Annotated in this window: 85 protein-coding genes, 1 tRNA gene and 1 pseudogene (1 of these 87 running past the window's edge); 45 read left to right on the top strand and 42 right to left on the bottom strand. The window is 65.2% G+C overall.

Features of this window, described 5'->3' with window-relative positions; all coding sequences use genetic code 11:
* The 3 genes in view from ACVWY6_RS00435 to ACVWY6_RS00425 are tightly spaced (at most 39 nt apart) and all read left to right on the top strand, a layout consistent with a single transcriptional unit that may run on beyond the window.
* Nucleotides 1–76, top strand: the final stretch of a protein-coding gene (locus tag ACVWY6_RS00435) for an Hsp70 family protein (protein WP_457535546.1). 1,628 nt of this gene lie to the left of the window's left edge; only the last 76 of its 1,704 coding nucleotides appear in the window; its start codon lies off the left edge, out of view; the stop codon is at nucleotides 74–76.
* Nucleotides 60–2,570 carry a LuxR C-terminal-related transcriptional regulator gene (locus ACVWY6_RS00430; protein WP_457535544.1) on the top strand — a complete coding sequence of 837 codons (2,511 nt, stop codon included), beginning with the start codon at nucleotides 60–62 and terminating at the stop codon, nucleotides 2,568–2,570. Before ACVWY6_RS00435 ends, ACVWY6_RS00430 begins: the two co-directional genes overlap by 17 nt.
* Before the next feature lie 39 nt (nucleotides 2,571–2,609).
* Nucleotides 2,610–4,724, top strand: a complete 2,115-nt coding sequence (locus ACVWY6_RS00425) for an acyltransferase family protein (protein WP_457536823.1) — start codon at nucleotides 2,610–2,612, stop codon at nucleotides 4,722–4,724.
* Nucleotides 4,725–4,730: 6 nt separating this feature from the next.
* Here the strand turns inward: ACVWY6_RS00425 and ACVWY6_RS00420 are convergent, their stop codons facing one another.
* From ACVWY6_RS00420 to ACVWY6_RS00410, 3 genes are read right to left on the bottom strand one after another with little or no spacing between them, the layout of a single operon-like run.
* Nucleotides 4,731–5,192: a VOC family protein gene (locus ACVWY6_RS00420; RefSeq protein WP_457535542.1), complete on the bottom strand. Its 462-nt coding sequence runs from the start codon at nucleotides 5,190–5,192 to the stop codon at nucleotides 4,731–4,733.
* Nucleotides 5,193–5,226: 34 nt separating this feature from the next.
* Entirely contained in the window at nucleotides 5,227–5,622 is a 396-nt protein-coding gene (locus ACVWY6_RS00415; protein ID WP_457536821.1) for a helix-turn-helix domain-containing protein, read from the bottom strand.
* Nucleotides 5,623–5,645: 23 nt separating this feature from the next.
* Nucleotides 5,646–6,419, bottom strand: a complete 774-nt coding sequence (locus tag ACVWY6_RS00410) for a TSUP family transporter (protein WP_457535540.1) — start codon at nucleotides 6,417–6,419, stop codon at nucleotides 5,646–5,648.
* Between the two features lie 102 nt (nucleotides 6,420–6,521).
* Between ACVWY6_RS00410 and ACVWY6_RS00405 the strand changes: the two genes are divergently transcribed.
* Complete coding sequence (locus ACVWY6_RS00405) at nucleotides 6,522–7,784, top strand: acyltransferase (RefSeq protein ID WP_457535538.1); 1,263 nt, start codon at nucleotides 6,522–6,524, stop codon at nucleotides 7,782–7,784.
* Here ACVWY6_RS00405 and ACVWY6_RS00400 read toward each other — a convergent pair.
* Nucleotides 7,724–8,329: a SanA/YdcF family protein gene (locus ACVWY6_RS00400; protein ID WP_457535537.1), complete on the bottom strand. Its 606-nt coding sequence runs from the start codon at nucleotides 8,327–8,329 to the stop codon at nucleotides 7,724–7,726. The genes ACVWY6_RS00405 and ACVWY6_RS00400 overlap by 61 nt on opposite strands.
* Nucleotides 8,330–8,580: 251 nt before the next feature.
* Here ACVWY6_RS00400 and ACVWY6_RS00395 point away from each other — a divergent pair, with 251 nt between their 5' ends.
* The 6 genes from ACVWY6_RS00395 (at nucleotide 8,581) to ACVWY6_RS00370 (ending at nucleotide 18,709) form a co-directional block, all read left to right on the top strand.
* A complete protein-coding gene (locus tag ACVWY6_RS00395; RefSeq protein ID WP_457535535.1) occupies nucleotides 8,581–12,006 on the top strand; it encodes a heterodisulfide reductase-related iron-sulfur binding cluster in 3,426 nt (1,141 codons plus the stop codon).
* 39 nt (nucleotides 12,007–12,045) lie between these two features.
* Entirely contained in the window at nucleotides 12,046–13,299 is a 1,254-nt protein-coding gene (locus tag ACVWY6_RS00390) for a pyridoxal phosphate-dependent aminotransferase (RefSeq protein ID WP_031332719.1), read from the top strand.
* Between the two features lie 86 nt (nucleotides 13,300–13,385).
* Nucleotides 13,386–15,179: an SDR family oxidoreductase gene (locus ACVWY6_RS00385; RefSeq protein WP_457535532.1), complete on the top strand. Its 1,794-nt coding sequence runs from the start codon at nucleotides 13,386–13,388 to the stop codon at nucleotides 15,177–15,179.
* A gap of 13 nt (nucleotides 15,180–15,192) precedes the next feature.
* On the top strand, nucleotides 15,193–16,071 hold the full coding sequence (locus ACVWY6_RS00380; RefSeq protein ID WP_062796975.1) for a metal-dependent hydrolase: 879 nt from the start codon (nucleotides 15,193–15,195) through the stop codon (nucleotides 16,069–16,071).
* On the top strand, nucleotides 16,068–17,204 hold the full coding sequence (locus ACVWY6_RS00375) for a PDR/VanB family oxidoreductase (RefSeq protein ID WP_317712192.1): 1,137 nt from the start codon (nucleotides 16,068–16,070) through the stop codon (nucleotides 17,202–17,204). The genes ACVWY6_RS00380 and ACVWY6_RS00375 overlap by 4 nt, the downstream gene beginning before the upstream one ends.
* Nucleotides 17,205–17,230: 26 nt before the next feature.
* Nucleotides 17,231–18,709 (top strand): flavin-containing monooxygenase, encoded by a 1,479-nt coding sequence (locus tag ACVWY6_RS00370; RefSeq protein ID WP_457535530.1) that lies wholly within the window; start codon nucleotides 17,231–17,233, stop codon nucleotides 18,707–18,709.
* Here the strand turns inward: ACVWY6_RS00370 and ACVWY6_RS00365 are convergent.
* Complete coding sequence (locus tag ACVWY6_RS00365) at nucleotides 18,691–20,277, bottom strand: MFS transporter (protein ID WP_457535528.1); 1,587 nt, start codon at nucleotides 20,275–20,277, stop codon at nucleotides 18,691–18,693. The two genes, ACVWY6_RS00370 and ACVWY6_RS00365, sit on opposite strands and share 19 nt — an antisense overlap.
* Before the next feature lie 121 nt (nucleotides 20,278–20,398).
* Here ACVWY6_RS00365 and ACVWY6_RS00360 point away from each other — a divergent pair, with 121 nt between their 5' ends.
* Nucleotides 20,399–20,992, top strand: a complete 594-nt coding sequence (locus ACVWY6_RS00360; protein ID WP_457535526.1) for a TetR/AcrR family transcriptional regulator — start codon at nucleotides 20,399–20,401, stop codon at nucleotides 20,990–20,992.
* Between the two features lies 1 nt (nucleotide 20,993).
* On the opposite strand, the gene ACVWY6_RS00355 is transcribed toward ACVWY6_RS00360, so the two are convergent.
* Nucleotides 20,994–22,037, bottom strand: a complete 1,044-nt coding sequence (locus ACVWY6_RS00355) for a hypothetical protein (protein WP_457535524.1) — start codon at nucleotides 22,035–22,037, stop codon at nucleotides 20,994–20,996.
* A gap of 215 nt (nucleotides 22,038–22,252) precedes the next feature.
* Here ACVWY6_RS00355 and ACVWY6_RS00350 point away from each other — a divergent pair, with 215 nt between their 5' ends.
* The gene (locus tag ACVWY6_RS00350) at nucleotides 22,253–22,981 is read left to right on the top strand and encodes a MerR family transcriptional regulator (RefSeq protein WP_023960084.1); all 729 of its coding nucleotides are present in this window, start codon (nucleotides 22,253–22,255) and stop codon (nucleotides 22,979–22,981) included.
* On the opposite strand, the gene ACVWY6_RS00345 is transcribed toward ACVWY6_RS00350, so the two are convergent.
* The 3 genes from ACVWY6_RS00345 to ACVWY6_RS00335 all read right to left on the bottom strand — a co-directional run bounded on the left by ACVWY6_RS00345 (nucleotide 22,971) and on the right by ACVWY6_RS00335 (nucleotide 25,456).
* Complete coding sequence (locus ACVWY6_RS00345; protein WP_457536819.1) at nucleotides 22,971–24,329, bottom strand: UDP-glucose dehydrogenase family protein; 1,359 nt, start codon at nucleotides 24,327–24,329, stop codon at nucleotides 22,971–22,973. The two genes, ACVWY6_RS00350 and ACVWY6_RS00345, sit on opposite strands and share 11 nt — an antisense overlap.
* A gap of 71 nt (nucleotides 24,330–24,400) precedes the next feature.
* Nucleotides 24,401–24,970, bottom strand: coding sequence for a dCTP deaminase (gene dcd / locus ACVWY6_RS00340; protein ID WP_023960087.1), 570 nt, complete (start codon nucleotides 24,968–24,970; stop codon nucleotides 24,401–24,403).
* A gap of 27 nt (nucleotides 24,971–24,997) precedes the next feature.
* Entirely contained in the window at nucleotides 24,998–25,456 is a 459-nt protein-coding gene (locus ACVWY6_RS00335) for a carboxymuconolactone decarboxylase family protein (RefSeq protein WP_457535522.1), read from the bottom strand.
* A gap of 94 nt (nucleotides 25,457–25,550) precedes the next feature.
* Between ACVWY6_RS00335 and ACVWY6_RS00330 the strand changes: the two are divergent.
* Nucleotides 25,551–26,430, top strand: a pseudogene (locus ACVWY6_RS00330) (sigma-70 family RNA polymerase sigma factor).
* Here the strand turns inward: ACVWY6_RS00330 and ACVWY6_RS00325 are convergent.
* Entirely contained in the window at nucleotides 26,427–27,797 is a 1,371-nt protein-coding gene (locus tag ACVWY6_RS00325; RefSeq protein ID WP_457535520.1) for an HNH endonuclease signature motif containing protein, read from the bottom strand. The pseudogene ACVWY6_RS00330 and the gene ACVWY6_RS00325 sit on opposite strands and share 4 nt — an antisense overlap.
* Before the next feature lie 101 nt (nucleotides 27,798–27,898).
* Here ACVWY6_RS00325 and ACVWY6_RS00320 point away from each other — a divergent pair.
* Nucleotides 27,899–27,972 (top strand) — tRNA-Gly (locus ACVWY6_RS00320).
* 24 nt (nucleotides 27,973–27,996) lie between these two features.
* Here the strand turns inward: ACVWY6_RS00320 and map are convergent.
* The gene (map, locus tag ACVWY6_RS00315; protein WP_457535518.1) at nucleotides 27,997–28,785 is read right to left on the bottom strand and encodes a type I methionyl aminopeptidase; all 789 of its coding nucleotides are present in this window, start codon (nucleotides 28,783–28,785) and stop codon (nucleotides 27,997–27,999) included.
* Between the two features lie 92 nt (nucleotides 28,786–28,877).
* On the opposite strand from map, the gene ACVWY6_RS00310 reads away from it, so the two are divergent.
* From ACVWY6_RS00310 to ACVWY6_RS00290, 5 genes are all read left to right on the top strand, one after another.
* Entirely contained in the window at nucleotides 28,878–29,144 is a 267-nt protein-coding gene (locus ACVWY6_RS00310) for a helix-turn-helix domain-containing protein (RefSeq protein WP_030175798.1), read from the top strand.
* Nucleotides 29,145–29,313: 169 nt separating this feature from the next.
* A complete protein-coding gene (locus tag ACVWY6_RS00305) occupies nucleotides 29,314–30,021 on the top strand; it encodes a GAF and ANTAR domain-containing protein (protein ID WP_457535516.1) in 708 nt (235 codons plus the stop codon).
* Nucleotides 30,022–30,199: 178 nt separating this feature from the next.
* Nucleotides 30,200–30,421 (top strand): hypothetical protein, encoded by a 222-nt coding sequence (locus ACVWY6_RS00300; protein WP_030175790.1) that lies wholly within the window; start codon nucleotides 30,200–30,202, stop codon nucleotides 30,419–30,421.
* 14 nt (nucleotides 30,422–30,435) lie between these two features.
* Nucleotides 30,436–30,942, top strand: coding sequence for a hypothetical protein (locus ACVWY6_RS00295; protein ID WP_023960101.1), 507 nt, complete (start codon nucleotides 30,436–30,438; stop codon nucleotides 30,940–30,942).
* Nucleotides 30,943–32,430: a flavin-containing monooxygenase gene (locus tag ACVWY6_RS00290; protein ID WP_457535514.1), complete on the top strand. Its 1,488-nt coding sequence runs from the start codon at nucleotides 30,943–30,945 to the stop codon at nucleotides 32,428–32,430. It abuts the gene before it with no gap.
* Here ACVWY6_RS00290 and ACVWY6_RS00285 read toward each other — a convergent pair.
* Nucleotides 32,414–33,052 carry a nucleoside/nucleotide kinase family protein gene (locus ACVWY6_RS00285; protein ID WP_457535512.1) on the bottom strand — a complete coding sequence of 213 codons (639 nt, stop codon included), beginning with the start codon at nucleotides 33,050–33,052 and terminating at the stop codon, nucleotides 32,414–32,416. The two genes, ACVWY6_RS00290 and ACVWY6_RS00285, sit on opposite strands and share 17 nt — an antisense overlap.
* A gap of 38 nt (nucleotides 33,053–33,090) precedes the next feature.
* On the opposite strand from ACVWY6_RS00285, the gene ACVWY6_RS00280 reads away from it, so the two are divergent.
* Together ACVWY6_RS00280 and ACVWY6_RS00275 are read left to right on the top strand one after the other, a co-directional pair.
* A complete protein-coding gene (locus tag ACVWY6_RS00280) occupies nucleotides 33,091–33,741 on the top strand; it encodes a UdgX family uracil-DNA binding protein (protein ID WP_457535511.1) in 651 nt (216 codons plus the stop codon).
* 117 nt (nucleotides 33,742–33,858) lie between these two features.
* Nucleotides 33,859–35,115: a DUF4185 domain-containing protein gene (locus tag ACVWY6_RS00275; RefSeq protein WP_457535509.1), complete on the top strand. Its 1,257-nt coding sequence runs from the start codon at nucleotides 33,859–33,861 to the stop codon at nucleotides 35,113–35,115.
* A gap of 7 nt (nucleotides 35,116–35,122) precedes the next feature.
* Here the strand turns inward: ACVWY6_RS00275 and ACVWY6_RS00270 are convergent, their stop codons facing one another.
* Nucleotides 35,123–35,692, bottom strand: a complete 570-nt coding sequence (locus ACVWY6_RS00270) for a DUF4334 domain-containing protein (protein WP_457535507.1) — start codon at nucleotides 35,690–35,692, stop codon at nucleotides 35,123–35,125.
* Between the two features lie 108 nt (nucleotides 35,693–35,800).
* Here ACVWY6_RS00270 and ACVWY6_RS00265 point away from each other — a divergent pair, with 108 nt between their 5' ends.
* Both ACVWY6_RS00265 and ACVWY6_RS00260 read left to right on the top strand, forming a co-directional pair.
* Nucleotides 35,801–36,646, top strand: a complete 846-nt coding sequence (locus tag ACVWY6_RS00265) for a DUF1542 domain-containing protein (RefSeq protein ID WP_457535506.1) — start codon at nucleotides 35,801–35,803, stop codon at nucleotides 36,644–36,646.
* A 209-nt stretch (nucleotides 36,647–36,855) separates the two neighbouring features.
* Nucleotides 36,856–37,632: a lytic transglycosylase domain-containing protein gene (locus ACVWY6_RS00260; protein ID WP_457535504.1), complete on the top strand. Its 777-nt coding sequence runs from the start codon at nucleotides 36,856–36,858 to the stop codon at nucleotides 37,630–37,632.
* Here ACVWY6_RS00260 and ACVWY6_RS00255 read toward each other — a convergent pair.
* Both ACVWY6_RS00255 and ACVWY6_RS00250 read right to left on the bottom strand, forming a co-directional pair.
* The gene (locus ACVWY6_RS00255) at nucleotides 37,626–38,231 is read right to left on the bottom strand and encodes an HdeD family acid-resistance protein (RefSeq protein WP_457535502.1); all 606 of its coding nucleotides are present in this window, start codon (nucleotides 38,229–38,231) and stop codon (nucleotides 37,626–37,628) included. The genes ACVWY6_RS00260 and ACVWY6_RS00255 overlap by 7 nt on opposite strands.
* 81 nt (nucleotides 38,232–38,312) lie before the next feature.
* The gene (locus ACVWY6_RS00250; RefSeq protein WP_457535501.1) at nucleotides 38,313–38,579 is read right to left on the bottom strand and encodes a hypothetical protein; all 267 of its coding nucleotides are present in this window, start codon (nucleotides 38,577–38,579) and stop codon (nucleotides 38,313–38,315) included.
* 77 nt (nucleotides 38,580–38,656) lie between these two features.
* On the opposite strand from ACVWY6_RS00250, the gene ACVWY6_RS00245 reads away from it, so the two are divergent.
* From ACVWY6_RS00245 to ACVWY6_RS00235, 3 genes are read left to right on the top strand one after another with little or no spacing between them, the layout of a single operon-like run.
* Nucleotides 38,657–39,802 (top strand): DUF418 domain-containing protein, encoded by a 1,146-nt coding sequence (locus ACVWY6_RS00245; protein ID WP_457535499.1) that lies wholly within the window; start codon nucleotides 38,657–38,659, stop codon nucleotides 39,800–39,802.
* Between the two features lie 59 nt (nucleotides 39,803–39,861).
* Nucleotides 39,862–40,860 (top strand): MBL fold metallo-hydrolase, encoded by a 999-nt coding sequence (locus ACVWY6_RS00240; protein ID WP_457535498.1) that lies wholly within the window; start codon nucleotides 39,862–39,864, stop codon nucleotides 40,858–40,860.
* Entirely contained in the window at nucleotides 40,857–41,849 is a 993-nt protein-coding gene (locus ACVWY6_RS00235) for a fumarylacetoacetate hydrolase family protein (protein WP_457535496.1), read from the top strand. The genes ACVWY6_RS00240 and ACVWY6_RS00235 overlap by 4 nt, the downstream gene beginning before the upstream one ends.
* A gap of 2 nt (nucleotides 41,850–41,851) precedes the next feature.
* Here ACVWY6_RS00235 and ACVWY6_RS00230 read toward each other — a convergent pair whose 3' ends face one another.
* Entirely contained in the window at nucleotides 41,852–43,249 is a 1,398-nt protein-coding gene (locus tag ACVWY6_RS00230; protein ID WP_457535494.1) for a YibE/F family protein, read from the bottom strand.
* A gap of 122 nt (nucleotides 43,250–43,371) precedes the next feature.
* On the opposite strand from ACVWY6_RS00230, the gene ACVWY6_RS00225 reads away from it, so the two are divergent.
* The 5 genes from ACVWY6_RS00225 to ACVWY6_RS00205 all read left to right on the top strand — a co-directional run bounded on the left by ACVWY6_RS00225 (nucleotide 43,372) and on the right by ACVWY6_RS00205 (nucleotide 47,421).
* Nucleotides 43,372–43,806 (top strand): tetratricopeptide repeat protein, encoded by a 435-nt coding sequence (locus tag ACVWY6_RS00225; RefSeq protein ID WP_457535493.1) that lies wholly within the window; start codon nucleotides 43,372–43,374, stop codon nucleotides 43,804–43,806.
* A 76-nt stretch (nucleotides 43,807–43,882) separates the two neighbouring features.
* Nucleotides 43,883–44,518: a GntR family transcriptional regulator gene (locus ACVWY6_RS00220; protein WP_457535491.1), complete on the top strand. Its 636-nt coding sequence runs from the start codon at nucleotides 43,883–43,885 to the stop codon at nucleotides 44,516–44,518.
* Complete coding sequence (locus ACVWY6_RS00215; protein WP_457535489.1) at nucleotides 44,515–45,720, top strand: MFS transporter; 1,206 nt, start codon at nucleotides 44,515–44,517, stop codon at nucleotides 45,718–45,720. The genes ACVWY6_RS00220 and ACVWY6_RS00215 overlap by 4 nt, the downstream gene beginning before the upstream one ends.
* A gap of 13 nt (nucleotides 45,721–45,733) precedes the next feature.
* Nucleotides 45,734–46,549 carry an acyl-CoA thioesterase domain-containing protein gene (locus ACVWY6_RS00210; protein WP_116917009.1) on the top strand — a complete coding sequence of 272 codons (816 nt, stop codon included), beginning with the start codon at nucleotides 45,734–45,736 and terminating at the stop codon, nucleotides 46,547–46,549.
* 35 nt (nucleotides 46,550–46,584) lie between these two features.
* Entirely contained in the window at nucleotides 46,585–47,421 is an 837-nt protein-coding gene (locus ACVWY6_RS00205; RefSeq protein WP_457535487.1) for an alpha/beta fold hydrolase, read from the top strand.
* Nucleotides 47,422–47,429: 8 nt separating this feature from the next.
* Here ACVWY6_RS00205 and ACVWY6_RS00200 read toward each other — a convergent pair whose 3' ends face one another.
* On the bottom strand, nucleotides 47,430–48,596 hold the full coding sequence (locus ACVWY6_RS00200; RefSeq protein ID WP_457535486.1) for an ATP-grasp domain-containing protein: 1,167 nt from the start codon (nucleotides 48,594–48,596) through the stop codon (nucleotides 47,430–47,432).
* A 118-nt stretch (nucleotides 48,597–48,714) separates the two neighbouring features.
* On the opposite strand from ACVWY6_RS00200, the gene ACVWY6_RS00195 reads away from it, so the two are divergent.
* A complete protein-coding gene (locus ACVWY6_RS00195) occupies nucleotides 48,715–49,803 on the top strand; it encodes an EamA/RhaT family transporter (protein ID WP_457535484.1) in 1,089 nt (362 codons plus the stop codon).
* Between the two features lie 196 nt (nucleotides 49,804–49,999).
* On the opposite strand, the gene ACVWY6_RS00190 is transcribed toward ACVWY6_RS00195, so the two are convergent.
* Together ACVWY6_RS00190 and ACVWY6_RS00185 are read right to left on the bottom strand one after the other, a co-directional pair.
* On the bottom strand, nucleotides 50,000–51,214 hold the full coding sequence (locus ACVWY6_RS00190; protein WP_457535482.1) for a DUF222 domain-containing protein: 1,215 nt from the start codon (nucleotides 51,212–51,214) through the stop codon (nucleotides 50,000–50,002).
* A gap of 260 nt (nucleotides 51,215–51,474) precedes the next feature.
* Nucleotides 51,475–52,035, bottom strand: a complete 561-nt coding sequence (locus tag ACVWY6_RS00185; RefSeq protein WP_457535480.1) for a TetR/AcrR family transcriptional regulator — start codon at nucleotides 52,033–52,035, stop codon at nucleotides 51,475–51,477.
* A gap of 96 nt (nucleotides 52,036–52,131) precedes the next feature.
* Here ACVWY6_RS00185 and ACVWY6_RS00180 point away from each other — a divergent pair, with 96 nt between their 5' ends.
* Nucleotides 52,132–53,058: an alpha/beta hydrolase gene (locus ACVWY6_RS00180; protein WP_457535478.1), complete on the top strand. Its 927-nt coding sequence runs from the start codon at nucleotides 52,132–52,134 to the stop codon at nucleotides 53,056–53,058.
* Between the two features lie 35 nt (nucleotides 53,059–53,093).
* Here the strand turns inward: ACVWY6_RS00180 and ACVWY6_RS00175 are convergent, their stop codons facing one another.
* Entirely contained in the window at nucleotides 53,094–54,173 is a 1,080-nt protein-coding gene (locus tag ACVWY6_RS00175) for a phosphatase PAP2 family protein (protein WP_116917006.1), read from the bottom strand.
* A 180-nt stretch (nucleotides 54,174–54,353) separates the two neighbouring features.
* On the opposite strand from ACVWY6_RS00175, the gene ACVWY6_RS00170 reads away from it, so the two are divergent.
* The 3 genes from ACVWY6_RS00170 to ACVWY6_RS00160 all read left to right on the top strand — a co-directional run bounded on the left by ACVWY6_RS00170 (nucleotide 54,354) and on the right by ACVWY6_RS00160 (nucleotide 56,730).
* A complete protein-coding gene (locus tag ACVWY6_RS00170) occupies nucleotides 54,354–54,569 on the top strand; it encodes a hypothetical protein (RefSeq protein ID WP_062796916.1) in 216 nt (71 codons plus the stop codon).
* Between the two features lie 101 nt (nucleotides 54,570–54,670).
* The gene (locus ACVWY6_RS00165; protein ID WP_457535477.1) at nucleotides 54,671–55,786 is read left to right on the top strand and encodes a DNA adenine methylase; all 1,116 of its coding nucleotides are present in this window, start codon (nucleotides 54,671–54,673) and stop codon (nucleotides 55,784–55,786) included.
* Between the two features lie 95 nt (nucleotides 55,787–55,881).
* On the top strand, nucleotides 55,882–56,730 hold the full coding sequence (locus ACVWY6_RS00160) for an alpha/beta fold hydrolase (RefSeq protein ID WP_457536818.1): 849 nt from the start codon (nucleotides 55,882–55,884) through the stop codon (nucleotides 56,728–56,730).
* An 18-nt stretch (nucleotides 56,731–56,748) separates the two neighbouring features.
* On the opposite strand, the gene ACVWY6_RS00155 is transcribed toward ACVWY6_RS00160, so the two are convergent.
* Entirely contained in the window at nucleotides 56,749–58,149 is a 1,401-nt protein-coding gene (locus ACVWY6_RS00155; protein WP_023960133.1) for a WS/DGAT/MGAT family O-acyltransferase, read from the bottom strand.
* Nucleotides 58,150–58,265: 116 nt separating this feature from the next.
* On the opposite strand from ACVWY6_RS00155, the gene ACVWY6_RS00150 reads away from it, so the two are divergent.
* Nucleotides 58,266–59,039, top strand: a complete 774-nt coding sequence (locus ACVWY6_RS00150; protein ID WP_023960134.1) for a deoxyribonuclease IV — start codon at nucleotides 58,266–58,268, stop codon at nucleotides 59,037–59,039.
* 4 nt (nucleotides 59,040–59,043) lie between these two features.
* Here ACVWY6_RS00150 and ACVWY6_RS00145 read toward each other — a convergent pair whose 3' ends face one another.
* Nucleotides 59,044–59,799, bottom strand: a complete 756-nt coding sequence (locus tag ACVWY6_RS00145) for a GTP pyrophosphokinase (protein WP_084248146.1) — start codon at nucleotides 59,797–59,799, stop codon at nucleotides 59,044–59,046.
* A 65-nt stretch (nucleotides 59,800–59,864) separates the two neighbouring features.
* Here ACVWY6_RS00145 and ACVWY6_RS00140 point away from each other — a divergent pair, with 65 nt between their 5' ends.
* From ACVWY6_RS00140 to ACVWY6_RS00130, 3 genes are all read left to right on the top strand, one after another.
* Nucleotides 59,865–61,133 (top strand): APC family permease, encoded by a 1,269-nt coding sequence (locus ACVWY6_RS00140; protein ID WP_457535475.1) that lies wholly within the window; start codon nucleotides 59,865–59,867, stop codon nucleotides 61,131–61,133.
* 171 nt (nucleotides 61,134–61,304) lie between these two features.
* Entirely contained in the window at nucleotides 61,305–63,137 is a 1,833-nt protein-coding gene (locus tag ACVWY6_RS00135) for an acyl-CoA dehydrogenase (protein ID WP_062796911.1), read from the top strand.
* Between the two features lie 286 nt (nucleotides 63,138–63,423).
* On the top strand, nucleotides 63,424–64,248 hold the full coding sequence (locus tag ACVWY6_RS00130; protein WP_400720957.1) for an HpcH/HpaI aldolase/citrate lyase family protein: 825 nt from the start codon (nucleotides 63,424–63,426) through the stop codon (nucleotides 64,246–64,248).
* Nucleotides 64,249–64,342: 94 nt separating this feature from the next.
* On the opposite strand, the gene ACVWY6_RS00125 is transcribed toward ACVWY6_RS00130, so the two are convergent.
* The gene (locus tag ACVWY6_RS00125) at nucleotides 64,343–65,119 is read right to left on the bottom strand and encodes an SDR family oxidoreductase (RefSeq protein ID WP_023960142.1); all 777 of its coding nucleotides are present in this window, start codon (nucleotides 65,117–65,119) and stop codon (nucleotides 64,343–64,345) included.
* Nucleotides 65,120–65,243: 124 nt separating this feature from the next.
* Between ACVWY6_RS00125 and ACVWY6_RS00120 the strand changes: the two genes are divergently transcribed.
* Complete coding sequence (locus ACVWY6_RS00120; protein ID WP_457535473.1) at nucleotides 65,244–66,224, top strand: ABC transporter substrate-binding protein; 981 nt, start codon at nucleotides 65,244–65,246, stop codon at nucleotides 66,222–66,224.
* Between the two features lie 31 nt (nucleotides 66,225–66,255).
* Here ACVWY6_RS00120 and ACVWY6_RS00115 read toward each other — a convergent pair whose 3' ends face one another.
* From ACVWY6_RS00115 to ACVWY6_RS00105, 3 genes are read right to left on the bottom strand one after another with little or no spacing between them, the layout of a single operon-like run.
* A complete protein-coding gene (locus tag ACVWY6_RS00115; RefSeq protein WP_051406608.1) occupies nucleotides 66,256–67,095 on the bottom strand; it encodes an ABC transporter ATP-binding protein in 840 nt (279 codons plus the stop codon).
* 45 nt (nucleotides 67,096–67,140) lie between these two features.
* Nucleotides 67,141–68,235: a FecCD family ABC transporter permease gene (locus tag ACVWY6_RS00110; RefSeq protein ID WP_023960148.1), complete on the bottom strand. Its 1,095-nt coding sequence runs from the start codon at nucleotides 68,233–68,235 to the stop codon at nucleotides 67,141–67,143.
* Nucleotides 68,232–69,212 (bottom strand): iron chelate uptake ABC transporter family permease subunit, encoded by a 981-nt coding sequence (locus ACVWY6_RS00105; protein WP_457536816.1) that lies wholly within the window; start codon nucleotides 69,210–69,212, stop codon nucleotides 68,232–68,234. Before ACVWY6_RS00105 ends, ACVWY6_RS00110 begins: the two co-directional genes overlap by 4 nt.
* Before the next feature lie 379 nt (nucleotides 69,213–69,591).
* Here ACVWY6_RS00105 and ACVWY6_RS00100 point away from each other — a divergent pair, with 379 nt between their 5' ends.
* A complete protein-coding gene (locus ACVWY6_RS00100; protein ID WP_457535470.1) occupies nucleotides 69,592–71,526 on the top strand; it encodes a sigma factor-like helix-turn-helix DNA-binding protein in 1,935 nt (644 codons plus the stop codon).
* Nucleotides 71,527–71,559: 33 nt separating this feature from the next.
* On the opposite strand, the gene ACVWY6_RS00095 is transcribed toward ACVWY6_RS00100, so the two are convergent.
* The 3 genes from ACVWY6_RS00095 to ACVWY6_RS00085 all read right to left on the bottom strand — a co-directional run bounded on the left by ACVWY6_RS00095 (nucleotide 71,560) and on the right by ACVWY6_RS00085 (nucleotide 80,748).
* The gene (locus ACVWY6_RS00095) at nucleotides 71,560–72,510 is read right to left on the bottom strand and encodes an AMP-binding protein (protein WP_457535469.1); all 951 of its coding nucleotides are present in this window, start codon (nucleotides 72,508–72,510) and stop codon (nucleotides 71,560–71,562) included.
* 146 nt (nucleotides 72,511–72,656) lie between these two features.
* A complete protein-coding gene (locus ACVWY6_RS00090; protein ID WP_457535468.1) occupies nucleotides 72,657–74,492 on the bottom strand; it encodes an SIP domain-containing protein in 1,836 nt (611 codons plus the stop codon).
* Nucleotides 74,493–74,520: 28 nt separating this feature from the next.
* A complete protein-coding gene (locus ACVWY6_RS00085) occupies nucleotides 74,521–80,748 on the bottom strand; it encodes an amino acid adenylation domain-containing protein (RefSeq protein WP_457535466.1) in 6,228 nt (2,075 codons plus the stop codon).
* A 60-nt stretch (nucleotides 80,749–80,808) separates the two neighbouring features.
* Here ACVWY6_RS00085 and ACVWY6_RS00080 point away from each other — a divergent pair, with 60 nt between their 5' ends.
* The gene (locus ACVWY6_RS00080; RefSeq protein ID WP_457535464.1) at nucleotides 80,809–81,498 is read left to right on the top strand and encodes a formyltransferase family protein; all 690 of its coding nucleotides are present in this window, start codon (nucleotides 80,809–80,811) and stop codon (nucleotides 81,496–81,498) included.
* Between the two features lie 96 nt (nucleotides 81,499–81,594).
* Here ACVWY6_RS00080 and ACVWY6_RS00075 read toward each other — a convergent pair whose 3' ends face one another.
* The 11 genes from ACVWY6_RS00075 to ACVWY6_RS00025 form a co-directional block, all read right to left on the bottom strand.
* Nucleotides 81,595–82,563, bottom strand: coding sequence for an ABC transporter substrate-binding protein (locus tag ACVWY6_RS00075; protein ID WP_062796892.1), 969 nt, complete (start codon nucleotides 82,561–82,563; stop codon nucleotides 81,595–81,597).
* A 56-nt stretch (nucleotides 82,564–82,619) separates the two neighbouring features.
* On the bottom strand, nucleotides 82,620–103,562 hold the full coding sequence (locus ACVWY6_RS00070; protein WP_457535461.1) for an amino acid adenylation domain-containing protein: 20,943 nt from the start codon (nucleotides 103,560–103,562) through the stop codon (nucleotides 82,620–82,622).
* Nucleotides 103,563–103,627: 65 nt separating this feature from the next.
* Nucleotides 103,628–104,035 carry an aspartate 1-decarboxylase gene (panD, locus tag ACVWY6_RS00065; protein WP_023960166.1) on the bottom strand — a complete coding sequence of 136 codons (408 nt, stop codon included), beginning with the start codon at nucleotides 104,033–104,035 and terminating at the stop codon, nucleotides 103,628–103,630.
* A 36-nt stretch (nucleotides 104,036–104,071) separates the two neighbouring features.
* Entirely contained in the window at nucleotides 104,072–104,332 is a 261-nt protein-coding gene (locus ACVWY6_RS00060; protein WP_457535459.1) for an MbtH family protein, read from the bottom strand.
* On the bottom strand, nucleotides 104,313–105,656 hold the full coding sequence (locus ACVWY6_RS00055) for a lysine N(6)-hydroxylase/L-ornithine N(5)-oxygenase family protein (RefSeq protein WP_457535457.1): 1,344 nt from the start codon (nucleotides 105,654–105,656) through the stop codon (nucleotides 104,313–104,315). The genes ACVWY6_RS00060 and ACVWY6_RS00055 overlap by 20 nt, the downstream gene beginning before the upstream one ends.
* Before the next feature lie 114 nt (nucleotides 105,657–105,770).
* Nucleotides 105,771–107,360 carry a (2,3-dihydroxybenzoyl)adenylate synthase gene (locus ACVWY6_RS00050; protein WP_457535456.1) on the bottom strand — a complete coding sequence of 530 codons (1,590 nt, stop codon included), beginning with the start codon at nucleotides 107,358–107,360 and terminating at the stop codon, nucleotides 105,771–105,773.
* A 32-nt stretch (nucleotides 107,361–107,392) separates the two neighbouring features.
* Nucleotides 107,393–108,265: a sugar phosphate isomerase/epimerase family protein gene (locus tag ACVWY6_RS00045; RefSeq protein ID WP_457535454.1), complete on the bottom strand. Its 873-nt coding sequence runs from the start codon at nucleotides 108,263–108,265 to the stop codon at nucleotides 107,393–107,395.
* Between the two features lie 8 nt (nucleotides 108,266–108,273).
* The gene (locus ACVWY6_RS00040) at nucleotides 108,274–108,579 is read right to left on the bottom strand and encodes a phosphopantetheine-binding protein (RefSeq protein ID WP_457535453.1); all 306 of its coding nucleotides are present in this window, start codon (nucleotides 108,577–108,579) and stop codon (nucleotides 108,274–108,276) included.
* Between the two features lie 187 nt (nucleotides 108,580–108,766).
* On the bottom strand, nucleotides 108,767–110,581 hold the full coding sequence (locus tag ACVWY6_RS00035) for an ABC transporter ATP-binding protein (RefSeq protein WP_457535451.1): 1,815 nt from the start codon (nucleotides 110,579–110,581) through the stop codon (nucleotides 108,767–108,769).
* Nucleotides 110,578–112,377 (bottom strand): ABC transporter transmembrane domain-containing protein, encoded by a 1,800-nt coding sequence (locus tag ACVWY6_RS00030; RefSeq protein WP_457535449.1) that lies wholly within the window; start codon nucleotides 112,375–112,377, stop codon nucleotides 110,578–110,580. The genes ACVWY6_RS00035 and ACVWY6_RS00030 overlap by 4 nt, the downstream gene beginning before the upstream one ends.
* Before the next feature lie 82 nt (nucleotides 112,378–112,459).
* Nucleotides 112,460–113,440 (bottom strand): histidine kinase dimerization/phospho-acceptor domain-containing protein, encoded by a 981-nt coding sequence (locus tag ACVWY6_RS00025; RefSeq protein ID WP_457535448.1) that lies wholly within the window; start codon nucleotides 113,438–113,440, stop codon nucleotides 112,460–112,462.
* Nucleotides 113,441–113,549: 109 nt separating this feature from the next.
* Between ACVWY6_RS00025 and ACVWY6_RS00020 the strand changes: the two genes are divergently transcribed.
* Complete coding sequence (locus ACVWY6_RS00020; protein WP_457535446.1) at nucleotides 113,550–113,861, top strand: SDR family NAD(P)-dependent oxidoreductase; 312 nt, start codon at nucleotides 113,550–113,552, stop codon at nucleotides 113,859–113,861.
* Nucleotides 113,858–114,028, top strand: a complete 171-nt coding sequence (locus tag ACVWY6_RS00015; RefSeq protein WP_457535444.1) for a hypothetical protein — start codon at nucleotides 113,858–113,860, stop codon at nucleotides 114,026–114,028. Before ACVWY6_RS00020 ends, ACVWY6_RS00015 begins: the two co-directional genes overlap by 4 nt.
* On the opposite strand, the gene ACVWY6_RS00010 is transcribed toward ACVWY6_RS00015, so the two are convergent.
* Together ACVWY6_RS00010 and ACVWY6_RS00005 are read right to left on the bottom strand one after the other, a co-directional pair.
* Nucleotides 114,025–114,825, bottom strand: a complete 801-nt coding sequence (locus ACVWY6_RS00010) for a HugZ family pyridoxamine 5'-phosphate oxidase (protein ID WP_400721008.1) — start codon at nucleotides 114,823–114,825, stop codon at nucleotides 114,025–114,027. The genes ACVWY6_RS00015 and ACVWY6_RS00010 overlap by 4 nt on opposite strands.
* 98 nt (nucleotides 114,826–114,923) lie before the next feature.
* The coding region (locus ACVWY6_RS00005; RefSeq protein ID WP_457535441.1) for a mycothiol-dependent nitroreductase Rv2466c family protein at nucleotides 114,924–115,343 on the bottom strand (420 nt) is incomplete at its 5' end.

Genomic DNA, 115,343 nt, shown 5'->3' with positions numbered 1-115,343 from the left:
GCTCGGTGTGCCGGGCCAGGTACTGGACGGCACGGGCGCGGCAGTTGGTGGACTCCTCGGTGGAATCGGCGGGTGATGTCGCAGTCGGCCGCAGTCCGGTGAACCGCCTCCCCGGAGCCACCGCGTTCACCGGAATGCCTGCCGCACAAGCATTGCTGTCCGCCGTACACGCCGGCGGTCCGGTACTCGCATTTGTCACCGGCGTCGCCGGAAGCGGTAAATCGGACTTGTTGCAGCATTGCCGTCGGCTTCTGAACCGTTCCGGCACACAGGTTTTCACGACGATCCCAGAGCATGAGGCCACCCGGCCCGGCTGCGCCGTCATCGTCGACGACGTGCACCACTGGGAAGCCGGCAGCCTGAGCCGCCTCACCGACCTCGCCGACCGCGGCGACCTCACGGTGATCGCCGCCGCCGAACCGCGCTTGTCCGACAACAACATCCGGCAGGTGCAGCGAACGTTCTCCGCCCTCGGCACCGACATCAAGCTGGGCCCACTGCCCACGCCCGCGATCATCGCCCGTTCAGGCGGGACCGTGTCCGCACCCGTGGCCGACGTCATCCGCCGAATTGCCGGCGGGAACCGCGCAGCCATCGACACCGCTCTCGACGTCCTGCGAGCCGACCCCGCCGCCGACGAACGGGTTGCCCGGGAGGCGATCGCGAAGTGGCAGCACGAACGGCTGCGCGCGCTTGATCCCACCACTCACGACGTACTGACCGTGGCGGCCCTGCAACCGTCGCCCGATCCGCACACCATCGCCGATACCCTGGGCCTCGACCCCACCGCAGCCATCGAAGCCCTTGATCGGGCAAGAGGTTCCGGTTTCCTCACCGGCACCGACGAGTTCCTTCCCGCCGCTCTCCCGGTTCTGCGAGCGGTGCGGGGCGAACACCAGATCGCGTCCACCCATCGCTCGCTGGTGGACGCGCTGCTCGACCGCGGGGCCCTGACCGTCGACGGAGCCCTGGCCGCCGCCCGCTCGGGCGTCGTCGACGGCCGTCTCGCGGATCTCCTCCTGTCGGCGGCCCGCACCGCTCCCCCGCCCCAAGCGGCCGACCTCTGGCACGCAGCGCTGACGGCCGGCGCCGACCCCGGTGTCGTCCGGGTTCCGCTGGCCGATGCCGCGACCCTGGCCGGCGACCTCGACACCGCCACCCGATTGGCCGACACCATCCTCGCCGCGGATTCACCATCCGATCGCCGTGACGCCGTCCGGATCGGCGCCGCGGTCGCGGCACGGCGTGGAACGTATTCGCGGTCGGCCGACCTCTACCGGTGGCTGGGGCCAGAGGCCGCCGGACCGGACGCCACGATCGGCGTGCTGACCCTGCTCGCGACCGGGGATCGTCCGGGGGCCGAGGAGTTCTCGGCAACCGCAGGCGCCGCGCCGCCGACCACCGACCACGCCCGCGGAACCCTGCTCAGCTCCGGCCTGCTTGCGTCGTTGACGTCGTCGCCGGCCGCGGCCCTCGGTCCGATCCTGCGGGCGGTGTCCCTCTCCGCCCAGCACCGCCGGGCCGAACCCGAGTCCGCCGCTGCCGTCGCGGCGCTGCTCTGTCTGCACAGTGGCGACCTCGCCGGCGCGAAGGCCGCACTGTCGCGCGATTGCGATCAGACCCCACGCGAGCATCTGCTCCTCGGATGGACGGCGATGGTCGGCGGCGACTTGAGCACCGCCGCGGACATCCTCGGAGAGGTCACGCCCCAGAACCTGCGGGACGAACTGGTGGCCCATGCCCTTGCCGTGGCGATAGCCCGACGTCGCGGCGACATGGGTGCCCTGGTCGCCGCGTGGCGCGACGCCGTGCCCGCGGTGGCCGAGATGGAGGTGGACCTGTTCGCACTGCACCCACTCGGCGAATTGTGGCTCGCGGCGGTCCGCTTGCAGGACACAGCGCGACTCGCCCACCTGGTGGCGGCCGCCGACCGTTTGCTCGCGGCTCTGGGCTCGCCGCCGGCGTGGTCGATGTCGTGGAGTTGGTACGGGGTGCAGGCCGCCATCCTCGCGGACGACCCCTCGGCCCTGGTCCCCTATGCACGTCAGCTCGGTCAGGCCGCCGCAGGCGAACCGTTCGGTGCGGCCCTTGCCGACGCGGGCCGGGCGTGGCTGCGGGTGCTGCAAGGACAACCCGATGTGGCCGAGGTGAAAAAGGCCGCGTCGGCGCTCGAGCAGGCCGGATTGCCTTGGGACGCGGCTCGACTCGCCGGCGAGGCCGCACTCCGGGTCGACGACACCCAGGCGGCCACCTCATTGCTGCAGGTCGCCCGACTCGTCGGCGCACCAGCGGTCGCGGCCACCGCAACACATGTCGATGCCGCACATCCGGCCGCCGGCCCGTTGACCGAACGCGAGGCCGAGGTGGCCCGAAACCTGCTGCTCGGTCTGACCTACCGCGAAATCGGCGCCCGCCTGTTCATCTCGGGCAAGACCGTCGAGCATCACGTGGCGAGGATCCGGCGTCGTCTCGGCGCCGGGTCCCGGTCGGAGATGTTGTCGATGCTCAGAGCCGCGGGATACGGCCCGACAACAAATCAAGGGGGAGCCCAGAGCGCCACCTCATCCTGAAGGTGAACATCTGGAACAATTCCCCCGGTGAGCGCCACCATGACCGACCCACCAGTCGTGTCCGGGGCGCCATCGAAAAAGTCCACCGAGTACCGCCACGACCTCGACGGACTGCGCGGCATCGCCATCACCCTGGTGGCCGTCTTCCACATCTGGTTCGGCCGCGTGTCCGGTGGAGTCGACGTCTTCCTGACCCTGTCCGGCTACTTCTTCGTGGCGTCGCTCCTCAAACATGTGCTGGCCACCAGCTCTCCCGCTGCTCGGTGGTCGACGGCGATCAATCCTGGGCCACGCCTCTGGCGGCTCGCGCGACGACTCCTCCCCGCGCTTCTCACGGTGCTGCTGTTCATCGTGGTGCTGTCGCTGTGGCTGATGCCTCGAACCCGATGGTCGCCGCTGGGCGACGAGGCCATCGCCTCGGCGCTCTACTACCAGAATTGGCACCTGGCCCTGGCATCGCAGGACTACCAGGCCGCCGATTCGGCGAACAGTCCGATGCAGCATCTGTGGTCGATGTCGGTGCAGGGACAGTTCTTTGTGGTCACGTTGCTGGCCGCATTGGCGCTCGGCGGCGTCCTGAGAGGGCTCGCACTCAGATTCGATGTCTTCGGCCGACCGAAGGTCATCCGCGGGATCGTGTTCGCCGCCCTGCTCGGTGTCGCGGCGATCTCCTTTGCGTGGGCCCACCACCGGCACGGCATCAACCAGCCCTTCAACTACTACGACACCATCGCCCGTTGCTGGGAACCGATAGCCGGCGGTCTCCTTGCCGTGTGGATGCCCCGGCTCAAGATGGCGCAGTGGATGCGAAACCTGTTGGGACTGATCGCTTTGGCGCTCATCATCAGTTGCGGCTGGTGGATCGTCGGGGTGCAGCAGTATCCGTCGACGCTCGCATTGGTGCCCGTCGGCGCGACCCTGTTGCTGATCTGGAGTGGCTCGCGCCAGACCGCGCCCGGTGAGCGCACCGATCCCGGCGCGGTCAGTTCGTGGCTCGCCCACCCGTCCATCGTCTGGCTGGGCTCCATCGCCTACGCCTTGTATCTGTGGCACTGGCCGCTGCTGATCTTCTATCTGACCTGGCGATACAAAGACAGCGCGAACATCATCGAGGGCGCCGGGATCATTGCGGTCTCACTGCTCTTGGCCTGGGCCACAGCCAGATACGTCGAGTCCCCGATCCGGGCCGGAAAGACGCCGTGGCGACGGTCGGCGACGGTGCTGACGGCAGTTCTCCTGGTACTCACCGTGGTCGCCGGGGCGGGCATCGTCAGCTGGAACCGGCACGTGCAGAACATGACGGTGGACACCCAGAATCTCGATCCGCGTCTGTATCCCGGCGCACGCGCGTTCCTCGACAGCGTGCCGGTGCCACGGGTGGAGCCCGAACCCAGTCCGCAGGTGGTCGAAAAAGATTGGCCCATCACGTCGTACGACTCGGTGATCTCCGGCTGGAAGGACGGATCGATCAGAGTCGGCGTGTACGGCGACGTGAACGCCACGCGCACTGTGGCTCTGGTGGGCGGCTCCCACGCGGAGTACTGGATCACCGCTCTCGATGCGATCGGCTTGCAGCACGGGTTCAAGGTGACCACCTACCTCAAGGTGGGGTGCCCGCTGACCACGGACTACGTGTTCACCTGGTTCGGCCAGAAGTACTACCAATGCAACGAGTGGTCGCGTGACGTGATGGCACGCCTGGCCGTGGACAGACCAGACGTGGTGTTCACCAACAGCACTCGCCCGGTGGAAGGTCAGGTCACCGGCGACTTCGTCCCCAAGGACTACCTCGACATCTTCACCGAGTTCCGCGACCGCGGACAAAAGGTGATCGCCGTACGCGACAACCCCTGGGCCGTCGGCCAGGAGAGTCCACCGGAATGCCTTGCGCTGGGCAAAAAGCCGTCGGTGTGCGGGGTCGAAAGGTCACTGGTGATGTCACCGACCGACCCCGCACTGGACATCGCGCCCCAGTTCCCGAACATGAGTTTCCTCGACTACACCGACGCGATGTGCAGCGACACATACTGTCCTGCGGTGGTCGGAAACATCCTCCTATGGCACGACTTCCACCATCTCAGTGCGACGTTTGTCCGCAGCCTCGTCCCGGCACTCACCGCCGACATGCAGACGGCTCTACCCGGCTGGTGGTGAGACCGCCTACGCCTCACTCTTCCAGCGGGCGATGTCGTCATCGGTGATCTCCACCGGGCCCGTGGCCGGTTGGGTGATCCGGATGTGGTTGCCGAAGGGATCCCTCAGTGCACAGTCGATTCCGTAGGGCTGCTCCGTCGGTTCCTCGGTGAACTCGACACCGAGTGCGGACAGTTCGTCGTAGGTCTTCCGGCAGTCGTCCGTGGTCAGCATGGCAGCGGCACCCAGCGCACCCTTGGTGACGAGGTCGCGGACCGATGCGGCCACCTCTTCGCTGTGGGCCGGCGGCCCCGGGACCTCGAGGAGGATCTGACGATCCGGGTCTCCCGGGAGGGCGATGGTGAGCCACCGCATGAAACCCATGTCGACGTCGTCTTTGACTTCGAAGCCCAGTTTCCCGACGTAGAAGTCGAGTGCTTCGTCCTGATCGAGAACCATGACCGAGTGAATGCTGATGTTTTTGAACATGTCTCAACGTTAGGGGCAGGGGTGACCGCGCCGCTTATCCAAAACTGCTCGGTCTCGACCACGTTCTGACAAAGCATCCCGGCACCTTCACCGGCGTGGCGGTGGCCCGGAATCCGCTGGGCGACTCCCCGACCACGGCTCGGAACGTCCGGCTGAATGTCCCGAGGCTTTCGAAGCCCACCATCGCCGCGATGTCGGTGACGGGCAACAGGGGATCGCGCAGCAACATCATCGCTCGCTCGATGCGTCGGCGCTGCAGATACCGGTGCGGTGTCTCCCCGAACGTGGCCCAGAACGTACGGGTGAAGTGGGCGGCGGACATGTGTGCCACTTTTGCCAAACGGGGAACGTCGAGTGGCTGTGCGTAGTCGCGATCCATCGCGTCGCGGGCGCGCAGCAACCGTCGATTCTGATCCTCACCGGGACTCATCACCACGGACAGAGCCTAAAGAACTACCCGAACTGATCCCAGCCGAGTTTGGCCGACATGACCACGACCACCACGAGCAGGGCGACCCGGATCACCCCTGACCCTCGCTTCAGCACTGTCTTCGATCCCAGCAGTGATCCCGCGACATTGGCCACCGCGAGTAGCAGCCCGAGCTGCCACCACACATGCCCCTGGATCGCGAACACCACAAGGGCACCGAAGTTCGTCGCGGTGTTGGCGATCTTGGCCAGTGCCGCACTCTCGATGAAGCTGCGAGAGAGCACCACGGTGAGCGCGATGATGAGGAACATCCCGGTACCGGGGCCGAAGATGCCGTCGTAGAAACCGATCACCGCAAACGCGACACATCCGGCGATCATCTGCCGGCGGCTCAGCGGGCCGCCCGACCCGGTGCTCCGGCCGAAGGAGGGCCTGCATGCCACGAAGATCCCGACGGCCAGCATCAGCACGATCACCAGCGGCCTGATCACTCCCGCCGACACCAGCGACGCCGCGGTGGCACCGGCGGCCGCACACACCCCGGCGATCGGTACGGAGATCAGGGCGAGGCGTCGCGGGACGGCGGTCACCCGGGTGAACGCGATGGCGGCCGCGCCGGTGCCCCAGATCGCCGCGAGCTTGTTGGTGCCCAACGCAGTCGCCGGTGCCACGGTGGGGAACGCGATGAGCATCGCCGGGATCAGCACGAGGCCGCCACCACCGATCACCGCGTCGATCCAGCCCGCCGCAAGGGCTGCGACCAGCAACAACGTCAACACATCCCAGTCGGGAATCATCTCGCACAGCCTTTCCACACCACATGGACAGTAGGTGGACGTGACAAATCCCTCAGACACCGAGGAGGGTAATCACAGGTGGATGCGGCATGCTGTACGACGATGACCGCCACCACCCCCGCCGATTCCGCAGGCGCTGGGACCGTCACCAGCAGGTCCCGGCCGACCGCGAAGCGGGCGTATCTACATCACGTCGACCTGATCCGGGCGACCACCTTCTCGCTGGTCATCTTCGTGCACTGCCTGACCGCGACAACCGACGAATGGGACAGCGTTCCGGTCAACTCGACCACCCTGCTGCTCCACTTCACCCGCAACATGTTCTTTGCGCTCAGCGGCTTCGTGCTGATGTACCAGAACTTCGAGCGGGTCGACTTCCGGTCGGTGGACTTCTGGCGCCGGCGGATGAAACTGGTCATCTTCCCGTTTGTGATCTGGTCTTTTGTGTATTGGGCCGTCGAGGACATGTGGGCGCACGGGCGCACCGGTGACATCCCCGGCAGCCTCGGGGAGTTCTGGGATCTGCTCAAGTGGGGCCTATCCGGGTTCCACATGTACTTCTTGTTCGTGATGCTGCAGGTGTACCTGCTGTTCCCGCTGGTGCTGTGGCTGGTGCGCCGCACGCGTGGCCGCCATCTGGCGCTGCTCGCCGTCAGTGCCGCAGTGCAGTGGGCATGTTTTGTGGTCATCACGCACTGGCAACCACCTGCGAGCATCGCCGGGGTGTGGTGGCACTACTACGCGACTTTCGTGCCGTATCAGTTCTTCGTGTTCGCGGGAGCGGTGACGGCGGTCCATCTCGACGACATCCGGCTGTGGCTACAGGGCAAGGGCTGGTGGTTGTTCAGCGCACTGGTGGTGACCGGGTTGTTCGCGCTCGGCAACTTCTGGTGGCGGGTGTGGGGTGATGATCAGCGTGCGATCGATGCGAGCGCCGCTTTTCAGCCCACGTTGTTCCCGTTCCTCGTCGCCGCGGTGGCGTGCCTGTACGCGGTCGGCCAGCACTGGGCCGACCATCACCGGCGCAACACCCCTCGTTTCGACCGCATGGTGAAGTACGCCTCGAACCGCTCGTTCAGCGTCTTCCTGCTCCATGCGCTGCTGATCTTCTTCATCCTCTACCCGCAACGCAACAACGTCGCGTGGGTGGTGGACGTGATGGGCGCGCCGTGGGCGACCATCGTCGTGTATCTCGGCACCCTTGCCGGCTCGCTGCTTGTGGTGGAGGCCCTGCGCCGGATGCCCGGGTCGGCGTATCTGACCGGTCGGCCCCGGTTGCCGATGCCAGACAAGTTCGACGTCGCTCAGCTCATCAGTACCGTCAGCAATGCCCGCGGTCGGGCCAGCACTGTCTCACGCAGGTGATTGCGCGCGATTGTCCATGTCGGACAATCACATTCGGCGAGTACGCCGTGGGCTTCGACACCGGCGTCGCGGCACAGCGCCACCGCACGACCGAGGTGGAAACCCTGGGTGACCACCAGCGCCGACCGCACCCCGAACAGGTCGTGCGCACGACGGCATGATGCCGCGGTGTCGTATCCCTCGGGGTCGTCGATGATGTCCGACGAGGGCACCCCGTTCCGCTCGAGATAAGCGCGCATCACCGCCGGCTCGTTGCCCGCCACCGCGCGGCCGTTCCCGGAGTTGAGGACTTGCTGCACCCGGCCGTCGCGATACAGCGCGAGTGCCGTGTCCAGCCGGCCACGAACGTACGAATCGGGTTCGCCGTCGATCACCTTTGCCCCCAGCACGAGCGCCACGGATGCCGAGGGGGCTTCGGCGGCCTCGGACGTCCGGCCATGGGCCTGCACGTACACCCAGGTGCTGGCGATGGTCACGACAAGCTCGACGCCTGCCAGCCCGGCGCCGATCAGCAGTAGAATTCGGTAACGACTTATGGCGGACATCACAAATACCTTACCGATCAGTAACTTAGGACAACCTGCGCAAAACCTTGGCACAGCCAGGCCTTAACGTACCTAGTGGAGAACACTGCGTGCGCTGGAGCGATTCAACGCGACGCCGTGAGCGCCACACAGCTTGCGATAGGGCCAGGCCCCATCTGGGGCCATCAGGCCGACCGGGTGAACCATTCGACCGCGATGCGTAAACAGACGTATATCGGGCGGGCGGTTCGAGAGAGAAAGGCCGTGACGCCGTGAATACCGCGACGATCACCATCGGCACCATTGCTGCTCTGGCAAGCCTGGTGTGCTGGGCACTGTTTTTCCGCGGAGTGTGGACGATGCTCCGCACCATCGCCAAGGGGCAGAAGGACAACACCCGGTTCACGCCGGTGCTCCCTCGCTTCAAACAGATGATGATCGAGTTCATCGCCCACACGCGGATGGCGAAGTTCCGAACCGTCGGCTGGGCCCACTGGCTGGTGATGATCGGGTTCCTGCTCGGTTCACTGCTGTGGTTCGAGGCCTATGGCCAGACGTTCGACGCCAAGTTCCACTGGCCGTACTTCGGCGACACCTTCGCCTGGCATCTACTCGATGAGCTCCTGGGCATCGGCACCGTGGTCGGCATCGTCACCCTGATCATCATCCGTCAGCTCAACCACCCGCGGGTTCCCGAGCGGCTCTCCCGGTTCTCCGGCTCGCGCTTCGGCGCCGCGTACTTCGTCGAGGTGGTCGTGCTGCTCGAGGGCCTGGGCATGATCATGGTGAAGGCCGGCAAGATCGCCACCTACGGCCACGCACATGCCGGCTCGGACTTCTTCACCATGCAGGTCGCCAAGCTGCTCCCGGCCAGCCCGACCATGGTCTCGGTCTTCGCGCTCATCAAACTGATGTCGGGCATGATCTGGCTCGCCGTCATCGGCCGCAACATCACGTGGGGCGTGGCGTGGCACCGCTTCTCGGCCTTCTTCAACATCTACTTCAAGCGTGAGGACGACGGCGGGGTCGCGCTCGGCGCGGCCAGGCCGATGACATCGGGCGGCAAGGTCCTCGACATGGAGACCGCCGACCCCGACGTGGACGCATTCGGTGCCGGCAAGATCGAGGACTTCACCTGGAAGGGCTGGCTCGACTTCACCACCTGTACCGAGTGTGGTCGCTGCCAGAGCCAGTGCCCGGCATGGAATACGGGCAAGCCGCTCTCCCCCAAGCTCCTCATCACCTCACTGCGTGACCACGGTTACGCCAAGGCGCCCTACCTCCTCGCCGGCGGCAAGAAAGACATCAGCGGCGACGAGATCGGTCTGGTCGACGCCGACGGAAACGTCCTGCAGGACAAGCTCGATGCGATCCCCGAGGCCGCCCGCAACGAGGCCGAGCGCAAGCTGGTCGGCGAGAGCGAAGGCACCACGGGCGCGGTCATCGACACCGAGACCCTGTGGAGCTGCACCAACTGCGGTGCATGCGTCGAACAGTGCCCGGTCGACATCGAGCACGTCGACCACATCATCGACATGCGCCGCTACCAGGTGCTCATCGAGTCGGACTTCCCGTCCGAACTCGCGGGCCTGTTCAAGAACCTGGAGAACAAGGGCAATCCGTGGGGCCAGAACTCCAAGGACCGCACCAAGTGGATCGACGAGATGGACATCGAGATCCCGGTGTACGGCCAGGATGTCGAGAGCTTCGAAGGCTTTGAGTACCTGTTCTGGGTCGGTTGCGCCGGCGCCTACGAGGACCGCGCGAAGAAGACCACCAAGGCCGTTGCCGAACTGCTCGACATCGCCGCCGTGGACTTCCTCGTCCTGGGTGAAGGCGAAACCTGTAACGGTGACTCCGCCCGCCGAGCAGGCAACGAGTTCCTGTTCCAGATGCTGGCGCAGCAGAACATCGAGACCCTCGACGAGATGTTCGGCACCGCTCCCGCGCAGGCCAAGAAGATCGTTGTGACCTGCCCGCACTGCTTCAACACCCTGGGCAACGAGTACCCGCAGGTCGGCGGCAAGTACGAGGTGGTCCACCACACCCAGCTGCTCAACCGACTGGTCCGCGACAAGCGGCTCATCCCGGTGGCCCCGGTCAACAAGGACATCACCTACCACGACCCCTGCTTCCTGGGCCGCCACAACAAGGTCTACGACGCCCCGCGTGAGCTGATGGACGCCTCCGGAGCCAACCTGACCGAGATGCCCCGTCACGGCGAGCGCTCGATGTGCTGTGGCGCCGGCGGTGCCCGCATGTGGATGGAAGAGACCATCGGCAAGCGCATCAACCTCGACCGGGTCGACGAGGCACTCGGCACCTCACCGGAGAAGGTGGCCACCGGCTGCCCGTTCTGCCGCGTGATGCTGACCGACGGCGTGACCGCGAAGACCTCGGGCACCGAGCTCGAGAACAAGGTCGAGGTACTCGACGTCGCGCAGCTGATCCTCGACTCCGTCAGGCGCGGCGCCCCCGAGATCAAGCGCGGCGGCCGTTTCCTCGGCGCAGCGTCGCTGGGATTGTCGGCGCCGGTCGCCGAACCAGAGGCCAAGCCGGTCGAGAAGAAGGAACCGGCAGCCGAGCCCGCCAAGGCGGCAGCGGCCACAGCCACCGACACCAAGGAAAAGCCGAAAGTCGGCGGCGGACTGGGCATCGGCGGCGGCGCCAAGAAGCCGGGCGGCGGTGCTCCCAAGCCCGGTGGCGCGGCCAAGAAGCCGGGCGGCGCAGCAAAGCCGACGTCCGACGAGAAGGCGACCGCGCCCGCAGCCGAAGGCGCCAAGGGCCTTTCGATCGGTGGCGGCGCCAAGAGGCCGGGAGCTCCGAAACCCGGTGGCGCAGCCAAGAAGCCGGGTTCGGCGAAGCCGGCAGCCAAGGCCCCCGAAGCCGCGGAGGCGACCGCAGGCACCGAGTCGGCCGAGACCACCGAGACCAAGGCCGCACCCGTCAAGGGGCTGTCGATCGGTGGGGGCGCCAAGAGGCCGGGAGCACCCAAGCCCGGTGGCGCAGCCAAGAAGCCGGGTTCGGCGAAGCCGGCAGCCGAGGCCCCCGAAGCCGCGGAGGCGACCGCCGAGACCGAGTCCGAGGCGACATCGGTCACCGAAGAGCCGGCCACCACCGGCCAGGCCGGCGAGAAGCCGCCGGCCGCTCAGGTCAAGGGCCTGGCCATCGGCGGAGGTGCCAAGCGTCCCGGAGCCAAGCGTCCCGGGGCCCCGAAGCCGGGAGCAGGCAAGCCCGACGAGGATGTCGCACCCGCACCGGTGGCCGACGAGCCGTCGAAGGTGGACGAGCCGGAGGTCAGTGAACCGGCCGCGGAGGGTACTGCGGAGGGCGGGGCATCAGAACCGTCGCCCGCCGTTCCCGTCAAGGGCTTAGCCATCGGCGGCAGCGCTAGGAGGCCGGGCGCGAAGAAGCCAGGTGCGGCGAAGGCCGCTCCCGCCCCGGAGCCCGAAACCCAGCCCGAGCCGACCCCTGAGCCCGAAACCCAGCCTGAGCCGGCTGAGGCACAGGAGACCGCCGAGGCAACCGAAACCGCTGAGGTGACAGAAGCCGCACCAGCAGCCACGGAGAGCACCAACGGCGCAGCTGCCACCAACGGTGACGCACCGGCCGACAGCCGGACGCTGGCCGAATCAGGCCCCTCCAAGGCCAAGGGATTCGGCATCGCAGCAGGCAAGAAGCGTCCTGGTAAACGCTGAACCCGAAAACGATTTGCGAAAGGCTGGCACCATAAGCAGGTGAGCAGACCACACGTGTCGACGGTGTACCGCGACCTCAAACCACTCGAGCAATCGGCGAAGCTCCGCAATGTCGCCTACGAGATCCGCGGACCGGTGACGGCCCACGCCGCTCGCCTGGAGGCGGAGGGGCATCGGATCCTGAAGCTGAACATCGGCAATCCCGCCCAGTTCGGTTTCGAGGCGCCGGACGTGATCATGCGCGACATGATCCACGCGTTGCCGTACTCCCAGGGGTACAGCGAATCCTTGGGGGTGCTGCCGGCTCGTCGCGCGGTGGTCACCCGCTACGAACTGATCCCGGACTTCCCGTACTTCGACGTCGACGACGTGATCTTGGGCAACGGTGTATCCGAGTTGATCACCATGACCATGCAGGCGTTGCTCGACGACGGCGACGAGGTGCTGATCCCCTCCCCCGACTACCCGCTGTGGACCGCGATGACGGCGTTGTCCGGGGGTAAGGCGATCCACTACCTCTGCGACGAGGAAAACGACTGGAACCCCGACATCGCGGACATCGAGTCGAAGATCACCCCGCGCACCAAGGCGCTGCTGGTGATCAACCCGAACAATCCGACCGGCGCGGTCTACAAACGGGAAGTTCTCACGCAGCTGGTCGAATTGGCCCGCAAGCACTCGCTGCTGCTCCTGGCCGACGAGATCTACGACAAGATCCTGTACGACGATGCCGAGCACATCAATCTCGCGTCGCTGGCGCCGGACCTGCTGTGCCTCACGTTCAACGGCCTGTCCAAGGCGTACCGGGTGTGCGGTTACCGGGCCGGGTGGGTGGCCATCACCGGGCCGAAAGACCACGCGAAGGGTTTCATCGACGGCATGAAGATGCTGGCGTCGACCCGCCTGTGTTCAAACGTTCCGGGTCAGCACGCCATCCAGGTCGCGCTCGGCGGGTACCAGAGCATCGAGGATCTTGTCCTGCCCGGCGGTCGGCTCCTGGAACAACGCGACATCACGTGGGAGAAGCTCAACGAGATCCCCGGCGTGAGCTGTGTGAAGCCGATGGGTGCGCTCTACGCGTTCCCACGCCTGGACCCCGAGGTGCACGACATCCACGACGACGAGAAGTTTGTCCTCGACCTCCTGGTCCGCGAGAAAATCCTTGTTGTGCACGGCACCGGATTCAACTGGCCCAACCCCGACCATTTCCGCATCGTCACGCTCCCGTGGTCGCGCGATCTGGGTGACGCGGTGCAGCGAATGGGCAACTTCTTGGCGAGTTACAAGCAGTAGAACCACATAACCGCAGCTCAGCACCTCTTGATTTAAGTGTGACGACTGGTAACGTCTAACTCACTCAATCACTCAAGGGGGAGTTGATGACTGCTATCGACAGCACTCAGAGGGCCGCCGAGCCCGCCTGGCGGTCACGCACCGTGATCCGCAGCGGCGTGGAGCTGGCCGTGTTCGAGCTGGGCGAGCGGTCATCTGACAACCCGACCGTGGTGCTTGTGCACGGATGGCCCGACACCCACCACCTGTGGCACTCGGTGGCGCCGATCCTCGCCGAGCGCTATCACGTGGTTGCCTATGACACCCGCGGCTACGGCGAGAGCGCCAAGCCCGACGGCGACGCCGCCTACCGGCTCCCCGAGTTGGCAGCCGATCTCTTCGCGGTGATCGACGAGGTCAGCCCAGGCGAGGCAGTTCACGTCCTCGCGCACGACTGGGGTTCGGTCCAGACATGGGAAGCCGTGTGCACTCCCGGCGCCGACGACCGGATCGCCTCGTTCATCTCGGTGTCGGGACCGAACCTCGACCACCTCGGCGAATGGTCTCGCGAGCGTTTGCGTCACCCGACCCCGAAGTCCCTGGGACAAGCGCTGTCTCAGGTGCTGTCGTCGAGTTACACGGCTGTGTTCCAGCTCCCGGTGGTACCCAAAGCGCTGTTCGGCGCCGCCATGCACCCCGCGACGTGGCAACGGCTGCTCACCGCCGTCGAGGGCACAGACCCGGCGAACCTCACCTTCGCACCGACTTTCCGTGCCGACGCGGTGTCGGGACTGCGGTACTACCGCGCCAACATCCGTCCGCGACTGGCGAATCCGAACCCACGCAGCACCACGGTTCCGGTGTTCGAGGTGGTGAACACGCGCGACATCGCTCTGCGCAGTGCAATCTTCGCCAATACCCCTCGCTACACGGACAAGCACTGGCGTCGCGACACCGAGACCGGCCACTGGCTGCCCTACACGAACCCCGGATACCTCGCCGAGATCGCCGGTGATTTCATCGAGACGATGCGCGGGGGCGAGGTGTCTCCCGTCATCCAGCGTGCGCGCCGGCGGGGCGAGAACACCTCTGTGTCCGGCAAGCTCGCGGTCATCACCGGCGCGGGTAGCGGAATCGGCAAAGAGACGGCGATTCTGCTCGCCCGCAACGGGGCCGAGGTCATCGTCGCGGACATCAACCTCGACGCGGCCGAGTCGACCGCTGCCGCAATCACTTCCAGCGGAGGCCTGGCCACCGCCTACCGGCTCGACGTGGCCGATCAGGACGCGTTCGCCGCATTCGCCGACGACGTCACCAAGCGCCACGGAGTTGCCGACATCGTGATCAACAACGCCGGTATCGGTTTCGCCGGACACGCCCTCGACGCCACCGACGAACAGATCCGGCGCCTGATCGACATCAACCTGCTCGGGGTCATCACCGGCAGCCGGGTCTTCGGCCGGGCGATGGTGGAACGCGGTCTCGGCGGCCAGATCGTCAACCTGGCCTCGGCAGCTGCATTCACACCACAGCAGGGCCTCGGCAGCTACGCGGCCACCAAGGCCGGGGTGCTGATGTTCAGCGAATCCCTCCGAGCCGAACTGGCCGAACATCACATCGGGGTCTCGGCCATCTGCCCCGGCATCGTCGACACCAACATCGTCGCGGCCACCGAGTTCGCCGGATCCACCGCGGACACGCAACAACAGTTGCGCGACAAGATGAGTGGGATGTACCGCCGCCGCGGCTACACGCCGGACAAGGTGGCGACCGCGATTCTCGGCGCGATCGAGAACAACAAGGCGGTGGTACCGGTGACCCCTGAGGCGCACGCCTGGTACCGCATCTACCGCTTCACACCCGGGCTCTCGCGTCTGATGGCCCGCGCAAAGTTGTTCTGAACAGGAGACCGCGATGACCCACGCTTTTGATCCGGGACCAGTCGAACTGCATGCCCGCAACGTCGAGTTCGAGTGGAAGAACACCCCGCTGCACTGGATCCCGAACCATCCGGTGTCGTCCAATGTGATCAGCATGCTCAATCTGCTGCTGCCAGAGGGTGAACGCTGGTTCGTGCAGACATACAACGAGGCACTGCCCCTGGTGAAGGACGAGGTGCTCGCGGCTGCGATGCGCGGCTTCATCGGGCAGGAGGCGATGCACGCCGAAGCCCACGACCGGGTTCTGTGGGAGTTCCTCGACGAGAACGGTCTCGACCCCCGGCCGTTCCAGCGCCAGATGGAGTGGATCTTCCGAAAGATCCTCGGCCCCTCCGAGAAGGGCACTGCGAAGGCACGGTACAAGCACCTCGTCGAGCGGCTCTGGCTGATCGCCGCCATCGAGCACTACACCGCGGTACTCGGTGACTTCGCCCTGAACAACAAGTGGGACGAGCACGGCGCCGACCCCATGATGGCCGACCTCTTCCGGTGGCACGGCGCCGAAGAGGTCGAACATCGTTGTGTGGCACATGATGTGGCCACATACTTCGGCGACAGCTACCTCAAACGTGGCCGGGCCATGCTGGTCGCCCTGCCGGCGTTGCTCTTTGTCATCCACCGCGGCATCCGCTTCATCGCCCACGGCGACCCGGCAGGCAAGGTGAGCTACCCCCGGTTGTGGCTGGGATGGTTCTCCGGCGCCCGAAACGGGCTGCTGCCCACCCTCCGGTCCATCGTCTTCGCGACCTTCAGTTACTTCCGGCGCGACTTCTCCCCGATGGAGGTGGGGTCGACGGCCCAGGCCGTCGCCTACCTCGCGACGTCACCTGCGGCCCGGACCGCGCACCCATGAATCAGCGCCACCACCCGCACACGACGTCGATGACGGCGCCGCCGCCGCATCTGTACAACCGGTATCAGCACGACCCGGCGATGCGGATCGCGACACTGCTCGGCAAGGTGTGGTTCCCGCTGTGGAGCACTCTCACCAAAACGCCTGTGCCGAAAGAGGTCCACCGCGTCACCACGGTGCGGATCGTCGGCCGCGAGGTGGTGGCCGAGGACGAGAACGTGGTGGCCCTGACCCTCGCCGACCCCGACGGCGGCGAGCTCACACCGTGGTACGCCGGCGCTCACCTCGACCTGCTGCTGCCGTCCGGTCGCATGCGGGAGTACTCGCTGTGTGGTGACCCCGCCGATCGTGACCACTACCGGATCGCCGTGCGGCGGATACCGGACGGTGGTGGCGGATCTGTGGAGGTCCATGACCAGCTCCGGGTTGGCGACCTGCTGCGGATCAAAGGGCCGCGCAACGCCTTTCCCCTTGCGCTGCCCGGTCATGGGTCGCCGGCCCGCAGACTGCGATTCATCGCCGGCGGGATCGGCATCACCCCGATTCTGCCGATGTTGCAGGCCGCCGAGCGGCTGGGCCTGGACTGGTCGATGGTGTACACCGGCCGCAGCGTCGACTCTCTGCCCTTCGTCGACGAACTGGCCCGCTACGGGGACCGGATCACGGTGCGCACCGACGACACCGACGGCATCCCCACCGCGCATGATCTTCTCGGTGGGGACGACGCCGACTCACCGGGGCTTCCCGGAACGTCCGTGTACTGCTGCGGCCCCGTCCCCATGCTGAACTCGATCCGTGCCGCGCTGGCGGGCAGAGCCGACATCGAACTGCACTTCGAGAGGTTCTCTCCGCCACCGGTTCTCGACGGTCGGCCATTCCGGGTGACCCTGGACAGCACCGGCGGTGACGTTGCGGTCGGTGCCACCGAGTCGACACTGGCGGCGGTTCGCCGGGTTCTGCCGTCGGTGCCGTACTCGTGCCAGCAGGGCTTCTGCGGCACCTGCAAGGTCCGGGTGCTCGAAGGCCAGGTCGAACACCGCGACAACATCCTCACCGAACCAGAACGCGACGCCGGTGTGATGCTCACCTGCGTCTCGCGGGCCGAGGGTGACCACCTTCGTCTCGACCTCTGAACCCGAACAGCAACGGAGACATCATCGTGCCCGAACCTCAATTCACCGTCGCCATCGTGGGCGCCGGATTCGGCGGGCTCGCTGCCGGGATCAAGTTGCAAGAGCGCGGAATCGACGACTACGTGATCTTCGACCGCAACGACGATGTCGGCGGCACCTGGCTGGCCAACCAATACCCCGGTGTCGAGGTGGACATCCCGTCGGTCACCTACTCCTACAAGTTCGCACTCAATCCGGATTGGTCCGCGGTGTTCGCGCCGGGATCTGAACTGCTGCAGTACGCCCGCGACATCGCCGAGCGGTTCGGGATTCGCGAGCACATCCGGTTCGGCACCGCGGTGACCGCGGCCGATTTCGACGAGACCACCGATCTGTGGACCGTCACCACCGCATCCGGCGAGACCGTCACCGCCCGGTTCCTGATCAGTTGCCATGGCGCGCTGTCCACCCCGGCCACACCCGCGCTGCCCGGTCTGGAGAACTTCTCGGGGAAGGTTCTGCGATCAGCATCCTGGGACCACGATTACGACCTGACGGGCAAGCGGGTCGCGATCATCGGCACCGGAGCCACCGGTATCCAGATCATCCCCACCATCGCCCCCGACGTCGAGCATTTGACCGTGGTGCAGCGCACGGCCATCTGGGTGTTGCCCAAACCGAACGCGCCGATCCCCGACCGCCTGCGCGGTGTGTACCGGTTCGCACCGAAACTGCAGTTGCTGCCGCGTTTCCTGATCGACTCGACGTTCGAGATCGCCGAGACGCTCGGCGTGGTCTACAACAAGCAGTTGCCCGCCATCACTCGGGGAATGGAGAAGCTCTGCCTGCGTCACCTGCGGGGTCAGGTCAAAGACCCAGAGCTGCGCACCAAGCTCACCCCGCGCTACGGCTACGCCTGCAAACGTCCGTCGTTCTCCAACGACTACTTCCCCACGTTCAACCGCGACAACGTCGACCTGGAGACGTCGCCCATCACCGAGATCACCGGCGGCGGAATTGTTTTCGCAGACGGCCGACGTCTGGAGATCGATGCGCTCATCCTCGCAACCGGCTTCAAGATCTTCGATCTCCCGTACACCATCCGCGGAATCGGCGGCCAGGATCTCGGAGACACCTGGGATTCGGAACGTATGCATGCCTATGAGGGCATCACCGTCCCGGACTTCCCCAACCTGTTCCTGGCGCCGGGACCCTACGGCGTGATCGGGTTCTCGTGGTTCGACACCATCGAACTCTGTGTCACCCACGCGGTGCGGGTTGTCGCCAAAGCCGTCGAGTCCGGCGCGGGCCGGGTGAGCGCAACCGATGAGCAGACCGAAGAGTTCGTCGAGAAGATGCGCAAGAAGGTGCGCAGCACGGTCTTTGCGAGTCCGCGCTGCGCCGGGTCGAACACCTACTACATCAACGCTCAAGGTGATTCGCCCTACCTCCGACCGACCAGCCGGGTGGAGTCGATCCTGTCTCTGCGCAAAGCCCTCAAGGACGGCTACGAGTACTCCACCTGACGCGCATCGTCCTCCACCACCACCGCTGCACCGAGTTGTCTGGTGCGCAGCGTGATCCAGGCGATCGGCGCGGCGAGGCCCGCAGCAACGGCGGCCACCACCACCGAACCGTGCAGCCCGTCGACAAACGCGTCACGGATGACCTCGAGCATCTGCTGACCGCCGGGACCCGGGATGGCCGAGGCAACCTGCACACCGGCCATCACCGATTCCTTGGACGCGGCAAGGGCTTCCGGGGGCAGACCGCTGCCATCGAGCTTGTCACCGATCCCCGATGTGTAGACCGATGACAGCACCGAGCCGAGCACGGCAACCCCGAGGGTGCCGCCGATTTCACGCGTCACGTCGTTGACCGCCGAGCCCGCGCCTGCCTGCTGCGGTGCAAGGGAATTGGTGATGATGTTGGTGGCCGGCCCCTGCACCAGGGCAAGGCCCGCCGCCATCAGGCTCATCGACCAGATGATCAGCCCCCAGTAGGAGGCGTCCTTGCCTGCGAGGAGAACCAACGCGAACCCTGCGGCCATCGTCAATGATCCCAGTGCCGCAACCCGCCCGGGCCCCAGCTTGCGGGCGAACACCATGGCGAGCGGCGAGAATGCGGCCATCACGATCGCGAACGGCAGGGTGCGCAGTCCTGCCTCCAGCGGGCCGTAGGCCTTGACGGCCTGGAAGTACTGGGTGATCAGAAAGATGAACCCGAACAGGCTGAAGAATGCGACCGCGATCAGCCCCGAGGCCACGGCGAACGGCCGATTGTTGAACAGGCGCACATCCAGGATGGGATGGCGCGAGCACAGTTCGATGTACACGAATCCGATCAAAAACGCTGCCGCACCGATGAATCCACCGATGGTCTGCAGCGATCCCCACCCGTGATTCGGCCCCTCGATCAGCGTGTAGACCAGCAGGGTCACGCCCGCGATGGACGTCGCTGCGCCGGCGAGGTCGAACGGACCCGGCTGAGCTTTGCCGCCGCTGGGTACCGCGAGGTAAACACCGACGAGCACTGCTGCGGCGATCGGCAGATTGACCCAGAACACCGACGACCACGAGTAGTGCTCGAGCAGCCAACCTCCGAGCACGGGACCGATGGCCACGGCGATACCGGTGGTGCCGGCCCAGATGCCCACTGCGATGGCCCGCTCCTTGAGATCGGGGAAGATGCCGATCAGGATGGCCAGAGTGGCCGGAAAGACCAGTGAGGCAAACAATCCGAGCCCCGCACGCGTGGCGATGAGCTGTCCGAGCGAGCTCGATTCGGCAGCGAGCACCGACACCGCCGCGAAGCCGAGGATTCCTATGACCAGTACCTTGCGACGGCCGAATCGGTCGGCGAAATGGCCTGCGGTGAGCAGTAGCCCGGCAAAGGTGAGGGTGTAGGCGTCCACCACCCACTGCAGTCCCGAGTTGCTCGCGCCGAGATCCCGACTGATGGTCGGCAGCGCGACGTTGACGATGGTGTTGTCGATCATCACCAGGAGCACGGCGCCACAGAGGGCGACCAGGCCCCACCAGCGATTGCGCGACCGGGCGGCGGTCTTGGGTTCGACCAGCTCTGTCTTTCTCATCGACTCTCTCCTGAAGTAGGATGCTGTTCTAGTGTTGTAGTACATTGTTCTATACAAGAAGAACAGCGTGCTACTGCGATGTCAAGAGGGATCGTGCAAGTGGTGTGAAAGGATTGACGACGTGGCATCGAAATCGCCAAGGACGGCATCGCGGACCCCTGCCGGAGATGTCCGAGGATTGCTCCTCGATGCCGCCCTGCGCGTGCTGGACACCCACGGCGTGCGTGGTCTGACGGTGCGTGCGGTGGCGTCAGAGGCCAAGGTCGCGCCGATGGGCGTCTACAACCACTTCGACGGCAAGGATGGTTTGATCAATGCCCTTGTCACGGAGGGCTTTTCGCAACTTCGAAAGATGATCGGCAGCGTCGTCGACTCCGACGCCGACGTCCGGTTGAACCGCGCCGGTCACACCTATCGCGCCTTCGCACACAAGTCACCGACGCTCTACCGGCTCATGTTCTCGGGCCAGTGCGCGCCCGAAGGCGAAGTCGGAGAAGCAGCCCTCGGTGCGCTCACCGAGATCGTTCGTTACGGACAGGCCGCGGGCACCATCCGGGCCGGGGAGCCGATGGACCTCACGCTGCAGATCTGGTCCTGTGTGCACGGTGCCGTGAGCCTGGAGCTCGATGGAGCCGGGCCTCCCGACACCACCAACCACTGGGAGTTCATCTACACCCAGACCCTCGATCTGATCAGCCGAGGCGTCGCACCCTGACTCAGGGCAGCAGAATCGGAGGCAATCCCGGAATGGGGTTGGGGATCGTGTTCGGCGCAGGCCGTGCCGGTCGCCGTGTTGTCGTCGGCGGCGGAGGCGGCGGGGGTGCGGTGTAGCGCATCACCGGGGCAAGCGCGGCTTCGGTGTTGATCGGCGGCAGGGGCGGCGGGGTCGTGGTCGGGGCCGATGACGCGGTCGGCGACTGCGCGGGGGCAGGCGTTGCCGACACCGCAGTGCTCGTCTCCGGGGTGCGCAGATACCGCTGAGACTGCGGTTGACCGGTATCTTCGCTCCACGGCGCGACCACCAGGGTGGCGCCGCCGACAACAATCAGGCCGGCGATCAGCGCCGCACCGATCAGCACAAGCCGGTTCTGGCGCCGGTTGTCCACGGGCGGTGGCGCCGGTTCGGGTTCCTGCACGAGCTGGGGTTCCGATTCCGGTTCGACGACCGGTGCCGGCCGCGTATGCCGTCCCGGTACCGCCAGGGGTACGTCCGCATGCATCGCCAGGACGGGCAGGTCATGCAGTCCGGTTGTCAATGCCGCTTGCAGACCGGGCCAGATCACGTGGTCGGGCATCAGGACCACGGCCGTGACCGGGGCAGGTGAGCCGGCGGCAATCGATCGTGCCACGCTGACCGCGCGCGCCACCGCGGGAGCCAGGGCGTCGTCGAGGTCGGTCCGGGTCACCCGCAGCATGCCGACGTACTCGTGACCCATCACGAATGTCCCGTCCGAACGGCTGAGCGCCGAGCGGGCCTTGGTCATGAGGTCGAGCAGTTCACGCGCCCACTCGGCGTTCTCGGGCATCGGGGCCTTGCCGGTGCGAACCAGGTAGTCGGCCACCGAACGGTCGAATGCCCTGCCCTGCAGGTCATGGTCGTCGAGCTGCATCAGGCATTGTCCGGTTGCGGAGTCGACCGCGGCACCACGCAGACCGCCGTCGTCGAGATCGATCAGGGCGAAGGCCGGTCCGACCTGGCCGGATGCTGAGTGCAGAAGGTCACGAACCGTGCGCAGAAGCGATGGGTCGAGCCAGATCACTGCTCCCGACCTCCTCGTCGTCGTTCACCATTAGCAGTCGTTCACCAGTAGCAGTCATTCACCAGTAGCAACCGTTCGATGGCCATTCTGCACGGGACTGTCCTGTATGTCTTGTTCAGCCGCCATCGCAGCGACCCGAGTGTCATCAACAATTGTGTCATTTGTCAATGTCACGTTTAGAACTGGCATCGTGCCAGCCGGTTTAGAATCTCGGGGTGACCGAGTACCGGATCGACGACCTCGCACGCGCCGCGGGAACCACCACGCGCAATGTGCGTGGGTATCAGGACCGCGGGCTGCTGCCCCGCCCCACGCGTCGCGGACGGATCGCGATCTACACCGACACCCATCTCGCCCGGCTCAAGGTGATCAACGACCTGCTGCACCGCGGTTTCACGATCCGGCACATCGCCGACTTCCTCCTGGGTGTGCAACGCGGCGACGACCTCGTCGACGTCCTCGGGATCCGGGAGGTGGTCACCGAACCGTGGTCGAAGGCGCGATCGGAGACCATCTCGGCCGAGGCCCTCAAGTCATTGCTCAACTCCCGCAACCCGTCTCACTACAAGAGTCTCGAAGACTTCGGTCTGATCGAGGCCGACGGTGACGACTACGTGTTGCGCGACCGCGAGACCGTATACGCCTTCGGACGGCTCACCAAACTGGGTCTGACGCTGTCGAAGATCCTAGACGTGCACGGCAAGGTCGAGAAGGAGATGGCCGCCGTCGCCTCCACCCTCATTTCAGCCGGCCGCGACGTGGTCGAATCCGAACGCGGTGAGGGCTGGGTTCCCTCGGAGGGTTCCGAAAGCGACTGGGCCGCAGAGTTGATCGGCGAGATGCGCCGCACCGCGACCATCTCAGCTCACAGCGCCCTCGACCGCGCCCTCGATCGCGACCTCGCCCATCAGCTCGACGACTACCTCCGCAAGGCTACGGACTGACCAGTTCTGCAACTCCGGTGGTCGAATTGCCGCCGAGCGCGTAGTACTGCCATCCGGCGGCGATCCACTGGCCGGCGTTCAGGCATCGTCTGCCGTCGACGATGTTGGTCTTTCGCACCACGGGTGCGAGCTCATCGGGTTCCATGTGCACGAACTCGGCCCACTCGGTGAGGACGAGCACGGCGTCGGCGTGCTCGCAGGCCTCGCGGGCGGATGAGGCGTAGGTGAGGGTGGGAAACATCTTGCGAGAGTTGGCGATTGCCTTGGGGTCGAAGACGTTGACGGTCGCGCCCTGCAATTGGAGTTGACCGGCGACGTTCAACGCCGGCGAGTCTCGGACGTCATCGCTCTCGGGCTTGAATGCCGCGCCGAGAACGGCGATGTTGGCGCCGAGAAGGCTTCCGCCACACACTTTGGTGGTCAGTTCCACCATGGCTGTGCGACGGCGCATGTTGATCGAGTCCACTTCGCGCAGGAAGGTCAGCGCCTGGTCGGCACCGAGTTCGCCGGCTCTGGCCATGAATGCCCTGATGTCCTTGGGGAGGCAACCTCCGCCGAAACCCAATCCGGCGTTGAGGAATCGGCGGCCGATGCGGTTGTCGTAGCCGATCGCGTCGGCCAGCATCGAGACGTCGGCCCCACTTGCCTCACACACCTCACTGATGGCGTTGATGAATGAGATCTTGGTTGCGAGAAAGGCGTTCGCCGAGACCTTGACCAATTCGGCGGTCGCCAGGTCGGTGTGCAGGAAAGGGATCTCCTCGGCGAGCAGGTCTGCGTAGAGTTCGCGCACCAGCTTCTCGGCATGGCTCTCAGCATTGGCGCGATCTGTGCCCAGCACGATGCGGTCGGGGTGCAGGGTGTCCTGGATCGCGAAACCCTCGCGTAGGAACTCAGGGTTCCAGGCCACCTCGATGGTTGCCGCCTCATGCGCTCCCGCGGTGGCGCGGCGTTGCAGATCGGCGGCGGTTCCCACGGGCACCGTCGACTTACCGATGATGAGGTGCTCGCCACGCAGTCGCGGGACGAGCTCGTCGAGCATGCTGTGGACGTGCCGGAGGTCGGCGGCGTACTCGCCCTTCTTCTGGGGAGTTCCGACTCCGAGGAAGTGGATGGCGGCGAAGTCTGCCGCTTCGTCATAGTCGGTGGTGAAGCGCAGGCGTCCGTTGTCGAGGTTGCGGCGCAGGACCTCGACGAGTCCGGGTTCGTAGAAGGGCAGGTCACCGGCAACGAGGGTCGCGATCTTCGCCTCGTCGACGTCCACACCGAGGACTTCGTGTCCGAGTTCGGCCATACATGCTGCGTGGGTGGCGCCGAGATAGCCGCAACCAAAAACTGTCACCTTCATACGTTCGGTCATACCCATCTGCGTACGGACTATGTCTGTCTGGCCGGGGTGGTCGAGGTGACGAGTCGGGGTCAGTCGTGCGAAAAGTTGAGGTAGGCCTTCGACGGAGTCGGTCCGCGTTGACCCTGGTATTTCGATCCGACCGAGGCGCTTCCGTAGGGGAACTCTGCCGGGCTGGACAGCTTGATGAGACACAGCTGGCCGATCTTCATGCCCGGCCAGAGGGTGATCGGCAGGTTGGCCACATTCGACAGTTCCAGAGTGATGTGGCCGGTGAAGCCCGGGTCGATGAACCCGGCGGTCGAGTGGGTCAGCAGTCCGAGGCGGCCGAGCGACGACTTTCCCTCGAGGCGGCCCGCGAGGTCGTCGGGCAGGGTGCAGACCTCGAGGGTGGATCCGAGGACGAACTCGCCGGGGTGCAGGACAAACGGCTCCCCTTCTTCACGCTCGACCAGCGTGGTCAGATCGTCCTGGCGTTGGGCGGGGTCGATGTGGGTGTACCGGGTGTTGTTGAACACCCGGAACAGGCCATCGAGCCGGACGTCGATGCTGGAGGGTTGCACCAGCACGGGGTCGAAGGGCTCGATGGCCAGGCGGCCATCAGCGATCTGGGCGCGGATGTCGCGGTCGGAGAGCAGCACACGAAGAGGTTAGCTGCCAGGGTGCGCTCACCAGGTGGTGCCTGCTGGTTCCTGGATCGTCACGTTGATGCGGTTGAAGAAGTTCGTGGTGGCGATCAGCAAGATGATCGCCGACAGTTCCTTCTCGTCGAAGTTGTCGGCAGCTTCGTCCCAGACGGTGTCGGGTATTGCGTGGCCGCGGGAGTCGGCCAGGCGGGTGGCGTACTCGGCGAGATTGAGCGCGGCGCGTTCGGGTTCGGTGAAGAAGGGCGATTCGCGCCAGACGGCCACGGTGGAGATGCGGTCGTCGCTTTCCTCTTCCGCCTTCAGGTTCTTGGCGTGGGCGTGGACGCAGGCGGCGCAGCCGTTGATCTGGCTGACCCGCAGTGCGAGGATTTCGCGGAGTGAGGCCGACAGACCGCCTTGGTCCATTGCTCCGAACAGGTGTGGGATGGCCTTGGTTGCCTGCGGCAGAACGGTGGCGGGGTTGGTCATGCGTGCGGTCATTGAGGACTCCTTCATCGGGGCGGCGATGTTGTGTCACATCGGCCGTGTCGGGCGGTTCATAGCTCTGACACGACGGAGAAGGGGAATGTGACCGATGGAGACAAACGATTTTCTGCTCACCGAGTTCGAGGCGAATCGCGGGCATCTGCGAGCGGTGGCCTATCGGATGCTGGGTTCGCTCAGCGAGGCCGAGGATGCTGTTCAGGAAACCTGGCTGAAGGTGGTCGGCGCCGACACCGATGAGATCTCGAACATCGGGGGCTGGTTCACCACGATCACGTCGCGGGTGTGTTTGAACATGTTGCGGTCGAGGCGGACTCGCCAGGAGGAGCCGCTGGAGATTGCGCACGTGCCCGACCCGATCCTTGCTCCGACTCGATGCGGCCGACGATCCGGAAGGCCAGGCGGTACTGGCCGATTCGGTGAGTGTTGCGTTGTTGGTGGTGTTGGAGACCCTGAGCCCGAGTGAGCGTTTGGCGTTTGTTCTGCATGATCTGTTCGCGATGCCATTCGATGAAGTGGCGCCGATTGTGGGCAAGACGCCGGCGGCGGCCCGCAAGTTGGCCAGTCGTGCGCGTTCTCGGGTGCAGGGGGCGACGCCGCGGTCGCAGGGTCTGGCCGAGCAGCGGCGGGTGGTGGAGGCCTTCACGGCTGCGGCTCGGGGTGGCGACCTGGAGGCGCTGATGGCTGTGCTGAATCCGAACATCGTCATCCGTACCGACGTGGCCGCGGACCGCGCACCTGTTGAGGTGTTGGGCGCCGAGGCTGCGGCCCGGGGCGCGATTACGTTCCAGCGGTTCACCGAGCGCACGCAGATGGTGCGCATGAACGGCGGCATCGGTGTGCTGGCCTTCTCTGGCGACACGGTGTCGTCGATCGCCGCGTTCACGGTGTCCGATGGCCGTGTGGTGGCGATGAATATCGTGGCCGATCCAGAGCGGTTGGCGCAGCTCGATTTCTCGGGCGTCATCTAGCGGACCGCAGCTTTGGTCACGACCCGTTGTCCGCCGCGGGTGCTGAACCAGATCGTCCGGTTGTTGTGCAGGACCACCCGGATGATCCCGCGGGTCTTCATGTCGTGATGCTCCTTGCACAGGCATTCGAGGTTCGCCTCGATGGTCCATCCACCGGCCGACGGGTTGGCATGGTTGAACGGGACGACATGGTCGAGTTCGCACTTGTCAGCGGGCACGGTGCAACCCGGATAGCGGCAGTGCCCGTCGAGGGCGCGAACTATTCGGGCGAGCTTCGATCCGGGTCTGTATCGCAAGGCGCCGGGCGGCGGCGTGCTCCAACCGCCGTGCCCGTCGGGGGTCGGCGGCGCCTTGATTGGCGGTGGTGGGCCAAGGTTTCTCTCTCCCAGAACTATTCGATCTCCGCCGTCGACCGAGTTCATCAAGGCGGCCGTGAGGTCTTCGCTGGTTACCGGCGCATCGCCGGCAGAGTTGATGAGTTCGAGAACGGCGGTGAGCGCGTTCTCCCCGATCGTCACCAGGCCCTTCCACCGCGATCGGCCCGCCAATGACCGCGACTGCTCGCAATCCAGCGGCCCATATCCCATCAGGTAACCGGGGTTCGTCGACAGCCCCAAGACCGTCGGCAGATCCACCACCAGCTCGGTCCATGCGCGTTTGTGTCGATCGGTGGAGGTCGGGGTCGGCGCCGTGTCGGCGGGCTCAGCCGTGTCGGCAGGCGCGGCGGCGTCGGCGATTGCATCGAGCACCGCATCCACCTGCGCCGCACGATCATCGGCTGCAATCTCCTCGAGCTGAGCCTTGGCGCGCACTGCTTCCTCCGCAGTGCAGGCCGTGATCAGACTCGCCATCCCGCCTGCTCGCCGGCGCACCACCACCCGGCGGGCCGGATCCACGAAGTCACCATCGTTGGCCACGTCCGGCTCGAATGGCATCAGATGCCGGTCCAGTTCCTCGGCGAAGACGTAGTCGCCCAAGAGCATTGCGTCTTCGGCGAGTACGCCGTCCAGATCCATCAGGGCGTCCCGATAACCGCGGGAAGCGCGGTGATACAGCGCCTTGAGTTTCTCGATGCTCAGCTCGCCACAGGCAAATGCGTCCGCCAGCGACGGGAGATGGTCGAGCAATCGCTGGCACCGCAGCAGATGGTCGGCCTGCCCGGTGGTGCATCGCCAGGCGACCGCGATCTCGCACGCAGCCGCCCGAGTGCCGTTCTCGTCGTCGTTGCTGGAGACGTACCGGTAGTACTCGAGGTCGTCATCCAGCCGCTGAGCCCACGCCCGATTCACCTCGTGAATCCCAGATCGCATCCGCGACAACAACTCTGACGCCTCAGCGTCCATCGTAGTGGCCCCCGCCCAACTCATGATTCGATCATACGTTCGAGGTCTGACAATCCGTCAGACCGAGCGCTGACCACCACTGCCGGGCATGCCTGTTAACATCGCTCTCGCGGCCAACGCCGCACGCCGATGTAGTTCAATGGCAGAACGGCAGCTTCCCAAGCTGCATACGCGGGTTCGATTCCCGTCATCGGCTCCACCGAGGGGCAAGCGCCCAGTCGCTCTACTTCGCAGTCGCTCTGTCCCGACCCAAGCTCGTCAAAATCACCGGCCCATCGTCGGTCACGGCAATCGTGTGTTCACTGTGAGCGGTGCGCGACCCATCGGCCGAACGAATGGTCCAGCCGTCTTTGTCGTAGACGATCTTGTCGGTGCCCTGCGCCAGCCACGGTTCGAGGGCGAGGGTAAGGCCGGGCTTCAGCTTGAGACCCCGTCCTGCCCGTCCCACATTCGATACATGCGGGTCTTCATGCATGGTGCGCCCGAGGCCGTGCCCACCGAACTCGGTGTTCACGAGATATCCGAAATCTGTTGCCACGCCGCCGATTGCTGCTGAGATGTCGCCCAGACGGTTGCCGGTGACCGCAGCGGCGATACCTGCGGCGAGAGCCGTTTCGGTGGCTTCGATGAGCCGCTCGTCCTCAGGACGCGGAGTACCGACGATCAGGCTCCGCGCCGAATCGGCAACCCACCCGTCGATCGACACCGCGATGTCCATGCTCAGCAGATCGCCATCGCGCAGCACGTAGTCATGCGGTAACCCATGCAGCACAGCATCATTGACCGACAAGCAGATGACGTTGCGGAACGGTCCGCGGCCGAACGACGGCGAGTAGTCCCAGTAGCACGACGTGGCGCCGCGCTCGTCGATCAGGTGACGGGCACGGTGTTCGAGGTCGAGGAGGTTCACCCCCGGGGCAGCGCGCCCGGCGAGGTCGTCGAGCAGTTCGGCGATGAACAACCCTGTGACACGCATCGCCTCGATCTCCCGCGGCGTCTTCAGTTCCAGCACAGATATCCCTTTCACAAACCCAAGTCCGGTATTTAAATACCAGCGTAGCCGTCGACCCGGTATTTTCATACCGCGCCAGGTAGACTCGCCACATGGTTCGTCTCCCGTTGACTCCTGCCCAAGTCGCCACCGGCCAGCGCCTGGGTGCATACCTGCGCCAGGCCAGAGGCGAGCGCACTCTCATCGAAGTCGCCCAAGAGGCGGCCATATCGCCGGAAACACTCCGCAAGATCGAGACCGGCCGGATGCCGACACCGGCGTTCACCACCATCGCCGCACTGGCCCGGGTACTGGCCCTACCCCTCGACGATCTGGCGAACATCTGTCTCGTACGCGAGGACCTTCAGAAAAGCGGCTGAGCACCAACTTCATCCCCGATAGCGCCAACCAAGGGATATATGCCCTCGAGGCACGCCCACGGGGACGATGTTGGTGAAGTCGCGATCGCGGTCACGGAGTAGCCGACAGGACTACAGTTTGTTCCATATCGTGCATCTTGCTCGGTGGCAAGCGGATGGAGCTCAAGCAATGAGCACCGAGAACAACGATGCATACAAGCGGATAGCCGAACTGGCCCGCGACATGAGCGAGCATCTGCCCAACGATTCAGCGACCGCTCTCGGTGAGCTCATCCACAACGCCGTGGACCACATCCCGGGTGCAAGCTATGCCGGGATCACGGTCGTCTCCAGGCAGAACAGAGACGTCGCCACGCCGGCGGCCACCCACGAGGTCCCCCGGACACTCGACGCCCTGCAGCAGAAGCACCGCGAGGGACCTTGCTTCGACGCGGCGGTGGAACACGACAGCTACTACATCAGCAACCTGTACGGCGAGAAACGATGGCCCAGGTTCTGCGCGGACGCCATCGAGCAGACGCCGATCCAATCGATCGCGGCATTCCAACTCTTCACCACGCGAGACGCAGTCGGCGCCCTCAATCTGTACTCGGAGATCCCTGGCGCGTTCGACCAAGATTCACGGGATCTCGGGTACATCTTCGCCGCACACGCCGCGACGGTCTGGGGCGCCTTGCAACGGGGCGAACAGTTCCGCAGCGCATTGGCCAGCCGCGACACCATCGGGCAGGCCAAAGGCATGATCATGGAGCGCTACAGCGTCAACGCGATCCAGGCATTCGACCTGTTACGCAAGCTGTCTCAGGAATCGAACATCCGTCTGTATGACATCGCACGGCAATTGGTCGAGAACGACCATCCATCCGGCGCCCGATGACGAACTCCGGGGGCACAAGGCGGCGCCCCCGCCATATGTTGTGAAACCGGGGGCGCCTGATCAACGACGCCTCCGCGGTGACACCGTTGCCTTGCCTCCGACTACCCAGCGCGATGGATCGATAACCTATTCGGCGATCCGCCGGAACAGGTGCACGCTCTGTGGAACCATCGTGAACATGACTTTGCATCCAGAGATCACAGCTCTCATCGAAGAGGCGGAACGGACGCGGCAGCGTGCGCTCGACCACGGGAGTACCGAACTGGCCGATCAGACACAACGCTTCATCGATGACCTGCGCGAGAAGGGCAACGCCCTGTCCGAGCCCGACGCCGAGGCGAATCAGGTACTCGAGGAAGCCAAGAGCAACCTCGCCCGACTGTCGGACGAGGGAAAGTAGAGCGGCAACGCGCAGTGAGACTCGATGAGTTCCGGCGCATCGTCCAGGCCTCCGACCCCGACGACTGGTACGTGATCAAACACCAGGGCCCGAGCTATCACGATTGGCTCGCCGGGACCGTCTCGAAAGACGGTTACCGCCTCGAAGTCAACACCCACTACGCCACGGCGTCGTACAAGCCCGACATCAGCCTCACGGTGGGCTGGGGCATGAGCCTGGACTTCGAACACCACGGCGAACGCGCGCACGACCGAACATACGAATGGTCGAAGGTGCTGTCGGACAGCCGGGTTCGTCTCGCCTTCGCCGACTTCTTCTGGTGCGGCGCTCTCGTCGACCGGTTCACCTACGTGGTGGCCGATGGTGGCCGGGCCGTGCTGCCATGGGCGGTGGAGATCCAAGGTCTCAAGACCACGCAGTGGGAACACGACACCGCGAAGCTGCTGCATCACCTCGGTGACCACATCGAGGGTTTCGAAGAGTACTTTCGCAAGGTGGGTTTCCAGATCGATGGCACGTAGATGCGCGGTGGGGTGAGCAATCCCCGCGTCGTGGTGATCGGTGCGGGCATGTCCGGACTCGCCATGGGAGTCAAGCTCAAGGCAGCCGGTTTCGACGACTTCACCATCCTGGAAAAGGGCAGCGACGTTGGCGGGGTGTGGTTTTGGAACCGCTATCCAGGGCTGGCGTGCGACGTGCCGTCACTGCTGTATCGCTATTCGTTCCAGAACAAGACCGACTGGCCGAAGGTCTTCTCGGCGCGAGACGACATCCAGCGCTACCACTGCGGAGTCGCAGACACCCACGACCTCTGGCCGCACATCCGCCTGAACACCGAGGTCACCGGCGCCTGCTTCCGTGACGGTCGATGGCATGTCGAGACCGCTGCCGGTGACCGGCTCACCGCCGACTTCGTCGTTGCCGCCACCGGCGTTCTCCATCATCCGAACACACCCGACATCCCAGGTCTCGACGACTTCACCGGCGAGGTGGTGCACACCGCACGGTGGGACCCAGACCTCGAGACCGACAACAAGCGGGTTGCCGTCATCGGCGGCGGGTCCACCGGCGTGCAGATCACCGGTGCGTTGGCCCCGTCCGTCCGATCGCTCGCGGTCTTCCAGCGCACACCTCAGTGGGTGTTGTGGGCGCCCACCACAGTGCGTCAGCCGAGAATCCTGACGGCTCTGTTCAAGCGATATCCATCCGCTGCGCAAGCCTCATTTCGAGCTTCCGTCCGGGCCAGCGCATTGTTCACCGACCTCACCATCCATCCGGGGTTCAAACGCACCGCTGTGCAGACCTATGCGCGGCTCTGCCTCCACCTCATCCGCGACAAGGAACTCCGCGAGCGCCTCCGGCCCGACTTTCAGCCGCTGTGCAAACGCCAAGTGTTGTCCGGCAACTACTTCCGGGCCATCCAGCGTCCCGATGTCGAGGTGATCACCGACAAGATCGACCACGTCGACGCCACCGGAATCGTCACCGTCGACGGCAGGCATCACGATCTCGATGTGATCGTTCTGGCCACCGGATTCCGAGCCCACAACTACATGCGGCCGATGTCGGTCACCGGCCGCGACGGCATCACCATCGATCAAGCCTGGGACTCGGGCCCGCACGCGTTCGCGATGACAAGCATTCCCGGCTTCCCGAACTTCTTCACCATCCTGGGACCCAACAGTCCGGTGGGCAGTATCCACCTGCAGACGGCCGCGGAATTGACGTGCGACCACATCGTGGCGTGGGTCGAAAAGCATGCCCGCGGTGAGATGGCCACCGTCGAGGTGACCACCTCGGCCACCGAACGATTCAACGTCGAGGTGCGCAAGGCGCTGGAACCGACGGTGTGGAACACCGGGTGCCAGAGCTGGTACTTCAAAGAGGACGGCAGTGTCGATCTGTGGCCGTTCGATCTGGCCACCCTCAAGAGTTATCTCGGTACCCCGGACCTGGCGGACTACTCGCTGACCCGTCCCCGCGCCCGATCGCTCACAGAGAGCGACTGAACGCGAGCACGTCGATCGTCTGATCCGCGACGTCCCGGGTCCCTCGGATGAACTGCGCGTTGGTCTCGTCCGGCCCGAGTGCCCACCGCCTCGCGTGCTCCGGAGTCTTCCCGAAATGGATGTGCCGCTTAATGAGTCGTTCCACCCGGACGTCCGCGGGTGTGTCGAGATACCAGATCTCGTCGACGAGTTCGCGAAGACGGCTCCACGGTTCGTCCTTCGCCAGCAGGTAGTTACCCTCGGTGATGATCACCGGCGTATCGCTGGGGATTGCGATGGCCCCGGCGATGGCTTCCTCGATGTCGCGGACGTAGTCGGGCGCGTAGACCACGGACTCCGCTCGTGCCCGCAGGCGCTGCACGAGGTTGACGAATCCGTGTGCGTCGAAGGTGTCGATGGCACCTTTCCGGTCGGCCCGCCCGAGACGCTGCAATTCGTTGTTCGCCAGATGGAAGCCGTCCATCGGCACAGTGACCGCCGCTGCATCCAGCCGGTCGATCAGCGCCTGGGAAACGGTGCTCTTACCGCTGCCCGGCTCCCCGACCACACCGATCATGATCCGTTCACGCCCCTCACGCAGACGCGCCACACGAGCCAGCAGGTCTGCGATGTCGGTGATCACGACGTGTTCCTTCCGATTGATGTGGGTATTCGGCTGCGGTGAAAGCGCCAGGTGCTCAGGAGTTCGTCCCAGACACCCACGACCTGAAGGTACTAGCGGACGCCGCACGCGGCTGTCGCGGATGCCACCTCTATCAGGACGCCGATCAAACCGTGTTCGGTGCCGGATCGGCCCGAGCCCGCATCATGTTCGTCGGCGAGCAACCCGGGGATCAAGAAGACCGGGCCGGCGCACCTTTTGTGGGTCCAGCAGGCAAGTTGCTCGACAAGGCGCTGGCCGCAGCGCACATCGACCGGACGACCACCTACGTCACCAACGCGGTGAAGCACTTCAAGTTCACCCGCGCCGACGGCGGCAAACGCCGGATCCACAAGAAGCCGGGACGAACCGAGATCGTCGCCTGCACACCGTGGCTCACGGCCGAGATCGAGACCGTGCGGCCCGAGGTACTGGTCTGCCTCGGTGCCACGGCCGCCCAAACGTTGCTGGGCACCAGCTTTCGGCTCACCGAGCACCGCGGCAAGGTGTTCGATCTGGGTACCGACGGTGCACTCCCGGGTATCACCGCGACGACGCGAGTTGTCGCCACCATTCACCCGTCCGCGCTGTTGCGGGGGCCATCCGAGGACCGCGCACAAGGTTTTGATGCGCTGGTCGCAGACCTGAGGGTGGCCGCCGAGCTGATCTGACGGCTCGGGCAAATCGTTGCGGAAGCGAGACGCGACATCGGGTGGACGTGTGGAACAGTGAGTCTTCGTGACCACATCAGTCACTTACGTCACTTCAGTTACACGCGAGGAGCAGTCATGCCCACCCTTCGCTCGACAACGATCGGGTCGATCGTGGTGGCGCTCACCGCGGCCGCGACAGTGGCGCTGGCTTCGCCGGCAACTGCGGCACCGTGCGGGAACCAAGGTGGGAACGGTTCTAGCCTGATCCCGGGGATCGGTGACTTCGGCAGCAGTAGCGGAACGGGGAACGTCGACGCCGGGCCGCAGGGACCGCTCCCGACCGTCGTCGGTGGCAACACGCAGTCCGTCTCCTGGGTCACCGGCCCTCGCAGCGACAACCGCACCCTCGACCGCTTCGGCATCTCCGGCACCGACCTCGGGATCAGCTGGGACAACGGGTCAGGACAGACGCTGATGGCCTTCGGTGACACCTTCGGCAATTGCGGCGCCGCAGGTCAGGAATGGCGGCACAACGTGCTCCTGCGTTCGGACGATGTCAACCTCGCCGACGGGATCTCGGTCCCGGACCCCGCACCCGGCAACCGGCGGTCGGGTTCGGTTGTCACCGCCGAACGCCCGCGGTTCTCGCAGCAGATCATCGATGCCCTTGACCTGCCCGCCGTGGAGATCACGACCATCCCGACCGCTGCGATCTCGGTCGGGGACACGCAGTACATCAACTACATGTCCGTCCGGGCGTGGGGAAACCCCGGTCGCTGGGACACCAACTACTCGGCGATCGCGGTCTCGCGGGACAACGGCCAGACCTGGACTCCCGAACTCGGGACCGTAAGGGTGAACTCCGGGGTCACCATCGAGGGTGTCGAACAACTCCACGCAGACAACAGCAAGTTCCAGATGGGCGCCTACCTGCGCGGCAACGACGGTTTCATCTACCAGTACGGAACTCCCAACGGCCGCTACGGAGCTGTGTACCTGGCCCGGGTGAAGGCCGCCGACATCCTCGACCTGACGAAGTACGAGTACTACTCCAACAATCCGGCCGATCACTGGCCGGACACGATGGGTGATCTGAAGGCGATCGCTCCCGCACCCGTCAGCGAGATGTCGGTGGCATGGAACGAACACCTGAAGAAGTACGTGATGCTGCACGGCATCGAATCGCAGGGGCGACTGGTGCTTCGAACCGCTGATCGACCCGAAGGACCCTGGAGCGACGCGAGGACCCTTCTCAACCTCGCGCAGACCACAGGTGGCATCTACGCGCCGTACATCCACCCGGCGTCCAATGGCCGGTACCTCTACTTCACGGCCTCACGCTGGTCGGACTACAACGTGATGCTGCTCAGAACCGATCTCGACCGACTCTGAGGTCCACTCAGCGGCGGTTCGCGCGGACGGGCAGCGAACCGTCTCGGCGTAGCGAGAAGAAATAGGGCTTGGCCGAGCCACGCAGGTCCATCAGCCCGAGCACCGTGTCGTCGGAGACGCGACGGAAGATGTCGTTGATCGGCTGCGCGTCATAGACCATCGTCGCGGTGTCGACACCGCGGTACTGCGTGGTCCGCAACCTGGCCTTCGGTTTCTTGGTCTGCAACAACGGGCGTGCGGCGTTCACCAGTCCGCCGAGTGAGCAGTTCTCCAGCGACGGCAACGGAGCGTTGAGCAACACGCCAACCGGGAGACGCTTGGGGTCCAGCGCCCACAGAGCCCTGCCGTCCACGGTCGGGAACAACAACGGGTGCACGGTCTCCCCGTCGACGAACTGCTTGCCCCACCAGCCACTGGCGACGAGCATGCCGTCCATCGGGTGACCGGTCTGCACTTCCGCCCCGCGCCAGGTGCCGATCATGAAATCTGTCTCGACGGGCTCGGCCGCGTCGAACACCGCGAGGGCCTCCTCGGTTGTCGCGCGCTCGTCCCTGATCATCTGCTCCGCTACCGACATGGACCTCAAGGTAGCGAATCGGAGAGTAATTCGTGCCGGCAGTGGGAACAACTGACATCAATAGCCTGGAAGTACTGCCGTTGGTTCGTCACGATCGAGAGGCCCCCGATGGAATTGATCCTGCTGATCGCGGTGATCGTTGTGGTGATCGGCATCGTCGTGCTTGCCCGCAACCAGGGCTCGACTCGTCGTCGCGCCGACGAAACCATTCTCGCCGACGCGAAAGCCGATGCGAGACAAGCGATCGAGCGGCTCGGCGGCCAGGTCTTCAACCTCGTGGGGTCCAATGAACCGGCCAAGTCCGCCCTTGCCGACGCGTCCGAACGTTTCAACGCGGCCGGGTCCCAGATCGAGCAGGCGGCCACCCCCAGACAAGCCGAGCTCGCCAAACAGACTGCGCTGGAAGGCCTTTACTACGTACGAGCCGCCCGGATCGCGATGAACATGGACCCGGGACCCGATATCGGCACGCTGGTGGGCCAGAAGAGTTCGGGTGAAGTCAGCGAGAAGCGGGAGATCGAGTACGAAGGCCGCCGGGTTGCCGCGTCACCCCAGCCGTCGGACCAGACACCGAACTACTTCCCCGGCGGACGCGTCGCCGGCCGACCCGTCCCCGCCGGCTGGTACTCCGAACCGTGGTGGAAGCCGGCCCTGGTCGCCGGCGCCTGGGGCCTGGGATCAGTGCTGCTGTTCAATGCCATGTTCAGCGGCATGGCCGGCGTCGGATACGACGCCCAGGCCTTCGAGGGCGGTTATGGCGACGGGTATCAGGACGGTCTCGACGCAGGTGACGGCGGTACCGACCCCGGCGACCCAGGCGACTCCGGCGATGCGGGTACCGACTACAGCGCGTCCGGGGACGACTTCGGCGGTGACAACTTCGGCGGCGGCGACTACGGCAACAGCGACTTCGGGGGCGGCGACTTCGGCGGCGGGGACTTCGGCGGCTTCTGACCGACCGCGGTTCGACAAGTACGTCCGCCCGATCGTATGGCGAGGATCACAAACTTCGATTTGCTAACGGCTTACCTGCGAAGACCCGGGCTCACGCCCCGGCGTCACGGCCAATTGGTCACGGATCGATAACGGTTAACGCCGTGTTTCGGGTACCGTCGGCGCGGTCGTAAAAGGCCTAGACAAAGGCCATATCAGGAGGTCCCCGATTGGGTAAGCATTCAGCGCCGAAGAGAAAGTCGCGTTCACCTTTCGCTCTGGCAGCTCTCGTACCCATCGGATTGGTCACCGCAGCAGCAACCGCCGAGGCCGATCACCAGCTGACCGACACCACCAAGCAGGTGGCCGACACCCGTCAGGCCCCGCAGTCGTCGACGCCGGCTCCCGCTCCCGCTCCGGTGGTCGAGCCGGTTGCCCAAGTTGCCGCGCCTGCGCCCGCACCGGCACCGGCCCCCGAGGTCGTGCCCGCAAGCGTCACCAGTGGTCAGATCCCCCGGGTCAACTACGAGGCCTATTTTGCAGCCGGGTCGAAGCTGGCGCAGGAACTACCGGGTTGCGGTATCTCCTGGCAGCTGATCGCCGGAATCGGACGGGTCGAGTCGACCCACGCGAACAACGGCAAGGTCGGCGACGACGGCGAGCTCCTCGCGCCCATCCTCGGCCCGGTACTCGACGGCAGCCTGGCCGGGAACAACGTCATCCACGACACCGATGGCGGTCAACTCGACGGCGACCCCAACTACGACCGCGCGGTCGGGCCGATGCAGTTCCTTCCCGAGACCTGGAAAAGGTACGCAGCGGACGGCAACGGCGACGGCGTGATCGATCCCCAGAACCTGTTCGATGCCGCCCTGACCACCGGCCGTTACCTGTGCGACGGCGGACTCGATCTCCGTGATCCCGAGCAGCAGGTCGCCGCAGTGCTCAGGTACAACAACTCGATGGAATACGTGTCCGACGTGCGGGGCTGGGCAGCGGGCTACTGAGCCTGGGCCGGGGTCTGGGCCGCTCGCGGCAGTGTCAACAGCGTCACCACGCTGACCACGACGAGCAGGATCGCACCCACGATGAGGAACGTCGCGATCGCGGCGCCCGGCAGGAACAGCACGATGATCCCTGCGACCACCGAGAACACACCTGACCCGATCAGGAACCACTTCGGCGCGTAGTGCGCACCCGCCAGACCGGCCGCAATTTCCTGCGCTCCCTGGAAGATCCAGCCCACACCGATCACGATGGCCAGCAGCACCAGCGACTCACCGGGGTTGAACAGGCAGATGATGCCCGCAATCAGGACGATCGCGCCCATGATGCCGAAGAACACCCGCATCGAGGTCGGCAGCAGCTTGGCCGAAAACGCCACGGTCAGCCGGTACACGCCGGTGAAGATGAGCGTGATCCCGAACAGCAGGGCGACAACCAGCAACGTCGGTTCCGGCCACACCAGCGCCACGATCCCGACGATGATGCCGATGATTGCGCTCGCAATCAGCCCCGCCCGCACGGCGTTGCGGAGTTGATCGGGAAAGGACTGAGGGACAAAGGCGTTGGTGCGGGGCGACGTGGGGCCCGTGGCGTTGGTCATGGGGAGAACTTACAACTCCGGCGCGTCCCGGCGCAGGTGTCCGCATCCACATGCGAAACAACGCAGACTTTCTCCGCCGATTCAGCCCATCGAGCGCGCAAACGCGTCGATCTGTTCCTTGGCCTCCGAGAGACTGACCCCGGTCCGCTGATGCCAGAGCTTCAGAGCCAGTGGCATCTTCCCCGCCTTGATTGCATCGGCGATCTCAGGGGGAATGTTCTCGGCGGTCGGAGCCGCTGGTGCCGGCGGCCCGTCCAGGCCCAGCCTGCGGTATAGGTCGTCGATCAGTTCACCCTGTCGCTGCACCTGCCGCCTGAGGTCGGCAATGTCCTGCGCGTCGCTACTCATGACAGCGGACGCTAACAGTGGCCCAGCTAGGTGTCCACGGAAAACCACGGACACGCGTAGTAAGTGAAGATGATTGGATGACGGCCAATCGATCGGCGCGCATACCTGGCGTCGACATCGCGCGGGCGCTGGCGGTACTGGGCATGTTCGCAGCGCACATCCTCGACCTCGGCGATCTGCGGTGGACGCAACCGGAGACGTGGGGTTCGGTGGTCAACGGCCACTCGGCCGTCACCTTCGCGGTGTTGGCCGGGGTCTCGATCGCCCTGGTGACCGGCGGCACCGCCCCTCTCGGCGCCGAACAGCTTGTGGTCGCGCGCCATCAGCTCCTGGTTCGGGCGTGTTGCATCTTCTTGCTGGGCGGATTGCTCCAGATGCTGGGCACCCCCGTCCTGATCATCCTGGTGATGTACAGCTTCCTGTTTGTCGTCTCGCTGCCGTTGCTGCGGGTCTCGCCGCCCACGCTGTTCGTCGCGGCCGGTGTGGTGGCAGTGGTCATGCCGTTTCTGGTGCCGCTCATCCACGCCGCACTCGGGGCGTGGGGGTCTCCGTTCAACGCGTTGACCGACATCCTCATCAGCGGCGGATACCCGGGGCTGATCTGGGCGGCCTATCTGCTTCTGGGACTGGGCATCGGACGGTTGGACCTCCGGTCGCCGATGGTCGCCCGGCGACTTGCCGGCTTCGGTGCCGGCATCGCCGTGGCCTCCTATCTGCTTTCCGCAGCGTTGTCGGGTTTCGACGACGGAACACACCAAACGCCGTCCCAGTTCTACGCACCCTCAGAGAACCCGGGTGGAGGCTTCCTGTGGGAATGGGCCGACCTGCAGGCGATGCTGGGCGCCGAACCACATTCGGGCACCCCGTTCGACGTGTTCGGTTCGGCGGGGATCAGCATGCTGGTCATCGGGCTGTGCCTGTTGCTCTGCCGACGGCCCGGACGGTTCAGTTTCCCGCTGCGCGCCACCGGGTCCATGGTGCTCACCGTGTACAGCGCGCACATCGTGGGCATCTTCGTCCTGTGCCAGTTCTCCGAGCGCGGTCGCGGCGGCGTGTACCCATGGCAGGGGTTGCTCACCTGGATCGTCTTCGTACTGGTCGCGGTCGCATTCTCGACCGTATGGATTGCCCGGTACGGTCGCGGTCCGGTGGAAGGTCTCATCTCATCGATCGCCCGGCGGAGCTCGGGTAGTCGCCGAGTACCAGCGCGATCCGGGGTCTGATCGGTACAGTCGAGTCATTGCACTGCCGCCTCCACCACCGCCTCTCACAAGGACCACCGATGCCAGTTCGGCAAGACAGCCTCACCCAGATCGACGGTGGCACTTATGCTTTCATGCATCTCCCCGGCGGCTGGGGCCAGACCAACACGGGCCTGGTGGTGGGCGACGATGCGTCGATGGTGATCGACACGGTCTGGGACACCGCACGCGCGGAGTCGATCGCGCAGGCCTGGCCGGATCTGGTCGGATCGGCGGCCATCACAGAGGCAGTCAACACCCATTCCGACGGTGACCACTGGTGGGGAAACGACACGTTGCCGGCGTCGGCGCGCATCACCACCTCGGCGTCGGCTCTACACGCCATGAAGGAAGACACCCCACCCGCGGCGGTGGCGCGATTCTCGAAGCTCGGGTCGGTGGCGTCGGCGCTGCCCGGGCCGGCCGGAGCACTGGGTTCCTACTTAAGCCGGGTCACCGGAGGAGCATCGCTTCCCACCCGGGTACCCCGGCTCCCGGATCACACATTCACCGACACCGACACCATCACCGTCGGGGGACGCACCGTGTTGCTGCGGGATCTGGGTCCCGCCCACACGCCCGGTGACGTCATCGCACATGTGCCCGATTCAGGGGTGGTGTTCACGGGCGACCTGCTGTTCATCGGGGCCACACCGGTGATTTGGCATGGCCCACTGAGCAATTGGCAAGACGCCCTCGACCATCTGCTCGGTCTGGACGCGGCGACGTACGTTCCCGGCCACGGCCCCATCTGCGGGCGTACCGAGATCGAGCTGCTCCGCGACTACTGGTCGTGGCTCGATCGAGAGGGGCGTGCTCAGTTCGACGCGGGCCGGTCCCCCATCCAGGCCGCGCGAATACTCTTGACCAGCAGCGACTTTCGGCCGTATGCGCACTGGGACTCCCCGGAGCGCATCGTCCCGAACCTGAGCACCCTCTACCGGCTGTGGAAGGGCGAGGCACCAGCTCCACCCACCTTCGGGCGCCGCGCCCACGCCTTCGCGGATGCCGGGAAATTGTTACGCGAACGCAGCCGATGAAGATCCGCCGCCTCACCGACCCCGCATCGCTTGCCATCTTGCATGAGCCCACCGAGACGTGGATCAGCCTGCGGGCCGCGCTCGATTCCCGCGGCCGACTCGACGAGCTGTCCCACCTGCCCGCAAATCTGCTCGCCCTGCTCGCCACCGGCGAACGGTCTCGGGCCACCGTCATCGACATCGTCGACCGTGCCGCACGTAAGGGGGTCGGCGTGGCCGTCGACCCAGCGCCGTCGATCCCGTATTACCCGAGTTCGCTGCGATGTTTCCTCGGCTGGGAGGAACACTGGACCAAGGCCGCCCACGGCTTGGTGCAACGCAACCTGCCCGCGACCCGCCCTCTGATCCGCGGCTATGAACGGTTGACACACAGGGTGTTTCCGCCGCTGCGACCCAATTCCGCTTTCTACGACCATCCCGTCTACTACACCGGCAATCACCTCACGGTGATCGGTGATGGTGAACCGATGCCGTGGCCGGCATACAGCAGCGAGCTCGACTTCGAGCTGGAGTTCGGCATGATCATCGCCCACCCGGTGCGCGACGCCACCCCGGAAAAGGCTGCGGCAGCCATCGGGGGGTTCGTGGTGTTCAACGACTTCAGTGCGCGTGACGTGCAGTGGGACGAGCAACGTCGCGGCGTCTTCGGACCCGTGGTGAAGACCAAGACATTCGGTAGTTCCATCGGGTCCGTGGTGGTCACGGCCGATGAGGTGCTGTCCGAGATCGACCAACTCGAGGCGACCGTTTCGGTGAACGGCGAGGTGTGGTCGTCCACCAGTACCCACGGATTGCGTTACAGCCCAGGCGAAGTGATCGCCTACGCGAGTCAGTCAGAGAATCTGCACTCGGGTGAGCTGATCACGTCTGGCACCCTGCCGATGGGGTGCGGCCTGGAATTGGACCGCTGGATCGCGCCGGGCGACGAGGTCACCCTCACCATCGACCGCATCGGTTCGGTGACCAACACGGTGTCAGAGCCCGCCTGAGCTCACTCCGGTAGCCAGTGCCTGCCGTGCGCCGGTGGCTGTTCGGCCGGCCGTTCGATCGGCCGCGCAAGCGTCTCCTTCTCCTGACGCGCCCCCGGTGTCGAGAGCAGCACGGCGACCGCCGTGGTCAGCGGAACAGACAACGCAATCGCGATCCCGCCGACGAACGAGCGCGCCAGTTCCACGGCCACCATGTCGGTGGTGATGAGCGTCGAGAACGACTGCCCCGACACCGAGAACAACAGCAGCAGCGGCAAAGTGCTACCCGCATAGGCGAATACGATGGTGTACACCGTGCTGGCGATGTGATCGCGGCCCACCCGCATCGCAGCCTTGAACGTGTGCAGGGGCCCGGTCTGGTCCACTGCCGACAGCTCGAACACCGCGGAAGCCTGGGTGATCGTGACATCGTTGAGCACGCCGAGCGCACCGATGATGAATCCTGCGAGTAGCAGACCGTTCAGCGAGATGGCGTTGTTGTAGATCTGCAGATTGGTGGTCTGTTCCTGAGACAGGCCGGAGATGTGCATGGTCTCGATGGACAGCCAGGACAAGAACGCCGCCACCATGAGCGACGCGAGGGTGCCCAGCAATGCCGCACTGGTGCGCAGACTCACCCCGTGCGCCAGATAGATCACCACGAAGAGGATGGCCGCCGACGAGACGATGGCCACCGCCACCGGCGATTCCCCGTCCAGCATGGCCGGCAGGGTGAACCCGAACAGCACCACGAATGCGAACACCAGGCCGATGACCGACCGAAGGCCGCGCCATGCCGCGACCGCAACGATGGCCAGGACGAACACCGCCGCCCACACCCATATCGACGTGGACCGGGCGAAGTCGAAGAACGAGTAGTTCTCCGAACCGTCCACACTGGCCGCTCGAGACAGCTTGATCGAGTCGCCGACAGCAAGGTCGGGCTGGCCGGGTTGGGGCTTGCCCAGCTGGGCGTCACTGAGGTCGTCGCTACCGGAGTCCTGTTGCAGTCCGGCCTGCACCCGGTTGGTCGGGACCTCGATCAGCGTGTTGGCACCTTTGTTGGGCCCGGACGTCAGTTCCACCGTGTTCTGGATGCACGGGCCGTCTTTGACGGTCGTCACCGTCGCGGCACCCGCAAAAACCTGACCCGCCTGTGAGTTCAGGCAGTCAGCCATCGCCTGTGAGACCACCTGCCCGGTCTCGATCTCCACCGAGCCGCCGCCCGACGACTGGAATTGCACCGGTATGTCGTGGTCGCGGTCGCTCGGCCAGAGCATCACCAGACCCGCGACGACTGCGATCGCACACGCCGTCAACAACCCCACCACGAGTTTGGCGACCGCCGGATGCAGGTCGACGGCCGCGAGACCGTGGTGATGGTGCCGATGGGAATCGCCGGGGTCTTGTGGCTGCGTCACCCGGTCACCTTAGGCGGAAACCAGCGCTGGGCCCTACGAGGTGCGGTGTGCCCGGATCCCCGTTTCGCCCCGTCTTGCCCGTTTCCGCCCAGCACAGCCGGTTCGGACGGCAAACTGAATGGGTGCTCGACGAGATGCAGCGTGAGGCCACCGAACTGTTCCAGGCAGGCGAGTACACCCATGCGCTCGCGGAGTTCTCGGTACTGCGTGAGATCCGCGCGCGGCGCGAAGGTCCCTACTCGCTGATGTGCCTGTCCAACCTGCATGATGTCATCCGCTGTCTGGTGCATCTGGGCAAGTGGGAGGCGTGCGAACCGCTGTGCCGGGACCTGCTCGCCAAATACATGTTCACCCACGGCCCCGCCGACCCCGACACCGTCGACGTTGTCGGGCACATGGCCACCACATTGTCCGGCCTCGGTCGGCACACCGAAGCCGCCGAGCTGTACGGCCGCACCGCGGACGCCCTCGCTGCTGCAGGTCAGCACCGGAAAGCTCTCGGTATGCGCGACGCAGCCGCAGCCGCCTTGGCAGGCGCCCCCACCGCCCGGCCCTGATCGCACGGCTGACCAAGATCACACTTCGCATCCCTGGTCTGTCCGCACGCCGACTGCTTAGATACAAGTTGTGTCCATGAATCTATCGGCCGCCGAGCGCGCCTACCGCGACGTCAAGGGCCGGATTCTCTCCGGTTCGCTGGCCGGTGGCGAACTCATCAGCGAGGGCGAGGTCGCCGCAGCCCTGGGCATCTCGCGGACACCGGTTCGAGAGGCCTTCCTGCGGCTCGAGACCCAGGGGTGGATGCGGCTCTACCCCAAACGAGGGGCATTGATCGTGCCGGTCCCTGCAGACGAGGCAGAACACGTGATCGGGGCGCGCCACGCGGTCGAGACCGCCGCGGTCCGGGCGTTGGCGCACACCGATCGGAGCGCGATCGTCGAGTCGCTTCGCCAGAGAATCGCCCGGCTCGAGAGCCTCGCCGAGGCAGCCGAGGTGGACCAGTTCACCATCGAGGACGCCGGTTTCCACCGCTTGTTCGTGCAGGCCGCGAACAATCCGCTGCTGTCCGGCTTCTACGACACCCTGCACGATCGCCAACTCCGGATGACCAGCACGTCGGTGTTGCGCGACAAGGCCCAGATGGAGCGAATCATCAAGCATCACAACGAACTGACCGATCTGATCGAGGCGGGTGACACCGACGGGTTCGCCGCCTCGCTGGCAGCACACCTGGCGGCAGTGCACGATCTGCGCAGGCCTCCGGCATGAGGAATTGGCGCGGCGTGAGCGCCGCGATGTTCGCCATCGCCTGGGGCGGAAACGAGTTCACTCCCCTGCTCGTGTTCTACAAGAGCGAGTACGAGCTGTCCGGTCCCACCGTCGATGTGTTGCTGTTCGCCTACGTCCTCGGGATGATCCCGGCGCTCCTGATCGGTGGGCCATTGTCAGATCGGTTCGGACGCCGGCCGATCATGCGCCCCGCCGCGCTCATCGCCGCAGCCGGATCGCTGGTGCTGGCCGCCGCAGCCGACCAGGTCGCCCTCCTCGCCGTGGGCCGCATTCTGTGTGGCATCGCGATCGGCCTGGCGATGGCGGTGGGGACGAGCTGGATCAAGGAACTGTCCGTCGACAACGGCGCCAAGCGGGCCGCGATGAGCTTGACCGCGGGGTTCGGCGTCGGCGCCGGGCTGGCGGGAGTACTGGCGGAGTGGGGGCCCTGGCCTCACGTGCTGTCCTATGTCCTCAACGCCGGCGTGTGCCTGCTCGGCGCGGCGTGGGTGTGGAATGTTCCCGAAACCCGTCAGCGAGCCACCGCACCGACCCGCCTACGGGATGATCTGAAGATTCCTTCGCTGGGCCATCGCCGGTTCCTGTACGTCGTTGTCCCTGTGGCGCCGTGGGTCTTCGGCGCAGCAATCGGATGCCAGGCCATCCTGCCCACCCTGATGGCACCGAAGGTCGGCGGCGCCCCCATGGCGTTCGCAGCGCTGATCTCCGTGGTGACACTCAGCTGCGGGTTCGGCATCCAGGCCCTCGCCCGCCGCATCGACCGTCCCGACTCGGCGCGGGCCAGTCAGGTGGCTTTGCTCCTGCTCGTGGCAGGCATGGCGTTGGCAGCGCTCGCCTCCTCGATCCTGACCATCTGGGCGGTGCTGGTCGCCGCTGTTGTGCTCGGCGCCGGTTACGGGATCGCCCTCGTCGCGGGACTGTCCGAGGTGCAGCGGATCGCGCAGCCGGGCGATCTTGCCGGCCTGACAGCGGTGTACTACGCCCTCACCTATCTCGGGTTCGCGGTCCCGGCCACGCTGGCATATCTGCACGACTACATCCCCGGGGTCACCTATCCCTGGATGTTCGGGTTCGGTGCCGTCGCTGCCGCAGCCACACTCGCGATGATCAGTCGTCGGTCGCGCCGCGACCTGCCGTCCGCGTCGTCCGCACCCGCCCCGCTCGCATCAGCCCAGCTCTGACACTATCGATCTCGTGCCCGAACCTCGTAGTTTTTTTGTTCCCGGTGACGACGACAGCACGCTGATCCCCACCAAGTGGTCCGGCAGTGCCTGGGGCCCGGATCAGCTGAACGGTCCGGCCGTCTGTGCTGTGGCGGCCCGCGCCATCGAGCGTGAGTTCGCCGATCCGGACTTCGTGCCCGCCCGGATCACGATCGACCTGTTCAAGGCGGCCCGGAACCGGCCCACGGTGGTCACCACGGCGCTGGTCCGCTCGGGCCGACGCATCATCGTCGCCGACGCCGAGGTCCGGCAGGACGACGTCACCGTTGCACGTGCCACGGCTGTGTTCCTGCGGCGTTCGGCGCCGCCCCCCGGCGCCGAATGGCAACCGTCGGGCACCTTCAGCCCGCCGACCGACGAGGCGGAGGACATCACGCTACGACACCCGTGGCTGCAGTCAGGCGACGCCGACTGGACGCGGGATATCGGTAGCCACCAGAACGCCTCGCGCAAACGAGCGTGGAGCACCGCGATGCCGGTGCTGCCGAACGAACCCGCCTCACCGTTTGTCCACGCGGTGCAGTCCGCGGAGTCGACCAGTCTTGTCACCAACCTGGGCACCGACGGAATCGGCTACATCAACTGCGACCTCACCATGGCGTTGTCGCGCATGCCCGAGGGTGCCGAGCTCGGCATCGAGGCGGACAGCCACATCACCGCCGACGGGATCTCGGTGGGAACCGCCACCCTGTACGACCGGAAGGGTCCGTACGGGACCGGGATTGTGACCGCGGTCAGCAACCCGGCTGCGCAGATCGACTTCTCCAGCAAGTCTCGCTTGGTATAAACCATGTCCTGGGGCGCACTGGGAAAGGGCTGATCATGGACGCGACGACGCTGCCGAACGGGACCGTGCTGGGCGTCACCAAGGTCGGAGAAGGACCGGTTGCGCTACTCAACGGCGGCCTGGGGATGCCGTCGATGGTGTGGGACATCTGCGGCCTCGCCCCGGCCCTCGCGGACGCCGGATTCACCGTGATCAGTTACAACGCGCGCGGCCTGGCTCCGTCCTCGGCGCCGCCTTCGCCTTACTCGGTGGCCGACCTCGCCGACGACGCCGCGGCACTGCTCGAACATTTCGACGTTGACGACGCACTCGTCGTCGGATACTCGATGGGCTGCTACACAACTCAGGCCATGCTGCGCAGCCGTCCCGAATTGGTCAAGGCTGCAGTCCTTTTCGCCGGGCTACAGCCCAGCCCGATCGGTGCACTCGTCGGCGAGATGGAGCTGAGCCTCATCGAGCAGATCGGCGAGATACCCCGAGCAGTACTGGTTTTCGAGCAACTGATGACCACGTTGCACACCACGTTGCTGCAGGACCCGGCCACCGTGTCTGGCTGGCGGGACATGCTCAGCGGTTCCGATGGAGGCTGGGCGAGCCCGGACGGCTTCACCGGCCAGCTGACCGCGTCCTACGAGTGGATCAAGTCCGGCGAGCCGCTGCCCGAGCACCTGGCCGCCATCGATGTGCCGACCCTGGTGTTGGCGTTCGAACACGACCTGTTCTTCCCGCCCGAGCTGTCCCGAGCCACTGCGGCCCGCATCCCCGGTTCGGCGTTCGTCCAGATCGACGGCGCGGGCCACGGCGGGTTGTTCACCGGCCCCGGCGACAGCGTCGAGCTAATCGTCGAGTTCTGCCGTCAGCACGCAGGCTGACGGCCCGATCAGATCTGCTCGCCGTCCCATTCGTGGTCGTGCATGAAACCTTCCGCCAAACCCACGCGATACTTGAGTGAGTTCGTGAGGATATTGCTCAAGGCGAAGGGGATGCCCAGAAAAGGACCGATGTCGTCGCGTCGGGTGATGATCTCGTCGGTATGGCGGAAATCCCGAGCGAACCCGCGCAGCGTGTTGCCCTCGAGTGCAGATTTGCGCCAGCCGTAGAGGAGCATTCCCGGCCCAACCATTTTGCGGGCGTCGGGATCGGGGGTGATCACGTCGTCATTCTCGCCGAAGAATGCGCGGTCGACTCTGTTATGGGGTTCGAACATCAGAATGCCACTTGTAGAACGCGGGTTGCATTCAATGGTGAACAAACCCCGCTCCGGGTGTTCGATGAAATCGAACCCGATTTGACCGGTGAAATTGATTTCTTTCACCCGTTCGGTCACCCAGTCGGTGATTCCCGAATGTTCAACCGGCTCGTAACTGAGGCACGACTGACCATTGATTGCATATCGCACAGGGTAGATTGCATGCGCGTAGACCCTGCCCTCGTGGCACACCGAATATGTGCAGTACTTATCACCTTTGAGCCACTCCTGCGCCAGCCACGGATTAAGAGGATCAAATGTGAGACCGTCGGGTATTTCTCCGGGATTCACTTTATAAACCTGCTGTGAACCTCGCGAGTAAACCTGCTTCAGCGCGAACGGACTTTCAAAATCAAGCGCGGCCAACTCGGCCTCATCGCGAACCTGTGCGTACTTCAGGGTGGGCACGCCCAAGGTCTCCAGCAGCACCTGGTACTCGTATTTGTTGTGCAGCCGGTTTTCCGTCAGGAAATCGGAGAGCAGCAGGCGACACTCGGGCGGGAACTGATCCTGCGCCATCGCAAGGATGTCGGTCTCTTCGTGAATCGGTATGACGAGGTCGATCGATTCGGCCCTGACAATGCGCGCGATTTCGTCCACATATTCGCGTGGCTCGAACTTGGGCCGCGGAACGCGGAACACCTTTTGTACGGAATTCGAGAACCGTGTGATGGGAAATGGAATCGAATCGGCGATGAATACATTGTGCCCGCCGGCATTCATCAATCTGGCGAGATCGAGGGTGAGAAATGAACGCCCGAAAGTGATGAGAACATTTTTTCCGCTGCGAGTGGTCATCGTGCCTCGCTGCCGAACCGAAGAATGGCTTTCACCAGCGACATGGTAGCTTATATTCGCCGTCGGACAGGCGCCGGGTGGGCCTCGAATATTCCGGGCGGCGACGGAGGGTGTCGGGGTGTTCCTGATCGGTGTCTTGTTCGCCAGTGCGGCTGCCGTGGCCTACGGTCTGTCGACTGTGCTGCGCGCCCTCGGGGCCCGCAAGGCGGCAGTCGCGGCTCGCGAGCACGACAGAGAACACCAGCTGACCACTGAAGGTGGCCCGTCGGTCTCCTCGACGGTCGACACATTCAAGACCCGCGAGTTCATCCTCGGCACGTCACTGGTGGTGATCGGCTTCGGCGCCGGCGCGGTGGCCGCTCGGTTCCTTCCTCTCTTTCTGTCGCAGACCATCGTCTCGGCCAACCTCATCGTCACCGCCCTCGTCGGCACCGCTGTACTGGGGATTCGACTGCACGGTCGCGACTGGGTCGCGATGTGCGTGGTGGTGGCGTCACTGTGTGCGCTCGGGTTGTCGTCGTCGCATGAAGGCGGCGGCGGCGAACAACGCAGCTTCCACTACGGCCTGCTTTTCGCCACCTGCGTTCTGGCCGGACTGGCGCTGCTCGCTGTCTACAAGCTCGGCAAGCGTGGCGCGATTGTCGGCGGTGCTGCCGCCGGCCTGCTGTTCGGTGTCATCGCGATCTCGGTCCGCATCCTGCGCGGAATCGATCCGTTCGACATCGTCACCCTGCTCACCGACCCCGCAGCGTGGACCATCGCCATCGCCGGCGCAGTCGGCTTCTACGTCCACACCGTCGCCTTGCAGCTCGGGCAGGTCAACGGCGTCACCGCCGTGCTCGTGGTCGGCGAGACGGCCGGCCCCGGCATCATCGGCGTGGTCTTCCTCAACGACAGCGCAAAGCCCGGCCTTGGCTGGCTTGCCGTCATCGGGTTCATCGGCGCGGTGGTGGGTGCAGTCCTGGTTGCGTTGTACAGCTCCGTGGACGCCGACCACTTCGGCGAATCCGACACGGACAACGGCGGCTGGCGGCTGCGCAAACGTGGCAACGCGGACAGCCTCGGCACCGGGGACGACTTGGGCAAGGGCGACTCTCACACCTCGCCGACGACCGCTCCAACGGACAGACCAGATCAAGGCAACCCGCCGAATCAGTCGAATCGGCCAGATCGGTCGCACAGTCAACGCAGCCGACGGACCACCTGACCCGCGTCCGAACCTTCCACTGCCCGACCTTGAACACGGTACGTCCCCACGCGGCAGCGACGTTCACGCGTCAGATCAGTTACGCGGCAGGCCGTTCACACTATGGAGTTGTCAGGGTGCGTCCGCGGTCCCGGCGATGTGTCGGGTGCGGTGTTTCGCGGTGCGGTGCTGGTTTGTGTCAGTCAGGCAGCCTGAGTCAGGCTGCAAGGGTGAGGGTTCGGCGGTTGTAGGCCGGTAGTGGTTGTCGGGTGGGGTCGATGTCGGCGGGTGGGATGAGCCAGGGATGTCCGTCGGTGCCCATGGTGATGTCCCAGTCGGTGTGGTGCACGGCCCGATGGCAGGTGCGGCACAACAGACACCCATTACCGAGGGTGGTGGGTCCGCCGTCGGCCCAATGCACGATGTGATGGCAGTCCGACCAGGTCGCCGGCGCCCCACACTTGATGCAGCAGGTATCGCGAAGCAAGATTGCTTTACGCACTGGTCCGGTGAACAAACGCTTGGGTGGACTCAAATCGATCGGCACCTGCTGCCCGTCCAGGGTGATCGAGGTGATCACTGCATCACACGCGGCTGCTGCTGCGGTGGCTTCGGTGACCGGACCCATCCACCGCAGTGACGCAAGGTCGGGATGATCAGCCGGAACAGTCACCATCACTTCCGTTCTCGGCGCTGACACCAAACCCTGCCCGCCGCCACCGCAGTCGAGGAGTTGGTGCAGGGCGTCAGCGCGTCGTTGCGTCGGTGTGCGGGTATCGGCGCTGCCGTCCGGTTCAGGTCGGGGTCTGGACCATACGTCGAGCGTGGACATCATCTTCTCTGCGGTCACCGCATCCACATCAAACCTGCCCGATAGCCGGCCATCGTCAGTGATGACGTAGTCCAGAGTGTTCAACGAAACGTCTTCGGCGGCCGGCACCCCACCCGACTCCCCGGCGACCTCGTTACCTATCGCCCGGGCAATCCTTCCGATCTCGGCGGGTGGTGCACCAGAGATCGCATGAGCCACGAGTTTCCGCTCGACCTCACACCGGAAGTCGTCGCTCATCACACCCACCATGCGGCCGCGCACATGACTGATGCCCCGGACAATTGCGTCGACGTGCTCAGCGGAGAGGAACCCGTCCCGAAAGTATCCGGCTGTACGCTCCAACCCCGCCAGGCCGGTCCCGATGCGTAGCCATCGTGCCGCCGCCGCTGGGGCGGCACCGTTGGCCTGCACCACCTTCGAGGGTGTCGACCCCATAGATTTGGCGACACCGAGGCGGTCGATGATCGCCGCGCCGGCCGCCAACCGCGCCTCGACAGCATTACGCAGGGTGATCAGATCTTTCACCACCGCCACCACCCCGGCCGGATCATCCGGAAACTCCACCCTGATGACCTCATCAACCACATCGAGAACAGCCATCACCACACCCCCTCCAAGACAACAACACTGAGACAACAGAATTGGGACAGCCGATCACAATGGTGGCGTAGTCACACGTATCTCAGAGTCAGGTCTTGCGGACGATCAGCGTGTCATCACTCTACTGACTCGAACACCTGTTCGTATGTAGATCGTTTGGGTGAATCCTTCCGACACCCGACCGACGTCCAACCTTCATGTGGGCGAAAGTCAATCTCCAGAGTCGTTCGGGCGTGCTGTCCAGCCGCTGCGGGCCGGCGTCACAACGGCTGTTCGGTCGCCATCAGACCTGCAATGATGGCGGCGCACAATCGTTCTCGATCGTCGGCAGTGATGGCGGTCGCGATCAACTGATGTACTTGCCCGTCGATGGAAGCCGCCAGCAGGCGGGCTTGCAGTGGGGCGTCCGCAGATGGCGTGCCGGTACGGATGAGGTGCGGCACGAGTCGCGCGGTCATATCAGCGGCGAGGGCGGTGAACGCGTCGACCAACTCGGGAGTTCGCGGCGTGTGTTCACGCAGGACCGCAAAAGTGCGGGGATGACTGCCGTTGAGCCACACCACCGTCTCGACCATTGTGGTCACCATCTCGACGCGATTCGGCGCCGTCGTGTCGAAGCGGTCGCACAACTTCGTGAGGGCTGCCCGCGACTCCTCGACATGCCTCCACGCCAGCGCCGCCATGATCGCGTGCTTGTTCGGGAAGTACTGGTACAGCGATCCGATCGACACTCCGGCCACATCGGCGATGCGGTTGGTCGTCCCGGCTGCACCTTCGCTGTCGAAAACGCGAGTAGCTGCCTCCAGGATCACGTCGACCATGAAGCGAGATCGGTCCTGAACAGGCGTTTTCCGGGCACGGCTCATGAGACCTCAATGCGAGTTGTCATGCCCTCGACCTCCGTTGATGCTCAAAAGATGAACGAAGTCGAATATAGCGACGTCGCCGAATACGCCCGATTCCTTCCGCAGCGCTACCGAACCGCGATGCAGGCACCGGTCGCCACCTGGTGGCCGTGGGGTCGTCACCGCGTTCACGTGGCAAGGGCTGAGAATCCGTCTGCGCCGGCGCGAGTGCTGATCATCCACGGAGCCGGCGGCCATTCGGGTGCGCTGTGGCCATTCACCGCGGTAGCGACCCCCGGCGACGCAGACCTACTGGCACTTGACCTTCCGCTCTACGGACGCACCGAGACCGTCGACCCGGCGAAGGTCCGCTACCGCGACTGGGTTGATCTGCTGTGCGACTTCGTGACGGAGGAGACCCGGACCGACCCGAGACCCCTGGTTCTGTTCGGCGCAAGCATGGGCGGCATGCTGGCCTACGAAACAGCCAGTCGTACAGGCACTGCCGCAGCTGTGGTTGCAACCTGTCTGCTCGACACGTCGGACAGCTCCGCTCGAGGAGCCGCATCCCGCTGGGCGCCTCTCGGCATGGCCGCTCCACATACTCTCCCCCTGTTGTCGCGATGGGCGGGCGACGTGATGGTGCCGATTCGATGGCCGGCCCGGATGAGCGCCATGAGCAACAACCCTGGACTGACCCGGCTGTGCGCGGCAGACCCCCGAGGAGGTGGCGGTCGCGTACCGCTCGGATTCCTTTCCGACTGGTTCACCTACCGACACACCGCACCGGCGCAGTACGGCGGCCCAGCGATCACCCTGGTACACCCGGGAGCCGACCGCTGGACCCCGGCCGCGCTCAGCGAACGGTTCCTGGCAAAGGTACCGGGCCCGAACACCGTTGTCCGACTGACCAATTGCGGGCACTATCCCATCGAGGAACCCGGATTGACCCAACTCGAAGAGGCCGTCCGCGCGGTGATCGATTCAGTGGCCACATGAGGCCGCCGCCCCGAGCTGTCGAACGGCCGAGCCACTCACACCGACTGCGGGACCGGCGATCGATTCCTTCTGGCGATCAACCGCTTGTCCACAACATCGACGCCCACCACCACAGCAGCAGCGAGCCCCCATCCGAGGAGGATGTCGAGCACATAGTGTTCGGCCGTGTAGACCAACGTGAAGGCCATCGCAACGGCGTAGCCGAGGAACAACGTTCGCCCGAGTGCACGCACGCGTGGCCACATGAACAGCGCCAGGAACATCGTCAACCCCGCATGCAACGACGGGATTGCGGCAACAAGATTGGCTTTCGCCTGACCCAACTGGAGCAGGTTGGAAGCGGCGTGGATGTCGAGCACTTCCCACCCGCGCGCGGAGATGCGTTCGACGTAGGGCTGGGCGCCCGCGTTCTGCGGCTCCAGCTCCCCGAGCAGTCCACCATCATCGGCATAGAGCTGATTCATACATTCGGGTGCGCGCGGATAGTCCGCGACCTGCTCCGAGGTGCACCGGGCGGCTGCCCACGGCGGCGCTGCGGGCAGCAGGGTGTATCCCACCAGCGCCACAAACGTCATGATCAGGAAGCCGGCCGCGTACCGTCGCCACGCGTGGCGATTGCGCAGCCACAACACTGCGGCAGCCGCATACGGGATGATGAAGTACGACATGTAGACGACGCTGGTGAAGACTTCCCACCAGGGCGTGTCGGGTTGCTTCAGGCGTTCTTGCAACCACACCGTCGGATTCACCCCGAACAACATGTGGTCGAAGTCTGCGGCGAGCGACCAGTGCGTCGGCATCCCCATCCACTGGGCGATGTTCCGGGTGAAGTCGTAGAGCAGGAGTATCCCGGCAAATGGCAGCCAATCGATGATCACCGTGGTGACCCGTCGCCGCCCGATACTCGCTGCGGCCAGACCCAGGCACATCAGCAAGATCAAGCGCGTCCGGTCGAACGCGAGGCCGAGGAAGATCAGGTGCGCCACGACGACGCCCAGCCACAGGGTTGTCGCAACCCAGCGCCACACCCGCAGATTGCGCCACCAAGGCATCGGCAACCGGTCCACAGCGCTTTCCGACGCCACGTCGGACCGCTCGACCTCCTGTGTGCTCATTGTCGAGGCCCCCGCATACGCATTCGATACCCGCTGTTCGCCCAGAATTCGCAGAATGTTCCCACCAACAACCTAGGCGAAGTCTGCCGGATCTTGCCGGATGAAACCGGTGAACACATTTCGTGGTCTGAGTCACACTGAACGTGGACGGAACAGATCAAGCCGGTGGAGGTTACCCGCGTGCCCAACAAGTATCTGCGATACGGCGACCAGCGCTACATCATCAACAACGAGGCCGAGGCGCGGCTCAACCGCACACTCGAGGCGGTCTACGCCGATGGCAGCCGTGGGCACCAATGGCTGAGCCTCTACCGCGACTCCGAGGCCCCCTGCCGACTGCTGATCGCCACGGGCGTGCCCATCAGCATCGAAACCGAACTCTGCCTCGACGACTGACACACCGGCAAACCCCCACACCGAGACACAGCTGCGCACCAAGACACCGCCGCACCGAGACATCGCCGGATCCCCCACACGTGAGCGATAGGCTTCGGGCTGTGTCCGTGGCCCCTTCTGCAGATGACGAGGTCATCTACCGGACCACCCAGCTGATCACCTACCTCGGCAACAAACGTCAGCTGCTCGGCATGGTCGATGACGCACTGGCCTCCGTACAACAGCGGCTCGGCCGGCCGTTGGTGACACTCGACGCGTTCTCGGGCAGCGGCGTGGTGTCCCGGCTCGCCAAAGCCCGGTCGGACGTCGTGATCAGCAACGACCTCGAGAGCTACGCGCGCGTCATCAGCGAATGTTATTTGACCAACACGAGCGAGATCGACGACGGGGCGGTCCGTTCTGCCGTCGCCGAGATCAACGCCGAGGTCGAATCAGGTTTCCGCACAGACGGTTTCATCGCCCGTCACTACGCACCCGCCGACGACAGCCGAATTGCGCAGGGTGAGCGGGTCTTCTACACCACGGACAACGCCCGTCGACTCGACGCGTACGTCGCGCTGATCCATGCCCGGCCGCAGCCGATGCGGTCGCTGCTCCTCGGACCGCTGCTCTCGGCTGCGTCGGTGCACGCCAACACTTCCGGGGTGTTCAAAGGCTTCTACAAAGATCGCGGAACGGGCATCGGGAGGTTCGGCGGTACCGCCGCCGACGCCTTGGGCCGCATCACCCGACAGATCGTCCTGACCCCACCGGTCTTGAGTGTTCACCACGCCGAACGCCAGATCCTGCAGGCCGACGCCGGCGATCTGCCCGACCTCATCGGGCCGCTGGACGTGGCGTATCTCGATCCCCCGTACAACCAGCACCCCTACGGTTCCAACTACTTCATGCTCAACCTGATCGCCGAGAACCGGGAGCCCGCGCAGATGAGCCGCGTATCGGGCATCCCCCGCGACTGGAATCGCTCGGGGTACAACGTGCGGTCCACCGCCGGCCCGTTGCTGGCACGTCTCATCGACGACCTCGACACCAGGTTTGTCCTGATCTCCTACAACGACGAGGGATACATCTCGCCGGAACAAATGCGTGAGATCCTCGCCGACGTCGGTCCGGTCACCGAGATCACGCAGCGCTACAACACTTTCCGTGGCAGCCGAAACCTCGGCGGACGCAACACCCACGTCACCGAGCACCTTTATCTGGTCGAGAAGACCTGACCGGCCGACCGCTGCGACCGTTTTCCCGTAACGTCGGTGCGGTGCGAAATGTGCTGCAGTCGGTCCGCAATCAGGTCCTGTCGCGCGTCGACAAGATGATCGAGCCGTACCCCGTACACGACCTCCCCCACGGCCACATGATTCACCTGCCGGGGCGTGGCTCCACGTTTGTCACCGACTCCGGACCCAGGGACGCGCCGGCAGTCTTCCTGCTGCATTCGGTCCTCACCACCGGCCTGCTGTGCTGGTATCCGCTGATCCCCCAGCTGAACCAGGAGTTCCGGGTGATCACCCTCGACCAACGCTGGCACGGCCGCGGTATCCGCAACAAGCCTTTCGACCTCGACGACTGCGCAGACGACGTCGCCGCGCTTGCCGACGTCCTGGGCATCAACACCTTCACGGTCGCCGGATTCTCGATGGGAGGCGGTATCGCGCAGTTGGTCTGGCGACGGCATCCGGGCCGGGTCACATCAATGGTGCTGTGCTCCACCGGACCATTCTTCGGCAGCCACGACCCACAGCGGCAGACCAACATGTCGAACATCGGCAGGTTGATGAAGGTGATCCATCCGCCACACGTGCAACCCGAGGCCGCGAAACTCGACGACCGTTCGGTGCCCGACACCGTGTGGGCGCTACGCCAATTCCTTTCGACCCCGGTGTCGCGGCTGGGCACCCTCGGAGACGGCATGAGCTACTTCGACTCTCAGCCGTGGCTGGGCGAGATCGATGTGCCCACCGCAGTCCTGCTCTCGCTGAAGGATCGGGTGATCCCGCTGTGGCGCCAACGACTGCTGACCGACAACATCCCCGGTGTACTCACCGTCGAGGTGAACGGCGGACATGCGTGCTGCGTGCTCGAAGCCGACGAGTTCATCCCGAAGTTCCTGGACGCAGCACGGCGCGTCACCGCACACGTGAGAGAGACCGCCCCGGTCTAGCCCCGCGGCATCAGGGGGTCACGGATCGCACGCTTCGAGCAGCGCCTTCACCTCGTGTTCGAACGCGTGCATCAGCGGCCACGGGTCGGGCACGTGCTCTTTGCAGGCGATGGCTCCGATGTTGAGGTGTCCGTTCTGCGAAAAGACGGTGATGTTGACGCCCGAACCGTGGAACACCGGCCCGAGCGGGTACATCGCGTCGATCTTGGCGCCGAGGTAATACAGCGGGAAGTCGGGCCCGGGAACGTTGGAGATGACCAGGTTGAAGACAGGCGGATGATGTTCGGCCAACTCGTTCGACGAGTACAGCTTCATCGCCAGACCCATCGTGGCAGGTGGGATGAACTGCGCCCAGCCACGCAACAGGTTCGAGTCCATCGAGCCGTGATGGTCCTTTGACTTGCGTACCTGCTCACCGATCGTCGTGATGCGCTCCACCGGATCGGCCACGTCGGTGGCCAGCTTGGTGAACATGCCGGTCACCTTGTTGGTTCCCTGCGTGACGAGGTCGTCGTCGTTGTCGCCGTGCACCGACACCGGGACCATCGCCACCAGCGGCTGTTCCGGCAGTTCACCTCGGTCGTCGAGGTAGTTGCGCAGCGCACCGGCACACACGCTGAGCACCACGTCGTTGAGTTTGACGCCGAAGTGATCCTTGATCCGCTTGAGGTCGGTGAGCGACACCTGTGTGTAGGCGATGCTGCGATGCGGCGTGATCGACCTGTTGAACGGTGTCCGTGGAGCCCGGAACGGGGCCGGCATGGCCTCACCACGCAACGCTCGCGACACCCACTCGAACGGAACCTGCGCCGTCTTGGGCAGCAGCCGCGCGAAACTCAGCGGCCGCCTGGCGATCTGGAGAGCGCCGTCGGCGGCGAGGCCGAGGAGCGAGGAGTCGCCCGCGGTGCGGGACAGCGAAACGTCGTCGAGTTCCGGTGGTTCCGGTGTGAGAGTGCACAATTGGGCCAGCAGGTCCGAGGCGGTCACGCCATCGACGCCGGCGTGGTGCATCCGGAGCAACACCGCGATCTTGCCGTCGGCCAGCCCCTCGATGACCCACATCTCCCACAACGGCTTGCTGCGGTCCAGTGGGACCCCAGCGATGTGCGCGCAGAAATCGGCGAGCTCCTGCTGACCACCGGGCGCAGGCACCGCCACCCGGTGCACATGCCGTTCGATGTCGAAATTGCGGTCCTCGACCCACACCGGATGGTCGAGGTTCAGGATCGAGTCCCGCACCTTTCGACGGAACGTCGGCAACGCCCCGATCCGTCGCTCCAGCTCGTCGCGCATCTTCGCGAACGAATAGCCCCCTTGCACCGTCTCGGGATCCAGCTCGATCAACCCGATGATGTGCATCAACTGCGACCGCGTCTCCAGATACAGGAAGGACGCGTCAAGACCACTCAACCGTTCCACGTCTAACACCTTTCGAAGAAAAGTTGCTCCACCCCATTGACCAGTCCCACTCTGCTCGCACCGGCAGAGAAATACCTGTGGTTCAGCGATAAGGGCAGACGCCATAAGGTGGACGCATGCGCATTGGTGCCCACGTACGACAAGACAACGATCCCATCGGCAGAGCCGAAGAACTCGGCGCCGAGGTGTTGCAGATGTTCGTCACCGATCCACAGGAGTGGGGTAAGCCTCATCCGCACCCCCTGGCCCAGCAGATCCGGGACTCCCCGATCGACGTCGTGGTGCACAGTTCGTACCGCATCAACGTCGCCAGCCTCAACAACAGGCTGCGGATGCCATCGCGGCAGGCGGTCATCAATCAGGCCCAGGCGGCCGCCGACCTCGGCGCCTTCGGGCTGGTCGTGCACGGTGGACACCTCCGCGACGACGAAGACGCGGCGACCGGATACGAGAACTGGCGCAAGCTCTTTGAGCGGGCCGCCGACAAGGGTGGCTTCCCCGTCCCAATCCTCATCGAGAACACCGCCGGTGGTGACAACGCCTTGGCCCGCAGCCTCGAGAACATCGAGCGCCTGTGGGAGGCCGTCGGCGATTTCGACAACGCCGGCTTCTGCCTCGACACCTGCCACGCATGGGCCGGGGGCGAGGACCTCGTGGACATCGTCGAACGGGTCAGGGCGATCACCGGCCGCATCGACCTGCTCCACCTGAACAACTCCCGCGACGAGTTCGACTCGGCCCGCGACCGGCACGCCAACCTCACGTCCGGTCACATCGATCCCGACGTTCTGGTGGCCGTCGCCAGGGCCGCCGACGCGCCGGTGATCCTGGAGACCCCCGAAGAGGGTCTCGCCGACGACGTGCAATACCTACGCGAAGCCCTCAGCTGAGGATTCAACGCTCACCGGTCACACCGTGGATCTCGTTGCGGATGGCCTGCATCCGCTGATCGAGCACGTTGGCGGTGCCGGCCGCGACGGTCAGTTCGTCGAGCAGGTGGGCCGGCACGGTGCGGTCGTACTTGTAGTAGATCTTGTGCTCGAGGCTCGCCCAGAAGTCCATGGCGATGGTCCGAACCTGTAGTTCCACCTTCACCGGCAACTGGCCGGTGCTGAGGTTCACGGGCGTCTCGACGATGGTGTGCAGGCCGCGGTAGCCATTCGGCTTGGGCTCTGCGATGTAGTCCTTGGTCTGTAGCGTCCGCACGTCGGGCTGCGCGCAGAGCAGCTCGGTGAGCCGGTACGCATCAGAGATGAAGCTGCAGGTCACACGCACGCCGGCGATGTCGTCGAGACGGTTGGCCAGCGATTCGGGGTCCACCGGGATGTCGCGGCGTCGGGCCTTGGCCAGCAGGCTCTCGGGGGTCTTGACCCGCGAGCTGATGTGCTCGATCGGGTTGTAGTCGTTGAGGTAGGCGAACTCGTCGCGCAGGATCTCGATCTTCGTGACGATCTCGTTGATCGCAAACTGGAACGGCAGCATGAACTTTCGCAGACCGTGACCGATCTCGATGAGATCAGCCGGCGCCAGATCACGCTCCACGCCTTCGGCGGTGAGCCATCGGACCAGCGGTGTGTTCGCGTGGCCTGGCTCATCGCGTCCGGGCAGATCAGTTCGGGGCAGATCAGTGCGGTCGGTCAGGTCGGTCATGTGTCCATCGTGCCTGAGCCGTGCGGCATACTGACCCACATGCGGCTCGGGGAGGATCCGGCACCATGACCGTCACACCGCAATCTCCGGAACTGCGTCGCGAACTCGGACTCGGCGACGCGGTTGTCACAGGACTCGGCGCGATGCTCGGCGCGGGTATCTTCGTCACCCTCGCCCCAACCGCGGGTGCTGCCGGATCCGGCCTGCTGATTGCGCTGGCCATCGCAGCCGTTGTCGCCTACTGCAATGCGAACTCGTCGGCGCGACTGGCTGCCAAGTACCCGTCTGCAGGCGGGACCTACGTGTACGGCCGTGAGCGCCTCGGCATGTTCTGGGGTTACCTCGCCGGCTGGGGTTTTGTCGTCGGTAAGACCGCGTCATGCGCGGCGATGGCGCTGACCGCCGGTTTTTATCTGTGGCCCGAGCACGCACACGCCGTTGCGGTCGCGGTGACGCTGGCACTGACCGCGATCAACTACGTCGGAATCCAGAAGTCGGCGTGGGTGATCCGGCTACTCGTTGCGGTTGTGCTGATCGTGCTCGTGTCCGTGGTGGTCGCAGTCGCGGCCTCGCCTGATGTCGACGCCGCACGCCTCGATCCCACATCGGGCCTGTCGGCGACCGGTCTCCTCGAGGCCGCGGGCTTGTGGTTCTTCGCGTTCGCCGGTTACGCCCGCATCGCCACCCTTGGCGAGGAGGTGCGCGATCCGGTCCGCACCATCTCGAGGGCGATCACGATCGCGCTGGCGGTGGTGGTGGTGATCTATGCGCTCGTGGCGGTGGGGGCGCTGGCCGTCATGGGCGCCGATGCGCTCAGCGACTCGAACGCCCCGCTTGTAGACGTGGTGCGCGCTGCGGGCGCGCCGGCCCTGGTCCCGGTGGTCACCATCGGTGCGGCCCTGGCTGCGCTCGGCGCGTTGCTCACCTTGATCCTCGGGGTCTCGCGGACCACGCTCGCGATGGCTCGCGACGGCAATCTGCCCCGTGCCCTCGCCGCGGTCCATCCCCGCTTTCACGTCCCTCATCGCGCCGAGGTGGTCGTCGGCATCGTTGTCGCGGTGCTGGCCGCGACGTTCGACGTACGCGACGCCATCGGATTCTCCGCGTTCGCCGTCCTCATCTACTACGCCATCGCAAATCTGAGCGCTCTCACTCTCGAGGGGCCACGGGAGTGGTGGCGTAAAGCCGTTCCGGTGGCCGGGCTGATCGGCTGTCTGGTGCTCGGATTCAGCCTGCCGGCCACCTCGGTGATCGCGGGGGTGGGCGTTCTCGCCATCGGCGCCGCGCTCTATGGGCTGCGCCTGCTCCGCCGCCGGTCAACCGCAGATCACTGATCGCCCGCGCAGTGGCGCAAATCATCATTTCTCTTCGACACAGCGTTTGTGCGTCGTGGTATGCAGATGTATATTTGAGTTGTTACTGGTGAGTAACTTAGCGTGCAACGAGCCCATGGGCGCTCACTCGCCACTCTCAACGGCAGTTTTACGATTGCAAAGGATTCTGCAATGGGGCATTACAAGAGCAATCTCCGCGACCTCCAGTTCAACCTCTTCGAGATGTTGAAACTCGACGAGGTCCTCGCGAGTGGTGAGTTCGGCGATCTAGATCGCGAGACCGCCATCGACATGCTGCGGGAGGTGAACAACCTCGCACAAGGCCCGCTGGCCGACTCGTTCACCGAGTCCGACCGCAACCCACCGGTCTTCGATCCCGAGACCCACTCGGTCACCGTTCCAGAGGCCTTCAAGAAGTCGTACAAGGCCCTGACCGACGGCGGCTGGGACAAGCTCGGCATCGACGAAGAACTCGGCGGCCTGCCGACCCCGCGGTCGCTGTACTGGGCCATCGGCGAACTGATCCTCGGCGCCAACCCGGCCACGTTCATGTACGCCGCCGGCGCCGGCTTCTCCAACATCTTCTACAACAACGGCACCGAAGAGCAGAAGAAGTGGGCTGCCATCAGCTCCGAGCGCGGCTGGGGCGCCACCATGGTGCTGACCGAGCCCGACGCCGGTTCCGATGTCGGCGCCGCCCGCACCAAGGCCGTCAAGCAGGACGACGGCACCTGGCACATCGACGGTGTGAAGCGCTTCATCACCTCCGCCGACCAGGACATGACCGAGAACATCATCCACCTGGTGCTGGCCCGCCCCGAGGGCGCACGGCCCGGCACCAAGGGACTCTCACTGTTCTTCGTGCCCAAGTTCCACTTCGACCACGAGACCGGCGAACTGGGCGAACGCAACGGCGTCTACGTCACCAACGTCGAGCACAAGATGGGCCTCAAGGTATCGGCCACCTGTGAACTCACCTTCGGTCAGCACGGCGTCCCCGCCAAGGGCTGGCTCGTCGGCGAGGTGCACGACGGCATCGCGCAGATGTTCGACGTCATCGAGCACGCACGAATGATGGTCGGCACCAAGGCAATCGCGACTCTGTCCACCGGTTACCTGAACGCACTCGAATACGCCAAGGAGCGTATCCAGGGCGCCGATATGACCCAGATGACCGACAAGGCCGCACCGCGCGTGGCCATCACGCACCACCCGGATGTTCGCCGATCGCTGATGCTGCAGAAGGCCTACTCCGAAGGCCTGCGCGCGGTATACCTCTACACCGCATCGCACCAGGATGTGGTTGCCGCACAGCTCGTCTCAGGTGCTGACAAAGAGATGGCATTCCGCGTCAACGACCTCCTGCTGCCGATCGTCAAGGGCGTCGGCTCCGAGAAGGCATCCGAGCAGCTCATCGGATCGCTGCAGACCCTCGGTGGCTCCGGCTTCCTGCAGGACTACCCGATCGAGCAGTACATCCGCGACGCGAAGATCGACTCGCTGTACGAAGGCACCACCGCCATCCAGGCGCAGGACTTCTTCTTCCGCAAGATCATCCGCGACAAGGGCCAGGCACTGGCCCACGTCGCCGGACAGATCAGCTCGTTCATCGAGTCCGAAGCGGGTAACGGCCGGCTCAAGGCCGAGCGCGCTCTGCTCAAGACCGCACTCGACGACGTCCAGAGCATGGCCGCCACCCTCACCGGCTTCCTCATGGGAGCCCAGGAGCAGCCGACCGAGCTGTACAAGGTCGGACTGGGCAGCGTTCGCTTCCTCATGGCCGTCGGTGACCTCATGATCGGCTGGCTGCTGCTGCGCCAGGCCGAGGTCGCCCTCGCCGCACTCGACAACGGTGCATCCGAAGCAGACACCGCGTTCTACAACGGCAAGATCGGCGTCGCCAGCTTCTTCGCCAAGAACGTCCTGCCCGAACTGACCGCCGCACGCGGCATCATCGAGAACATCGACAACGACGTGATGGAGCTCGACGAAGCCTCCTTCTAGTCCGAAGCGTTGAAAAGAGTGGGCCGCACCGTCAGGGGGCGGCCCACTCTTTGTTTGATTGTTCGCTACCTGGTTGGGCCTTGTTGCGTGCTCTTCGGTCGTCACTCAGTCGCTGCACCCAATTGTTCGCTACGGGCTGGGCCTTATTGCGCGCTCTTCGGTCGTCACTCAGTCGCTGCGCTCCCTCGCTCCTTCCTGCATCGCACGCGGCCCAACCCTCCGCTCACGGGTGAACGTAATGAACTCAAAGGGCGCCCGCTTCTGCGACTGGTCGCACACTAGGGGCATGCCCTCTACGATCGCCCGATCCGTCACCCCCGAACTGTCCCGCTCGTGGATGCTGGTCAACGCCGCCCAGGGCGACTTCGACGCCGCCGCCAGATCGGACGCCGACCAGGTGATCCTCGATCTCGAAGACGCCGTCGACCCGCGCGGGAAGGGCGCAGCGCGCGAACGGGTGTGTACCTGGCTCGACACCGCCACGGCCTGGGTACGGATCAACGACAGGACCACGCGGTTCTGGTCCGACGACATCGACCGGCTACGCGGAGCACCCGGTCTGGCCGGTGTGATGCTGGCCAAGGCCGAGACTGCCGCGCAGGTGAGCGAGACATTCGACCGCCTCGGCGGCCACACCCCTGTCATCGCACTCATCGAGTCGGCGGTCGGGGTGGAGAACGCCGTCGAGATCGCCCGCGCCCGCGGCGTCCTGCGCCTCGCGTTCGGCAGCGGCGACTATCGCCACGACACCGGCACCGCTGCAGACGACGCCGTGATGGCGTACCCGCGGTCGCGGCTGGTGGTGGCCAGCCGGGTCGCCGAATTGCCAGGCCCCATCGACGGTCCGGCGGTCACCGACGACGTAGCCGTCCTGGAGGCGAAGACAGCGACATCGGTCGCGTTCGGACTCACCGGAAAGCTGTGCCTCAACGCCTCGCAGCCGGCGGTCATCAATCGCGTCGCCAGCCCCAGCTCGGAAGACACCGCCTGGGCCACCGACTTCCTGTCGGAGTTCGAGGCCCGCGGCCGGGTGGTACGCGACGGCAGCGATCCGCCCCGCCTCAAGCGGGCCGAGAAGATCGCGCGACTTGCCGCCGAATACACCAGCTGACACACAGAAATCGTCCCCCTGACAGCGCACCGAGGGAGCTATTCCCTCGATGGCCGTCCAGGGGGACGAAGTTGACCGATCTCTAGCGAACGAGTTACTTCGGTGGCATCCGGATGCCGCCGTCGACGCGGATGACCTCTCCGTTCATGTAGGAGTTGGTGATCAGTTCGATGACCATCGACGCCAGTTCGTCCGGAGTACCGAGCCGCTTCGGGAACAGGACGTTCTCTCCCAGCTTGGCCTTGAATGCCTCCGATTCGGGACCCGTTCCGTAGATCGGGGTCTCGATGAGGCCGGGGGCAACGGTGTTGTTCCGGATGCCGGCGGCAGCGAGGTCACGTGCCACGGTGAGGGTCAGGCTCACGATGCCGCCCTTGGATGCCGAGTACGCGGCCTGGCCGATCTGGCCGTCGAACGCCGCAACGCTGGCCATCGACACGATCGCGCCCTTGTCACCGGTTTCGGTGGCCTCATTGCGACTCATCGCGGTCGCGGCCAGGCGGGTCGCGTCGAAACTGCCGATCAGGTTGATGTTGATGACCTTTCGGAATGCGTCCAGGTCGTGGGCCGACGAGAACTCGCCGTCACGCCCGATGGTGCGCTGCGCCGAGCCGATGCCCGCCGAGTTCACCAGGGCCCGAAGCGGTCCCAGCTCGGTCGCCTTGTTCACGGCGGCCTCGATCTGCTCGGTCTTGGTCACGTCGACGCTGACGAACACCCCGTCGATCTCCTTGGCGAGGGCCTCACCCTTGTCCGCCTGAAGGTCGGCGATGACAACCTTGGCTCCCAGTCCGGCGAGCTGGCGCGCGACTGCGGCGCCGATCCCCGATGCGCCACCGGTAACTACTGCACTTGCTCCATTGATATCCACGGACGCAGCCTACGACCGAGCGCTTGCTCGGTTCAAGTGTTTGCGTAAGGCCGCGCCGGACGGTCTCTTCACCAGGCGCACAGCCCATTGCTGAGCCTCGCTAAGCATAGGCTAGCCTCATTCCATGTTCCGCCGAGTCCTAGCTGTGTTCAGCATCTTTGCCCTTCTGTTCGTGGCCGCCTGTTCCGATGAGAGCGATCAGGAGCAATCCCCGACATCCGGTACGTCAACCGGCGCGTACCCGGTCACCGTGGCCACCAAGTTCGGCCCGGTGACGATCGAGAAGCCGCCGACCCGGGTGGTCGCTCTCGGATGGGGCGACGCCGAGACCGCGCTTGCCCTCGGTGTGCAGCCGGTGGGAGCAAGCGACTGGCTCGACTTCGGCGGCGAGGGTGTGGGCCCATGGGCCGAGGGACTCTACGACAACCCGCCCGAGATCATCGGAACCCGGGAACCGTCGTTCGAGCAGATCCTCGCACTCGAACCGGATCTGATCCTCGACACCAAGAGCTCGGGAGACCAAAAGAGATACGACACGTTGGCCGAGATCGCCCCGACCGTTGCGTTGCCCGCCGGCGCCGACAGCTACAAGACCACCCTCGAACAACAGGTGACGATGGTGTCGCAAGCACTGGGAGTCCCGGAGAAGGGAACCGAACTGGTCGAGCAGCTCAATGGCCGGTTCACCGAAGTTGCCGGGCAGAACCCCGAGTTCCGCGGCAAGACGGTCACCGTGGCAGCTCGTTCCGGAACAGGGTGGGGCGCTTACTCGCCCGACACCGAACGGGTCGAGTTCCTCGTCAAACTGGGCTTCTCACCCAATCCCGCCATCGATCCTGCTGACGCCAAAGGGTTCTCGGTCCCCATCGCGGACGAGAACCTGCGGTTGCTCGATGCCGACATGGTGGTGGTCTTCCCGATCCAGCGCACGGCCGCCGAGGTGGAAGGCGACCCGTTGTTCAAGTCGGTGCCCGCCGTCGCCGTCGGCCGCTACCTCGTCTTCGACGACCTCACGATCTCGCGGGCCTACTCGACGAACTCGGTGCTGTCGATCCAGTACGCGCTGGACACGGTCGTGCCCCTGATCGCCGAGCGCGTGCAGTGATGCAGCGCTCGGCCGTCCTTTCCTGCAACAGTTAGCGTCTGACGAGCGGGATCACAAGGGGCGTATGCGATTCCGGGTCGTCGATGATCCGGCACGGGAGGCCGAACACATCGCGGACAAGATCGGCCGTGATGATGTCAGCCGGTCGACCCTCCGCCACAATGGCACCGGCCTTCATGGCGATGATGTGGTCGGCGTAGCGGCACGCATGGTTGAGGTCGTGCAACACCGCGACAAGCGTTCGACCGCCCGTCTTGTTGAGCTCAGCACACAACTCGAGCAGGTCGATCTGGTAGGCGATGTCCAGGAACGTGGTCGGCTCGTCGAGCAGCATCAGCGGAGTCTGCTGTGCCAACACCATTGCCACCCACACCCTTTGACGCTGCCCGCCGGAGAGTTCATCGACCAGTCGCCCCGACAGCTCGGTCACGCCGGTCGCCGTCATCGCCTCGATCACGGCAGATTCGTCATCGGCCGACCACTGCCGGATCAACTTCTGGTGGGGATAACGTCCGCGGGCGACGAGGTCGGCGACCCTGATGCCGTCGGGCGCGATGGATGACTGCGGCAGGAGACCGAGCCTGCGCGCCACCTCTTTGGCCGGATAAGAGCTGATCGCCTTACCGTCCAGCAGCACCGAGCCCTTGGTGGGGGCCAGAAGTCGCGAAAGGGCGCGCAGCAGAGTCGATTTGCCGCAGGCGTTGGGTCCGACGATCACGGTGAAGGCACCGTCTGGGATGTCGACGCTCAACGACTCGCTGATCACCCGCTTGTCGTAGCCGATGGTGACGTCCTGAGCCTGCAACCGGGTGTGCACCCCGTCGCCGCGAGGGGTCGCGGACGGTACTTCTTGGTCCGCGAATTTGCTCATGTCCACTGTTCGCACCTCGTCATCGGACGTCTCGAGATTGTTGGGTCATTGGCGACGCGCCTCTCGGGCGAGCAGCCACACCAGGTAGAGGCCACCCACCGACACCGTGACAACTCCCACCGGAAGCTGGGTAGGTGTGAACGCGCGCTGGGCGATGAGGTCACTGGCCACCAATAGCAATGCGCCCATGACCGCCGCCGGGAGCATGGCCACGCCCGGCGTGCGGGTCAGCCTCCGGGCCAATTGTGGTGCGGCCAGCGACACGAAGGCGATGGGGCCCGCCGCTGCGGTCGCAACGGCGGTGAGCGCGACACCGAGGACGATCAGCACCAATCGCGTCGGTTCCGCGCGGATGCCCAACGCCTTGGCGGCGTCATCGCCCAGATCGAGCATCGGCATCCGGTAGGACGCCAGAACCAGCAGCGGGGTGAGGACCGCCAACAGGATGAGGGCAGGGCGGGCCTGCGTCCAACCCAGTCCGTTGAGCGATCCGGCACCCCACACCGCCGCAGACATCGCATCCTCGAGGTCCGCTCGCAGGATCAGCCAGGCGTTCACCGACGACAGGACCGCGCTGATGGCGATTCCCACGATGATGAGCCGAAATCCCTGGACACCACGCTTGAAGGCCAGGAGGTACACCAGGAGTGCGGTGATCATGCCTCCGACCAGTGCGCCCACCGCGGTGTCGTAATAGCCGCCGCCACCGATGATCAGCAGAACCACCAGTGCGCCCGTATAGGCGCCCGTGTTGAAGCCGATGATGTCGGGGCTGCCCAACGGGTTTCGGGTGATCGACTGGAACACCGCCCCGCTGACGCCCAGTGCGGCCCCGAGGATCAGCGCCAGCAGCACCCTCGGCATCCGCCATTCCATCACCACGAGCTCTTCGATCCGGGATCCATTACCGAAGATCGCCTGAACCACCCGGTCCGGGGACACCGGGTAGTCCCCGGTGCCGAGCGCAAAGACCGCAACCACCAGCGCAGCGGCCACCAGCATGACGATCACGGCCACGGCGCGAACGTCGATCCGCCCCGACAGCGTGCCACCCTGCACGCGCAGCACGGCGACCTTACGTCCGAAGTCGATATCTCCAGGAAGCGCCGGCTTGTCCTGGTTCTGTGCGTCGACGCTCACAGGCCGCTCGCCTTGCCTCGTCGAACCAGGAAGATGAGGACGGGTGCACCGACAAACGCGGTGACGATCCCGACCTGCATCTCACCCGGCCGGATGATCACACGCCCGATCACGTCGGACAGCAGGAGCACGATCGGCCCACCCACCAGCGTGTACGCCAGGATCCAGCGTTGATCGGGCCCGACGATCCACCGGGCCACATGCGGAACCATCAGCCCCAGAAAGCTGATCGGGCCGGCGGCCGCGGTGGCGGCGCCGCAGAGCAACGTCACCGCGATGACTCCGATGACCCGGGTGCGGGCCACGTTCGCCCCGAGTGACCGCGCGAGGTCGTCACCCATGGCGACAGCGTTGAGCGGCCGGGCGATGACAAACGCGAGCACCAGCCCGACCACAACAAACGGCGCGACCGCACCCGACACCTCGAGTCCGCGTCCCGCGATCGACCCCGCATTCCAGAACCGCATCTGGTCGAAGGCTTCCGGGTCGAGCAGGATGAGTCCCGACGTGATGCCGGTGAGTACGGCACCGATGGCAACTCCGGCCAACGTGAGACGGATCGGCGTAGCGCCCCCTCTACCGATCGACCCCAGCGCGTACACGAAGACCATCACCACCACCGCACCCGCGAATGCGAACCAGATGTATGACCAGATGCTCGCCACTCCGAACACCCCGACCGCCAGGGCGACGGCGAACGCGGCGCCGGCGTTGACGCCGAGAATCCCGGGATCTGCCAACGGGTTTCGCGTGATCGCCTGGATGAGGGCTCCACCGATCCCCAACGCGACCCCGACGATCAGGCCGAGGATGGTGCGCGGGATACGCAGGTCGCGAACGATGATGTGGTCCCCGGAGTTGTCGTACGACCACAGCGCATCCCACACCGTCGAGAACGGCACGTCCTTGGCGCCGATGGCGATGCTGAGCATGCAGACCGCAGCCAGGACGACGACCCCGGCAACCCAGCCGAGCATCCGCCTGGTGTTGGTCTGCGCCAGTCCCTGAGCACGACGGCGCGCCGCCGAACCATCTTCGCTCTTTGTCAGGTCCACCCGGAGGCCGGGGTCGGCACCGACAGTCACGTCCGAGCCCGGCACGCGTTGTCCTGCATCTCAGCCCCATCTATCAGTAGGTAATGCTCACCTTAGTGCCAATAGCAGGGTCCCATACCGCAGCCCGCCCGTTGTCGGCATCGTCGCAGTTCGGGCGGCTTTTGAAGCGTCGCGCCGGAGCCTCCCGTTCGGCAACTTTGCGGCAACTAACCAGGTTTACAGATAGGCTAATCTTCCGTTACCGCCCATCTCTCCCGGCCACTTCGTGCCGTGACCGCAGCCCACGAAAGGCCCACTGCTGATGCCCGACTCGACCACGGCACGGCCGTTCTCGAAGACGGCTTGGCCTATGCTCCTGCCGTGGCTCGAGGAGTACCGGTCTGGGCCATCGATCCTCGCCAGCGACGAGCTGATCCCCAACGCCTGGCTGGACGGGAGCCCAGCAGAGGCACTGAACGCCAACAACTTCCGCCGCTTCTGCGAACTCGTCGCGCTGCGGCATGTGACCGACCGGGCGGACATCACGCTTGCCGACGACTTCCCGACTGTCTCCGGAGGCACGCCCGTGGCCGCGCTCGAGTTGGAGCCGGACGCCGTCTCAGCGTTGCACGACAACAGGATTCGAGACGTTTCGAATGTCCTTACACACTCGGCCGGCCACCTCTTGCACTTGCCTGGGGTCGGCCGTGCCATTGTCATCGACGTCGTCGCAGCCCTGGTGGCCGAGGCGACCCGGGCACCGCACGGTGAGGACAACCGGAGCGGCGGCCGGGTACTGGCAGATCCTCACCTGCTCGAGTTCATCGAGTCCGTCGATGAACGCGACCGCGTGATCCTCCACGAGCGCATATTCGCGGCCAAGCCCCGCACCCAGGCCGACCTGGCCAAGGAACTCGGGTTGTCGCGCGAGCGAGTGAACCAGCTCGACCGAAGTCTGCGGCTGCAACTGTCGGAGACCGTGGAGAGTTCGGTGGACCTGCGCCGGCTTCTCGCCGAGACGGTGGCACTGGCCGATCCGGTGGCGGACTCTGCCCGGGTGGCCGAGACCCTGCCACTCTTCGCCACCGCGATACCCGCGCTCGGGGTCTCCGTGGGACAGCTGCTCATCGCCGGATCGAACGACCTTGCCTGCGTGGACGGATGGATCATCAGCCGACCCCCCGCGCAGATCGCCGACCTTGTCGAAGACGTCCTCGATGCGCACGCGGGTGAGGAGGCGCTGGTCCCGGTCGGCATCGTGGCCGCGAAACTGAACCTGTCGGAGTCCGAGGCGACGAGATGGTTGAACAGCAGCGGATTCACCGTGCTCGACGACCATGTGGTCAAAGGCTCGACGTCCACTGCGGATCTGGTGTGCGCGGTCTTGTCGATCGCCGGAGCGCCCCGCACATTCGAGGAGATCCTGACCGGACTCGCCGGCAAGCCACGCTCCCGGTCGAGCGTCCGCAATGCGTTGGTCACCGACGATCGGATCGTCAAGACCGATCGCACCACCTATGGACTGCGTCGATGGGGCGGTGATCAGTACCAGCCGGTCCATCGGCAGATCGGCCACATCCTCGACGCTGCGGGCGGCAGTATCGGCATCAAGGATCTGGTGTCGCAGATCAGCGAGAAGTACGACGTCACCGAATCGAGCATCCGCGCGTACGCGGGGGCCGGCGAGTTCGTGACGCGAGATGATGTGGTGACCCGGCGCAGCGAACGCTACGTCCACAGGAAGTCGCCAGCAAAGACCCGATGTCTCTATTGCGATGGTGATGTCATCCGTTGGGCCACAACGGTGTCCGGCGCGCACCTCAAAGGGTCGGCATTCAACATCCCGTCAGCCCTCGCGGGCCTGGTCGGAGTAGGCCCGGGGAATCCGTTGAAGCTGCCGTCGCGACTGGGGCCACAGTCGCTGATGTGGGTGTCCGTGCAGGCCCGAGTGGGAACCATCAAACGCTTCGTCAGCGACCTGGGCCTGGCCCTGGGCGACGAGATCTTCCTCGAGTTCTCACCGGACGGGTTCGACGTCGTACGTCGCTCGGTAAGCGTGTCGGCAGAGCCGGTCGATCAGATCTTTGCTCTGCTGGGCCACCGGAACCCTGCGCCGGCTGATCGCGACGACCTCATCGCGGCAATTGCCACGTCGCTCTTCCTGCCCGACGACGCGGATGCGGCAACCGTCATCTCCACACTGGAGCACCGCAAAGAGGTCGAACTGGCCGCACTCGTCACCGCAGCTCTGAGCTGACGGTTCTGCGTGGTTGACAATTCGGCGGGGTCTTCAGGAGACCGGGCGCAATTCTGCTGATCTCCGGCCGTAGCCGGCATGAACCGCAGGATGCCGGTCGGCAAGACCAAACCGGTAGACCGGCGGGTCATCGCAGGTCTGACGGGTCAGACCCCGGCGGCGCAGCAGCACATCGGGAAGCACCTCACCGTCGGGCAGGACCATCCGCGGGCGCCTCGGGCCCCAGGTCCAGGGGTCTGCTGCACGCATCAGGTCGTGCATGACCAGCGGCGGGGCGAAGACCACCGACACGTCACCCTCACCCAGCGCATCGTGCACCGTCACGGAGTCATGCACGTGGTCGACAACATGCACGCAGGAACCCGATGCTGCGCAGGCGAGCACCAGCATCACTGCGGAGGGGCAACTCCACGGGCCACAGACCACGGCACGAGCGTCCTCATCCAGGTCGAGATCGGTTTGCAGGCCCCCGATACGTTCGGCCACTTCTCCGTTACCCCAGAATCGGAACCCCAGGTCGTTGAGGATCAGACCGCCTTCGGCCTGCAGGGGCGACCGTGGCGAAATTGCGATCAAACGGAACTCTTCTGCCACATCAAATGTCGGGGGTATTCGGTCCCCGCACATGAGCCCGACATTCTCTTCGTGAAGAAAGTCCTCGGCGCAATGCGTGAGAACAAAATGCAGGTCCAGTCCGGCAGCAGCGGTCACCGACGTTTCGTCATAGGGATCGATCGGCACCACCACGGCGTTCAACCGCACCAATGCGTGGAATGCGAGCAGGAACTCCCATCCGCCGCCTACACAGACACCAACCCTTTGACGTGCGCCGATACCTCGCGACGCCAGGTCTTCGCCGAGCCACTGCACTGATTCATCGAAACGCTCGAAGTCGGCTTCGTGCTCACCGCACGCCACGGCCGGGCGGCCGAAATGGCGAGCAACGGTGTTGTCGAGAAATGTGTTCAGCTGCGCCGCACCCATTGGATACACCCCTCTTCCAAGTAGCTTCGCAAAGCTCAATTCGAAGCCGAGTCGGAAATGGCCTGCATTCACCCGGCTTACGTGGGCCTCCACCCACAATTGAGGTAAGGCTAGCCTTGGAAGAGTTCAAAAGTCTAGACGGGTTATCAATTCGCTCGGTATTCGACGACGTACGCGCCCCACCCCAGGGGCCCGACGTGCGGTGCGCCGACGCCGACCGAGTTGATGAGGGCGTGCATTTCGGCCTCCGTGCGAGAGCCCGACCCGAACACACACATCCGGAGAAGATCTTCTTCCGTCTCGTAGTCGTTTGTCGTTTCCGGGTCCATCAGCCGAGTCGGGATCACCACCCGGCCGGCAGACTCCGCGTACGCCGTCAGTGCAACCGCCACGTCACCGTCGGGCAGGGTCTCCACGACGCCTGCCGCCACGAGGAGGTCGACCTTCGTCTGCAGCGGCGCGACGTGACTACCTGCGACGCGCCTGACCAGAGGCCGCCTCTCGGTGGTCACGTCCCCGAGCATGCGCTCGGTGAGCGACGGCATGCCCACAACACTGATCTCGAGCGACGGATACGCGCGCAGCATCGCGTCCACGTAGGGTCCACCGCCTTCGCCGACGACCGCGACAGTGCGTACGCCCTCGAACGAGATGGCCTCGGTCAAGGCCGGCGCGAGATACGTCGGCCATTCGACCATCTCACCGTGATAGCCATCGGCCCGGTCGGGGTCATTCGCCCAATCCTCGACCGACAGACCCCCGATTCCGACCGGATCACCGGTTCGCACCACGTCGAGGAGTCGGAGGAATGACAGCTGCATCTGCGTCTCGGCGGAGTCCATCCGCAATCCCTCGACCCACGGGGTGTCGGGGTCGGCGAGCACCGCGCCCACCTCGCTGAGTGAGTAGATGTTTCCCTCTCGGACCAGCAGACCCATCACCACGAGGTGACGCACCAGCTTGTGCAGCGGGCCGGGACGTGCCCCGCAAGCAGCGGCGATGTCCTGCACGGTGACCGCACCCGCGTCGATTTCTGCGAACACCCCCAGCGTGACTGCTGCGCGTAACGCACACGCGGGCAACAGCTCCGAATACTCGTGGACGCGTTCGAAGGGGTCCGGGGCCTGTGTGGCGACGTCGATGACCTCGGGATCGCCCGCGACGGTGGCGACCGCGTGCTCACGCCAGTAGCCGGCGATGTCGGTGAACTCCTTCGGTATCCCCTTCTCTCGCTTGGCCCATCTGCGGAGCGGCTTGACCACCATGGCTTCCCCCGCGACCCACAGGTATGGCTGACCGTCACGCCACGGGATCGACTGGAGTGTCTCGGCCAGCCGCGACCTGCCCTCGGCCTCACTGCGATACAGCCAGGTGATGTGAACCTCTGCGGCGCTGGGTAATTCCTGATGATGAGAGGGGTCGGCCACTTCGATCACCACCGTCGCCGGTAGCGATGGCGGCAGCATCTCGAGGCAGTGCCCGATCGCAGGCAACGCCGTCTCGTCCCCTCCGATCAGCATCCAATCGGCTGCAGTCGGTAGTCCGGCCGAGTGCTTGGGGCCGGCGACCAGGATCTTCTCCCCCGGCACCACACGACGGGCCCACGTCGAGGCGAGTCCGGTCTCGTGGAGGGCGAAGTCGATGGTCAACTCGCCTGCACCAGCGTCGAAGGCGCGCACGGTGTAGGTACGGGTGTATTCGAAACTGCCCGGCGTCCAGTCGATCAGGCCCGCACCGGTGTTACGGGGCACCTCGAAGGGGAAGCCTCCGGTGACCGGGTCGGGAGGCATGATCTTCACGTCGTCGTCGAATCCGCTGGTCTGCACCGGGGGTAGGACAACACCGTCGCGTGTGTGCTCGCCGATGGCCGGACCTCCGAGAACCACACGTCGCATCCCGGGCGTCACGTCCCACACACGCAGAACATCGAACTCGCGCAAACAGATCGGGCTCACTGTCAGATCGCGCACCGAACCGGCCACGGCTCCTCCTTCGTCGGTCGTGCCACACTCACGGGTTCAGGGCGGCGGCCCAACGGTCCGCCATCTCGGCGGCGTCCGGGGCCAGAACATGTAATTCCACGCGATCCCCGTGGATCGCATACCGGCCGACCACCCCGTAGAGCGCCTCGAAACCCTCCCGCCGAGCGGGATCGGCGAGCGGGCCGAAGATTCGGGTCAGCAGCACTCCTGCAGTGGGTGCCCGCCGCAACTTCTTGCGTCCGACGCTGTGCTGGAAGCGCCACAAGTCGTACCAGGGCGCATACGGTGGCCGTTCGAACCCGTTGACCCCCGGCCGCACCGGGTACACGGCGGTGAATGCACCCGGTAGGCCGTCGCGTGCGCTGGGATTAACGTCGTTCCCGTACAGATGGTTTCGCAGGTTCCATTCGAGGTCAACCGTGCGTACGGCGGATGATCCATGCGCGATGGCGGCGACGAAGGCGGCCTCCACTGCTTCGGCAGACCTGTCCATGTGACCGGACAGCTTCTCGACACGTACGACGAGTCCGGCGTCTCCGTCCACGTGTCCGTCCACCTCGTCGACTGACGGCATGCCGAGCAGCAGATCGATGGAATCAGCCAGTGCGGCATCGGCATCGGCAGACTGCGCACGTTCGGCCAACGCGGCCGCTGCGTCCGCGGTGGACCCCACGGTCGGCGCACCGGAGTCGGATCCGTCGAGCAGTGCGGTCAAGCGATTTGTCACCTGGTGGACGGTGTACCGGTCTGCGACCACCCCGTGTACGGCCACGATGAGGTGGGTGCCCTGCGAAGACCGCAGGAGCGCGACATGCAGTGGCCGTCCTGCTGTGATGTCCACCCGTTTGACCACCTGGTCACGCGCTGCCCTGACGGCGCCTTCGGCATCCGTACCGGACTGATCCAGTGTTGCAACACTTTCCGACGCCAGACGGTCTGCGTACGGGGGTACGTCGGTGTTCCACAGCAATCGGTGACGAGGGTTCACCCGCCACCGCAGGCACTCGAACTCGCGCAGCACCGTGTCGACCGCCGACGCCAACTGCTCGGACTCCACAGGGTGCGGCAGATCGACGACCTCGGTGAGCACGTGCTGCTCGATGTCGAGACCGGACTGACGGAGCCGATGTTGCTCAACCGGGGGAACCACCGGCAGGGGCTCTGGTCGCACGGACGACTCGGCCGAATCGTCGGGCGCCACGGTTCGACCCTCTGCCAATCGCGCCGGCGCGCGCAGCGCGAACACGTCCTGGATGGTGAGGTCCAGACCGCGCTGCCCGGCCCGCCGAACCACCGCGATCGAGGAGATGCTGTCGCCTCCCAGGTCGAAGAAGTCGTCGTCGACACCTACCGCGGGCAGCCCCAGCGCCTCTGCGAATGCCGACACCAAGATCTCCTCGGCGGCGCCACGGGGCTCTCGCGATGCTGTGGTCAGTGAACTGAAATCGGGCGTCGGCAGCGCCTTTCGGTCGACCTTCCCGGTAGGCGTGAGAGGTAGGGCGTCGACGACGAGCACGATCGGTACAACGTGCACGGGCAGAACAGCGGTCACCGCGTCGCGAACCGTCCGGCCGTCCAGGTGCGCGCCCTCTGCCGCCGTCACATAGCCCACCAGCCGGCTCGACTCGCCCGATTCGTGAACCGTGGCAGCGGCCGCGGCCACACCGGGTACAGCGGCGAGCGCGGCCTCGACCTCCTCGAGTTCGACGCGGACGCCGTTCACCTTCACCTGGAAGTCGCGGCGGCCCAGATACTGCAGCGAGCCGTCTGAGGTCCAGCGGGCCAGATCGCCGGTTCGGTACAGACGGGTGCCTGCTGGGCCGAAAGGGTCTGCCACGAACGTGGCAGCAGTCAGGGCCTGCCGATCGGCATAACCTCGGGCCACCTGCGCCCCGCCGACGTACAACTCCCCGGTGACTCCAGGTGACACCGGACGTAGCCAGGGGTCGAGCAGATAGATCTGGCTCCCCGGCACAGGTGCGCCGATGGTGATGGGTTCGGCGACCGCAGCGGATCGCGAGGAGAATGCGACGTCACCGGCCACCTCGGAGGAACCGTAGGAGTTGATCACCGTTGTACCCGGTGATGCCCGGTTGATCTCGTCGACGACAGCCGAGGACAGCGCCTCACCGCTGCAGATCCACTGCCGGACAACACCGACCCGTTCCGCTCCCACTTCGGCGACGGCCCGCAGCAGGGTCGGCACCCCGGTGAGTTGGGTGATGCCGTGACTCTGCACCAGGTCCGCCAGACGATCCGCGTCGTTCGACTCGGATTCGTCGGCGATCACCAACCGACACCCGGCCAACAGCGCACCCAAGATCTCCGTGGACCCGTCGATGAAGCCGATCGAACTCTTGGCGAGCCGGGCACCTCCGAGGGGACTGTTGCCGTCGGTCCAACTCGCAGTGGACCATTCGAGGCGATTGACCAACCCGGTGTGAGATCCCACCACGGCCTTGGCGTTACCGGTCGACCCCGAGGTGTAGATGACGTAGGCGGCGTGATCCCCGCGCAGCTCGGTCTGCCTCTCGGCGGCGCCGACTGGCCCTGCCGGCAATGCTGACATCCGGCCGTTGATCGCGGCATCGTCCAGACAGATCAGCTCACCCGGGACGTCGACGCCGGCCCTCCGGAGCGTTACCGCAATTGCCTCGGTGGCCAGAACCACGGTCGGGGACGAGTCGGACAGGTGGTGGCTGATCCGCTCGGTCGGATGACGTGGATCGATCGGGACATACGCGCCACCGGCAACGATCACGGCGAGCAGCGCGGTGACCAGATCTGGCGAGCGCGGAAGGAGCAACGCCACCCGGGACTCGGGGCCTACGCCCGACTCGATCAGCAAGCGGGCCAATCGATTGATTCGCTCTCCCAGCTGACCGTAAGTCAGGGTGACGTCACCCTGAACCAGAGCCACCAGCTCCGTCGATTCGGCCATCCGACGTGCGATGAGCTCAGCCACCGAGTCTGGCAGTTCCGCAGGCTTCGACGGCGGGTTCCAGGTGTCCACCACGGTGCGATGGTCAACCGGGGACGTCGCGGTGATCGCGCGAAAGGCGTTGGTACCCCGATCGGATCCGGTGACGATCAGCTCTACGACACCGAGGTAGAGATCCGCGAGCCGGTCCGCCACCGCGTCGTCGATTGCCGCCCGGTCGTTGGTCAACGCCACCGACACCGACTCGTGCAGCGTGACCAGCGCAGTCAACCGGTAGTGAGGGGCCTGGATGTACTCGATGGCCCCGAGTCGCAGATCGCCGACATCTTCGGGACGTTCGAGGTTCTCGATCGAGAACAGGGTGTCGAACAACTCGCGTACACCCAACGCCGAATGGAGATCCAGGAGCGGAACGTGTTGGTGGTCGAGCACTTCGGTCTCCGCGCGGACGAAGTTGTGGACCACGTCGTCCATGGTGTCCCGCTTGGTCCAGCGCACCCTGGTTGGCACGGTGTTCAGCAGCATCCCGACGATCCGGTCGATGCCGTCCACATCTTCGCCACGACCCGCTGTGGTGGAACCGAACACCACATCGGTCCGCCCCATGACGCAGCCCAGCAGAACACCCCATGCCGCGGTCATCACGGCACCCTCGCTGACCGATCGCGATCGGGCGTACGCCGTCAGTGCCTGCCGGTGATCGGGCCCCAGCGTACGACGGCGCCGACCGAAGCCATTGCCCGCACTGCGCGGCAGGTGGTCGGAGATCAGTGTCGGATCTCCGATGTCGGCGAGGTGGTTCTTCCACGCTTCCACCTCGCTCTGTGGGGTTCGCCCCTGCGTCCACCACCTCAGGAAGTCGCTGAATTGCGGTGCGCTGGAGTCGAACGGCTCGCCGCGATATGCAGCCATGATGTCGTTCCAGATCAGTGCCACCGACCAACCGTCGGCGATCAGATGGTGCACCGTCTGGATGAGCCGGTACCGCCCCTCCCCGATGGTGATCAGGGTGTAGCGCATCAGCGGCGGCCGAGTGAGATCGAACTTGCGGCTGCGTTCCTCAAATGCAACCCTGTCCACGAATTGCGCTGCCTCCAGCGTCGATTCATCAACAAAACTCAACGTCCGAAACTCTGGTGCGGGCGTCGACCCCACGGTTGAGATGACCCGGCCCGACCGCGTGGTGCGAAAGCCCGCCGCCAGTGCCGTATGTTGGCGGATCACCACGCCTGCGGCCTCGGCGAGCCTGTCGACATCGAGTGGCCCGGACAACTCGACGATCTGCTGAACCATGTAGGGGTCGTGGTCATCCACCGCGATCGAATGGAAGTAGATGCCGGATTGGACGGCCGTCAGTGGCAGCACCTCACGCAAACCATCGACCTGGGAATGGATCTCGTCCGACTCGTCGTCCTCGAGTTCGACAAGAGGCGCGTCGGGTGTCGGGACTGTCGTCGCCGGCCCCGACGCTGTGAGTGCCGTGGCCAGATGTTCGGGCGTGCGGTGAGAGACGATGTCCTGTGAGCGGAGCCTGAATCCCTCCGGCCGCAGCGCCAGGGCAACCTTGACCGCCACGATGCTGTCTCCGCCCAGAGCGAAGAAGTCGTCGTCGACGCTGACCTTCTCCACCCCGAGAATGGTCGCGAAGATGTCGCACAGGAGCTGTTCGTGGGGTGTACGCGGCGCGATGAACGCGCCTTGCCGGGTGGGGGTCATCGCAGGCAGTCCGCGGCGGTCCACCTTGCCGTTGGCGGTGACGGGGAAAGCGTCCAGGACCATCAGGTTCGACGGCACCATGTAGTCGGGAAGATTGTCGACGCACCAGGACTGTAGGTTCTCCACATCCACCGTGGCGCCCGGGTTTTCGGTCACATAGGCCGACAGACTGTCGGCGCCGGCGGTATTGCCCGTCAGTGTCACCACCGCTTGTCGCACCTGCGGGTGGCCGGAGATGATCACCTCGATCTCTTCGAGTTCGACCCGCCTCCCGCGGATCTTCACCTGGTTGTCCGCCCGGCCGAGGAACTCCAGCGAACCGTTGTCGCACCAGCGGGCGAGGTCGCCCGTGCGGTACATCCGTGAGCCGTCGGGGTCGAACGGATTGGATACGAACTTCGACGCAGTCATCGCGGCGTTGCCGACATATCCACGGCCGAGCAGGAATCCGGCAGCATAGAGCTCACCGCCCACACCCACCGGAACCGGCTCGAGCTGCTCGTCCAGCACGTACAACTGGGTGTGCGGATTGGGACGACCGATCGACGTGGCGATTCTCTCGGCCTCGTCGCGGTAGATGACGTGCGATACGCCGATCGTCGCTTCAGCCGGTCCGTAGCCGTGATAGAGCGTGGTGGACAACTGCTGCCGGAATCGCATGAAGAGATCGGGTGTCAGAACCTCTCCGCCACACCAGATGTGTCTGACCGAAGCCAGCGCGGATCCCGACCGGGTCGACCGATCGCGATCCAGTGCCAACAGGGTGTCGAGCATCGAGGACACCAGATACAGGTAGGTGACCCGTTCCGAGGCAATCAGATCCAGTAGGTAGTCAGGATCCTTCTCACTTCCGGGCGCCGCCACCACCACGTACCCACCCGAGACAAGTGGCAGCAGTATCTCGTTGATCGAGATGTCGAAGGCGAGAGGCGCTTTGAACAGTGAGGCATCGTCTCGTCCGAACATCAGTATCTGATCACGCTGCCACACAAGTCGTTCGCAGATCGCCTCGTGCCGGATCATCGCCCCCTTGGGAGTCCCGGTGGACCCGGAGGTGAAGATCACGTAGGCCAACTGGTTCCCCTGCACGCGCAGCGGGGACGCGTCCGGCACACAATCACCGAACCGCCAGTCGGCGAGGCTCACCGAGATCGTCTCGGTGCCCCAGTCCGTGCGGTCGTCCGCAGCTGTCAGTGCGATGTTCACCGATGCGTCGGCGCTCACCTGTCGCCGACGGGTCTCGGGCCAGTGCGGGTCGACAGGAACAAACGCGCCGCCGGCTGCCATCGTGGCCAGTACGGAAACGACCATCTCGGCCGAGCGAGACATACCGATGGCGACCACACCTTCGGCGGGTAGCCCCGACTGACGTAGACGTTGCGCCAATTCGCCCACCTTGACCGACAATTCGCGGTACGTGAGTCGGGTACGCCCATCGACGAGAGCAAGGGCATCGGGCGTCGATCGGGCTGCAGCAGCGAACAACTCCGGAACGGTTGCCGTGGTCGTTGGTGTCGTTCGGTCATTCCATCGCTCGTGCAGCTCCGAAATGTCCACCTGGATCGTGGCCGAGTCCCCAGGGTGCCCGAAAGTCGTCATGAAGTTTAGGCTACCCTAGGTTCAATTGGGTTCGAAGACCGCGGGCGAAGGGAAGTTCTCGTGATTCTGGTCGGCTCAGGAGCTCTGCTGTGGCGTGCCGCAGGTCATGCCGCCTCGGTGGGCACACCGGTCGACGTTGTCATCCACCCAGAGGGCGAAGCCGTCCCCGCGTGGGCGTCCGATCTCGAATGCGCCGGCACCGACGACGTCAACGAGTTGGCCGACGGCATCGACGAGTTCTGTACGGACGGGTTGGTGTGTTCGACCGGCAATCCCTTCATCTTTCGTGAGCCGATCCTGGAACTCGGCGTGACCATCGTGAACATTCACGGCGGACCGCTTCCGCGGTATCGGGGCCTGCCCATTGCCGCCGCAGTATTCGCAATCCTGAACGGTGAGAAAGAATTCGGTGTCACGCTCCATCGCGTCGACGCGGGGATCGACACCGGCGACGTCATCGACAGACGGGCTATCGCCCTCACCGAGTCCGTGACGCTGGAGGAACTGTCGATGGAGGTGACGCAGGCTTGCCACGACATCTTCGTCGACAACATCGATTCCCTCGATCGAAGCCCGGCGCCGGCCTCCGCGAACCACTCCTCTGCTCCCGCAGGCTATTACGGGATGAAGCAACTCGCCGACATCGGCAAGTACCGGGACCATCCGAACTTCGTCCGGGCCACGGAACTCGGCGTACTGGAGGACCACTACCCGGCGTACCGGGATCTGTTCGCGTCCTACCGGGCCTGACCGACTCCCGCACCGCTGTTTCCGACGGCGGCAGGGCACGCTACGCAATGATGGCGCCGGCAAACGCCGGCGCCATCATCGATCTGAGTCAGGTACTCACTTCTGCGGGAGCTTCTCCAACTGCGCTTCCAGGCTGTCCAGGCTGGCCATTCCGGATGCGTAGGTGAACGGATCCGTGTATGCCACAGCCAGAACCCGTCCGGCCTGTACTGCGGGCAGACTCTTGAAGAGCTCGGAGTCGAGCATCGCCTGCACCTCTGGTGTGGTGGTTCCGTCTGCGCGTGTCGGGTAGACGATCACGTCGTAGTCGGCGAGCATTCCCAGCTGCTCATACGAACGTTCCTGTCCCTCGCCCGTGGGGAAGGTCAGACCCGCGGCCTCGAGCTTGTGTGGCACATACGTTCCGGCGTTCTGGTCCCAGAAAGTGCCCGGTGACCACGACGCGACCGCGACGAACTTGGTGCCGTCGATCTTGTCGGCGTACTTCTGGTGGATCTCGTCGGCGCGTGCGTGGAACTGCTGCTTCTGCTCCTCGGCCTCGGTCTTCATGCCCGCGATGTCGGCCGCCTCGTCGAAGGTCTCGTACCAGTCGGTGACCAGCAATGACCCGCCCTCGAGGTTCACGACCGGCGCGATGGCCTTCAGCTTCTCCTTGTCGATTGCTTCCCAATGCTTTTCGAGAACGTTGCCGACGATGAGGTCGGGCTCGAGCGCGAGAATCGCCTCATAATCCGGTTGCGCGATGGTGCCGACCTTGGGCAGGCTCTGGTACTTGTCCCAAGCGGCCGTGTCGGTGCCGAAGTAGTCGGCCGTGTAGAGATCCGGTACGCCGACGACCTTGTCGCTACCGAGGCTGAGCAGTGCTTCTGCCGAGCCACGCAGCGCCACGATGCGCTGGGGGTCGGTCGGGATCTCGACAGGACCGTCGACAGTTTCCACCGTCCGGGTCTCGCCCGAGGCCGAATCCTTGTCGGAATCGTCCGAGCATCCGGTCAGCAGGACCACAAAAAGCAGTGGCAGCGCGGCCAACAACGACCACAGCCGCAGTCTTCGAGACTTCTTCATTGTCAGTTCTCCATTCTTGCTCCGGAAATGTTCCGGAGTGTTTATCAAAAGGTATTTCAGCTTCGGGTATCAGAGATGAACCGGCGCAACCGATCTCCCCAATCCGCAACGACGTCGTCGTCAAGCATCTCTCGATGCCCCTTTATGGTCGATGAATATTCCACCTTTCCAACGATGTGATGACGCCAGTTAAAGGTGTCTAGATTGCCGTCCACCCCTGCCTGCAACAGCAAAGCATCCGCGTGTACCTGTCCTTGCGTCGGGCTCGCAAGATGCTCGGTGGCGGTCGCGCCCGACTTCAACATGCCTCGTACGTCGGACTTTTGGATCCCCGGCCACAGCGGCGCCACATCCACGGCGTGATCGACGAGCTCGTCCACCGTCGAGAAACCTCCAGGGTGGTTGATGCTGAATGCGTAGCAGAAGTCGTCGATCGACTCTTGTAGCGACATCGCTCCCGTGATGTAACCCGGCTCCGGTGTCGGGCCCGAGTCGAGCAGCGTCAGGCTGATCAGTCTCGAGTCGCTCTGCTTCTCGATCAGTTTGGCGAGTGCAAATGCGAGGTGCGCGCCGTACGACCAGCCGAGCAGATGGATGTCGCCACCATCGGCCACACGGTCGATGAGGTCGAAGTACCAGCGCGCCGTCGCATCCAGATCGCCCATGTCCATCTCGGGATCGAACAGCGACACGTTCTGCAGCCCGTACACGGCCACGCCGTCCGGTACGTGGGCCACCAAGCGGTCGTACATCACGGCTGATCCCGACGCGGGATAGGCACAGAACAGGTGCTCGGTGTACGCGGCCCCGGCCGTCGGAGAAAGCCTCAGCAGCACAGAGTCCCGCAGATGATCGGTATCCGAGTGATCGGTGGACCGGTCGATCAGGTTCGCTATCGACGACACCACCGGGCTCTCGAAGATGTTGCGAACACCCACCTTCACACCGAACTCCGCAGCTATTCGCGATGCCAGCCGCACGGCGGTGAACGAATGCCCTCCGAGATCGAAGAAGTTGTCGTCGGCCGACAGTTCGACGTCACCGAGTCCCAGCACCTGCGCCACCAGTTCCCCGACGGCCCTTTCGGTTCCGGGGGACAGGGTCCGTCCGTCACGGCCGTGCCCGCTCACCTCCACCGCGGGAAGAGCGGAACGGTCGAGCTTTCCGTTGGCCGTCACCGGCAGAACGTCGAGCATGGTGAACGCCGTGGGCACCATGTGGGCCGGCAGTCGAGAACCGCACCAGTCGCGCAGATCATCGTCGAACGCAGCCGGGTCGTCAGTGACCTCGCCCGTTGTGTAGTACGCGGCCAGCGTCTTTCCCGACGATGGGTGGTCGACTGCGATCACGGCGGCCGATGACACCCGGGGGTGGCCGTCCAGGATTGCAGCGACCTCGCCGGGTTCCACACGTTGGCCTCGGATCTTCACCTGGTCGTCCACGCGTCCGACGTACTCCAGCACACCATTGCCGTCGGCTCGCACCAGATCCCCTGTGCGATAGAGCCGTCCACCGCGTCCGGTCGGATCTGCGATGAACCGCGATGCAGTCAGCCCGAAACGATCGTGGTAACCACGGGCCAACTGCGCGCCTGACAGGTACAGTTCGCCCACCACACCTGCCGGGACCCGTCGTAGCCATGGATCGAGCACGTGCACACCGCAATTGGCCACCGGCCATCCGATCGGGACATAACCTTCACGTTGTTCACCGGGTACCGCTCCACAGTCGAAGTACATCACCTCGCCCGATTCCGTCGGCCCGTAGATGTTGAGGACGTTGGCGCCCAGTGACGACTCGATCGAGTCGGCCAGACTCCAGCGAAGTGCCTCACCGGCGAGCAGGACCTCGGCCACCTGGGCCCCGGCGTCCGCGTCGACGTTCTCCACGAGGATGTCGGCCATCGACGGCACGAAGTTCACGCGTTCGATGTCGTGGCGGGTCACCGCGTCGACGATCTTCCACGGATCGCGATGATCGCCGGGCGCGAGAACCACCACGGCGTGCCCCTCCACCAGCGGCGAGAGCAGTTCGGGCAGCGACACATCGAACCCGATCGGCGTCTTGACAAGAATCGGCCCGGTCAACGGGTACCGCCTGCGGCCCCATTGCAACCGGTTGGCCAGCGCCCGGTGCGAGACAACAACGCCCTTGGGCTGCCCGGTTGTCCCCGAGGTGTAGATCAGGTAGGCGGCGTCATCGGCGAACAGAGGTCGGCTCCGGTCGTCGTCGGTGATCGGCGCATCCGATTCCGCGGGGCTGCTGCCGATTGCCAGGACGTCGATCACCGGGATGTCGGCGGTACCGGGTGAACCGTTCCAGTCCGGCGAATTGGTCACCACCACAGTCGGAGAAGAGTCCTCGAGCAGGTAGGTGATCCGCTCTTCGGGGTAGGAGGGATCGATCGGCAGGTAAACGCCGCCGGCGCGCAACACCGCAGCCATCATCACCGGCAGCCATTCGTCCCGTTGCGCGACCACGGCGACGTGGTCGCCGACGTGTACGCCCGCTCCGATCAAATGGCGGGCCAACCGGTTCACGCGGCCGTCGAGCTCTGCGAACGACCACTCGATCGCGCCGTGTACAACTGCGATGCTCGAGGCGAATTCAGCTGCAGCGCTCCGCAACAACCCGTCGACCGTGACTTCCTCGTGGACGGTCGTTGCCCCAGGGGCCTGAGCGGATCGGGTGATGTCGACGTACTCGACAGGTACCAACTGCGCGAGCGAGGTGTCGAGATCCTCGGCCACCACTTCGAGTACCTGCACCAGTGTCTCGATGAAACGCCTGATCGTCGATTCCTCATAGAGGTCGACCGCGTATGCCAGGTTGGCATCGATCCGCTCGCCGTCGTCGACGAAGAAGACGTCGAGATCGGCCTTGACCACTCCGAGACTGCCACCCAGTGGATCGAGCAGGCCCAGGCCGGCTTTCGCAAGGAGGTCACGCTCGTGCGATCCGCTGGACTGGGCGACATAGCTCACCAGCACCTGCACCAACGGGTTCGCGCCGGCGACGTGAGCGCCGTTCCCCGCGGCGACGATCTGGTCGAACGGTACCCGCTGGTGTTCGAACGCGGTCAGCACGTTGTTCCTGGTGCGCTGCAGCACGGTTCGGAAGGTGTCCTGTGGAAGCAAGCGATGCCGTATCGGCACCGTGTTGACGAGATAGCCGACCGTATCGGCGACGGTCTCCTCCGATCGGCCGCCCGTCGGCGATCCCAGCACGAGGTCGGTGCCCGAACCCAGCCGGTTCATCGCCACGGCGACCGCCGCGTGCAAGGTCATGAACATCGAGACGTCCAGCCTCGCCGCGGTCTCGCGGACGCGCGACACCAGTCCGTCGTCCAGCGAGATCTCGAGGTCGATCCCCTTGAAGCTCTGCCTGCTCGGCCGGCTGCGATCCGGAGGCAGGGTGGACAGTTCCGGTGCACCGGCCAACTGGTCGTTCCAGTAGCGCACCGACTCGTCGAATCGACCCTGGTCGAACAGCGATCGCTGCCACACCGCATAGTCGGCGAATTGCACTGCGAGAGGCTCGAAGACAGGTGCCTCACCGCTGCGACGTGCGCAGTAGGCATTCCAGAGATCCCCGGACACCGAGCCGATGGATCCCTCGTCGACAAAAGCATGGTGCAACGCCAAGCCCACGACGAACTGGTCGTCGCTGCGGCGCATGATCACGCCTCGCAAGGTCGAGTCCGCAGCAACGGACAGTGGCCTGCTGCCCCACTGCTCGATGAGCGAGGCGGTCTCGTCGTCGCTGCATCCGACTGCGTCGACGTGGTCGATCTGCAGCCACCGCTCGACCGAATCCGGCGGCGTGATGACCTGCACGATCGAGCCGTCGTCGGCCTCTGACAGTCGTGTCCGCAGCGGCTCATGGCGGACGACGAGGTCACGCAGGGCGGCGGACCACGCGATGGGTTCGAGACGGCCGGAGACGTGCCACAGGATGGTCACCGTGTAGGTCGACCCCGCACCCGCCATCTCGTCGATCACCCACAGTGCCTGCTGCCCATAGGAAGCCGGGATCTGGTCCGGCCGCTCGATCTCGCCGATCCGCGGCAGTCCGGGTGCCTTCTCGACGTCGCCAGGACTGTCGTGGCCGTCGATGGCGGCCGCCATCTCCGCCACTGTCGGGTGATCGAAGATCGCACGAACGGAGATCGGTTGACCCAGTGTGTTGCTCAAGCGTCCGGCCAGACGCATCGCGAGCAGCGAATGACCACCCATGTTGAAGAAGTCCGCATCAGTCGACACCTGGGATATCCCGAGGGTGTCTGCGACCGCGACAGCGATCGTCTTCTCCAACTCCGTCTGGGGCTCGCGCGCAACCTCTTCTGCCAGTTCGATCTCGGGTAGAGCGCGTACGTCGACCTTGCCGTTCACCGTCAGCGGGATGTTCTCGACAACCCCGATAGCCGAGGGAACCATGTAGTCGGGCAGCCGGGCCGCGAGATGATCACGGAGGTCGGAGACCTCGATCGTCGCCTCCCCCGCAGCAACGACGTAGGCGTGCAACGCCTTACCGGACGAACTCTTGCGGACCACAACCGTGGCGCGCGACACGTCGTCACGATCGACGAGGGCACTGGCGATCTCCGCCGGTTCGATGCGGAACCCACGGATCTTGATCTGATCGTCCGAGCGCCCCAGGTACTCCAGCGACCCATCTGGCTGACGCCTCATCAGGTCGCCGGTGCGGTACATCCGTTCGCCCGACCGCCACGGGTGGGCGATGAACGACGCGGCCGTCAGATCAGGCCGACCCTGGTAGCCCCGGCCCATTCCGGCACCGCTGAGATACAACTCGCCCGCCACGCCGTCGAGCACCGGGGTGAGCGACCGGTCGAGCAACAGTGCCATCGTGTTGAAGATCGGCTCGCCGACATTCGGGCGGTCACTGTCGGCGAGATTCGCGCCGAGCGCGTTGATCGTGTATTCCGTTGGGCCGTAGAGGTTGTACGACCACAGACCGGGTCGCTCACGCAGCGTCGCCCACAACGTCTCCGGGACCGCCTCTCCTCCGAGCGAGAAGAACGAGATGCCGTCGTAGCCGGGTTCGGTCGGGGTGAACAGGCCTGATTCGACCAGGAGTTCACCGTAGGAGGGCGTGACGTCGAATCCGTCGATGCGGTTCTGCGCGTAGTAGGACAGCAGCGCAGCAGGATCTTTGCGCATGCTCTCACTGATGACGTACACCGAATGTCCGTCCAGCAGCCAGAACAACTGCTCCCACGAGGCATCAAACGAGAACGACGTGGTGTGCGCGATCTTCATCGGTTCGCCGCCCCGGCCTTCGGTGGCCGGGCGGAAGATGCGCTCGACGTGGTTGTAGAACATGTTGATCAATCCGCCGTACGGGACCGCAACACCTTTCGGCGTACCGGTGGAGCCCGACGTGTAGATGATGTACGCCAGGCCGGCTGGATCGACAGCGCGCTGCACCGTCTCGGGCACCGGTGTATCGGCCCCGGACAAGGTCTCACCCACGAGCAGCAGTTCGCGTGCGGTCGCGGGAAGGGATGACGCCAGCATCGCCGAGGTGCACACGATCGAGGACTCCGAGTCATCGAGGATGTATCCCACCCGGGCAGGCGGCAATTCGGGGTCGATCGGCACGTAGGCAGCGCCGATCTCGAAGACCGCGAACATCGCGATGGCCATGTTGTGGTCGCGCTCGAGGTACAGGGCGACCCGGTCCTCCGATCCGATGCCCCGTCGGACCAGTTCGGCCGCCAACGTGCGGACGTGCGCCGACATCTCCTCGAACGTGAGGCGAGTCCGGCCCGACACCAACGCAGTCCGGTCGGGATGTGCCTGCACCTGACGGGCCAGCAGCGACGCTATGGACTCCGTCGGGATGTCCTGGCGCACCAGACCGGCGGTGACACCGGCAACAGCCTCGTCCTCGGACAGAACCGAGATCCTGGCCATCGGCGCATCCACATCGTCGACGAACCCGCGCACGACTCGCACGAACCGTGCCATCAGGGTGGTGACCTCGTCTGCGGTGAGAAGGTCACTGCGATAGGCACATCGGAGATGAATGGTTCGGCCGGGATGACAGGCGATCGACACCGGGTAGTGCGTCGCGTCCTGCAGTGACACATCGTCCACCGAGACCGAGCCGTCCGGACCGATCTGCGACCATTGCGCGTCGGTGTCGATCCACTGGTGGTTCTGCATCACGAACAGCGTGTCGAACAGCTGGTCCACGCCCACCGCGCTGTGCAGTTGCGACAGCTGCACATAGGGGTGTTCGATCGTCTCGAGCTGGCTGTGCTGCTGAGCGCGTAGGTGTTCACGGACCGTGTTTCCCGGGCGCACCGTGGTGCGCACCGGAACCGTGTTGAACAGCAGACCGATGATCTGGTCGGAGTCCTGCAGATCCGGGCTTCGGCCTGAGGCCACCGTGCCGAACACCACGTCGTTCTGGCCCACGAGCTTGCTCAGCAGCACACCCCACGCTGTATAGAGCAGTGTCGCAACAGTGACGCCGGCGTCAGCTGCCACGGCGCGTATCGAAGCCGACAGCGTCTCGTCGAGATCCATCTCGTGGTCCCGCGCATGCGAGGCGCGAGCGGGCTCGGTGACGCCAGGACGGATCAGGGTAGGCGATTCGATGCCGCCCAATTCGCGGGCCCACACTGCGTAACCTGTTGGAGTGTCACGGGTCTGGAGCCATTGCAGATAGTCCCGGAACGACGGCTCTGCGGGGGTGATCCGATCGGGCACCACATCGGCGGCGACATCGATCTCGTTGTACAGCCTGAACAACGCCTCCAACATCAGGCCGCTCGACCAGCCGTCCATGAGCAGATGCTCGAAGACGACGGACAACGTCCACCTCTCGGAGTCGTTCTGCAACAGGGCGAACCGCATCAGAGGCGGAGCGTCCGCGGCAAACGGCCGGCGACGTTCGTCCTGCAGGATCGAGTCGCGCCCGAGCCGGGCGGTATCTGCCTGCCGATACCAGGTCCAGGGCACCTCCACCTTGGCCTGGACGATCTGGAAGGTGGATTCACCGTGCACATGGAATCCGGCCCGCAGGTTCGGGTAGCGGTACAGCAATGCCGTGACCGCGGCGTGGAACCGGTCCGGATCGACGGCGCCGACGAAGTCGATCACGAACTGTGACGAATAGACGTCCGTCGAGTCGGCAGCCTCCGCCGTCAGCAGGTGGAAGAGCAGACCCTCTTGGAGCGGACTGACCGGAAGGATCTCGGCGACCTGGCCGAACGTGGCCGACAGTTCTTCGGTGAGGTTCGCACCGACCTCCACCAGTTGCGGGGCCGCGATCTGGTCGTACACAACACCGTCGGCCCACGGATCGGGTGAGGTCAGAAGGCCGACCACCGATCCGGTCGCTGTCAGGGCGGCCGCAACTCGTTCTGCCAGGACCACCGCATCAATCGGCAGCGTTGTCACGACGTCCACGGCCACGGCCACCCCGGAACTCTCCGTACCGGCCACGACCACATCGAGCACCAGCGCATGGTCTCCCGGTGATGCGGTGATGCCCGGCGCCACAGGAGAACCCGCGTGATGGAGCCGTATCAGGATCTGCGCCTCGGGAAGGTCATCGAAGACGCCGATGGTCGCAGGACTGTGGTCGCGCAGGATCAGATAGCCCTCTGCCTCGGCAGGGGTCATCGCCAGAGCGTCGTGGGTCTCGTCGGCGAGATCGCCTGTTTCCGAGGCCCATCGGACCAACACGGGGAACGTCCGCCGCGCTCGCCCGATGATGTACTGCCGTATGTCTTCGCGCGACGGTTCTTCGATGTCGATGATGACACCTTCGGAGACGAGGTCCGCAGGGGTCAGGACATCGATGGAGCAAAGAGCCTGCACCGTCGACGACACCACCGACGCACGCAGGTCTGCCAGGTCGACCGGTCCGGTTGCGGCACCAACATTCACGACACTGCGTCCCATGCGCGGATCTCGGTCATCGAAGGCCAGGGTGATCGGATCGGCGATGTCGACATCATCGGCGAAGGCCAGCCATCGGTCACTGTGGTCGTCGACGCGCTCGCCCGCGGCGTCACGCTCGGTGTCGATAAGGCCGGCCGGTGGTAGATCGATCTGCAACCGATCCGCATCAGGGACTTGCAGTACCGCAAACAGAAGAGTCTTGATCACGCCGGCCGATTCGAGGTCGAAGCGGCCGTCACCGGGCACGCGGATCTCGAAGTCGTCGGCGTGCACGCCGTCGGAGGTCGAACACACGATCAACGGAGTTGTCGCTGCCGGTCGCGGTCCGTCCCGATCCACGGCAAGCGGCATCTGCACCACACCGGACCCGGTCAGGCCCCAGCCGAGGAGCCGCAACGCGGCCACGCGTACGTCGCTGACGGTGAACCGGGAGCCGGCCAGCCGGACACTCTCAGAGAGAACGGCTTCCGCCTTATGGTCACCGGTTGGCATCCCGCCGAGTCGCGACCGCTCGGGTGCGATGTACTCCGAGCACAATTGCTGCACTGTCGCCGTCGGCGACTGACTGCCGGCGATCAGCAGGAATGCGGTGGTCGCCATCAGGTTCTCGATGGTTGCGGGCTCGAACAGGGCCGATGCGTAGCTGAACCACAGAGTCCAGGCGCCGTCGTTGTCGATGATGGCAACGGTGAGATCGAACTTCGCAACCGACTCGGAGCGCCCGGCATCGAGGACATCGATCGCGCGACTGAGATATCGGTGGGACTCGTCAGGTGCCGCTGCGCGGTACGCGGTCAACACCTGAAAGACCGGCGATGTGCTCTCGGCACTCACGCGCAGACTCGGTGACGATGCCACGAACTCGAACGGCACGTCTCGGGCGTCGAGGGATTCGAGCAGAAGCCGACGCGATTCGGCTACGTTGTCGGAAAAGCTCGCGGATGGTTCGGTCGACACCGGCACCGGAACGGTGTTGAGGTAGTACCCGATCGACTGCTCGGCATCAGGACCCTGGCGCAGGGTCGCCGGCGTACCGAAGACGGACCTGTTCGCGGCGCCGTGCGATGCCAACGCCGCAGACAGTGCGGCGTTGAGGAGCATCAGCGGCGTGACACGACTCCGGGCGGCGAATTGTTGTACCTGTTCGACGAGTTGTTTCGGCACAACACATTCGGCTTCCGCCGCCGTCGATGCCGCTGGCCGGCCGGGGCCCGCGTGGTCGTAGGGCAGGTACGGGTACACCACGTGGTCCGCGAGCCGCGTCGTGATCCGCTCGATGAGGGCGGAGCGCCCGCCCGCTGCCGAGTCGAGCACGGACCGTTCCTGGATCGCCCAGTCGGCGAACTGCCGCAGACGTCCCTGGCCGTCTGCAAGCTGTTGTCGCGCAGGGTCATCGCCACTCTCAGCCCGCAGAGCGAGGTCGAGATCGGACAGGAAGACGTCGAAAGACGTCTCGTCGAACACGATGTGGTGTCCCGCCACCAGCAGCCACTGACGACCGGCACTGCGCAGATGCACGAACTCGACAAGCCACTCCTCCGAGCCGTCCCGTGGCCGTCCGAGGCGCTCGCCGGCCGTGCGCGCAACATCAGCCTCCGCTACGTCGACGATGTCGTACGGAACACCGTCGGCGTCGCGTGCGTCACGGATGACCTGGACCAGATCTCCCGCACGCCAGTCGAAGTGAGTCCTCAGCGCTTCGTGGCGCCGCACCACCGACACCACAGCCCGTCGCAGGGTCTCCGCATCAAGACCCGGGTCCACCTGTAACGCATCACCGATGACGTACTGGCTGCTCGGCCCGGTTGCCTGGCCGATCGCCCAGAGCGCCTGCTGGCCATACGAAGCCGGGATATGCGCCGGCCGTTCGATCTTGCCTGGCTGCGGATGCGCGGCCGGTGCGGCGGTCTTCATCGTTGCGTCCACCGCGGCGCTGAGCTCGGCAATGGTCGGGTGATCGAACACCGACCGCAACGTCAGATCAGATCCACACCGGTCGTTGAGCAGCGCGACCAGCCGTGTTGCCGTCAGCGAGTGCCCACCGAGGGCGAAGAAGTCGTCGCCGGCGGCCATCACGACGTCGGCGTCCACCCCGAGAACCCCGGCGACCGTCGTCGCGACCACACGTTCTGTATCGGTTTCCAGCTCGCGTCCCCGGCCGCTCGAGACACCCACGTCCACGGCGGGAAGGGACCGGCGGTCCACCTTGCCGTTGGCAGTCGTCGGCAGCACGTCCAGACGCATGAAGACGGACGGCACCATGTGTGCCGGCAACCTGGCGCCGACCCACTCGCGTAGTTGTTCCGCGAACAGGTCGTCGGACAGATGGGCGCCATCGCCGAGTGCGGTCACGTACCCTGCCAAAGTCACTCCGGCGACCGGATGTTCGACCGGCACCACTGCGGCGGATCCGACCCAGTGGTGGCCGCCCACCACCGCGGCGACCTCGCCGGGTTCCACCCGCTGGCCCCGAATCTTCACCTGATCGTCGACACGTCCCAGATACTCGAGAAGGCCATCGGCATTCCATCGGGCCAGATCGCCCGTCCGGTACATGCGACCACCAGAGCCCCGTGGGTCGGCGACAAAGCTCCCGGCCGTCAGGCCGGGGCGGCGGTGGTAACCACGCGCCAATTGCACGCCCGACACGTACAGTTCGCCAATGACACCTGCCGGCACTCTCCGCAACCACGAATCCAGCACGACGGCAGTGGTGTTGGTGAGCGGACGCCCGATCGGAAGGGTCCCGTCCGAGTAGTCGGCGCCGGGATCGAACTGGCCGAGTACAACCTCGATCGTCGCTTCGGCCGGCCCGTAGATGTTCCATGCCCGCACACCAAATCTCGTGTGGAGGTCACGGGCAAGCGACAACGGCACCGCTTCGCCACCCAGCGACAGGACATTGGGCGCCAGCTCCGTCAGGGTGCCCTGCCGCAGCACCTCCTCCATGAGCGACGGGGTGAAGTCGATCCAGGCGAAGTGGTTGTTGTTCAACAGCTCAGCGATATACGCCGGGTCTGCGAACTGGGTGTCATCCAGATAGTGCACAACACCGCCGAAGGCCAGCGGCCAGAACAACTCTGCCGCCGCCGGATCGAAACCGATTGCCGTTCTGGCCATCACGACATCACCCGGAGCCAGTTCGCAGAGGTCTTGGCGGCGACGGATCAGCTCACCGAATGCCCGGTGCGTGATGTCGACCCCTTTGGGTCGCCCGGTGGTGCCCGAGGTGTACACCACGTAGACCGAGTCGTCGGCATGTAATCGACGCGAGCGTTCGTCATCGCCGACGGGCGCCGGGTCCATGATGTCGATCCGCGACGCCACCGCTGGATCGGCCAGATCAAATGTGTTGGTGTGGCCGTACATCGAGCCATCGTCGTCGCGACCGGCGGTGATCAACACCGCAGCGCCGCTGTCTTCGATCAGAAACCGGATTCGATCGAGTGGGTAGGCGGGGTCGATGGGGACAAACGCGGCGCCGGCACGCACCACCGCGGCCATGGCAAGAGGCAGCTCCGGGCGCCGGTGGATCAGGACCGCCACACGGTCCCCGACCTCGACGCCGGATCGGATCAGGTGGCGGGCCAGCCGGTTGACACGCTGATCGAACTGCGCCGAGGTGTAGGTCTGGTTTCCGAAGACCAGCGCAGGTTCCGACGGACGCTCACTGGCGGCGGCCTGGAGCATGGCGTCCACGGTCGGGTGCTCGGCAGCCAGGTTTTCGCTGCGTCCGGCATCCTGCAGCGGCACGGGGCCGAACTCGACGGCGCTCAGCGGCTTGTCAGGAGCGTGGACCATCACGTCGAGGACGGCGGTGAACACGTCGACGAAACGGTCGATGGAGGCCGGTGTGTACAGCTCGGTGGCGTACGAGACACCGCCCGTCAGAACGCCGTTCAGCACTTGGAACTCGAGTTCGAGGTCGGCCTTCACGGTCTTCAGGACACCGCCGACCCTCTCGAAATGGGACAGGCCGGCGGGCTGGAGGGTGTCGTCTCTGATCTGTTCGTGCTCGGTCACGAAGTTCAGCAGCACCTGACACAGCGGGTTCACTCCCGGAATCCGGCCGACGCGTGATGCCGCCACAACCCTGTCGAAAGGGATCAACTGGTGGTCGAGAGCTCCGAGCACTGTTTCCCGGGTGGCGCTCAAGAACTCTCTCGGCGTCCACATCGGTTGCAGGCGGTGCCGGACGGCCACGGTGTTGATGAAGTAGCCGACCGTGGACATGACTGCCGCGTCCGGACGTCCCGCGGTCGGCGAGCTGAGCACCATGTCCGAATCGGCCCCCAGCCTGTGCAAGGTCAGAGCGACCGCGGCGTGGACGACCACGAACATCGAGGCATCGGTGTCAGCGGAGAGCTGTTGCAGGACAGCGGTTGTCACCTCGTCGACGACAAGTCCGGTGTAACCGCCCTGGAAGGTGGGGGTTGCCGGCCGCGGCCGATCGGGCGGGAGGGTGGACAACTCGGGCGCCCCAGCCAGGGTATCGGCCCAGTACTGAGTGCCTCGCTCGAAGGCAACGGTGTCGACGAGCTGCTGCTGCCACACCGCGAAGTCCGCATACTGCAACACAACCGGCGGCAGAGCCGGTTCCCGATTCTCGCTCAGGGCGCCGTACGCTGCCCAGAGCTCGCTCGCGACCGTGGACATCGACCACTCGTCGACAAACGCATGATGTATCGCAACCGCGAGGATGTGGCCGCCATTGTCACGCGGTGCGACGAGCGAGCGGATCGGCATGTCCGTATCGAGGGAGATCGGACTCTGCACCCAGTTCTCCACCGTGTCCCAGTCGACGCTGTCATCGGACCCCTCCAGGTGCAGATGGTCGGTGGTCAGCCACCGGCCCACGGAGTCTGCGGGTTCCACGATCTGGACAAGACCGTGTTCTCCGGCCTCCACCAACCGGGTCCTCAGCGCCTCGTGGCGGCGGACGACCACTTCGAGGGCTCGTTCCCAGGCCGCCTGGTCGAAACGCCCCTCCACGTACCACTTCACCGGTACGACGTACCGGCCGCTCGCTTCCGAGAGGCCCTCGATGGCCCAGAGAGCCTGCTGGCCCGAGGAAGCCGGTATGTGCTCCGGCCGGTTCACGGCCACGAGCCGAGGCAAAGCCGAAGAATCATCGGGGCCACCCGCCGCATCCATCGCCCCGGCCAGGCCAGCGATGGTGGGGTGATCGAACACCGAGCGCAACGTCAATCCCCGGTCGCATCGCGCGTTGAGCAACGCGATCAGCCGGGTTGCCAGCAGCGAGTGCCCGCCCAGGACGAAGAAGTCATCCTCGGCCGACAACTGGACTTCCCCGAGCCCGAGGACGTCGGCCACCAGCGCGGCAACGGTGTGTTCGGTCTCCGTCGACAATGGACGGCCACGTCCACCGCCTGCCCCCAGATCGATTGCCGGCAGCGCACTTCGATCCAGCTTCCCGTTCACGGTCACCGGGAGCTCATCGAGCCGAACGAACGCAGAGGGGACCATGTGGGTGGGCAATCGCGACGCTGCCCACTCGCGCAGTTCGTCGTCGAACCCGTCGGCCACCGACGCGACAGCGTGGGCGTCGGACGTCTCGGTGCCGGCTTCTGTGTAGTAGGCGGCGAGTACCGTGCCCGACACCGGGTGTTCGACCGCCACCACGGCCGCGGACGAGATGTGTGGGTGCGCGCCGAGTACCGCAGTGACCTCGCCGGGTTCCACACGCTGGCCCCGAATCTTCACCTGGTCGTCGGCACGGCCCGAATACTCCAGGACGCCGGTGGTGGTCCACCGGACGAGATCGCCTGTCCGATAGATCCTCTCGCCCGAGCCCGCGGGGTCGGCGACAAACCGGGATGCCGTCAGACCGGATTGCCCACGATAGCCGCGAGCCACCTGGACACCCGATACGTACAACTCACCGACGACACCGACGGGTGTCGGTCGCAGCATCGGATCGAGCACCAGCACAGCCGAATTGGCCACGGGAAGGCCGATGGGCACCGAACCGTGCCCGTCCGGCGACAACAAATGAGTGGTCACGTCACCGGTGACCTCAGTGGAGCCGTAGAAGTTCGTCACCGCCGCATCCGGCCACGCAGACGTGAGCTGCTCGACTGTCGGGACATCGAGTCGCTCACCCGACACCGTCAATCGGCGCAGGCTGGCCGGTGAGACGCCGGACGCCGCGATGTTGCGAGCCAGGGACGGGACCATCACCACATCGGTGACACCCGCCCGCGCGCACAGCTCCGACAGTTGTGCGGGGTCTTTCGCCACGTCTGCGGTCGCGACGATCAGGCGACCTCCGACCACAACGATGTGCAGCATCTCGGTGAGTGCGTCGATGAAGCCGAGACCGGATTTGGCAACGCCGACCACGTCGTCGCTGTCGCCGATGAGATGCGCGCCCCAGGACAGGCGGTTCACCAGGGAATGATGCGTCACTTCCACACCCTTGGGTGCACCCGTGGTACCCGAGGTGTAGATCACGTACACCAGGTCACCGGCCAGCAACGGCCGGTTTCGTTCCGATTCCCTGATCGGTTCGCCGGACACCGCAGCGATCATGTTGAGGGTCAACTCATCCCGGAGGTTCACGAGTCGCCCGCCCCCGAACAGATCGTCCTCGGCACCCGGGAAGTCGGGGCCCAGGGAGTCGGGGGCCACCGTGCTCAGGATGGCGGTCGGTGTGCACTCGGCCAGGATGTGGTCCCGGCGTCGCCGGGGATGCTCGGGATCCACCGGGACGTAGACCGCACCCGCGCGGATGATGGCCGCAACGCAGATGGGTAACCATTCATCGCGACCACCGATCAGGGCCACTCGGTCACCGACCTGGACACCGGAGACGAGCAAATGCCGGGCCAGCCGGTTCACCTGCGCGTCGAACTGCGCGTAGGTCATCTCCACATTTCGGTGGACCACCGCGGTCTGGTCATGATGGGACTGTGCAGACGCGACCAGCAGCGAATCGACCGTCGTGTCCGGAGGTACCTGCAACGCGGGTCCAGCCGAGACCTGCTTGATCACCGAAGCTTCCGAGGCGCCCACGGTGTTCAGTCGCGCGATCTGTGTGTCAGTCCCCGCTCCGAATGCCTCGAGAACACGGGTGAAGATGTCCAGGATCCTGCGGGCGGAATCGGCGTCAACGCCGGCGGGGTGGTAGGACAACTCGACAGACAATTCGGCGGCGGGAACGACGCGCAGCGTGAGCGGATAGTTCGTCGAATCGCGCCACTGCCGTAGCTCGAGAGAGAGTCCGGTTGCGCGTTGCAGTTCACCCAGCACGGTGTCGTCGTTGACGTAGTTCTCCATCACCACGAGCGTGTCGAACAATGCCGGCATCGCGCTGAGACGGTGGATGTCGGTGAGCGAGACCTGATGACCCTCGAGCACCGCCACGTTGAAGGCGTGCACGGTGTCGAGCACTGCATCGATTGTCATGTCGGGTGACACGGTCACGACCGTGGGAATGGTGTTGACGAACATTCCGACGGCGGTGTCGATGCCGTCGATGTCCACGGACCGCCCGGAGACCACCGATCCGAAGACCGTTGTCGCCGAACGCGTATGGATCTGCAGTGTCAGCGCCCACGCAGCCTGGACGACGGTATTCAGTGTGATCGATCTGCGCTTGGCGAGGTTTGCGAGTTCGGCGGTCACGGGCGCGGAGAGAACCATCTCGGCAGTGTCGGGGAAAGACGTGTCGTCCGGTTGCCAGCCACCGGCCACCAGGGTCGGTTCGGTGACTGCGGACAGCGGGCCCTGCCAGACGTCGATGGCGTGCTGCGCGTCCGACTCGGCCATCCGGCGCACGAAACGGAAGAACGTGTCGTCCACCTGCGAGGCAACGGTTTCGGGCGCTTGGTAGGCCCGCAGCAGGTCTTGGACGAGCAGCGGAGTGGACCAACCGTCGAGTACCGCATGGTGCGACGTGAGGACAAGAACACCCGCTTCGTCGGCGGTGAGCAGCAGTGTCAGACGAATGGGTGAGCCATGCTCGACATCGAAGCCCCGTGCCCGGTCGTCCTCGATGAACGTGGCGGCATCGTGTTCCGGATCGGCACTCGCCCGGAGGTCGATCACCGTCAACGGCTCGTCCACGGTCACCGGGATGACGGCGACGGGAGTGCCGTCGTGAGCGGTCCGCACAGCCGTCGTCAGCTGCGGGTACCTCGTCAACACCGCTCGCCATGCGGCGCGGAGCCTGTCAGGCTGCACCCGGCCGGCAACGTCGCGAACGTGTTGCGCCGTATACAGATCGACGCCGCCGGACGCATTGAGGGCTGAGTGGAAAAGGACACCGCGCTGGGCCGGCGTCAGTGGGTGCACCCCGAGAAGTTCCCCGTGATCGCGCTCCCAGGTCGAGATGTCGTCCGCCGACACGTCGACCAGGGGAAAGTCGCTGGGCGAGTGTGCCACAACCGCTTGCGGTGAGGTGGCGTACTCCGCGAGTGCCGCCAGCGCCGTCGTCCATCGGTCGGCAAGTGCACGCACTGCGGCTTCATCTATGACCGACTCGACGTAGGCGAAATCTGCGTGCAGCTCGACTCCGGAATCGGAGACGACTGCCCTGGCGGTGATGTCGACGACCGCCGGGGCCGGCATCTCGTCGGCCGCATGCAGACCCAATCCCGCTGTCTCCGGGGCGGATTGCCATGGCAATTCACTGTCGACGCCACCAACATCGGCACCTCGGAACTGGCCGAGGTAGTTGAACGCGATCTGCGGGTGGTCCAGGGCGGTGAGCCCAGTCGCCGGTCCGGTGGCGAGGTGGCGAAGAACTCCGTAACCGATGCCCTTGTCGGGTATCGAGGAAAGCGTCTCCTTCACGGTCAGGACTGCATCCAGCGCGCGCTTTCCGTGCAACCCGTCGGCTTCGGATCGTCCGAACTCGCTGCTAGGTAGCGGAAGCCGCACCGGGTACCACGATGTGAACCATCCGACTGTTGTCGACAGATCCGCGCCGTCGACGACTCCCTCTTCGCGGCCGTGACCCTCCAGTCCGATGACCATCCCGTCGTGCGACAACTCATCACGATCGGTGAACAACTGGCTCAGCGCCGCGGACAGCGCGCCGATCAAGACGTCGTCGACGGTTCCCGCAGCGATCCGCGGGACGTCGGTCAGTACCGCGGACGCGGTGAGCGCAGGTATCGTCACATTCACGCGCCGCATATGGGCACAGGTGTCACGCTGCGGATCGAGTTGCCGATGCCCGAGGACGGCCTCGGTCTGCCCGGCCATCGCCAGCCACAGCGGTCTCTGATGATCGAAAGCGCCTGCGGCGGCCCGTCTAGTCAGTGCTTGGGCCCACGCCACCAGCCCGGTGCCTGCGTTCGAAAGGCCTGCATCAGGCGTGCGCGCATCGGAGGACGACGCGGCAGCCAGGTCGTCGGCGAGAATCCGCCAGGAGACCCCGTCCACGACGAGGTGATGGATCACCATGACGAGGCGCCCTGTGGTGCTCGCCGAATCGGTGATCCATCGCGCTCGCCACACCACGCCTGCTGCTGGATCCAGCGCGCCCGCGAGGTCGGTCGCGACTTCTCTCAGGTGCTGCTGCCACTTCTCGGTGCTCCACCGATTGAGCTGTCCATCGATGCGCTCGTCACGATCGAGCCTGTCTGCCGCATTCGCGCCGACGGCACCGACCTCGAGTTGGCGTGCTTCGCCCGATCCGACGACCCGCGCGCGCAATGCCCCGTGTCGTCCGACCACTCGGTCGAGCGCGTCGCGGAGGAGTTCCCACGTCAGGTCCTCGGGGGTCACGAACACAAATGTCTGTGCGAAAGAATCGAATCCGGGTACATCGATCAGACGGTGGGCGATCGGCATCAACGGAGCGAGGCCGCCGTGGCCGCCTCCCGCCGCCTGGTCCCGTCCGAAGATCTCACGGCCATCAACCGCAGGAACAGCCGAGGCCGCGATCGCCGCAACCGTGCGTTGCTCGAACACCATCTTCGCTGTGGTCACCAGTCCTGCGCGCCTGGCTCGCGACACCACCTGGATGGAGACGATGCTGTCGCCACCGAGGGCAAAGAAGTCGTCGTCGGCCGACAGCTGGGTCGCCGGATCGAGGCCGAGTACGTCGAGGAAGACCGCGGCGATGATGTGCTCTGCGGCAGTGCCGAGTTCGCGCCCCTGGCCGCTGCGCGCGCCGAGATCTATTGCGGGAAGCGCTCGGCGATCGAGTTTGCCGTTCGCTGTCATCGGCAATGCGTCCACCCGGACGAACACCGACGGCACCATGTGGGCGGGCAGCGCAGTCTCGGCCCAGACGCGCAGTGCGGCATCGAGTGGCTGTCTTTCGGAGTCGGACTCGACCGCCGCGCAATAGTAGGCAGCGAGAACCGTTCCTGCTGCGGCATGTGGGTTCGCGGCGCCACTCGATTCGGCACCCCGATCGACGGCGACCACGGCAGCTGCCGTCACATCCGGATGCGATTGCACAGCGGCGGCGACCTCACCCGGTTCGATACGGAATCCGCGGATCTCGACCTGGTCGTCGATGCGGCCCAGATACTCCAGCTCGCCCGCGACGTTCCACCTCGCAAGATCGCCGGTGCGGTACATCCGGGTTCCGGACCCGTTCGGGTCAGCGACGAATCTTGTTGCGGTCAGTGAGGGACGACCGCGGTATCCGAGACCGACCTGCGGTCCGGCCACATACAGTTCTCCGACGACGCCGATCGGCGTCGTCTGCAGATGAGGGGTGAGGACGTCGGTACGGAGGCCGGGCAGCGCCCGCCCGATGACCGACGGTCCTGCGACATCGCCGCGCGGCGGAACCACGGTGTGCGTGACGTGCACCGTGGTCTCGGTGATGCCGTACATGTTGATCAACGTCGGCGTGGTCGGGTGGCGATCCAGCCATGGCGCGAGTCTGGCCGCATTCAGTGCCTCGCCGCCGAATATGACCGTTCGCAGTGCGAGGTCTGGGCTATCCGTCCGGTGCTGTTCGGTGTCGATCAACGCATAGAACGCTGACGGTGTCTGATTTAGGACGGTGACCCGGTGCCAGCGGATCGCATCTCCGATGAGGACCGGATCGCGCAGGACATCCTGGCCGACGACTACAAGCGCCGCCCCGGTGGTCAGGGGCATCCACTGTTCCCAGACGGAGAAGTCAAAGGCGTACGAGTGCAGCAAGATCCATACGTCGTCGGCGCGGAAGTCGAAGTGTGTGGTGGCGTCGAACAATGCGACGACGTTCGCGTGACTGACCATGACGCCCTTGGGACGACCGGTCGTGCCCGAGGTGTAGATCAGATACGCCGCATCTGCGGGGAGCAGTCTGCGAGTGCGGTCGGCGTCGCCGACCGGTTCCGGCGACACGGTGTCGAGGTCACGTTCCACCGAAGGGTCCGCGACGTCGATGATCGGCGTCCCCACGATTTCGACGAACCGCCCGATGTCGAGAGCGTCGCCACAGTTGGTCAGCACTGCACTCGGTGCGGCGTCCTGCAGCAAGAACTCGATCCGGCCGTCTGGATAATCGGGGTCCACCGGAACGTACACAGCGCCCGCGCGCATGACTGCCGCGAGCATGACGGGCAGCCACTCGTCGCGCGCGGCCATCACCGCGATGCGGTCGCCGGTGCGCACACCCGATGAGAGAAGGTGCCGGGCAATGCGGTTCACCCGCGAATCGAACTGCGCATAGGTGAGGTGCCGATCATCGACGGCCACCGCGACACGCTCCGGATGCTTCCTGGCTGCAGTCTGCAACAGCTCGTCGATCGTCACCTCGCGGCTGACCTCGGGTTGCCCCGACAACCACTCCGACAACAGGTCGGTGTCGACCGGGTCCGCAGGTGCCAGCGCGCGCAGACGATCGTCGGCCGACAGCGACGACAGCCTGCGGACCGCGCTCTCGATCCGTCGCAGATGCACCCGCAGTTCTGATTCGTCGTATCGGGTGGGGTCGGCCTTGAGTTCGAGCGCGAACCCCTTCACCTTGTCGTTGTAGACGAACAGATTGAGGTCGTCGGCCGGCCCGGTGCCGAGTTCCTCGGTGACCGCGACCGTTCCCGCGAAATCGGCGTGGTAGTCGAACACATGCAGATTGATCTGCGAGAGAGCAGGTTTGACGCCGTCGGACACCTGAGTGAGGCGCTCACCCCGGTATCGCTGATGCCGGCGCACGCCGCCGAGTGCGGCCGCCGCACGGGTGATCCACTCGCCCACGTTGTCGTGTGGATCGATCTCCAGCGACACGGGCAAAACGTTCACCTGCATCATTGGGGTACGCAGGCCCACCCCGCGCCGCGCCATCATCGGAATTCCGATTGTCGCCTTGGTACTGCCCGACCGATGAGAGTCATACCAGGCCCAGAGGGCGATCATCGCCTCACCCCAGGTGGCGCCGACCGATCGAGCCAGTTGATCGACCCTGTCGATGACCTCCCGGTCGATCGACACGGAGACGCCGATGGGCATGTTCGCGCTCGGCGACGCCGGCACCAGCGATGCTGCGGAGTCCGCCAGCGATTCGGCGAAGGCACTCCAGTACTCACCATCGCGCTCGGCGACATCACTGCGCTCGTATTCGTCCTCCGCCGTGATCATCTCGGCCACGGTGCCGAACGTCGACTCCGGTACGGCCGCACCTCGCGACAGCGCGGTGTACACCTGCGCCACCCGACGGGTCAGCAACGACAGCCCGTACGCATCGAGCAGTATGTGGTGCGCCTTGAACTCCCAGACGATCCGCCCATCGTCGAGCGACCACACCGTGGCGGCGAACAAGGGACCGTCAGCGAGGGGCAGCGCCTCGGACATCCGCGTGCGAGCTTGTGCCCGAAGTGAATCGGCGGTGCCCACGTGGTTGCGCACCTCGATCGACGGCGGGGTGGCCGGCACCTGGACCGACTGCAGCGGTCCCTGCGGCCCGGTGTCGAAACGGCACCACAGAACGTCGGCGTCGTGAACGGCGATGCCCACGGCGCGAGCCAGGGTTTCGCCATCGCACCCCGCAGGCAGCCACAGGAGCTGCCCGATCGAGAACACCGGCGAGCGAGGCGCCAATTCCTGAGCGAACCACACGCCCCACTGCGCACCCGAGAGCCTCATGCCACGTCCCATCGCCAAACCACATTCCCTTGCGCTCGCCGATGCGAGACGGCCGTCGATCGTGTCTAACGGCTCGACAGTTGATCGGTCGCACCCGGAACCGGTTGCGCTGGATCATTTCCCAGAGCCACGATCGCGTTGTCCGAGTCGACGTGGACGACCTTGGGTTCGTGCACGATGACCTCGGCCTCGTCGAGTTGCAGGAACGACATGATGATCACCAGGTCACCCGGGTTCACCAGATGAGCCGCTGCCCCGTTGATGCAGATGACCCCTGAACCGGCGGCGCCGGTGATCACGTAGGTCTCCAGTCTCGCGCCGTTCGTGACGTCGACGACCTGAACCTTTTCGCCTTCCACGAGATCGGCGGCCTTCATCAACGTCTCGTCGACCGTGATGGAGCCGACGTAATGCAGGTCGGCCTGAGTGACTGTGGCACGGTGGATCTTACCGTTCACCAGAGTGCGGAGCATGTTTCTGTCCTCGGTTCGTCAGATGCTGTGAGTTGTTCAGTGAGAAACGCTGTGGCGTGCCCGCGAATCCGTGGCGTCCGCATCCATGGCGTCACGCAGGCTCTTCGGCCGCATGTCCGTCCAATGCTCGTCGACGTAGTCGAGGCACTCCTGCCGGCCGGCGTGGCCGTCCGCTCCGTGGACGATCCGCCAGCCCTGCGGTACCTCCGCGAACGTCGGCCACAGTGAGTACTGTTCTTCATCGTTCACGAGCACATAGAACGTGCCCTCGTCATCATCAAAGGGGTTGGTAGACAAAGTCGCCTTCTCTCTGCTCGCTCGATTCAGAAGTGATGTGGACGGTGGCCTCCGCCTCGGTTCGCCTGACCGAGGCAACGATCGAGTCCACCAGCTCCCCCGAACGCACTGCCAGGTTCGACAAGAGGGTCGACGTGAGGCCGTGGGTGTGCTCGGTGTTGCCTTGCAGGTAGATCCCGCCCTTGATGCGTCCGCTGGTGGTCACCCGGTATTCACGGTCCACGACGGGGCGGCCCTGGTCGTCCACATCGCAGGCCGCCGCCAGGGGCCCGAGCAGCTCGGCAAGACTGACCGGTTCGAAACCTGTCGCGAAGATGACTGCGTCGCAGCTGAACTCGTCGACGCCCTGGGACGGTCGATGGCGGATCTGCACGGATACTCCGTCATCCGTCTCGACCAGTGAGCTGACCTCCGACGCACCACGTACGAACAACCTCCGGCGCCCCGACACCCTCTCCCCGTACTCGCGGCGGTACAGCTCCTCGATCAGCGGTGGATCCACTGCCGAATAGTTGGTTCCACGGTGATAGCTGAGCAGTTGCGCGCGGAGTTCGTCGGACGACTGATGGAAGTCGACAACAGCGTCCGGATCGAAGATCCGGTTGGCGTAGGGACTGTCGTCGGCAGGTGTGTACCCGTATTTGCCGAAGACCGCGTGGATCTCGGATTCCGGATACGTCTCGTGCAGATAGGCGGCCACCTCTGCAGCACTCTGTCCGGCACCCACCACGATCAGTCTCTGGTGGCGCATGCGCGGCAGTTCCCGGAGGTGCTCGAGCAAGCGGTGGTTGTGGAACACACGCGCGCTCTGCGTGACACCCGCGGGCACCTTGGAACGCAGGCCGCCCGCGAGAACCACGTTGTGCCCGCGCACCGGGACCGAACCCGGCACCTGGACCTCGAACACGTCGCCGGTCCAGTTCACCGAGCTGACCTCGATCCCGTAGGCGATGGGCAGCGACACCTTGGCGGCCGCCCATTCGAGGTAGTCGTGGAACTCGAGCCGGGTGGGAAAGAAGCTCTGCTGGTTGATGAAGTCCGTCAGCCTGCCACGCTCGGACAGGTACTTCAGGAATGAGTAGGGACTGCAGACGTCCCGTTGGGTGGCAAGGTCTTTGAGGAAGGAGATCTGCATGGTGGTGCCGGGGATCAACATGCCCCGGTGCCAGCCGAACCGCTGCTGTTTCTCCACGAACTTCGCCGTCAGGCGGTCTGCCGGACGGGCCCGGTCGTTGTACTCCTCGATCGCGATCGCCAGCGCGAGGTTCGCCGGTCCGAAACCGACGCCCACCACGTCGAACGGAGCACTCTCATCGGTGGTCATGAAGCGACTCCTCCTGCCGGGCTCCCAGCGGAACCGACAACTCGAACGATCATTGGGTTCACGACCTCACATCTCACTCGGGTAAGTATAGGCTAACTTAAGTACAATGTGAAGTCAGCGTGCACGTTGGTGGCGTTTGCTGACCTTGCCCACCGCGGTCCGTTCGAACTCGTCGACCAGTTCCACGACGTCCGGGATCTTGTACGCGGCAAGACCTTTGTCGGTGAGAAATCTCCTTATTGCCGCGAGCGACAGCGCCGACCTGTCGCTTCCCTCCCGTGGGATGACAAACGCTTTGGTGCGCTCCCCGAGCAGCTCGTCGGGCACTCCGACCACCGACACATCGTGAACCGATTCCGATGTCAGAAGGACGTTTTCGACCTCCTCGGGTGCGATCTTCTCTCCGCCCCGGTTGATCTGGTCCTTGGACCGCCCCACCACCGTGAGGTAGCCGCGCTCGTCCGCGCGGACTATGTCGCCCGTTCGATAGAACCCGTCGGCGGTGAAGTTGACGGCGTTGTGCTCGGGCGCGCGGTAGTAACCGCGGATGGTCGACGGTCCGCGCGTCAGCAGATGGCCGGAGGTGCCGAGGGGCACCTCATGTCCCTCGTCGTCCACCACCAGCACCTCATCGGCCTCCAGCGTCGGGCGGCCTTGCCGGGTGGTGATCGTCTCTTCGTCCTCGTCGAGCCCGGTGAAGGTGGTGAGCCCTTCGGCCATCCCGAAGCTCTGCTGCACGGTCGCACCGAGCTCCGAACGCACCCGGCGGGCGGCCTCTGCACTGAACTTGGCCCCACCCACCCGTAGGACCTTCAGAGTTCGCAGGTCATACCGGCGTTTGAGCGACGAATTGAGCCACACGAGCGCGAGCGGTGGGACCACCGACACGTCGGTCACGCCGTGCTGCTCGATCAGAGGGAACGTGACGTCGGGACTTCCGTTCGGGGCGGGCACCACGGTGCCGCCTTTGTAGAGCACCCCGAGGAACCCCGGCGAGCGCATCGCAAAGCTGTGGCACATCGGCAGGACCACCAGTTGGACGGTGCCATCGGTGATCCCGCCGATGTCCGCACTGGCCCGGACGGAGGCCAGGTAGTCCTCGTGGGTGTGGGGAATCACCTTGGGCTGACCGGTGGTACCGCCCGACAACTGCAAGAAGGCGACGTCCGACGGCAGGGATCTGCGTCGGTGTGCCGCGAGGCCGCTTGAAAGCAATTGCTCCGCGTCGCCACCCGCGCCGTCCTCGGACAAGACGACGGTGTGGAGCCGGCCCGCCGACGACTGTCTCAGCTCCCTCGCCAGTGACCCGAAGTCGTTGCCGGCGTGGGATTCGACGGTGACATAGGCGACCGCCTCGGTGAACCCCACGAAGTACTCGATCTCATGCCTGCGCAGCGCGGCAAGGGCAAGGACGGGAACCGCCCCCAGCTCGAACAGAGAGAACAGGATCGGCAGGTAGTCGGGCACGTTCGGCAGGTGCACCACCACACGGTCGCCACGACCGACACCGAGAGCTTCGAAACCCGCCGCGAACGCCAGTGTCCGCTCCCCGAGCTCGCGATAGGTCATCCGGGTGTCTCCGGCGATGATCGCGATCTGATCGGGCGACCGTTCGATCGTCTCGAACAACATCTCGGACAGCGTCTGATCGGTCCAGTAACCCTCGTCGCGGTACCGGGCGGCAAAGTCGGCAGGATATGGCACGACCCCGTCCAGTTCCAACGGTCGCAGCCCGCTCACAGCGAACCCACCTGTGCCGAAAGGCGTTGCACGCCATCGTCTGTCCACGTGGAGGACGGGGTGTTCGCCTTTGTCCCCAGCTCATCGATGAACTCGCCGAGCGCTATTGCCCCGGCCCTGGCCACCTCGTGCGTATCGCGTTCGCGATAGCCAGGATTGAAGATCTCGAGCGAGAGGGGCCCGTCATACCCCGATGCCAGGACGGTGCCGATCGGGGCGAGGAGATCCATCTGCCCCTCACCGGGGAAACAGCGATGCCCACGGCTCCATTGCATGAGGTCCGTGGAAAGCAAAGGCGCATCGGCCAGTTGGAGAAATCCCACCGAGCCGGCTGGGAGTTCGGACAAGATGCCGATGTCCTCACCCCGGGCGATCAGGTGGAACGTGTCGACCACCAGGGTCAGGTTCGGATGATCGGCGCGCTGCAGCACTTCCCAAGCATCTGCGACCCGGCTGATGTGGGTACCCCACGCCAGAGCTTCGAACATCACCGTCACGCCGTGCTCGGCGGCCACGTCGCCCAGCGCCGCCAGCTGTGCCACCGACAGGTCACGGCTGCTGTCGGCGTCATCATCGGTGTTGGAGACCACGAGTATGGAGTCGGCACCGATCTCCCGCATCACCTCCAGCTCGCGTCGAAAACGAGCTTGCACAGCACCGAACTCGTCGTGCGGCACGCCTTCGGCTCGCCGGAACGGCTGATAGAGGTCGATGGTCAATCCGAGGTCCGCACAGCGGCGAGCACATTCGCCCGGGGACATCGCCGACTCCCGAAGGTCGGCATCCAACAACTCGATACCGTCGAACCCGGCGGCGGCAATCGCATCGATCTTCTCCTCGAGGCCGCCGCCGAGAGACACCGTTGCCATGCACATCTTCATGAGACAACGCCCTGGCCGGCGTCGTCAGCACTCGTCTCGGCTTCCGCCGACACGAGACCCGACAGCAGGACCTCGATCCACGTGCCGACCACCGGATCGGAGGCGAGCACGGGAAAGTCGACGTGGGCCGAGCCCGCGCTGCGCCACTTCTCCACCAACGACATCAACCGAATCGAATCAAGACCGGCGTCAAGGAGATCCAGGTCGTGCGTGACCTCGGCGGGAGCCATGCCGAGAGCTCCCGCGATGTCGGCAACGATCTGCTCCTCCGACAAACTCGTGAACACACCTTGCTGACTCAACTGCAGCTCCTCACTCGCAATGTCGGGGCGAAACGCCACCGGGACAACGGCATTGCCGCCATGTCAGGCGCGAGAAGTCGCAATCGACTCCGACGATGGGGCGACACATCGTACCGCCGCGCTTACAACTAAGCCTATACTTATCTGGCGAGTTATGGAAGCGTGCGAAATGTGAGGTGGGCCAAGCTCAGCTCTGCGTGCGGCCCCGAGACCAAGCCCTCCAGAGGTTGCCGTAACGGCCTCCGAGCGAGACGAGTTCGGCGTGTGTACCCACTTCGACGATCCGTCCGCGTTCCATGAAGACGATGCGGTCGGCGCGAGCCGCCTGGCTCAGGCGATGCGCCACAATGAGTGCCGAGCGTCCACGAAGGGCCGCTTCCGCCGAGGCCTCGAGGACACCCGCACCTGCGCTGCCGGCGTCGGCGGTCGCCTCGTCGAGTATCGCCATCTCGGGGTCGAGCAGAACGATCCGGGCCAGGGCGAGTTGTTGCGACTGCATCGGTGTGAGGTGGTGCCCTTGCTCGCCGACAACCGTCTCGATGCCATCGGGCAACGCACGTACCCACTGACATGCATCGACAAGATCCAGTGCGGCCCAGAGCTGATCATCGTCGGCGTCCGGCGCGGCGATTCGAAGGTCCGAGGCCAGCGTTCCGCTGAAGACGTGTACCTCCTGGGTGACCAGCGCTGTCGAACGCGCCAGTTCGGTGCGGTCGATGGACGTGATGTCCCTGCCACCCAACAGCACACGTCCCTCGGACGGCATGTGGATACCGGCGACGATGGTGGCCAGTGTTGTCTTCCCGGCGCCCGACGATCCCACCACGGCGATGTGTTCTCCCGCCGCGATCGACAGCGAGATGTCGTGCAGCACCTCGTGCTCCGGCGAATACGAATAACTGACGTTGCGGATCTCCACCAGCGGTACCCCCGGCGCAGGCCGGGCCGGCCGGGTGTCGACGGCCGTCGTGGTGGTCGCCGCGCAGTCCGCCTCCTCGATCACGCCCACGATGCGACCGAGAGCGGCTGCGCCGGACTGCAGGTCGTTCACCAGCAACATGACCCGTCCGATCGGGTCGAACAACAACAGGAAATAGAGCATGGCTGCGGTCACTGCGCCGACGGTGAGCGAGTCCGCCCCGACCAGCACGAACCCGATGATCAAAATGGTTGTCATGCCGACGAACTCGCCCAGGTTGATGCGGGCGCCGAGTCGGTTCTGCAGCACGATCGCACGCATGAACCAGCGGACCACCGACCAGGAATGACGCTCGATCCGGCCGTTCAGCGACCGCGACAACTCGAATGCGTGCACGGTGTCCAACCCGCGGATCGAGCCGAGTACGTGATGGGCCCGCTCGGCGGTGGCAGCCCGTTCCGCGGCAAACATCGCGGGCGCCTTCTTCAGGAACATCCGCACACCGTTCACATAGACCGGCATGACCACCACGAGAACCAACAGGAAACGCCAATCCAGCAGCGCCAGGCCGACAAACGTCACGACGATGGTGAAAGTGGCTGTGAGAAGGGCGGGTACCACCGATCCAATGGCCTGGCTCACGGTGCTGACATCGTCGGTGGCCCTCGACACCAGGTCACCACTGCCGGCGGCCTCCACGCGCGCAAGCGGCAGCCGCAGCGAGGCGGCCAGCATGGTCTCTCGCAGATGCGCCAGAATCGTCTCGAAGATCTTCGCGGACAAACGGACTCCGAGTCCGGCGAGCACCGCGGCACCCACCGCCGAAGCGGCCATGACCCCGGCCAGGCGCCATATCTCGCCGGTGGCGCCACCTTCGTCGGCGATGTCGACGATCTCCCCGAGAGCTCTCGGCGTGACGAGCCCCAGTGCTGCTGCAGCCGTCATGATCCCGGCGAGCAGCACGAGGGGCCAGATCTGTTTGCGCACCTCGACGCCCAGGTAGCCCATCGTGACGCGAAAGTTCGCAATGGCGAGTTTCTCCGTCGAGACCTCAGGTGTCACATCCCCGGTCGCGGCGCTCATCGGCCGGCCCCGGTCGATCCGGCGGGCAGCAGGCCCGCGCCGGCCAGATCGCCCTGGTAGACCAGTGACCCACCGGAGATGATCACCACGTGTTCGGCCGCTTCAAGGAACGCCGGCGAGTTGGTGAACACCACCGTGCTCAGACCCTCACGGGTGAGATGGAGCCGCCGCGCGACGGTGGCCTCGGTGACCGAATCCACTGCTGTGGTGGGGTCGTTGAGGATCAGTACCTTCGACTCCGCGGCCAACGCGCGGGCCAGACCCACACGTTGGCGCTGCCCGCCCGAGAGCATGCGGCCGGCCTCGCCCACCGGGGTGTCGAGGCCCGCGGGCAACACCTCGACGACGTCGTCGCAGGCGGCCGCGAAGATCGCGCGGGTGACGCGGGAATCACGGTCAGCGGCATCGTCGTCCACACCGGCCTCGATGTTCTCGAGCACCGAACCCTCGAAGAGATCCGCAGAGTGCGGCACTGCTCGCACCAGCTGATGTACGACGTCGTGGCCGAGGTCGAACAGGTCCACATCACCGAGCCTCACGACGCCGGACTCGGGTGCCTTCTTGCGTGCGAGAACGGCGACGAGTGCTTCGGTTTCCTCAGGGGCGCAGACAATCGCGACCAGTCCCGCCGGGGGCAGTTCGAGGGTCAATCCGGCGACCGGCCCGGCCGTCATATCGTCGAAGGATAACGGACCTTCGGCGTTCCGGACGGACCCCGACTCGATCGCCGATTCGGCCTGCAACACCGACAGCACCCGTTTGGCGCAGGGAACCGCACTGTTCCAGAGGGCGCCGAAGTTGGTCCCCAGTGCGTTCAGCGGCCCCATCACGAATTGGGTGAGTCCGACGACCGTAATCAATTCGCCGAAGCTGATCTGCCCTTCGACTGCCATCAGGCCCGCCGCGATCCCCACTCCCACAACGAACAACGCGGAGACCATCTGCATCACGCCGATGTAGGTGCCCTGCGATCCGGCAGCGCGGATTGCACCGACGCGCGCCCGACTGCTGGCCACCCGGTACCGCCGGCCGGCCTCGGGTTCGGCACCCAGTCCCTTGACGATCCGCAATCCGGCGACCAGATCTGCGGCCGTGCCCGCTGCGTCGCCGGCGAGTTCTTGTTCGTGCTCGGTCCGCGCCCGCAACGGTCCACCCGCCAGGTCGAGAATCCACAGGAGGGTCGGCGCCCCGAGAAGGATCGCCAGCCCGAGCGGCCAGGAGATGAACAGCAGGACGGCGCCCGCCACGATGACCGCGGCGAGTTCCCCGATGGGGAAGACGGCGATGAACACAGCGCTCGACAATCGCATCACGTCGGAGGTGGCGATGTTGAGGGAGACGCCCGGCAGTCGTGCCGGGCCGGCCATCCCCCGAGGGTCGAGAAGACGATCGGTGACCCGCATCCGGAACTGGTGCTCCACCAGAGCGTGCGCGTACATCGTCAGACGCTCACCGAACCGCCAGGTGTGCGACAGGAGGAGGAATACGGCAGCCAGTGCGACAACCCAGGCGATGAGCGACCCGACATCGCCGGTGGACACCGCGCGGTCGATCGCCAATCCCATGACCACCGGCACCAGCGCTTCACCGACGAAGTGCCCGACCATCAGGATCATGCCCGGCACTGTGTACTTCCCGGCCCCGAAGATGGTGCGGATGACCAACGTTTTCGGTGTGGTGTCGGCATCGACTCGGATCTGCTTGCTGCGCACCGGCTCTGCGGGCGGCACGAAGAACACCGGGAGCCGCGAGCCGGTGTCGATCGTGAGCCGATCGGACCGCCCAGAGTTCAACACATGATTAGGCTATCCTACCTTCGGGCGCCCGAGCGACTCCCCTGCCGAAAATTTTAGGGCGCCCTAAGTAGCCGCGACCACCCTAGGAACGCCCCATCGACGGCGGCCGTGCCACGTCCACCAGGTCAGCGACCAGCGCAGAGAACTCCTCGATCTGATCGATCACATCCGACCGCAGTTCTGCCATGTCTTCTTCGGACATCGCCGACGCACCGGGCTTGCTCGCGGCGATCAGCAACTCGAGGTTTGTCCGCAACGAGGTGAGCGGGGTCCGGAGCTCGTGGCCGGCGTCGGCGATCAGCTGCGACTGCCGATCACGCGAATCCGACAACGCGGCCAGCATCGTGTTGAACGTGGAGGCCAGCCCGGCCAGTTCATCGTTCCCGGCCACCTGGATCGGGCGGAGATCATCGGTTCGGGCAACCCGTTCAGATGCTCGTATCAATCGGTCGACCGGGCGAAGGCCTGCCTGCGCGACCGTTGTACCCGCCACCCCCGCCAGGATGGCGCCGCACCCTCCGATGATGCCGAACACCCAGGCGAGCCGGGTCAGCACTGCCTGCGTGGAGGTCAGGTCTTTGGAGAGGACCAGCGTGACCCCATCGGTGAGCCTCTGGGCGAGAACGCGATGACCGTCGACATTCGACAGCGACGATTCCTGTTTGCCCTCGATCACATCCCGTTGACCGGGCCCGATCGGAATGGGACCGGTGCGAACGGTCAGCCCGTTCTGCAGCACGAGTCCGAAGTAGATGCCGTTGTCGCCGTACCGGATCGTCTGCGCGACCATCTCCAGTGATGCCTGGTCCTCGACCTCGATCCCCTGGTTCACCCAGGTCGTCACCGACAGAGCCCGCGACTTCAGGTTGTCGTCGACACGTTCGTTCAGCCCGTCGCTGACCACCAGATAAGCGGCCAGGGCCATCACCGCGGCGGCCACCGCCACAACCGCCCCTGCCAGCACGGTTATCTGCCAGCGCAACGAACGTCGCGGCGCGCGCCCGGCGCCGCGACGACGCACGGCGGTTCGACGCTGGAGGCGACGCAACGGACTGACGATCACGATCCCAGTGTGGTCCACGAAGGTAAGAGGGGACTGAACCTTTGCACTCGGCGTCACCGACGCCCGGTCCATCCGAGCTGCCGCCGAACTCGCAGGCGACACCACGATCGTGATCAACAACGCCGGAATCCTGGGCGGCGACAATCTGAGCACCACATCGATCGAGACCATCCGCGCGACCTTCGAGGTCAACTTCTTCGGCGCCATCCAGGTGGTGCGAACATTCGCGCCGGTTCTGGCAGCGAACGGCGGAGGAGCATTCCTCGACGTGCACTCGGTGCTGAGCTGGATCGGACTCGCCGCGGACTACAGCGCGTCCAAGGCCGCGTTCTGGTCGGCGACCAACTCGTTCCGGATCGAACTCGCGGCGCAGGGAACGCACGTGATGGGCTGCACCTCGGCTACACCGACACCCCGATGACCGCCGCGGTAGACGCGGAGAAGAACGATCCCGCCGACATCGTCCGGCTCGCGTACGACGGGCTCGCGGCGGGCGACTACGAGGTGATCGCCGACGAGATCAGCGCGAACGTCAAGGCCGGCCTGTCGGCCGGCATCGAGACGCTCTATCCACAGCTCATCAACTAGTGAGCAGTACGTGCGCGGCGTGCGAGTTCCACCGTGGCCGAACGTAATTCGTCGATCGAGTTGATCGGCGATGCGTACCCCGCACGGGTGTAGGCCACGCCTCGCGGCGTGGTGACGCGTAGATCGAGTCCGTAGCGGTCGGCGCCGGTGCAGGTCACCTCGGTGGTGTCGGGGAAACCACCGAGTGTCTGGGCCATGGCGAGCAGGGAGTCGCGGTGGTCGTTGTTGAGGTGGTCGATCGCGCCGGCCGCGTTGGGGATCACCGGGTCAGGTGACGCTGCGGCATAGGCCTCGGCGGATGCCGAGTCCATGCGGCCGTACCCGCCTACCCACCGCACGCGCTCGACGCGCAACACCCAGAGGGAGAAATCGCTGTAATCGACGTAGTACTTCGCAGCGGGCACTCCGTCCAGGTGCGCCTGGCGCGCTGCCGCGTACTCGGCCTCGCTCGGCTTCTCCACATGACCGGCCAGCGTGATGCGGGCGCTGGCCAACGGGTCCGCCTCGGCGTTCGGCGTCACCACCGCGATGCTGGCCCGGGGATTGCCCGCGAGATTGCGTCCGTGTTCGGCCATGTGCGAGACGCACAGAACCGGCGACCCGTCGAGCAGACCGTAGGTGATGAACGAGGCCCACGGGTCGCCCTCTGCGGTGAGGCTGGCGAGCGTGCCGATGTTCGTCGACGCGACAAGCGTTCGCGCTTCCTCTGCCGCAGACGGCCGCGTGGTGTCGGCGATGTCTGCCAGTGGAGGTGGCACAGAAGGAGCGTCGCCGGGGTCACCGTGATCGAGAGCCATACGCCGAACGCTACTCGAACGGACCCTGACCGGGTCAACCCTCGACGACCTGCAGCGTCACGCGCTGATCTTCCAGCCCCTGACTCTGGGGAACGTTCTTAGGAACTGAACGTTGGCGGTCCGCTGTGTGGTCGTTGGAACTGCGCGAAGGCACTCGTTGCCGACAGTGTCTGTAGGGCGTCGAACAGCTCGACGCCCTCGCCGTCGTCGGGGATGGCAGTCATTACGGGCCCGAAGAAGCACTGGCCGTCGATGCACATGATCGGGCTACCACCAGAGTCACCGAGACTGTCTTGGCTTTCCTGGTGAGCTACGCGCACTGCACTGTCGTAGGTGGAGTCGTCGAGACTGTCGGCGAGCTGGGGATCGAGGCCGCACTCGGAGAGCGCTTCGGCCACCATTGCTGTGGTGACGTCGGCACTCTGGTGGTGCACACGCTGGCCCAGGGCGGTGTAGAGCGGTCCGAGTGCGCTGTCGCCGGCCCTGTCATGCGCTGCGGCCAGGACACGACCCAGCCG

It is taken from the genome of Williamsia sp. R60, from assembly GCF_054063855.1.
Note: the sequence above shows the minus strand (reverse complement) of the source record. Positions and strands in the feature narration are given on the sequence as shown.

Coding starts and splice junctions, on each gene's coding strand:
- ACVWY6_RS00425 (WP_457536823.1), top strand. CDS start 2,610: ATGACCGACCCACCAGTCGTGTCCGGGGCGCCATCGAAAAAGTCCACC.
- ACVWY6_RS00420 (WP_457535542.1), bottom strand. CDS start 5,192: ATGTTCAAAAACATCAGCATTCACTCGGTCATGGTTCTCGATCAGGAC.
- ACVWY6_RS00415 (WP_457536821.1), bottom strand. CDS start 5,622: ATGAGTCCCGGTGAGGATCAGAATCGACGGTTGCTGCGCGCCCGCGAC.
- ACVWY6_RS00410 (WP_457535540.1), bottom strand. CDS start 6,419: ATGATTCCCGACTGGGATGTGTTGACGTTGTTGCTGGTCGCAGCCCTT.
- ACVWY6_RS00405 (WP_457535538.1), top strand. CDS start 6,522: ATGACCGCCACCACCCCCGCCGATTCCGCAGGCGCTGGGACCGTCACC.
- ACVWY6_RS00400 (WP_457535537.1), bottom strand. CDS start 8,329: ATGTCCGCCATAAGTCGTTACCGAATTCTACTGCTGATCGGCGCCGGG.
- ACVWY6_RS00385 (WP_457535532.1), top strand. CDS start 13,386: ATGACTGCTATCGACAGCACTCAGAGGGCCGCCGAGCCCGCCTGGCGG.
- ACVWY6_RS00380 (WP_062796975.1), top strand. CDS start 15,193: ATGACCCACGCTTTTGATCCGGGACCAGTCGAACTGCATGCCCGCAAC.
- ACVWY6_RS00375 (WP_317712192.1), top strand. CDS start 16,068: ATGAATCAGCGCCACCACCCGCACACGACGTCGATGACGGCGCCGCCG.
- ACVWY6_RS00365 (WP_457535528.1), bottom strand. CDS start 20,277: ATGAGAAAGACAGAGCTGGTCGAACCCAAGACCGCCGCCCGGTCGCGC.
- ACVWY6_RS00345 (WP_457536819.1), bottom strand. CDS start 24,329: ATGAAGGTGACAGTTTTTGGTTGCGGCTATCTCGGCGCCACCCACGCA.
- ACVWY6_RS00335 (WP_457535522.1), bottom strand. CDS start 25,456: ATGACCGCACGCATGACCAACCCCGCCACCGTTCTGCCGCAGGCAACC.
- ACVWY6_RS00325 (WP_457535520.1), bottom strand. CDS start 27,797: ATGAGTTGGGCGGGGGCCACTACGATGGACGCTGAGGCGTCAGAGTTG.
- ACVWY6_RS00310 (WP_030175798.1), top strand. CDS start 28,878: ATGGTTCGTCTCCCGTTGACTCCTGCCCAAGTCGCCACCGGCCAGCGC.
- ACVWY6_RS00305 (WP_457535516.1), top strand. CDS start 29,314: ATGAGCACCGAGAACAACGATGCATACAAGCGGATAGCCGAACTGGCC.
- ACVWY6_RS00300 (WP_030175790.1), top strand. CDS start 30,200: ATGACTTTGCATCCAGAGATCACAGCTCTCATCGAAGAGGCGGAACGG.
- ACVWY6_RS00290 (WP_457535514.1), top strand. CDS start 30,943: ATGCGCGGTGGGGTGAGCAATCCCCGCGTCGTGGTGATCGGTGCGGGC.
- ACVWY6_RS00275 (WP_457535509.1), top strand. CDS start 33,859: ATGCCCACCCTTCGCTCGACAACGATCGGGTCGATCGTGGTGGCGCTC.
- ACVWY6_RS00270 (WP_457535507.1), bottom strand. CDS start 35,692: ATGTCGGTAGCGGAGCAGATGATCAGGGACGAGCGCGCGACAACCGAG.
- ACVWY6_RS00265 (WP_457535506.1), top strand. CDS start 35,801: ATGGAATTGATCCTGCTGATCGCGGTGATCGTTGTGGTGATCGGCATC.
- ACVWY6_RS00255 (WP_457535502.1), bottom strand. CDS start 38,231: ATGACCAACGCCACGGGCCCCACGTCGCCCCGCACCAACGCCTTTGTC.
- ACVWY6_RS00250 (WP_457535501.1), bottom strand. CDS start 38,579: ATGAGTAGCGACGCGCAGGACATTGCCGACCTCAGGCGGCAGGTGCAG.
- ACVWY6_RS00245 (WP_457535499.1), top strand. CDS start 38,657: ATGACGGCCAATCGATCGGCGCGCATACCTGGCGTCGACATCGCGCGG.
- ACVWY6_RS00240 (WP_457535498.1), top strand. CDS start 39,862: ATGCCAGTTCGGCAAGACAGCCTCACCCAGATCGACGGTGGCACTTAT.
- ACVWY6_RS00235 (WP_457535496.1), top strand. CDS start 40,857: ATGAAGATCCGCCGCCTCACCGACCCCGCATCGCTTGCCATCTTGCAT.
- ACVWY6_RS00220 (WP_457535491.1), top strand. CDS start 43,883: ATGAATCTATCGGCCGCCGAGCGCGCCTACCGCGACGTCAAGGGCCGG.
- ACVWY6_RS00215 (WP_457535489.1), top strand. CDS start 44,515: ATGAGGAATTGGCGCGGCGTGAGCGCCGCGATGTTCGCCATCGCCTGG.
- ACVWY6_RS00205 (WP_457535487.1), top strand. CDS start 46,585: ATGGACGCGACGACGCTGCCGAACGGGACCGTGCTGGGCGTCACCAAG.
- ACVWY6_RS00200 (WP_457535486.1), bottom strand. CDS start 48,596: ATGACCACTCGCAGCGGAAAAAATGTTCTCATCACTTTCGGGCGTTCA.
- ACVWY6_RS00190 (WP_457535482.1), bottom strand. CDS start 51,214: ATGGCTGTTCTCGATGTGGTTGATGAGGTCATCAGGGTGGAGTTTCCG.
- ACVWY6_RS00185 (WP_457535480.1), bottom strand. CDS start 52,035: ATGGTCGACGTGATCCTGGAGGCAGCTACTCGCGTTTTCGACAGCGAA.
- ACVWY6_RS00180 (WP_457535478.1), top strand. CDS start 52,132: ATGAACGAAGTCGAATATAGCGACGTCGCCGAATACGCCCGATTCCTT.
- ACVWY6_RS00175 (WP_116917006.1), bottom strand. CDS start 54,173: ATGAGCACACAGGAGGTCGAGCGGTCCGACGTGGCGTCGGAAAGCGCT.
- ACVWY6_RS00160 (WP_457536818.1), top strand. CDS start 55,882: ATGATCGAGCCGTACCCCGTACACGACCTCCCCCACGGCCACATGATT.
- ACVWY6_RS00150 (WP_023960134.1), top strand. CDS start 58,266: ATGCGCATTGGTGCCCACGTACGACAAGACAACGATCCCATCGGCAGA.
- ACVWY6_RS00145 (WP_084248146.1), bottom strand. CDS start 59,799: ATGACCGACCTGACCGACCGCACTGATCTGCCCCGAACTGATCTGCCC.
- ACVWY6_RS00140 (WP_457535475.1), top strand. CDS start 59,865: ATGACCGTCACACCGCAATCTCCGGAACTGCGTCGCGAACTCGGACTC.
- ACVWY6_RS00135 (WP_062796911.1), top strand. CDS start 61,305: ATGGGGCATTACAAGAGCAATCTCCGCGACCTCCAGTTCAACCTCTTC.
- ACVWY6_RS00130 (WP_400720957.1), top strand. CDS start 63,424: ATGCCCTCTACGATCGCCCGATCCGTCACCCCCGAACTGTCCCGCTCG.
- ACVWY6_RS00120 (WP_457535473.1), top strand. CDS start 65,244: ATGTTCCGCCGAGTCCTAGCTGTGTTCAGCATCTTTGCCCTTCTGTTC.
- ACVWY6_RS00115 (WP_051406608.1), bottom strand. CDS start 67,095: ATGAGCAAATTCGCGGACCAAGAAGTACCGTCCGCGACCCCTCGCGGC.
- ACVWY6_RS00105 (WP_457536816.1), bottom strand. CDS start 69,212: ATGCTCGGCTGGGTTGCCGGGGTCGTCGTCCTGGCTGCGGTCTGCATG.
- ACVWY6_RS00100 (WP_457535470.1), top strand. CDS start 69,592: ATGCCCGACTCGACCACGGCACGGCCGTTCTCGAAGACGGCTTGGCCT.
- ACVWY6_RS00095 (WP_457535469.1), bottom strand. CDS start 72,510: ATGGGTGCGGCGCAGCTGAACACATTTCTCGACAACACCGTTGCTCGC.
- ACVWY6_RS00085 (WP_457535466.1), bottom strand. CDS start 80,748: ATGACGACTTTCGGGCACCCTGGGGACTCGGCCACGATCCAGGTGGAC.
- ACVWY6_RS00075 (WP_062796892.1), bottom strand. CDS start 82,563: ATGAAGAAGTCTCGAAGACTGCGGCTGTGGTCGTTGTTGGCCGCGCTG.
- ACVWY6_RS00070 (WP_457535461.1), bottom strand. CDS start 103,562: ATGAGGCTCTCGGGTGCGCAGTGGGGCGTGTGGTTCGCTCAGGAATTG.
- panD (WP_023960166.1), bottom strand. CDS start 104,035: ATGCTCCGCACTCTGGTGAACGGTAAGATCCACCGTGCCACAGTCACT.
- ACVWY6_RS00055 (WP_457535457.1), bottom strand. CDS start 105,656: ATGACCACCGATGAGAGTGCTCCGTTCGACGTGGTGGGCGTCGGTTTC.
- ACVWY6_RS00045 (WP_457535454.1), bottom strand. CDS start 108,265: ATGGCAACGGTGTCTCTCGGCGGCGGCCTCGAGGAGAAGATCGATGCG.
- ACVWY6_RS00035 (WP_457535451.1), bottom strand. CDS start 110,581: ATGAGCGCCGCGACCGGGGATGTGACACCTGAGGTCTCGACGGAGAAA.
- ACVWY6_RS00015 (WP_457535444.1), top strand. CDS start 113,858: ATGACCGCCGCGGTAGACGCGGAGAAGAACGATCCCGCCGACATCGTC.
- ACVWY6_RS00010 (WP_400721008.1), bottom strand. CDS start 114,825: ATGGCTCTCGATCACGGTGACCCCGGCGACGCTCCTTCTGTGCCACCT.